This window comes from Massilia sp. CFBP 13721, from assembly GCF_014842025.1.
Taxonomy (GTDB): domain Bacteria; phylum Pseudomonadota; class Gammaproteobacteria; order Burkholderiales; family Burkholderiaceae_D; genus Telluria.
Genome location: NZ_JACYUY010000011.1, coordinates 1 through 112,888 on the forward strand (window position 1 = coordinate 1; position 112,888 = coordinate 112,888).

The following is a 112,888-nucleotide window of genomic DNA, read 5'->3' on the forward strand; positions in this document are numbered from 1 at the left end:
AGGCATGACCGAAAAACCGGACATTTCTAATTTGCTGCGACCGGACATTTCTAATTTGCCTTTACAGGGTCGGCTCCACCCCGGCATCCGCACCAACGCGCCCCATGCGCCGCCCACGCGTTCAACGCACGCATGCATCGCGACGACGCGAGGTGTCACGCGCCGGTTGAACGCGTGGGCGGCGCTGGCGTCATCGAGGTCCACGCATTCGGGTGGAGCCGACCACCCTACGACCGTGTGCAGCAGTTCAACGCCCGCCGGTAAATTCGCTGCGCAGCAGCCCATACACATATGCATCAACGAACACCCCATGCAGGCATTCGTCCTGGCGCAGCACGCCCTCGCGCGTAAAACCCAGCCGTTCGGCCACGCGCATGCTGCGTTCGTTGCCGGTGGCGCAGCGCAGTTCGATGCGGTTCAGGCCGAGCGGGCCGAAGCACCAGGCCAGCACGACCTGCAGCGCATCCGTGACGATGCCTCGGCCGGCGAACCCGCTGCCGAGGAAATAGCCGATTCCGGCCTTGCGGCCCCCATGGTCGATATCCTTCAGGCGCACGGCGCCACACAGGGTGTCGCCGCTGAAGAGATGCCATTCAAAGGCCGTCCCGGCGACGGCGCACGCGCTAGCGCGCTCGAGATGCGCATGCGCGGCATCGAGCGATGCCAGGGTGGCCACCATCGGCAGCCAGGCCTGCAGGTGCTCGCGCTCCTGCCGCACCAGCGCCGCCAGCATGTCAGCGTGGCCGGGCGCTACGGGAACGATGGCGATGCCGCCGCCGTACAGCGTGACCGGTTGCAGCGGCATCACAGCAACGCCCCCAACTCAACCTGAATCTTGATCATCGCCGGCAAACAGCGCTCCACCATCTGTTCGATCGGCAACCGCCCTGCATGCACGCTGACGTTCATCGCCGCCACCACCTCGCCCCGGAAATTGCGTAAAGGGACGGCGATCGTGCGCAGGCCCAGTTCCAGTTCCTGGTCGACCAGCGCATAGCCCTGGGCACGGGCGCGGGCGATTTCCAGCGCCAGGCGTTCGCGGTGCACGATCGTGTGTTGGGTGATCGGCTCCGGCTGCGCGCGTCCAAGGAAGGCGTCGACCTGCGCCTGCGGCAGACTGGCCAGCAGCATGCGGCCGTTCGCGGTGCAGTATGCCGGCACGCGCGTGCCCGGCTGCAGCGTGGCCGACACCAGCTGCCCGGCGCTGACCGCCGCCACGCACACCAGCTGGTCGTGGTCGAGCACGCCGACCGAGGCCGCTTCGCCCAGCGAATACGCCAGCCGGTACAGCAAAGGCTGGACGATGCGCGGCAGGCGCGCCGAGTGCAGGTAGGACTGGCCGAGGCGCAGCACGGCTGGCGTCAGCGAAAACAATTTGTTCTCGTGGCGCATGTAGCCGAGGTGGGTCAGCGTGATCAGGTAGCGGCGCGCCGCCGCGCGCGTCAGCCCGGTCGCTTCGGCCACCTCGGCAATCGTCAGGCGCGAGCGTTCCTGGTCGAAGGCTTCGATCACCTTCAAACCTTTTTCCAGGCCGGCGACGAGATCACGTTCAAGAGGAATGTCAGGCATGGGGAGCAAAAAGTCATCGATTTGTGCGAGTATCGCACGGAGTGTGCGCAAGGTGGATGGCGCACCACCTCCGCCGCTTGTGGCAAGCGCTAGACCGGCCTACCATTTCCTGCATCGACAAGATTATTGGAGGAGACAAACCGTGAAATTCGACGTCATCGAACCGGGCATTTACCCCGAGCTCATTTATCCGGCCTACAAATCGACCGTGCCGCGCGGTCCGAAGCAGCCGAACCTGCGCATCGAGGCGCCGGTGCCGGTCACGCAGAACATCGTCACCACGCCGCGCCTGCTGCTGCCGAACGACACCGACCTCACCAGGCACGGCCAGGGTGAGCCGCTCGGCGAAAAGATCGTCGTCACCGGCCGCGTGGTCGACGAGGACGGCAAGCCAGTGCGCAATTCGCTGGTCGAAGTCTGGCAAGCCAACTCGGCCGGACGCTACTGGCACAACAAGGACCAGCACCCGGCCCCGCTCGACCCGAATTTTTATGGCGTCGGCAAGATGCTGACCGACGACGACGGTCGCTACCGTTTTGTCACGATCAAGCCCGGCCCCTACCCCTGGGGCAACCACGAAAAGGCCTGGCGCCCGGCGCACATCCACTTTTCGCTGTTCGGCAACGTGTACGCCCAGCGTCTGGTGACGCAGATGTATTTTCCGAGCGATCCGCTGTTCGACTTCGATCCGATCTTCCAGAGCGTGCCCGATGAAGCCGCGCGCCAGCGCCTGATCTCGCGCTTCAGCATGGACGAAACCGTCGGCGGCGAGATGCTCGGCTACGAATTCGATATCGTCCTGCGCGGACGCGACGCCACGCCGATGGGCCTGTAAGGAGAATCATTATGTCCAACATCACCACCTCGCAAACCATCGGGCCCTTCTCGCACGAAGCCTGGCAATGGGCGGTTTCCGCCTGCACGCCAACCAACGTCAAGTCGAGCGCGCCGACCATCAACATCAGCGGCGTCATCTACGACGGCAACGGCGCACCGATCAACGATGCCCAGATCGAAGCCTGGACGCCCGCCGGCGCCGCGCACGAAGCCGAACATTCCATCCCGGGCTTCCGCCGCATACCGAGCGGCGAAGCGGGCGAATTCTCGATGTGCATCTCGATGCCGGAAGCCGCCACGCGCGGCGAGCCGGTCATGTACGTCACCGTGTTCGCACGCGGCTTGGTAAAGCACCAGTTCACCGCCGTGTTCCTGGAAGACGACACGGGTCTCGCGCAATCGGCGATACTGAACCAGGTGCCGGAAGCGCGCCGCGCCACCCTGCTCGCGCGCAAGACCGGAGAGAATGCCTACCGCTGGGACATCTGGATGCAGACCGAGAAGGAAACCGTCTTCTTCGACTACGTCTGAGCGGCAAGCCTGACCCATGAGCGTATCGATTTTCGACAGTTTCCTTACCACCCCCGACGCGATCGCCGCCTTTGACGACGCGGCGATCGTCGGGGCCATGTTCCGCTTCGAGGCGGCCTTGGCGCGCGCCCAGGCCGAGCAAGGCCTGATCCCGGCCGCTGCCGCCAGCGCCATCGCCGGCGTGTGCAAGGCCGAGCTGTACGACATCCCGGCCTTGATCGCTGCCGGCCGCCGCGCCGGCAGTCTTGCCATCCCCTTGGTGAAAGAACTCACCAAGACCGTCGCGCTGTACGACGAAGCCGCGGCGCGCCACGTGCACTGGGGCAGCACTAGCCAGGACGTGATCGACACCGCCATGGTGCTGGTCACGCGCGACGCACTGCAGCTGCTCGACGATGGGCTGCAGACCTTGAGCGCGCACTTGCTGACGCTGGCCGACGACCACCTCGCCACGCCGGTGCTGGCGCGCACGCTGATGCAGCCGGCGCAGGTGACCAGTTTCGGCTTCAAGGCCGCCGGCTGGCTCGCGCCGCTGGTGCGTGCGCGCGCATCGCTGCGCGCGGCCGCCGAACGTGCCCTGCAGCTGCAGTTGGGCGGCGCGGTCGGCACTTTGTCGGTCATGAAGGAACACGGTGGCGCGGTGGCGGAACGCGTCGCGGCGCAGTTGGGTTTGAAAGTCGCCGACGCCGCCTGGCATACCCAGCGCGACGAATGGGTGCGCCTCGGCCTGGAAGTGGCGGTGCTGACGGGCAGCCTGGGCAAGCTGGCGACCGACCTGGCGCTGATGGCGCAAGGCGAAATCGCCGAGCTGGCCGAACCTTCGGGCAATGGCCGCGGCGGCTCGTCGGCAATGCCGCACAAGCGCAATCCCGTGTCGTCGATGATCGCCCTGGCGGCGGCGCGGCGCACGCCCCAGCATGCGGCGGCGCTGCTGGCCTGCATGGACCAGCAGCACGAACGGGGCCTGGGCAACTGGCAGGCGGAACTGGCCGAATGGCCGCCGCTCTTCCTCTCGGCCCACGGCGCCCTGAATGCGCTGGACGACGCCTTTGCCGGCCTCACGGTCGACCGCGAACGCATGCTGGGCAATATCGCGGCCTTGAAGGGGCTGGTGTTTGCCGAGAGCGCGTCGAGCTACCTGGCCGGCGCGGTCGGCCGTCCCGCCGCGCACGCGCTGCTGGAAGGCCTCACGGTACGGGTTACTTCCGAACACCGGCCGTTGGACGCGCTGCTGCAGGACGCCGTCAAGGCCGACGCGCAGCTCGCGGCGCATGTCGATCTCGACCATCTCGCCACCCTGTTCGATCCGGTCGCCACCCTCGCACCGGCACGGCGCCTCGCCGAAGGCCAGCTGCAAGCCCTGCGTGCGCGCATGGCCGCGCTGGACGCCACTCCTCCTTTTCGAAAGTAACGACGCATGAGCTTCGATCCGATTGACCACGACTTCGAACGCGGCCTGCACAACCGGCGCACCGTGCTGGGCGACGAATGGGTAGACCGTTCGCTGAACAAGGCGTCCGGCTTCAATGCCGACTTCCAGAACCTGATCACCCGCTTTGCCTGGAACGAGATCTGGGGCCGCCCGGGCCTGGACCACAAGACGCGCCGCGCGATCGTCCTGTCGATCACGGTCGCGCTGGGCCGCTGGGAAGAGTTCGAGCTGCACGTGCGCGCCGCCCTGCTCGGCCCGGACGACAGCCGCCTCACGCCCGACGAGATCAAGGAAATCCTGATGCAGTCGGCCATCTACGCCGGCGTACCGGCCGCGAACACGGCATTTACGCATACGCTGGCGATCCTGCGCGAAGTCGGCGAACAGATCGGCTACGTGCTGGAACCGGCCGCGCCTGGCAGCGCCGCGCATTCCGGCATCGGCCGAGAAAAACGCACCAGCACCAGCCCCGCCCTGCACTACAGCGTGCGCGAGCCGCGCAGCGGCAAGGCGCCGCGCCACACGGTCGTACTCAGCCACGCGCTGGGCTGCGACCTGACGATGTGGGACAGCCTGGCGAACCAGCTGGCGGCGGATTGCCGCGTCATCGCCTACGACCACCGCGGCCACGGCAGTTCCGACGCACCGGATGCGCTGTACACGATGGCCGATCTCGCCGACGACGCCGCACGTCTTCTGCGCGAGCTCGACATCGGGCCGGTGGTCTGGGTCGGCTTGTCGATGGGCGGCATGGTCGGCCAGGAGCTGGCCCTGCGCCATCCTTCCCTGGTACGCGCCCTGGTGCTGGCGAATACGACGGGCGGCTATCCGGAAGCAGCGCAGGCGGTATGGGAGCAGCGCATCGCCACCGTGCGCGCGGACGGCATCGAAGCGATCGCGGATGCGGTCATGGGACGCTACTTCCACGACGCCTTCCGCGCACACAAGGCGGCCACCGTGGCGCGCTACCGGCGCCGGCTGGTGACGACCGATGCGGTCGGGTATGTTGGGTGCTGCAATGCGGTGGGCAAGGTGGATACTGCCGGCCGCCTGGGCCAGATTGGCGTGCCGACGCTGGTGATTGCCGGCGAATTGGATCAGGGAACGCCGGTGGCGATGGCCGAGGCGCTGGCGCACGGGATCCCGGGGGCGCGGCTCGAGGTCATCGAAGGAGCATCGCACTTGAGTGCGGCGGAGCAGCCGGCTGTGTTTTCCCGCCTGGTGACGGACTTTGTGGCCGAGCTATAGGCCGGCAAGCGCGCGATCGTAGGGTGGGCTCCGCCCACGCGGTACGTCGTTTGCATGCCGCACCTTTCCTGGAACGGTGCGGCACGCAAAGGTTCGACCGCGTGGACAGAGTCCACCCTACGTATCGTGGTCTATCGTGCTTCGCGATTGAACGCGTGGACGCCACCCCGTCCATCCTACAAATCCAGCACCAGCACCTTCGACTTCGACCGCGAACAGCAGGGCGTGAACTGGTCGTTCGCCGCCTGCTCCTCTTCGGTGAGGTACATGTCGCGGTGGTCCGGCACGCCTTCCACCACGCGCGTCAGGCAGGTGCCGCAGACGCCTTCTTCGCACGAGTAAGGGATCTCGACGCCGGCTTCGGCCAGCACCTTGATCACCGTGGTGCCGGTGGGGACCGTGAATACCTTGCCGCTGGAGGCGAGCTTGACGTCGAAGGGTTGGTCGCCGGTGGTGTCCACCGCCGCCGCGCTGAAGTATTCGACGTGCAGCTGCGCCTGCGGCCAGCCCTGCGCCTTGGCCGTGTCCAGCACGTAGGTGATGAAGCCTTGGGGGCCGCACACGTAGAGGTGGGTGTCCGCTTCCGGCTTGGCCAGCAGCGCCGCCATGTCGAGCTTTTGCGCCGCATCGCCGCTGTCGTAGTGGAAGTGGACCAGGTCGCGCAGGTGCGATTCGCCCAGGCGCTCCTTGAACGCCGCCTTTTCCGGCGAGCGCGCGCAGTAATGCATCTCGAACTGCGCGCCCTTCGCCGCCAGGGTTTCGGCCATCGCCAGGATCGGCGTCACGCCGATGCCGCCGGCCAGCAGCAGCGTGCGTTTGGCATCGACCAGCGGGAAATGGTTCTTCGGCGCCGAAATGCTCAAGACCGAGCCGACGTCGATGTGGTCGTGCATCGCCTCCGAGCCGCCGCGCGAGCCGGCGTCGCGCAGCACGCCGATCTGATAGCGGTGGGTTTCGGTCGGCGCGTTGCAGAGCGAGTACTGGCGCACCAGGTTGCCCGGCAGGTGGACGTCGACGTGGGCGCCGGCCTCGAAGCCCGGCAGCGCCCCGCCGCTAGTGGGCACCAGCTCGTAGCTGCAGATGCCGTCGGCTTCGTTGTGCCTGCTTGCTACGCGAACCTCAATGGTACTCATGGCGCGAACTCCTTCATCTGCTCTTTCGACAGCCATTGATCGATGATGCGGCGCGACTGCACGCCGCCGGCGTCGATGTTCAGCATCAGCAGCTTGCGCTCGGGGTGGCGCAGGATGTTCTGCTGCTGCAGTTCCAGCATCTCGCGGTCTTCGCCGAAGATCTTGCCCTGGCCTTCGCGGATGGTCGCGGTCAGCTCGGCGTCCTGCGGCTTGAAGTTGCGCGCCATGCCCCAGAAATACCAGTGCGAAGTCTCGGTCTCGGGCGTGATGAAGTCGACCACGATCGACGACGCCTTGTGCTCGTTCGGCGCGTTGTAGCCGCCCTTGCCCGCATGGGCGACGCCGACTTCGATCATCACGTGGCTGGGTGCGTTGAAGCGGCAGATCTGCCAGCGGTCGACCGGCACGTCGTCGGCCAGGCCGTTGCCGCGCAGGGCCGCCTGCCAGAACGGCGGCGGCATGATGTTTTCCATGAAGCGGCTGGTGACCACCTCTTCGCCCTCGACCTTGGTCGTCACCGGCGCCTCGTCGATTTCCTTCTGGCCGATCGAGGATGCGTGGACATAGGTCTCGTGGGTCAGGTCCATCAGGTTGTCGACCATCAGGCGGTAGTCGCAGTTGATGTGGTACAGGCCGCCGCCGTAGGCCCACTCGGGGTTCTCGGCCCATGCCAGGTGGTGGATGGTGGCCGGGTCGGCCGCTTCCTTGTCGCCGGTCCAGACCCAGATGAAGCCGTAGCGCTCTTCGACCGGATAGCTGCGGATGCCGGGGAAGCCGCGCACGCGCTGGCCGGGCATGCTGATCGCCTTGCCTTCGCAGCCCATTTCCAGGCCGTGGTAGCCGCAGACCAGGTTGCCGTCGCGGACAAAGCCGAGCGACAGGGGCGCGCCGCGGTGCGGGCAGAAATCCTCGACGGCGGCGACCTTGCCGCCCTGGCCGCGATAGAACACGATCTTCTCGCCGCAGATCTGGCGGCCCAAAGGCTTGCCGTCGATTTCGTCGGGGGTGCAGGCTACGTACCAAGCGTTTTTCGGGAACATCTCGTCTCCTTTTTTAGCTGCTCAATATTCAGTACACTGAATGTGAGAAAAGTATCACGCGTTTGCGCGACGAAGTAAACTAGGTTTTCAAACTTTTTTCATGGTGCGCTGCACCACTTATCGACTGGAAATATGCCTGCAGAAAAAACACCTGACGCACGGGGCGAGATGCTCGATTTGTACGATCACCCGGGCCATTTGCTGCGGCGCGCCCAGCAGATTTCGGTGTCGATTTTTTACGACGAAATGGGGGGCGAACTCACGCCGGTGCAGTATGCGATCCTGAGCCGGCTGGCCGAGCATCCCGGCATCGACCAGGTGTCATTGGCCGGACTGGCGGCGATCGATACCTCGACCGGCGCTACCGTTTGCGCCCGGCTCGAGGAAAAAGGCTTGCTCGAGCGGCGCGTGATTCCGCACAACCGGCGCCAGCGCGCCTTGACCATCACGACCGCCGGCCAGGGCGTGCTCGATGCGCTGGTGCCGGGGGCGCAGCGCTTGCGGCAGCGCTTGCTCGATCCCTTGAGCGTGGAGGAGCAACGGGTGTTCATGACGTTGCTGGCGAAGCTGGTGAACGAGAATAACGAGCAGAGCCGGGCGCCGCTGGCGGTGCCGGAGAAGTAAGCCGTTTTCGTATTTCGTAGGGTGACTCCGTCCACGCGTTCACCGGTCGATCATCGTTGCATTCTCCGTGAATCGATCCGCATGCGCATGTGGGGCTGTTGCCTGCGCTGCTATCGGCATCTTTAATCCGCGTGGACGGAGTCCACCCTACGGGAAACGGTACGGGCCGCTACGCGGAACGAGAAGCCCGTTCATGCGCAGCCGGCCGATGCAATCGATCACTCCACGCCTGGATCCTTGAACTTCTCCACCTTGTCGAACTCGACGTTGTACACCCCACCCTGCCCCTGCTCGGCCTTGCGGATATACACCGTCTGGACGATGTCGCGCGTGGCCGGGTCGATCGTGACCGGGCCGCGTACGCTGGTCCAGGACTGGCCTTTCATCGCTTCCAGCAGCTTCGGTCCGCTGCTGTCGCCGTTGGTCTTCTTCAGCGCGGCGTACAGCAGGTGCATGCCGTCGTAGGCGCCGACGGCGTGGAAGTTGGGGCGCATGTTCTTGTTCGCCTTGGTGAACGCGGCCACGAAGGCCTTGTTTTCCGGCGACGGGTGCGCGGCCGAATAGTGGTGGCTGCTGACCACGCCCACGGCGGCCGGGCCGATGCTCGGCATCAGGTCGTCATCGAGCACGTCGCCGGTGGCGATCAGGCGGATGCCGGCTTGTGCGAGGCCGCGGTCGGTGAACTGCTTCAGCACGGCGGCGCCTTCGCCCGAGGGCACGAAAACAAACAATGCATCCGGTTTTGCGTCTTTCACGCGCGCCAGGAAAGGCGAATAGTCGGGGTTGCGCAGCGGCGCGCGCAGCGAGGCGACGATCTTGCCGCCGGCTTTCGTGAAGTCTTTCACGAACACCTTTTCGGCGTCGATGCCGGGGCCGTAGTCGGAAACGAAGGTGACCACCGACTTGATCTTGTTCTTGGCCGCCCACTGCGCCATCGGCGCGGTGACTTGCGCCAGCGTGAAGCCGGTGCGCACGATGTAGGGCGAGCGCTGCGGAATCACCGAGGTGGCTGCGTTCATGACGATCATCGGTACCTTGGCCTGGGTCGCGACTGGGGCGGCGGCAAAGGCGAGCGGGGTCAGGCCGAAGCCGGCCAGCACCTGCACCTTGTCGCGCGCGACCAGCTCCTGGGCGATGCGCTTGGTGACGTCGGGCGAGACGCCGCCGTCGTCCTTGAGGATGATCTGTACCGGACGGCCGGCGACGGTGGCGCCGTTCTGCTGCAGGAACAGCTTGACCGCGGCGTCGACCTGGCGGCCGGTGGAGGCGAAGGGGCCGGACATGGGGACGATCAGGCCGACCTTGATCGGGTCGGCGGCGTGGGCCAGGTTGGAGGCGAGGCCGGCGGACAGAATTGCGGCGCCGAGGACGATATGGCGGCGGGTGGTGTTCAGGTAGTTCAAGGTGTGTCTCCTCTTTTTTATGGGTGCGTCCAAAGACGCATTTGTAGGGCGGGCATGCCCGCGTGATACGTGGCGGCGAGATCGTCGAACACGACATCGGAGCCGTCACGTATCACCGCGTGGACTCAGGAGTCCACCCTACGTACTTGCGCGAACACGTAGGGCGGGCATGTCCGCGTGATACGCACGGCGAGATCGTCGAGCACGACATCGGAGCCGGTACGTATCACGGCGGGCATGCCCGCCCTACGCGACGGCGACTAACCGGTCGAGCTTCTCGCCATCGGCCAGCAAACTGGCTGAATCGGAGTCATGGACGATGCGGCCACGGTCCAGCACGATCGCGCGCGAGGTCAGCGACAGCGCCAGGCGCGCGTGCTGTTCGACCACGATCACCGACATGCCCTCTTCCGCCACCAGCTTCCTGATCACACGCACCAGTTCCTGCACGATGATCGGCGCCAGGCCTTCCATCGGTTCGTCGAGCAGCAGGATGCGCGGGTTGGTCATCAGGGCGCGGGCGATGGCAAGCATTTGCTGTTCGCCGCCGGAGAGCTGGTTGCCCATGTTGGCGCGCCGTTCGTGCAGGCGCGGGAAGATCTCGTAGATCTTCGCCAGGTTCCACGGCCCGGGACGCTCGACCACGGTCAGGTGCTCCTCGACCGTCAGCGAAGGGAACATGTGGCGTTCCTGCGGCACCCAGCCCAGGCCCGAGCGCGAGCGTTTATAGGTCGGCACGCGCGCGATGTCGGCGCCACCCCAGCGGATCGAACCCTTGTGCAGGCGCGTCAGGCCCATCAGCGTGACCAACAGACTGGTCTTGCCGACGCCGTTCCGGCCCAGGAGCGCCAGGCTGTCGCCTTCGTTCATCGTAAACGACACGTCTTCCAGCACGATCGATTCGCCGTAGCCGGCGGTGACGCCGTTCAATGCCAGCAATTCAGCCATGTTCGGCCTCCCCCAGATAGACTTCCTTCACACGCGGGTCGGCGGCGATTTCGTCCGGCGTCCCTTCGGTCAGCACCTTGCCGCCCACCAGCACCGTGATGCGGTCGGCAAAGCGGAACACCAGGCCCATGTCGTGCTCGATGAAGAGCACGGTGACGTCGCGCGGCAGGCCGGCGATGACTTCGAACAGCTCCTTGGATTCAAGCGAGGGAATGCCGGCGGCCGGTTCGTCCAGCAGCAGGATCTTCGGCTTGGTCGCCAGCGCCAGCGCGATCTCGACCAGGCGCTGCTTGCCGTAAGCCATGCTGCGGGTGATGGAATTCGCCTCTTTGGTCAGCTTCAGGGTCGCCAGCAGGGCCATCGCTTCGTCGACCACGTCGGCGTGGTTCTCGACCGTCTTCCACCATACTTTCTGCAGGCCGCGCCGTTCGCAGATCGCCAGCACCACCGATTCGAGCACGGTCATGCCCGCGAACAGGGTGTTGATCTGGAAGGTGCGCGTCATGCCGAGTTTCACGCGCTCGTGCTGCGGCAGCTTCGTGATGTTCTGGTCGCCCAGCCAGACCGCGCCGCTGGTCGGCGGGAAGCCGCCGGTCAGCAGGTTGATGAAGGTGGTCTTGCCGGCGCCGTTCGGACCGATCAGCGCATGGCGCGCGCCGGGCTCGAAGTTCAGCGTGATGTCGGTGTTCGCCTTGAAGCCGCCCCATTGCTTCGAGAGGCCTTCGGTACGGAGCGTGTTCGTCATGCTGCCTCCTTGCGTCGCTTGTTACCCACAATACGGGCGTAAATCTTCTCCGCGCCACCCATGATGCCCCCGCGTGCGAACAGCACGATCAGCACCAAGAACAGACCGATGTAGAACTGCCAGTAGGCCGGATCCAGGCCCGAGATCTTGTCCTGCGCGATCATGAACACGGCCGCGCCGATCAGCGCGCCGTACAGGCGCCCGGTACCGCCCAGCACCAGCATGATCAGCAGTTCCGCCGAGCGCGGAAAGCCAAGCACGTCGAGGCCGACGAACTGGGTCGTCTGCGCCAGCAGCGCACCGGCCACGCCGGCGACCGCGGCGGCGACGGTGAAGATCGTTTTCAGGCGGCGGTCGACGTGGGCGCCGATGGCCGGCATGCGCCGCCCGCCTTCGCGGATGCCGCGCAGCGACATGCCGAAGGGCGAATTGACCAGCCGGCGCAGCACCACGAACAGGATGAACAGCACGCCGAAGCTGTACCAGAAGGCGGTCTTGCCGAACAGGTCGAACTCGAACTGGCCGAACAAATTCCCCATCACCATCCCCGACAGGCCGTCGACGCCGCCGGTGATGAAGGCGGCTTTATTCGCCGCCTCGAACAGCATCAGGCCGATGCCGAGCGTGACCATCAGGCGCGCCAGGTCCTGGCCGCGCACCACCAGGAAGCTGACGATGAAGCCGGCGATGCCGGCGACGAGCGCGGCCGCCAGCAGGCCGGAAATCGGTTCGCCCCAGCCATGCACCGACAGCAGGCCGGCGGTGTAGGCGCCGAGCCCGAAGAAGGCGGCATGGCCGAGCGAGACGATGCCGGCATAGCCCAGGATCAGGTCGAGCGAGAGCGCGAACAGGCCGATGATCATGATCTGGCTGATCAGGACCAGGTAGTCGGGGAACAGGAAATAGGACGCCACCGGCAGCAGCCAAAACACGATTTCGAGCGGCTTCCAGCGGTCGTTCGGCAGGCGCAGCGCGGAGCGGTCGACAGCGGTTGCGGCAGCGGCCCCGGTGTTGCCGTCGGATTTCAGGATCGAAGTGGAACGGACGTTCATGCTTTCCTCCGCACGAGACCAAACGGGAACAGGATCAACAGCACCACCATCAGCGTATAGATGACAAAGGCGCCCACTTCCGGCACGTAGTACTTGCCGGCGACGTCGAACACGCCCAGGATCAGCGCGGCGATCAGCGGCCCCTTGATGGAACCGGCGCCGCCTACGGCCACGACCAGCAGGAAGTAGACCATGTATTTCACGGGGAAGCTCGGGTCCAGGCCCAGCACGTCGATGCCCAGGCCCCCGCCCAGCCCGGCCAGGCCGGAGCCGAGGGCGAAGGTCAGCGAAAAGACGCGGCTGACGTTGATGCCCAGGCCGGCGGCGGCGGTCTGGTTGTCGACCGAGGCGCGGATCTGGGCGCCGAAGCGGGTACGCTCGATCAGCAGGTAGAGGCCGAGCGTGACCAGCACCACGATGCCGATCAGGAACAGGCGGTAGGAACCGAGGTCCAGCCCCAGCACGTGCACCTGGCCGCGCAGCCAGTCCGGCAGGTTGACCGGCTGCTGGGTCGGGCCGAACAGGAAAGTCGCGCCGGCCACCGCCATGAAGGTCAGGCCGATCGAGAACAGCACCTGGTCGAGGTGGGTCGCCTGGTACAGCTGGCGGTACAGGGTGCGTTCCAGCACCAGGCCGACCACGGCCGCGGCGATGAAGGCGAGCGGCAGCGTGGCGAGGAAAGGCATGCCGAGCTTTTGCAGCAGGGTCACGCAGACGTAGCCGCCGACCATGGCGAATGCGCCGTGCGCCAGGTTAATGAAGTTCATCATGCCCATCGTGACCGAGAGGCCGACGCTGATCAGGAATAAGAGGCTGCCGTAGGCAATCCCGTCGAAGAGCACGCCAATGAAATTTCCGATCATGGCCGCCCCCCTTGTCGTTGGTGCTGGTTCATGCTTTGTCTCCTGCCTTGATGTTTGATGCTGCTGCAGCCTTGACCCGCGCCTCAGATTCGCGGGTCAGGGTTGGGATTCGGGCTTATACCCGTTCGATCACCATCGCGATCCCCTGCCCCACGCCGATGCACATCGTGCACAGCGCGTAGCGGCCGCCGGTACGGTGCAGCTGGTACATGGCGGTGGTGACGAGGCGCGCGCCGCTCATGCCCAGCGGGTGTCCCAGCGCGATGCCGCCGCCGTAGGGGTTCACCCTTGGATCGTCGTCGGCAATGCCGAGTTCGCGCAATACGGCCAAACCTTGCGATGCGAATGCCTCGTTCAACTCGATGATGTCCATCTGGTCGATGCTCATGCCGAGCTGGGCCAGCAGCTTCTTGCTGGCCGGCGCCGGGCCGATGCCCATCACGCGCGGCGGCACGCCGGCGGTGGCCATGCCGACGATGCGGGCGCGCGGCGTCAAGCCGTGCTTCTCGGCTGCTTCCTTGCTGGCGATGAGCACGGCGCAGGCGCCATCGTTCACGCCCGAGGCGTTGCCGGCGGTGACCGAACCTTCCGGATGGACCACGCCCTTCAGTTTCGCCAGCGCTTCGAGGCTGGTTGCGCGCGGATGCTCGTCCTGCTCGAAGGAGATGTGGTCCCCTTTCTTTTGCGGAATCAGCACCGGAACGATTTCGTCCTTGAACAGGCCTTCAGCCTGGGCGCGCGCGGTCTTTTGCTGGCTGGCCAGGGCGAACTTGTCCTGGTCTTCGCGCGACACCTTGTAGTCGACGGCGACGTTCTCGGCCGTCTCCGGCATCGAATCGGTGCCGTACATGTGCTTCATCTGCTTGTTCGGGAAGCGCCAGCCGATGGTGGTGTCATAGATCGTGGCCTGGCGCGAAAAGGCGCTGTCGGCCTTGCCCATCACGAACGGCGCACGCGTCATCGATTCGACGCCGCCGGCGATCATCAATTGCGTTTCGCCGGCCTTGATGGCGCGCGCGGCGATGCCGATCGCGTCCATGCCCGAGCCGCACAGGCGGTTCACGGTGGTGCCCGGTACGTCGGCCGGCAGGCCGGCCAGCAGCGAGGACATGTGGGCGACGTTGCGGTTGTCTTCGCCGGCCTGGTTGGCGCAGCCGAAGATCACGTCGTCGACTTGCGTCCAGTCGACCGTCGGGTTGCGGCGCATGAGTTCGCGCAGTGGCACGGCGCCGAGGTCGTCGGCACGGACGTCCTTCAGGGCGCCGCCGTAGCGACCGATCGGGGTGCGAATCGCGTCGCAGATGAATGCGTCAGTCATGTCTGTTCCTTTCAATTCAAGCTTCAATGAGGCGTGCCGCGGTGGCAGCCTGCAGTTCTTCGAAGGTGAGGCCCGGCGCCATCTCGACGACGCGCAAGCCATCCGGCGTCACGTCGAGCACGGCCAGGTCGGTATAGATGCGGTTCACGCAGGCCACGCCGGTCAGCGGGTAGGTGCATGCGGGGACGATCTTGCTCTCCCCGGTCTTGGTCTGGTGGTCCATCATTACGTAGACCTTCTTGGCGCCGAGCGCCAGGTCCATGGCGCCGCCGACCGCCGGGATCGCGTCCGGCGCGCCGGTATGCCAGTTGGCCAGGTCGCCCTGTTCCGACACCTGGAAGGCGCCGAGCACGCAGATGTCGAGGTGGCCGCCGCGCATCATGGCGAACGAATCGGCGTGGTGGAAGTAGGCGCCGCCGGTGAGGATGGTCACGGGCTGCTTGCCGGCGTTGATCAGGTCCTCGTCTTCCTCGCCTTCGGCCGGGGCCGGGCCCATGCCGAGCAAGCCGTTTTCGCTGTGCAGGAAGACTTCGCGGTCGGCGGGCAGGAAGTTGGCGACTTTGGTCGGCAAGCCGATGCCGAGGTTGACGTAGGCGCCCTCGAAGATGTCCTGGGCAACGCGGGCCGCGATCTGGTCTCTCGTAAACTTGCTCATGCTGCCTCCTTCACCACGCGCTGGACAAAAATGCCCGGCGTGACGATGTTTTCCGGATCGATCTCGCCGAGTTCGACGATCTCGTTCACCTGGGCGATGGCGACCTTGGCGGCCATCGCCATGATCGGACCGAAGTTGCGCGCCGTCTTGCGGTACACGAGGTTGCCCCAGCGGTCCCCCTTTAACGCCTTGATCAGCGCAAAGTCGGCGTGGATGGGCGACTCGAGCACGTAGTGGCGGCCGTCGATCAGGCGCGTCTCCTTACCCTCGGCCAGCAGGGTGCCATAGCCGGTGGGCGTGAAAAAGCCGCCGATGCCGGCGCCGGCGGCACGGATGCGCTCGGCCAGGTTGCCTTGCGGGGTCAGTTCGAGTTCGATCTCGCCGGCGCGGTAGAGCGCGTCGAAATGGTGCGAGTCGGCCTGGCGCGGGAACGAGCAGATGATCTTGCGCACGCGCTTGGCGGCCAGCAGCGCAGCCAGGCCGGTGTCGCCGTTGCCGGCGTTGTTGTTGACGATGGTGAGGTCGCGCGCGCCTTGCGCGATCAATGCATCGATCAGTTCGGCTGGCATGCCGGCGTTGCCGAAGCCGCCGATCATGACGGTCGCGCCATCGTGCACGTCGGCGACGGCACGCTCCAGCGATTCATAGGTTTTATCGATCATGTTTCCACCTTGGTGATGTCACCCTGATGCGCACCCTGCATGCGGATTCATGTTCGCGCACCTGGAATGTCGCACTTGAAATGATGTTGCGGTTGTTCGATAATCGAACTAATGATTGATTACCGCCCAACCAAGTGTAGTAGCACGCTGGGCGAAAGGTCAAGAAAAAAGACCAATCGAAGCGTCCTTCCCTTGCATTAAAATCGCGCCATGACAAATTTGACGAAGCAAGCACCCGATTCGGGCAATATCAGTACCGAGGAGCAACTTGAAGAGCGCGAGCTGACAATTGCCGAGCAGATCGACGCCCTCACCGATCCCAGCTTCATGACTTCGCTGGCGCGCGGCCTGGCCGTGGTGCAAGCCTTCAGCGATTCGCGCAAGCCGCAGACCATTGCCCAGATCAGCCAGAAGACCGGCATCCCGCGCGCCGCCGTGCGCCGCTGCCTGTTCACGCTGCAACAGCTCGGCTACGTGGAAGCGGAACTGAACAATTTCTCGCTGCGTCCAAAGGTGTTGACCCTTGGCTACTCTTACCTGTCGTCGACGCCGCTCACCGTCTCCAGCCAGCCCTACCTGAACGCCATCAGCCAGCAGCTGGGCGAATCGTGCTCGCTGGCGGTGCTCGACGACGGCGAAGTGCTGTACGTGGCGCGCTCGGCCGCTTCGCGGGTGATGTCGGTCGCCTTGAACACCGGCAGCCGCCTGCCCGCCTACTGCACCTCGCTGGGGCGCGTGATGCTGGCCCACCTGGCGCCCGCCGCGCTCGACGCCTACTTCGCCAAGGCGCGGCTGCGGCCGATGACCGACAAGACCGTGACCAGCCAGAAGCGCCTGCGCGAGATCCTGCTGGGCGTGCGCCAGGACGGCTATGCGATCAACGACGAAGAACTCGAACTGGGCCTGCGCTCGATCGCGGTGCCGGTACGCGGCGCCTCGGGCCAGGTGCTGGCCGCGCTCAACGTCGGCGCCCAGGCCGGCCGCGTGAGCGCCGAGCGCATGCGCGACGAGTTCCTGCCGGTGCTGCAGCGGGGGGCGCAGGATCTGGCGGTACTGCTGCCGTAGGGTCGGTCCTTACAGCACTAACCGTGATGTACCGTACGGTGGGCATGCCCACCCTACGTGTCACCGCGGCCAACAATGTTTTCTGACCGGCGGGCCTCTCGATTCAGTAGGGTGGGCTCTCGAGCCCACGCGGTCGTACCGTTGCGTGCCGCACTCGCAAAAACAGCGTCGGTGCGCATCGGCCGGACCGCGTGGGCACAGGTGCCCACCCTACAAATCCTCGGTCAGAAGTGGTGGCGCAACCCGACCATGACGCCGTTCTGGGCCAGGCCCGGACCCACGCTGCCGCCCGCATCCAGCGCCACCGCCGACGCGCCGTCGTTGTCCATGCGGCCCACCGCGCCATACACGAAGGTGCGCTTCGACATCGCATACGTCAGGCGGGCGACGAGCATGTCGACGTCGTTGTTCGAGTTCTTGGTGTCGCGCCGAGCGATCTGCACGTCGCCGACGAAGGCGCCGAACGGATGGCTGACGCCGAAGTAGTACAGGTTCGATTCCGAGTCGCCGGTGGCCGCGTTGGCATTGGTGTCGCGCGCGATGACGCCGGCGCCGAGCTTGGTCGGGCCCAGCATCAGGTAGCCGTTGGCGGTCTTGCGTACATCGGTGTCGGCGCTGCTGGTCAGGCCGCCGGCGGCGCCGGTGTTGCCGTGCAGTTTGTCGTAGGACGCGTTCAGGCCCCACATCTTGGTTTCGTAGCCGATCAGGCCGGTGACCTGGCGGCAGGCTTTCGAGTCGCCGCCGACTTCGCCGGCGCAGTTGGTGGCGGCAGGGCCGCCCGCCGCCGAGGCGTCACGGCCGAAGCTGTAGGTCGCGCCCAGCACGAAGCCGTTGAAATTGCCCAGGTAGCCAATCGCATTGTCGCTGCGCGCGTTCGGCAGGTAGGGGTCGATGCTGCCGATGGCGAACAAATGCGGTCCCAGCACGTCGGTCTTGAGGCCCGAGATGTAGGTCATGTTCTGCTGGCGGCCGAGCGTGATCGTGCCCCAGGCGCCCTTGATGCCGACATTCGCCTGGCGGCCGAACAGGCGCCCGCCCTGCTGCTGGGTGCCGGTATCGACGGCGAAGCCGTTTTCCAGTACGAAGAAGGCCTGCAGGCCGTTGCCCAGGTCTTCGGTGCCGCGGAAACCGATGCGCGACGGGAAGGAGCTGGTGAGCGACGGGATCTTGGTGACCGAGTCGCCGGCGGCGTTGACGTTGGTCATGTGCGCGATGCCGCTGTCGACGATGCCGTAGATCTGGACCGAGGTCTGGGCAGTAGCGGAAGCCGCGGCCAGGCCGCACATCAGCGCGACGGCGCTGCAGATGGTGTTCTTCATGTTGTCTCCGGATTATGGCAATGCGTTTTATGGTATGCCGTTCGATTACCGAACAAGAGGTTGTTAATCGAACGTCGATTCGATACTATGATTGCCAAGAAGACTTGTCAACACTCTGCGAACAAGCGATATCATGTAGTTGTGATAACGATACGCCGGCACCAGGCAAGCGCCGGATCCGCGAAAAAAAGACCACCACAGGAGACACCCATGAAGTTCACGACGATTGCCGCCGCCTTTGCCACTACCGCCACGCTCGCCTTTGCGCCCGCCGCGCATGCCCAGGACACCATTAAGGTCGGCGTGATCGCCCCCTTCTCCGGACCGTTTGCCGACTACGGCAAGCAGATGCAGGGCGGCATCAAGGCCTGGATGGCGCAGCACGGCGACACGGTGGCCGGCAAGAAGATCCAGATCATCTACAAGGACACCACCGGCCCGGCGCCGGAAGTGGCCAAGCGCCTGGCACAGGAACTGGTGGTGCGCGACAAGGTCGACTTCCTGGCCGGCTTTGGCCTCACGCCCGAAGCGCTGGCCGTGGCGCCGATCGCCCAGCAGGCGAAAAAGCCGATGATCATCATGAACGCCGCCACCTCGGTGATCACCACCAAGTCCGACTACATCGCGCGCTTTTCGATGACGCTGCCGCAGATCTCGGCGCCGATGGCCGACTGGGCGCTGAAGAACAACATCAAAACCGTCGCCACCGTGGTGGCCGACTACGGCCCCGGCATCGATGCCGAAAAGGCGTTCTCCGACCGCCTCGGCAAGAATGGCGGCAAGATTGCGGAAGCGATTCGCGTGCCGCTGCGCAATCCGGAATTCGCTCCCTTCATCCAGCGCATCAAGGATGCCAAGCCCGACGCCGTGTTCGTCTTCGTGCCGGCCGGCGAGCAGTCGATCGCCTTCATGAAGGGCTACCGCGAGCGCGGCCTGGCCGCCGCCGGCATCAAGGTGATCGCCACCGGCGACCTGACCGACGACCACGTGCTGCCGGCGATGGGCGACGCCACCCAGGGCGTGATCACCACCTTCCACTATTCGGCCGCGCATAAATCGCCCGAGAACGATGCCTTCCTGAAGAATTTCGCCGCCACCAACCCGCAAGGCGGCCGCCCGAACTTCATGGCGGTGGGCGCCTACGACGGCATGAACGCGATCTACCAGGTGGCGCAAAAACTGAACGGCAAGATCGATGGCGACAAAGCGATGGCGGTCCTGAAGGGCATGAAGATCAACAGCCCGCGCGGCCCGATCAGCATCGACCCGGCCACGCGCGACATCGTGCAAACCGTTTACGTGCGCAAGGTGGAGATGGTGAACGGGCAGCCGTACAACATCGAGTTCGACCAGTTTGCGAACCAGAAGGATCCGGGCAAGTAAGCAGGGCAAACAAGTCCCTTGAACCGGTCTGGCCGAGCGGCCCACCCGGTTCAAGGGATGTAAAGATACGTAAATATGGCGCAATGCGCGCCTCCTTCCTCGCCCCACCTCGCTTGACTTTCCCCGTTCGCTGTCGATACTGAGTCCGTCAACGTTTTCCAGCGTCCGAGTCCTTCAGCCGTTCAGACAGTCATTCAATTCGCTGCCGCCCGTCCACCGGCCGGCACGCATCTGAAACATATTTCCAGGTATGGATTGCCAGTAGCAGCACCGCGCGCGCGTTGAGCATTTCAGGAGGTAGTTAGATGAGAAAGCATGTGAGATCGGCGCTTGCGCCGCTGGGCCTCTGTTTGGTCGTCAATTCCACGCTTGCGGATACCGTCACGGCGCGCCAGCCGAGCCGCGCGGCCCATCCCGACAACGTTTTTACCCGCATGTACCCCGACCTGCCCTCGTTTGCGCCGCAAACCGCCACGGCGCGCTCGGCGATGCAGCGCATGGGCGCCAAAGGCGAGCTGTTCGACGCCGAGGACAACCTGACCGACCCGGTCCAGTCGATCCTCAACCCGGCGGTCTTCAGCCCGCACAACCCCGACAACCCGAACCTGACCGCCGGCATGACCTTCCTCGGCCAGTTCCTCGACCATGACGTCACCTTCGACAGGCGCTCCGTCCTGAATGCGAACGCCGCACCGGAACGGACGGTGAACTTCCGCACCGCCGCCTTCGACCTCGATTCGGTCTACGGCAACGGACCGTCCGGCTCGCCCGAACTGTACGACACGGGTTCCGGGCGCATCAAGTTCCGCCTGCAACGCATCCCGGGCGCCGAGGCGGTGTCGCGCCATGGCGCGCCGCGCAGCGACGTGCCGCGCGACGCCCAGGGCAATGCCATCGTCGCCGAAAGCCGCAACGACGAGAACGTGGTCATCTCGCAGATGCAGGTCGCCCTGCTCTCCTTCCACAACCGGATCACCGATCACCTGGCGGCGCAGCCGGCCTACCGCGGCGCCAGCGCCGAGCGCCTGTTCGCCGATGCGCGCCGGCTGGTGACCTGGCACTACCAGTGGATCATCCTGCATGAATTCCTGCCGCTGACCATCGGCCAGGAACGGCTCGACGCCATCCTGCGCGGCGGCCTGCTGTACTACCGGCCGCACGATGCCGGCAACCGCTTCCGCACCGGCGACGGGCGCGAGATGCCGCGCATTCCCATCGAATTCGCCGCTTCCGTGTACCGTTTCGGCCATTCGCAGGTGCGTCCCAGCTACCGCGCCAATTTCGGTCCCACGGGAGGCGCGCCCTTCTTCGCCTTCATCTTCGACGACGCCGAAAATCCGGCCGCGCCCGATCCCAACGACCTGCGCGGCGGCAAGCGCGCGGCGCGGCGTTTCGTCGACTGGCAGACCTTTTTCGACTTCGGCGACGGCAACGTGCGCCCGAACAAGCGCATCGACATGAAGCTGTCCTCGGTGCTGATGCACCTGCCCGGTTCGCGCGCGCCCTCGCCCGGCCTGCCGAACGATGGCCTGCAATCGCTGCCGGCGCGCACGATGACGCGGCACATCAATTTCGGCCTGCCATCCGGCCAGGCGATCGCGCGCAAGATGAACATGCCGGTGCTGGCCGCGAGCCAGCTGAGCGAACTGGCGCCGTATGCGCTCGATGCCCGGACCACGATGGCGACGTCGACGCCGCTGTTCTTCTACGTGCTGAAGGAAGCCGAGGTCATGGAGCACGGCCTGCGCCTGGGGCCGGTCGGTTCGCGCATCGTCGGCGAGGTGTTCGTCGGCCTGCTCAAGGAAGACCCGACCGCTTACCTGAGCGCCGCGCCGGGGTGGACGCCGACGCTGCCGTCGCGCCAGGCGGGCAACTTCCGCATGGCGGACCTGCTGCAGTTCGCAGGCGTGGTGCCGCCGCTGTGAGGCGCTACTGCGCCTGACCAGGCGTGCCGCCTGTCAGCTGACGGGCGGCATGTCTTTCATCGATAGACAAACTTCATGCAACGCCGGCGTACCAGGTGCATCTAAAGTCAGAAATGCCCTTCATTGAACACCCTGACCTGAGGAGCACGTCATGAAGACACTATCGCAGTGGCTGCTGGCCGGCCTGTTCGCACTCGGTGGCGCAGCTAGCGCCCAGGAGGCGCCCGACGATGCCCAGATCGCCGGCATCGTGGTGGCCGCCAACACGGTCGATATCGATGCCGGCAAGCTGGCGCAGAAGTCGTCGAAAAACAAGGAGGTGCAAGCCTTTGCCAAGCAAATGGTGACCGACCACACCGGCGTCAACAAGCAGGCCACGGCGCTGGTGAAGAAACTCAAGGTGACGCCGGCCGACAGCGAGCTGGCCAAGAGCCTGAAACAGGGCGGCGCCGACAACATCGCCAAGCTCAAGGGCATGAAGGGCGCGGCGTTCGACAAGGCTTATATCGACAATGAAGTCAGTTACCACCAGGCGGTGATCGATGCGCTCGACAAGACCCTGATCCCGAACGCGAAGAATGGCGAGCTGAAGGAGACGCTGGTCAAGACAAGGCCGGCGTTCGTGGCGCATCTCGAGCATGCGAAGAAACTGCAGGCGTCGTTGCAATAAGGCGCTGGTTGGCGTGTCCCTCGGCGCCATGCTGGTGGCGGCGCATGGGGCGCCGCGCGTGCACACGGTGCAGATCGATCGCGTGCGCTTCGTGCCGCAGACGATCGAAGTGAGGCCGGGTGATACGGTGGTGTGGCGTAACCGGGATCCGTTTCCGCATACGGCGACCGGGGCGCAAGGCGGGCCGGATTCGCCGGTGATTGCGGCGGGTGCGAGTTGGTCGTACAAGGCAACCAGGCGCGGACGTTATCCGTATGTGTGCACATTGCATCGGACAATGACGGGGGTGCTCGTTGTGCGGTGAGATTGTTGGTGTTGCGGTATGCGTGGGCACGTAACGCGTGGACGGAGTCCACCCTACGGTGCACCGCTGCCAACGATAACCGCCATGGTTCGTGGCGGCCGTCCAACGCGGTACGCAATGGCCAACGGCGTTCGTCGGAGTTCGTGGCCGCTGCGTAACGTAGGGTGGACTCCGTCCACGCATACCGAGCGTCCGCATCCCGGCGCCCTCAATCCTGGCCGGGCAACCCGGCAAACCACGCCGCATACGGCGTGTTATGCACCATCTTGCGGTTGTAATCCGGCGCCCCGTCGCTCCACCACACCGGCCCGCGTTCGCCCAGGTCGCGCTTGGCGGCGTCGACGGCGGCGCGGGCGTCGCGTTCGGCCTCGCGATCGGCCGCCTTGCGCGCGACACCGACCTGGCGCCGTGCGGCCATGAGGCGGTTGACCATCTCTTGCCGCTGGTCGGGCGCCAGCGCGGGATTGCTCTTGCGCCAGAGGCGGCCGGCGACGACGAAATAGCGCCCGTCCGGGGTACCCGGGTATTTATCGGGTTCCGGCATGCTGTCCTGGCGTGCGGGGCAAGATGATCAGGGCCTGCAAGCGCCCGGCCGCCGCACCGATGCCGACCACCGGGAACGCAGAGGTGACAGGGAACGACGAGGATGCCGGATCGGCGGTATTGCGTGGATCCATGACGTGGCTAGCCAGTACGCGCATTCGAAGACATACGGCCAGTGTAGTCTAGTCAATGTGGCAAACGAGACAATTCATTTCGGGTACACGCAAAAAATCGGGAAGAAATTCCTCGGTGCAAGGAAATGCTGGGAAACGTCACGCGGAACGCATCCTGCCTGCATGTGGTCTTTGCCGCGTGAACGCCGACGCTCGACCGCGTGGACGGAGTCCGGTGAACCCGTCCTTGAGGCCACTGGCCTCAAGGACCCCATACGATTCGCGACCATCATCGGCAACCAAACATGGCGGCAATGTAGGGTGGACTCCCGAGTCCACGCGTTCATCGGTGGCCTTGACGCAGCAACGTTCAAGGCCCGGCAGGTTGCGCTCACGCGTGAAGCAGTGCCACATGCATGCTCTGTAACGCGTGGAGTCAGGACTCCACCCTACATGACGCGACAGTCATCGGCAGTCAAAAACGGCAGTACCTGCTCCAGCAACGCCTCGGGCGCTTCCTCGGCGATATAGTGCCCGCACGGCAGCGCCTCGCCGCTGACGTCGTCCGCCACAGCGCGCCACTCCTTCAGGGGATCGAAGCAGCGGTGCACCACGCCTTGCGCGCCCCACAGCACGCGCAGCGGCAGTGCCAGGCGCCGGCCCGCTTCCAGGTCGGCGCGGTCGTGCTCGAGGTCGATGCCGGCGGCGGCGCGGTAATCCTCGCACAGGCCGTGCGCAGCGCCCGGCTGGGCCAGGCAGCGCTGGTATTCGGCCAGCGCGCGCGGGTCGAACACGGTGATGCCGCCGCTACGGCGGCCCATCACGTCGACCACGTAGGCGCCCGGATCGGCTTCGATCAGGCGCTCGGGCAGCGGCGCCGGCTGGATCAGGAAGAACCAGTGCCAGTAGGCGCGCGCAAATTCTTCGGTGGTCTGCCCGTACATCGCCAGCGTCGGCGCGATGTCGAGCAGCGCCATGCGCCGCACCGCCTGCGGATGGTCGAGCGCCAGCCGGTGCGCCACGCGCGCGCCGCGGTCGTGGGCCAGCACGCTGAACTGGTCGAAGCCGAGCGCGCGCATCGCCGTCACCATGTCGAGCGCCATGGTGCGCTTGCTGTAATTGGCGTGGTCCGGGTCGCCGGCCGGCTTGGACGAGTCGCCATAGCCGCGCAGGTCGCAGGCGACCACCGTGAACTGCTGCGCCAGCGCCGGCGCGACGCGGTGCCAGATGGCGTGGGTCTGCGGGTGGCCGTGCAGGAGCAGCAGCGGCGCGCCGCTGCCGCCGACGATGGCGTGGATGTCGACGCCGGGCGCGACGGTGATGTGCTGGCTGCGAAAGCCGGGGAACAGGGTGGTCGTCATGATGTCGTTAGGTTGGCCTGTCGGGGCCAGCCATTATCGCCGACATCGATGCCCGCACCGTTCAGGGTTTCACCACTGCCTGCGCGCCGCCGGCTTCGTACGGGTCGGCCAGGTAGCGCCGGATCACGACCGCCGCGCCGGCCAGCAGGACGGCCAGCAGCAGGAACACGGCATCCACCGAATAGCGCATCACCAGCGCGCCGCCGACCAGCGGCCCGATGGCGGCGCCGGTGAAGCGCGAGAAGTTGTACAGGCCCATGGCGGTGCCCTTCTGCTGCTGGAACAGGTTGACCATGATGGTCGACTGCACCGGGGTGCTGCAGCCGAGCAGCAAGCCGTAGCAGGCCAGCAGCAGCACCAGCAGCGGGATGTTCATCAGCTGCCAATGCAGCGCCGCCCAGAACAGCGCGACGGTGCCGGCCATGCCGAACGAGGCGGCGTTCAGGATGCGCGTGCGCGGCCAACGCTGCTGCCAGCGTGCGCCCAGGCGGACGCCGAGCAGCAGGCCGAGGGTGAGCGGCACGAAGAAGAAGCCGAACACCTGTTCGCGCAGCGCCAGCAGCCCATGCAGCAGCACCGGCAGGAAGACCAGGAACACGTAATAGCCATAGAACTGGCTGAACCCGACCAGCAGGATCGAACAGGCCGAGCGGTCGGCCAGCACCTTGCCGAACAGGCGCAGGCCGAACGGCGGCGGCACGGTATCGGGCGGCAGGGTTTCCGGCAGCCGGCGCCAGTTATACAGCAGCACGGCCAGGCCGGCCGTCGCCAGCAGGGCGAAGATCCACTGCCACGCCAAAAAGTACGCGATCGCGCCGCCGATCACGGGCCCCAGCACGGGCCCGAGGAAGCTGATGGTTTGGTAGGTACTCATCGCGCGGGCGCGCTCATGGGGCGCGAAGATGTCGCCGATGACCGTCGGCGCGATCAGCACGGCGGCGCTGATGCCGGCGCCCTGCAGCACCCTGCCCGCCAGGAACAGGCCATAGCTGTCCGCGGCAAGGCACAGCAGGCAGCCGGCGACGAAGATGGCCAGCCCCGGCAGCAGCGTGGCGCGCCGCCCCCAGCGGTCGGCAATCGGGCCGATGACGAAATTGCTGAGCGCGAGGATGGCCGTGAACAGCGAGATGGTCAGGTTGATCAGCAGCGTGTTCACGTGGAAGAAGCGCTCGAGCTGCACCAGCGCCGGCGTGTACACGGTTTGCGTGAACGGCCCGAGGAAGGCGCCGGCCGCCACCCCGGCCAGCACGGTGCTGCGATTGACAGCCATGTTACTTGAGGCGGAACGCCGTTTCGGCATTGGCCTGGAAGAAGCGCCGCTTGTCTTCCCGGCCGATGTCCATCCCCTCCAGCCGCGCGATCTCGTCGACCGTGTGCTGGTAAGGATAATCCGCCGCATACATGACGCGCTCGGCGCCCATCATCTCCTGCGTGAACCTGATCGCGGGCTCATGGGCCATGCCGCTGCTGGTGATGTAGAAGTTTTCGCGCAGGTAGTCGCTCGGCTTTCTCCGGAGCGGCTGCATCGACGCGTAACGCTGCGAGCGCACGGTGGCCGCATGCATGTAGTCGAGGCGGTAAGCCCAGAACGGCAGCGCTTCGCCCATGTGGCCGAGCACCATCTGCAGCCTGGGGAAGCGGTCGAACACGCCGGCGGTGATGATGCGCAGCGCGTGCAGCCCGGTCTCGACGCCGAAGCCGTAGATGGCGCCATCCAGGCCGCACTCGAGGAAAGGCGCGATCATGCTCGCTGGGGGCGTATTCGGGTGCAGGTAGATCGGGGTGTCGTTGGCCTCGGCCGCCTCGAAGATCTCCCAGAACTTCGGGTCGGACAGGTATTCGCCCTGCGTGTGCGAATTGATGATCACCCCGGTCAGGCCGAGGCGGGTGATGCCGCGCTCGACTTCCCGCGCCGCCGCGGCCGGGTCTTGCGGGGCGACCGCCACCATGCCCGAGAAGCGCGTCGGATGGCGGCGCACGGCTTCCGCCAGTTCGTCGTTGGCGCTGCGGGCGAAGGAGACGGCGGTGGCCGTGTCCATCACCTGCACGCCGGGCGCGGTCAGGGCGATGATGGCGCGGTCGATGCCTGATTCATCCATGTGGCGCAGGCGCCGTTCGCCCAGGTCTTGCAAGCCTTCCATGATGAAGCGGGCGCGCTCGCTCTGGCTGCGCATGTAGAAGCCGAGCAGGCTGACGAAGCCCGGATCGGGGTTCGGGCCGTCGAGGATCCGGCGGTAGATGCGCAGCATCTCCGAGGGCGCAAAGGCTTCCTCGGCGGCGATGTGGATATAGTCCCTGGCCGCAGGCGCGGCCGGTGTCGGTGTCGTCATGGCGTCGTTCCTCGTGTGGGGCAGCTTCAGCCGATCTTGAATAGGCGTTCGGCGTTCGTCTGGAAAAAGGCTTTCTTGATTTCCGGCGCCATGTTCATGTTGTCGAGGGCGATGACCTCGTCGAGCACGTGCTGGTACGGGTAGTCCATCGCATACATCACGCGGTCCACGCCCATGAATTCCTGGGCAAAGCGGATCGCCTGCTCCCACGCCACGCCGCTGTTGGTGATGTAAAAATTCTCGCGCAGGTAGTCGCTCGGCCGCCGCTGCAGCGCCTGCATCGATGCGTAGCGCTGCGAGCGCACGGTCGCGGCGTGCATGTAGTCGAGGCGGTAGGCCCAGTACGGCAGCGCTTCGCCCATGTGGCCGAGGATCATCTGCAGCCTGGGGAAGCGGTCGAACACGCCGGCGGTGATGGTGCGCAGCGCGGCCAGGCCGGTGTCGACGCCGAAGCCGTAGATGGCGCCGTCGAGGCCCGCTTCCATGAAGGGCTCGATCATCTTCGGCGGCGGGCTGCTCGGGTGCAGGTAGACCGGCATGTCGAAGGCTTCGGCGGCGGCGAAGATGTCCCAGAACTTCGGGTCCGACAGGTATTCGCCCTGGGTGTGGGAGTTGACGATGACGCCTTTCATTCCCAGCTGGGTGGCGCCGCGTTCGATTTCCTTGGCTGCTTCAGTCGGATTCTGCGGCGCGATGGCGGTGAGGCCGACGAAGCGCGCCGGATGACGGCGCACCGCTTCGGCCAGGTAGTCGTTGGCGCTGCGCGCATACGACACGGCGGTATCGGCGTCGAACACCTGCACGCCCGGCGAGGTGAGCGACAGCACCTGCACGTCGATGCCGGCTTCGTCCATGTGGGCGATGCGCGCCGCGTCGAGGTCCTGGATGTACTTGCGGATGTGCTGCGGACGCGCCGCCTCGCTGCTGAGATAGAACGCCCACAGGCTGGTGAAGCCGGCGTCGGCCTTGCCGTCGGCGAGCACCTTGCGGTACATGTCGAACAGGTCGGGCGGCGCGAACGCCTCCTCGGTGGCGATGCGCTTGTAGTCGACCTTGGCGGGACGCTGGCCGGTGTGCGGGGGGACGAGGTCTTTCTGGAGCATGATGGTCGTTCCTGTCGGTTGTGTTGTCGTTGCGGGTGGCCGTGCGCCTACTCCGCCTTGATCTGTGCATTGCGGACCACGACGGCCCACTTCTGGTATTCCGCGTTGGCCGCCTTCAGCAGGTCGTCGGGGCTGCCCGGCTGCAGCGTCAGGCCCTGCTTGGCCAGCGCATCCTTGACTTCCGGGCTGGCGAGCGCCTCACGCAGGCCGGCGTTGTAGGCCGCGACCAGCGCCGGCGGCATGCCCTTCGGCCCCCACAGGGCGAGCCACGAATCCTCGTCGAAGCCGGCGACGCCGCCTTCCTGCAGCGTGACGACATCCTTGTACTGGGGGTCGCGTTCGGCGCGGGTGGAACCGATGACCTTCAGCTTGCCGTCGGCGCGCAGCGGCATGGCCAGGTGCAGCGGCATCATCATCATCTTGACGTGGCCGCCGAGGACGTCGCTGATCGCGCCGGCCGAGCCTTTATAGGGCACGTGCATCACCTTCACGCCGGTGCTGTGCATGAACTTTTCCATCGTCAGGTGATGCAGCGTGCCCTGCCCCGGCGAGGCGTAGTTCACGGTGGCGCCGTTGGCCTTGATCCACGCGACCAGCTCCTTCGGGTTCGAGGCCGGCACCGATGGATGGACCACCAGCGCGAAGTTGTTGGTGCCGATCATGCCCAGCGGCTGGAAGCTCTTGATGACGTCGAACGGCACCTTCTTGTAGAACAGCGGCAGCGTCAGCGAGGTATTCGTGCCCACCATCACGGTCTGGCCGTTGGGCGGCGCCTTGGCCACCATGTCCATGCCGATGATGCCGGACGCGCCCGGCCGGTTGTCGGTAATCGTCGCCTGGCCCAGGCGTTTCGCCAGGATCGGCGCGATCACGCGCGAGACGCTGTCGGGCGTCGTGCCCGGCGTGAACGGCACCACGATCTTCACCGGACCGGTGACGACCGGCTGGGCCCAGGCGGGCACAACGAGCGTTCCCAGGGCGGCGCCGGTGGCCCCCAGGAGCATCGCGCGGCGGATCGTTTGCTGCAGAATCGTTGTCTTCATATGCCTGCCTCTTGAAATGGAATTCAGAACGAATGGCGTAAGCCGACCATCAGGCCGGTCTGGCCCAGGCCCGGGCCGACCGTGCCGCCGGCCGACAGCGAGATGGCGGCCAGGCCGTCGTTGTCGATGCGGCCGAGCGACACGTAGGTGGCGGTGCGGCGCGAGAAGGCGTAGGTGGCGCGCAGCACGGCCATGGTCGAATCGTTGTCCGAGCGGCGCGTGTCGAGCCGGGCGACCTGGGCGTCGAGGATCAGGGCCAGCGTGAACGGGTAGCTCAGGCCCACCTGCATCAGGCGGGTATTGGTGTCGGCCGCGGCGTCGATCTTGCGGTCGAGGAAGCTGGCGGCCAGCTTGAGCTTGTCGACCATGAAGTAGCCGTTGATGCCGGCGCGGCGGTCGTCGTAATCGCTGCGCGTCAGGCCGAAGCCGGCGTTCGGGCCGCCGTTCAGCACGTCCCATGACACGGCCATGCCGTACTTCGGCGTGTCGTAGGCCAGCATCGCCGTGACTTGGCGGCAGGCCTTGCGGTCGCTGGCGAGTTCGCCGCCGCAGTTGGTCGATGCGGGACCGGCGACGACGGTGGTCGCATCGCGCCCGGGAGTGAAGGTGGCGCCGACGGTCAGGTTCGAGAACTTGCCGATGTAGCCGATCGTATTGTCGCTGCGCGCATTCGGCAGGTAGGTGTCGAGGTTTGGATAGCTGTGGATGCTGGGGCCGAGCACGTTCGAGCGCAGGTTGGCGATGTACGTCATGTTGATCATGCGGCCCACCATCAGCGTGCCGTAACGGCCCTGCAGTCCGACCCAGGCGGAACGGCCGAACAGGCGCCCGCCATTCTGCAGCGCGCCGGTGTCGACCGAATAACCCATCTCGAGGTTGAACAGCGCCTTGAGCCCATTGCCCAAGTCTTCGCCGCCACGAAAGCCGATGTTCGAGGGGAAGGTGCCGGCCAGCGTCGGCACGCGCACCAGCGAATCGCCGGCGGCATTCACGTTGGTGAGGTATTCGACGCCGGAGTCGACCATGCCGTAGATCTGGACGTTGCCGGAGCTCGGCGGCGTCGGCGGCCAGCGGTCGGGGGGCACCTGGGCAATGGCGGAGCAGCTGATACAGGCGAGCGTGATCGCCGCGGTGCAACGTACTATCTTTGTCATCCTTGTCTCCAGAGAACCGCTGTTTTGACTGCCGATGCTTCAACGTGTTGTTCTGTCCGTGCCGGGGAGGTCTTTGCCTCCTCCGTGCCGGAGTCGATGCACTATGATTAATGAAAGGGGGCGCGGCAGTCCAATACCGCTTTTGGAAAACCCGATACCTGTTCGGTATGCCCTATGCCATAATCATAAGTATGGATCTGAAGCAACTACGCTACTTTCTCGCGCTCGCCAACGAAGGCAGCTTCGGCCGCGCGGCCGAGCAGCTGCACATGGCGCAGCCGCCGCTGACGCGGCAGATCCAGAGCCTGGAAGAAGAACTCGGCGCGGCCCTGTTCGTGCGCACGCCGCGCGGGGTCGAACTGACCGATGCCGGGATGGTCTTGTTCCAGGAAGTGCCGAACATCCTCGCGCTCGTGAAGACCGCCAAGGAAAAGACGCAATATGCCGGCCAAGGCTACCTCGGCCAGCTCGACGTCGGCGTGTTCGGCTCGGGCATCCTGCGCGTGATCCCGCACCTGCTGGCGCAGTTCCACAGCGCCCGTCCCGAGGTCAAGCTGGCGCTGCACAACCTGACCAAGAGCCAGCAGATCCAGGCGCTGCGCGAGCGCCGCATCACGGTCGGCTTCAGCCGCCTCGTGCCCAGCGAGCCCGACATCGCGGTCGAGGTGGTCGGGCGCGAGCTGCTCCAGGTCGGACTGTACGAAGACCATCCGCTGTGCGTGAAGTCGTCGATCACCCTGCGCGACCTGGAAGACCAGCCGATCATCCTGTATCCGAACTCGCCGATCGGCAGCTTTGCGCAGGAAGTGGTCAGCGCCTTTCGCAACGAGGGCGTGCGGCTGGTCGTGGGCCAGGAAGTCGAGGACATCCTCACCTGCATCGCGCTGGTGTCGGCGCGCTTCGGCCTGTGCATCACCTCGGCCTCGGCCACCAGCCTGTGCCTGCCGGGCGTGGTCTACCGGCCGCTCGACTCGGTCTGGCTGCGCGAAATCGAACTCAGCGTCCTGTACCGGCGCAACGACACGTCGCCGGTGCTGCAGGCCTTCCTGGACGTGATGCGCAACTCGGCATAGTCTTCAATTCAGTGCTTCTGTTACTGAAATCGATGCTCGATTCATGAGCGGAATTCATAAGCCCAAGTAATTCACGCGCGGATCGCCTTGCGTGGATGCGGTTATCATGGCTGCCCGTCGCGCCACGCTCTCCTTCAACGTGGTGCAACTCATTGCAGCTCTCATCGCAGCTCTCATCGCAGCTTATCTTTCAAGGAATCCCCATGACCGTCAAAGCCTACGGCGCCTACGCCGCCGACAAACCCCTCGAATCGATCGACATCGTCCGCCGCGCGCCGGGCGCCCACGACGTGCAGATCGACATCGCCTTCTGCGGCGTCTGCCACTCCGACCTGCACCAGGTGCGCGCCGAATGGGCCGGCACCCTGTTCCCGTGCGTGCCGGGCCACGAAATCGTCGGCCGCGTCTCGGCCGTCGGCGCGCACGTGTCGACACACCAGGTCGGCGACCTGGTCGGCGTCGGCTGCATGGTCGACAGCTGCCAGCATTGCGGCGATTGCGAAGACGGCCTGGAAAACTATTGCGACGGCATGGTCGGCACCTACAACGGCCCGACCGCCGACGCACCCGGCCACACGCTGGGCGGCTATTCGGAACAGATCGTCGTCCACGAGCGTTTCGTGCTGCGCGTGACCCATCCGGAACAACAGCTGGCCGCGGTCGCGCCGCTGCTGTGCGCCGGCATCACCACCTATTCTCCACTGCGCCACTGGAACGCCGGTCCCGGCAAGCGCGTCGGCATCGTCGGTATCGGCGGCCTCGGTCACATGGGCATCAAGCTGGCGCGCGCGATGGGCGCCCACGTGGTGGCGTTCACCACCTCGGAATCGAAGCGCCAGGATGCCGAAGCGCTCGGCGCGCATGAAGTCGTGGTTTCGCGCGATGCGGACGCGATGGCAGCGCAGGCCAGGAGCCTCGACCTGATCGTCAACACCGTCGCCGCGCCGCACGACCTCGACGCCTTCCTTACGCTGCTCAAGCGCGACGGCACCATGGTGCTGGTCGGCGCGCCATCGTCGCCACACCCGTCGCCGCAAGTGTTCAACCTGATCATGAAGCGCCGCGCGCTGGCCGGTTCGATGATCGGCGGGATTCCCGAGACCCAGGAAATGCTCGACTTCTGCGCCGAACACGGCATCGTCGCCGACATCGAAATGATCCGTGCCGACGAGATCAACGCCGCCTATGAACGCATGCTGGAGGGCGACGTGAAGTACCGCTTCGTGATCGACAGCGCGACGCTGGCAGCTTGATGGGGGGTCCGGTTTCAACTAGCACAGGCGCCGGCATGCCGGCCGCCTGGGGCGGCGTCTTTGCGCTCTCGCTCGGCGCCTTTGCCCTGGTCGCCTCGGAATTCATGCCGGTCAGCCTGCTGACGTCCATCGCGGCCGACCTGCGCGTGACCGAAGGCCAGGCCGGGCAATCGATCGCGGTCTCCGGCGCCTTTGCGCTGGCGACCAGTCTATCGATTTCGTCGCTGGCCGGTAAGCTCGACCGCAAGGTCCTGCTGCTGGCGTTGACGCTGTTGATGATCGTCTCCGGCAGCATCGCCGCATTCGCGCCGAACTACTGGAGCTTCATGGCGGGCCGCGCCTTTATCGGCGTGGCGATCGGCGGCTTCTGGTCGCTGTCGGCCGCCACCGCGATGCGCCTAGTGCCCTCGACCCAGGTGCCGAAAGCGCTGGCGATCCTCAACGGCGGCAGCGCACTGGCCACCGTCGCCGCCGCGCCGCTGGGCAGTTTTCTCGGCGCGATCGTCGGCTGGCGTGCCGCATTTTTTGCCCTGATCCCGGTCGCGGCGATTGCCCTGGCCTGGAAATGGGCCAGCCTGCCGCCGATGCCGGCCGAGCGGTCGCAGGGCGGCGCGAACCTGTTCACGCTGCTGCGGCGGCCGGCGGTGGCCCTCGGCATGGTCGCGGTCAGCCTGTTCTTCATGGGGCAGTTCGCGCTGTTCACGTACCTGCGCCCTTTCCTCGAGACGGCGACGCACGCCGGCGCGACCCTGACCTCGCTGATGCTGCTGGTGATCGGCGTGGCCGGCTTCATCGGCACCACCCTGATCGGCGCGCTGCTGAAGGACGGCATGTACCGCACGCTGGTTGCGATCCCGCTGGTGATGGCGGTCATCGCGCTGGCCTTGCCGGTGTTCGGCGCGTCTCCCTTCGCGACCGGCCTGCTGCTCGCGCTCTGGGGCCTGGTCGGCACCGCAGCGCCGGTCGGCTGGTGGACCTGGCTGGCCCGCACGCTGCCGCACGACGCCGAAGCCGGCGGCGGGCTGATGGTGGCGGTGGTGCAGCTGGCCATCGCACTGGGCGCGACCGTCGGCGGGCTGCTGTTCGATGGCTTCGGCTATCGGGCGACCTTCGGTGCGAGCGCGCTGGTGCTGGTGGTGGCGGCCGGGATGGCGTTGCTGGCGGGGCGGGCGGCACGTCCCGCGCGATGACGTATCTGCGTTGCAGGCACATGCTGCCCGATGCTGCCTGCAACGCGCCAGGGATCGCTACAACCTCGTGGTAAACGCTGAAAAGCGTGCTTGAAACAACGGATGGCGTGGCATCCCGTTGCCACAATTGCCTCCGTCAGCAGCCCGTGCCACAATCGGGCGATGCGGCCTCGGCAGACGGTCGCAGCAAGGTTTTTGCACCAGAAACATCACCAACCGGGCGATGACATGGACGCGAGCCAGCACAGCTTCAACATGGAAAGTTACAAGCAGATTCGAAGCGAAGTGTCTGTTCTCCTGACGCGTATCGAAAACCTGTTCCGCTACTCCTTGCTGGTTTCGGCGTCCATATTTGCGTGGTTGCTGACCAAGTCATTTGGATTGAACGGCCTGTCTCGGCCATGCATCAACCTGCCACGCGAAGCCTTGTCCATCGCCTGGTCGATACCGCCTGCGTTCGTCCTGCTCTGCGGGGGCATCGCCCTTGCGACCCACATCCGTATCGTGCAGATGTCAGGCTTCCTCGAAAAATGCGAGTTGGCACTTGGCGTCCCAGAACTGAGTTGGGAGCTCTATTTTCGGTCGAAGTGGCCTCTTTTTACGATCGTGACGGCCATAGCATGGATCGTCATGCTGCTGGCAGTATGCTATGCCACATATGTTGGATCGTGCCTGAGCCGGTCGGACTACTGCCCCTTGCCTGGCAAGGCCGGGCAAAGCCAGGGTATCAGCCCTGCCGCCGGCAATGCGCCAGGCGCAGAAAATCGCACACCAGCCCTGCAACCATCTCCGGCTGCTCGCGGTGCGGCAGGTGATGCAGCTGCGGTAGTATCTCCACTCTGACATCGGCATTCGACCATTCCGCGATCAGCGCCGGATGCCGGGTCGAGCCGTATTCGTCGTCGCCGCCGTGGATGGCCAGGGTTGGCGCGCTGACCCTGGCCAGCACCGCTTCCAGCGACCAGGCCGCGAACTGCGCCGACAGCCAGGTGCCCGTCCACGCATCGAGCACCCATTCCGCTTTATTTCCATGGTATTTCTCGAGCCGGCCAAATTGTTCGGCGCCGGCGAACTGCGCCTTGGCGGCGCGGATGCCGTCCAGGGTCCGCTCTTCCACGAAGGCCTGCGCCGACTCGGTGATGAGCGCTTCGCAATCCTCCTCGAAACGCGCGGCGCAATGGATGGCCATGGCGCCGCCGACACTGTGGCCGAAGACGACGAAGCGCCGGATGCCGAGCTGTGCGCGCACGGCGGCGAAACAGGTGTCGGCTTCGGCGGCGACGAACGCCGGCGTCAGCACATCCGTGCGCGCATCGGATCGTCCGAAGCCGAGACGATCGTAGGCGATGACGCAGCGCCCACTGGCGGCGGCCAGCCGGGCGGGAAAGTCGCGCCAGAGTTCGACGCTGCCGAGCGAATCGTGCAGCAGGATGATCGGCGCGTGATCGCTCCTTGCCGTGCTATCGCTCCAGCTGCGCACGAAGATCTGGCCTTGTGCATGCGTGACCCAATGGTCCGTGGCGACGATGTTCGAAGGTGAGCTGGCTGCCATGAAATGCACGAGGGAGGATGACGTCCCATCAGCATAGCAGAGGTCTCACCCCATCCCGGCGCGGCCCAGCTGCATGCGCGCCAGCGACGGGTACAGCGGCGGGCTGATGATCCGCGCCAGCATGCTCGCCACCAGCGCGCAGGCCATCAGGCTGAGCACCATGGCGTGGCCATCGACCATTTCCATGACGATGATGAAGGCGGTCAGCGGCGCCTGCGTGGCCGCCGCTAGGAAGCCGACCATGCCAAGGGCGATCAGCGCTGGCGCCTGGGTGTGGAAGAAGGCCAGCGCGACGTCGTTGCCGAGCGCCGCGCCGATCGCCAGCGAGGGCGCGAAAATCCCGGCCGGTACGCCGGACCAGGAACTCAGCCAGGTCGCCAGGAACTTGAAGAGCGCGTACATCACCGGCATTGTCGCCACGCCGTCGACCATGGCTTTGGTCGGCGCATAGCCCGATCCGAAGGTGGCGCCGGCCGTGACGACGCCGATGACGGCCACCACTGCGCCGCATACGGCGCTGAACAGCACCGGCCGGCGCGCGCGCAGGCGGCTCATCCAGTCGGGTCCCGTCCCGGCCGTGGAGGCGATCAGCAGGCGCGAAAAGAGTCCACCGGCGATGCCGGTCAGCAGCGCCACCGCGAGTCCGGGCAGCAGCAGCCCCATCCCGAGCGAGCCGATGTGGATCACGCCGAAATAGGTGGCGTTGCCGTGCGCCGACACCGCCACCAGGCCGCCCAGCACGATCGCGGTGATGATCAGGCCACTGTTGCGCTGCTCGGGCGCGCGCGCCAGCTCTTCGATGGCGAACATGATGCCCGCCAGCGGCGTATTGAAGGCGGCCGCAATGCCGGCCGCGCCGCCGGCCACCAGCAAGCCGTGCACATTGATGCTGACCGACGCCCGCGCGGGCAGCAGGCGCCGTGCCTGCAGCATGACGCCGGCCGCAATTTGCACGGATGGCCCCTCGCGCCCCAGCGACAGGCCGGCCAGCAGGCCGCCGGCGGTCAGCACGACTTTCGCGAGACTCAGCCTGAGCGAGACAAACAGTCCCAGCTTTTCCGGCGGCAGCGCCGGATCGAGCGCGGCCATCACTTGCGGGATACCCGACCCGGCCGCGCCGGCGGCATAGCGGCGCGTGAGCCAGACGATGGCGGCCGTGCATAGCGGCGTCCAGATCAGCGGGCTCCACCAGGCCAGCGCATGCAGCCATTCGAAGGCGTCGAAGGCCAGTTCGGACAGCCAGGTGAAGACGACCACCGTCAACCCGGCCAGCACCGCCAGCGTGACGACGACCACGCGGCCCGACCAGAGCTGCCAGTCGGAGAGTTCGACGCGCATGCGGTCGCGCCAGTTATGAGTGTGCTTCATGCGATTGTTCTATGGCCGGGGCCGTGTGGTGTCGCCGGGATGCGGCCTGGGTATGCGTGCGGATCGTAGATTGTCGCTGGGAATCTGCATTTGTACAAACATTTCCAATCGTGCGTTTGGGGAAGCGCCTTTCCGAAAAATCGACACCGCGCGGTGATAGGATGGTCCGACCTGCGACGTCACCAACTTATTATGGCCCTCAATCCCCGCCACACCTATGTCAGCCTCGCCGACGACGGCACGGCAGAGGAAATCCCCGGCGACGCCTTCTGGCAGCTGCCGGCGTCCGAGATCGAACAGCACGGCCAGGGCTGGCTGATCGCCGAGTTCGCATTCACAGAGGATTGGCCGACCTGGGAAATGCACCCGCACGGCGACGAATTCGTCTACCTGCTGTCGGGCGCCGTCGAGCTGCTGCTCGAACAGGACGGCAATCTCGTCACGGTCGCCTTGAACGGCGCCGGCGCCGTCGTGGTGCCGCGCGGCGTCTGGCATACCGCCCGGGTGCTGGCGCCGAGCCGCATGCTGCACGTGACGCGCGGCGCGGGCACCGAGACCAGGCCGGCCTCGGCGCCCGGCGCATGACCGGCCCGGTGTATTTCGAGACCGCGCAGCAGTTTCGCGCCTGGCTCGCCGCGAACGCGCACACCGCGACCGAACTGCTGGTTGGCTTTCGCAAGGTCGGCAGCGGCATGGCGTCGATGCGCTGGTCCGAGTCGGTCGACCAGGCGCTGTGCTACGGCTGGATCGATGGCGTGCGCAAGCGGGTCGACGACGACAGCTATACGATCCGCTTCACGCCGCGGCAGCCGCGCTCGATCTGGAGCGCGGTCAACATCGAGAAGATGGCGGTCCTGCGCGCGCAGGGCTTGATGACGCCGGCCGGCGAAGCGGCATTCGCGTTGCGCGCGGAGGCGCGTTCGGTGGTGTACGCATACGAGCAGGCGGCGCCGGCGGAACTGGCGCCCGAGGCGGAAGCCCTGTTCCGCCGGAACGCAGCCGCCTGGGCCTATTTCGCGTCCTGCCCGCCGGGTTACCAGCGCCAGGTGCTGCACGGGATCGCCAGCGCAAGAAAGCAGGAAACGCGCGATGCGCGGCTGGCGCGGCTGATCGCGGCGTGCGCGCTCGGGAAGCGCCTCGAATGAGCAATGCCCAGTCGCAATAGCTGACCGCATCGTTGTATGATAGGCAACCATCAACTTGCGGGGGGGGGACGATTGTGATGTGGGCAAAACATGCTGTTGCGATGCTGTGCTGCTGCTCCCTCTCCGCCTGGGCAGCGGCCCCCTGGTGCAGCCCACGCGGCAAACCCGCATTCACCTTCCAATGGGTCGCCAGGGACAAGGCCGATCCCGCCCTCGGCAGCGTGCGCATCAAGGACGCCGCCGGCAAGACCGTGCAGGTGCTCGCCGACGTGGAAAACTATTACGCCGACAGCAAATCGTTCGACACCGGCACGGATTTCAATAACGACGGTTGTGCCGACCTCGTGGTGACCACCAGCGTCGCTGGGATCGGCAACGAAAGCCTCGCGGTATTCCTCTATAACCCCCGAACGAAACGGTTTGAAGCGAACGAGGCCCTGTCGAATATCGGCGGACTGGAGCTCGATCCGAAAGACAGGAATTGCGTGACCGGTGGCTGGAAAGGCGGGGCTGAAGACATGTATTCGTCACGGCATTGCTGGAAGCAGGGCCAGCTGGTCATGATCAGCGAATACAAGGTGTCGCCGCTGTATGGCCCTGAGGGGGAATTCACGTGCTATGAACACGTCGAGACGGAATACCGGGGTGGGGAAAAACGCGAAAAGAAAAGCTGTACCAAGGAGTTTTGATGGCCAGGGCGAGTGCCCATCTGTGCCTTATAGGCTCATTGATAGGCTCAGGGCGTACTGGCAGGTTTCCTGTCGCTTATACTTTAGTCTGATAGACGGCAGGAATGACCTCCACAGGGGCCGGCGTTATTTTGATGCGTATCGTTCAGTTAAAAGCCTGTCCGAAAGTCCCACAATCTCGTCGCTCATTGCCAGCCGTTTAACCCATTCGTCCGGAATCTGCGCGAATCCATAAAACGCTCCCGCAAGCTGGCCGCAGATAGCCGCCGTCGTGTCGGCATCGTCGCCGAGATTAGCGGCTTTCAGTACTGCTTCCTTGAAGGATGCCGTGTGCCAGAAGTACCAGAGCGCAGCCTCCAGCGACTGAACGCAATAGCCGCTGCCCTTGATCTCCTCCACGGGTTTGGCAAGAAAGTCGCCGTTTGCCAGCGGCGCCACGTTTCGACTCAAGGGTTCGGGATAGGCGATCGACAAAATTTCGTCTTTTGCGCCGCCACATAGCGCCGCGCGCAATTGCAGACCAAACAGCCGCGAGCATTCGATCGCTTCCCGCGTGCCGTGCGTCGTACGTGTACTTTCGCCGGCAAAGTGAAACACCGCCGCTTTATCCTGGGCGTAATACATCGGGATCGGCGCAAGGCGCATCAACGCGCCGTTGCCGGCGGAGTCCGGGTCAAGAGAACCGGCGAACGGATTCTCATCCTCCAGATACCTGCGCAGGGCGAGCGCTGTCGTGTAACCGATGTCGAAGCATTCCCCGGTACTGCTCATGTAGCCGTAGTTGTACCAATTGCAGTAGCGGTTCATCTGGTCGACCGGATCGAATCCCTGCTGGTACAGCAGACTGTGGGCAAGGCACAGCGCCATCGACGTGTCGTCGGTCCATTCGCCTGGCTTGAGATCGAACTTGCCGCCGCCGACCATATCCGTCAGCTGAGGAAAGGTCCCGCGCGGCATGAACTCGACGGCTGTGCCGACCGCATCGCCGCAAGCGAGTCCGATGAGCGCGCCGCGGTAGCGCTCTTGAATGATCATCAATGACCTCTCCTCACGACACTTTATGTCATTGTATAAGCGTTTTGTGGCGGAGGTCGCTGGAACAGGGACCAGCCGTCATGGCCGGCATTCCATGCGACGCATCACTCGCTATCGCTGGCGCAATCAGGCGAAGTGCTGCCGCCTGAAAGATAGCGCGGCAGCGCTTGTGCCGTTCGTCGAACCACATGCAGTCCACACCGTCCGCGGCAACCGGACTGAAATTTCCGATGCGTCGGACCGTCATCACCGGACCGCCCCCTTTTAACTGCACTTTCTTGCCTTTTTCGAACAAAAAACACCCCCTGTAAACACGACTTGAAAAATCCTGGCCGCTGTCAACGTGCACGATCGTGCGTCGGCCTGACCAGGCGTGGGACGGCGCGCCGCGCTACGGACTGGCGGCGCGTTGGTACAGAGGATGGGATTCAGGAATACGCTGAACTCATGTTCAGCGTGCCGTTGGCGCCGCGCGGGAAGAAGCCACCCATGGTGACCGATTCCTTGCTGAGATAAACGATATTGAGCACGTCGCCGGGTGTACGGCTGAAAGCGATGCCATCTTTATCCAGCGGAACGATATTCGACAGCGTGCCGTCCGTCGCGTTCACGATCCCTTGATCGACATCCGAACTGCCATCGAGGCTGTCGCGCGCATCGGAAATGGCCGTGGCGGCGGTACGCAATGCGGGCGTACTCAAGCCTTTGCTGTACAGCACCGTGCGCACGAGTCCCGCGTGATAAGCCTCCGCCGCCAGGATGCCGGCGGCGGCTTCCAGAAAGGTCTTGTTCTGGATAAGGGGCGATGCGCCTTTATAGGCGGTTACGCCGACGTCTTCGAAAATGAAAGCACCCAGCAGGAAGTTCTCGTCGCTGGCATACGGATCGAATGCCACGCCGGGCCCGACCAGGCCGGCCGCGCGTGCCGCCGTGGAAAAGGCGCCATTCGGATCGGTGCCGCCGATGTCGAGCGCCGGTTGGGCCACGGCCGCCGTTCCGAGCGCCGCCCGCAGGAAGCCGACGTGCGCGATTTCATCCTGCGCGATTTCCTTCGCATATTGCGCAACCAGGGGGTCGCGGAACATGACCTGGCGGCCGCCGGTGACGGCGCCTTGCGCCCCGCTGCCGGTCAACAGATTCGCCGCCAGGCCTGTACCAAATACCGCAAACGAGTAGAACTGCGCTTCCAGGTACTCCAGGTTGAGTGCGAAATTGAGAATATCGATATCGGTCGGCTGCGCCATCTGGGCGACGGCATCCTTGACCGAGCCGCCGCAGGCGCTCAAAAAGGTGCCGCCCACCAGACCAACGCTGAGTCCGCCGACGTTCTTGAAAAACGAACGTCGCTGTTCCAGCTTTTCCTTGCGCGTTTCCAGTAATGCCATGGTCAGATTTGTATCAGTCATGCTCGTTCTCCGGTTGGATGAAGAGAAAAAATCGCGATACACAAACGTCAGGCATCCACGAAAAGCGATATGGAATGACGATGCGCATGGTGCTTGTACTCACGCACGGGACGTTTGGATTCAATTTTTTTAACTATTTTCATGCGACCCATGCCTGTTCCCGGGTGACGATCCCATCCACACGATTCACACGCGTCACACCTCGATCGCAGGCCGGACAATGTAATATTGTTAATATTCAGGATCTTTCCTGGCCATCTCCGAAGGCAGGCAGTGCGAGACACCCACGATATCGAACCCGAACAGCTGGGCCGCTGGCTGTACAACACGGCCCATGGGGATGCGGCAGCCTTCCGTGCCCTGTACGACGCCACGTCGCCGAAACTGCTGGGTTTTGCCCTGCGCATCCTGGGCAAGCGCGAGTTGGCGGAAGAAGCACTGCAGGAAGGGTTCGTGGCGATCTGGCATGGCGCCGCGAGTTACCAGGCGCACCTGGCGGCGCCCATGACGTGGATGACGACCATCGTGCGCAACAAAGCGCTCGACCTGCTGCGCCGCGGCACGCATGACGCCGCGCTCGACGGTCCGGTGTTCAGCCCGGAGATCATGCAGGCCTTGCAGGACCCGGGACCGACGCCGATCGACGCGTTGCTCATCAGCCGGGATGCAAAGGCGCTCGCCTACTGCATGGCCATGCTGGAAGGCATGCACCAGCAAGTGATCGGGCTGGCATTTTTTCATGACCTGTCGCACGGTGAGGTCGCGCGGCATCTGGCAATGCCGGTCGGTACCGTCAAAACCTGGATCCGCCGCAGTCTCGAGCGCCTGAAGACCTGCCTCGTGAAAGACCAGCAAGCATGAGCATCCGTAACGACCCTGTACTTCGCGACAAACTGGCAGCCGAATATGTACTCGGCACGCTCAAGGGCGGCGCCCGCCGGCGCTTCGAGGCGCTGCTGCGGGACGACATGGCCTTGCGCCGTGTAACCGCCGAATGGCAGGAACGCCTGATGCCCCTGGCCGAGTTTTCCGGCCAACAGCAAGCGCGCGCGCACGTATGGCACGCGATCGAGCGACGGCTGAATCTTCGTCGCGAGCACGCCGGCTGGAAATTCTGGCGGAACGACTCGCTCGCCTTCTGGCGAACGTTCAGCATGGCCTCGCTGGCGTCGGCCCTGCTGCTGGCGGGCGTGCTCTATTCAACCCTGGTGGATGTGCAGCGCGTCGACTACGTGGCCACGCTGGCGGACGAACAGGCCAAAACCGCATTGCTGCTGACCGCCGACAGGGAGGAACGGGAACTCACCGTACGCCTGGTCGATCCCGCCCCGGTCGCTGCCGACAGGTCGCTGCAACTGTGGGTCGTTCCCAGGCAAGGCGCCCCACGTTCCCTGGCAGTCCTGGCCGGGGGAGGCGTGACCACGCTCCGGTTGCCGGACAGCGTGATCGGCGCCGATGTCGCGATGCTGGCGGTGTCGCTCGAGCCACGGGGCGGCTCGCCGAGCGCTGGCGGGCCGACCGGACCGATCCTCTACAAGGGCAGCTGGGTGCCCATGATGTAGGCGACGCGACGTCCATCCTTACCAGGACAAACCGGGTGCGGACCGGGGCAGGCCGGCTGGCCCCGGTCCGTGTCCGGTTTGCCACGGCTAGATCCCCTGCACACTCAACGCCCTTACCGCCCCCCGCAACTGCCCCAGCAAGGCCCCCCTCCCCGCCTCATCCAGCTCCGCAAACATCATCCGCTCCACCTCCGCCACCCGCGCATCGCACTCCCCCAGCACCGCCTCCCCCGCCGCCGTCAGGCTGATCTGGATGATCCGCCCATGCGCCGGATCGGGCGTGCGCGCGATCCACCCCTTCGCTTCCATCTGCTTGACCATCTCGTTGGCCGACTGCGGCGAAATCATGGTGCGCGTGGCGAGCTGGGCGTTCGAGAGGGCGCCGTGCGCGCGGAAGACGGACAGGGCCGTGTACTGCGGCACTGACAGGCCGGCGGGCGCGCAGGCGTCGCGCAGGCGCTGGTTCAGCACGTGGTCGAGGCGGCCGACCAAGTAGGCCAGGCCGGTCGGCCTGGTGGCGTCGGAGGCGATGGCAGATGCGGCCGCGTCAGCTACCGAAAGTTTTTTTGAAGTGGTCATAAAAAAGTGCTTGTCAACGGAATCAGGTGGGCATAGTATAAGCCACATATCAGGCAGCCTGATACAAAATACTTACTACTCAGGAGACATAGTATGTCCAAATACGAAGCGCGCTGGAAGACCGTCAAGGTGGATGTCGAGAACGGTATCGGCTGGATCACCCTGAACCGTCCGGAAAAGCGCAATGCGATGAGCCCGACGCTGAACCGCGAGATGATCGACGTGCTCGAAACGCTCGAGCTCGACGACGACGCGCAGGTGGTGGTGCTGACCGGCGCCGGCGACGCCTGGACCGCGGGCATGGACCTGAAGGAGTACTTCCGCGAAACCGACGGCAAGCCGGAAATCATGCAGGAGCGCATGCGCCGCGACTGTTCGCAGTGGCAGTGGAAACTGCTGCGCATGTACAGCAAGGCGACCATTGCGATGGTCAACGGCTGGTGCTTTGGCGGCGCGTTCTCGCCGCTGGTGGCCTGCGACCTGGCGATCGCCGCCGACGACGCCGTGTTCGGCCTGTCGGAAGTGAACTGGGGTATCCCGCCGGGTAACCTGGTGAGCAAGGCCGTGGCCGACACCATGGGTCACCGCCAGGCGCTGCACTACATCATGACCGGCGACACCTTCACCGGCAAGGAAGCCGCCGCCATGGGCCTGATCAACAAGAGCGTGCCGAAGGAGCAGCTGCGCGACGCGGTGATCGAACTGGCGAACAAGCTGCTGGAAAAGAACCCGGTCGTGCTGCGCTACGCGAAGATCGGCTTCAAGCGCTGCCGCGAACTGACCTGGGAACAGGGCGAGGACTACCTGTACGCCAAGACCGACCAGTCGAACCAGCGCGACCCGGAAAAGGGCCGCAAGGAAGGCCTCAAGCAGTTCCTGGACGACAAGACCATCAAGCCGGGGCTGCAGACCTACAAGCGTCCGGCCAAGGAAGCCGAAGAATAAACAAGGCAGCCGCGCACACGACCACACAACCCGACAATAATAACGGCGGCGGCACTCGGCTTGCGGGTAGCCGCCCCTTCCAATCGACATAGAGGAGACCTCTGATGTTCCAAGCAGACCTGCTGTTGAACGGCCAGGCCACGGCCGCATCGAACGGCGCCACCTTCGAGCGCCGCAATCCCGCCACCGGCGACGTCGCCACCCGCGCCGCCGCCGCCACCCTGGACGACGTCGACGCCGCGGTGCAAGCCGCGCAGGCGGCCTTTCCCGCGTGGTCGACGCTGGCGCCGGGCGCGCGGCGTTCGCTGCTGCTGAAAGCCGCCGACAAGATGGAAGCGCTGCGCAGCGAGTTCGTGGAAGCGGCCGTCGCCGAATGCGGCGGCGCGCCGATGTGGTACCAGTTCAACGTGACGCTGGCGGCGAACATGCTGCGCGAAGCGGCTTCGATGACGACGCAGATCGCCGGCGAAGTCATCCCCTCCGACGTCCCCGGCTCGCTGGCGATGGGCGTGCGCCAGGCCTGCGGCGTGGTGGTCGGCATCGCGCCGTGGAATGCGCCGATCATCCTCGGCACGCGCGCGGTCGCGATGCCGCTCGCCTGCGGTAACACGGTGATCCTGAAAGCGGCCGAATTGTGCCCGGCCCTGCACCGCCTGATCGGCCAGGTGTTCGTCGATGCCGGCTTCCCGGAAGGCGTGGTCAACGTGATTATCAATGCGCCGGACGATGCGGCGCAGGTGGTCGAGCGCCTGATCGCCGCGCCCGCCGTGCGCCGCGTGAATTTCACCGGCTCGACCAAGGTCGGGCGCATCATCGCCCAGACCGCGGCCAAGCATTTGAAGCCGGTGCTGCTGGAATTGGGCGGCAAGAACCCGGTCGTGGTGCTGGACGACGCCGACCTCGATGCGGCCGTGGAAGCGGCGGCCTTTTCCGCCTTCTTCAACCAGGGCCAGATTTGCATGTCGGCCGACCGCATCCTGGTCGACCGCAAGATCGCGCCTGCCTTCGTGGAAAAGCTGGCCGCCAAGACCGCGACCCTGAAAGCCGCGCGTACGGACGCGCCGCTGGCCGGCATGGTCGATCCGAGCGCCGCCGCGCGCGTGGAGAAGATGCTGGAAGACGCACGCCAGCGCGGCGCGAAAGTCACGCAGTCGGGCGTCAGCGTGGATGGCAACATCATGCAGCCGGCGATCGTCGACGACGTCACGCCGGAGATGCTGGTGTACCAGGAAGAGTCGTTCGGGCCGATCGTCTCGGTGCTGCGTTTCGACTCCGACGAGGAAGCGATCCGCATGGCCAACGACAGCGAATACGGTCTGTCTTCGGCGGTGTTCTCGCGCGACATCGGGCGCGCGATGGCGGTGGCGCAGCGTATCGAATCGGGCATCTGCCACATCAACGGCCCAACTGTGCACGACGAGGCGCAGATGCCCTTCGGCGGCGTGAAAGGCAGTGGATACGGGCGCTTCGGCGGCAAAGCGGCGATCGCCGAGTTCACCGACCTGCGCTGGATCACGGTGCAAACCACGCCACGCCACTTCCCGATCTGAATGGGAGCCGCCATGAATGAGATTTCGATGGCGGCGAAGGGTGCAAATGCGGCAAAGCGGCGCCAGGTCGCCCTCGGCAATCCCGAGGTCGCGGCCTGGCAGGAAGACGGCGTCTGGCACGTCGACGCCATCACGCCGCTCGCGCCCTTCCCTGCACGCTTCACCGACCGCCTGGTGTCGGGCGCCAAGGAGCATCCGGAGCGCACGCTGGTCGCGCGCCGTGGTCCTGACGGCGAATGGATCCGCCTGTCGTACGCCGACGTGCTGCAGAGTGCGCGCCGCATCGGCCAGGCGCTGCTGGACCGCGGCTTGTCGGAAGAGCATCCGCTGGTGATCCTGTCCGGGAACGACCTGGAACACTTCCAGCTGGCGCTGGGCGCGATGTATGCCGGCATTCCGTATTCGCCGCTGTCGCCGGCCTATTCGCTGGTGGCGACCGACCCGGCCAAGCTGCGCGACCTGATCGAACAGTTGACGCCCGGCGCCGTCTTCGCCTGCGACGGCACCGTGTTCGGGCGCGCCATCGAGGCGGTACTGCCGGCGGACGCGGAACTGATCGTCGCGCGCGGCGAAGTGGCGGGCCGTGCGGCTACAGCCTTCGACGCGCTGCTGGCAACCGAACCGACGAGCATCGACGCGCGCAACGCGCAAGTCGGGCCGTCGACGATCGCCAAGTTCCTGTTCACCTCGGGCTCGACCAAGAAGCCGAAGGCGGTCATCACCACGCACCAGATGCTGTGCTCGAACCAGCAGATGCTGCTGCAGACCTTCCCCTTCTTTGGCGAAGAACCGCCGGTGCTGCTCGACTGGCTGCCCTGGAACCACACCTTCGGCGGCAGCCACAACGTCGGCATCGTGCTGTACAACGGCGGCACCATGTACCTCGACGACGGCCGCCCGACGCCGAAGGACTTCGCCACGACCTTGCGCAACCTGCGCGAGATCGCGCCGACCGTTTACTTCAATATTCCCGTCGCCTGGGAGATGCTGGCCGAAGCGCTGGAAACGGACGACCAGCTGGCGCACACCTTCTTCTCGCGCGTCAAACTGTTCTTTTGCGCGGGGGCCGGGTTGTCGCAGGCGGCCTGGGAACACCTCGATGCGGTGGCCTTGCGCCGCTGCGGCGAATCGATCCGCATCATGACCGGCCTGGGCATGACCGAAACCTCGCCCTCGTGCACCTTCGGCACCGGGCCGATCAGCCGCGCCGGCTATGTCGGCGTACCGGCGCCGGGCTGCAAGGTGAAACTGGTGCCACTCAACGGCAAGCTGGAAGCGCGCTTCCACGGGCCGCACGTGACGCCCGGCTACTGGCGTGCGCCGCACCTGACCGCCGAAGCGTTTGACGCCGACGGCTACTACTGCACCGGCGACGCGCTGCGTTTCGTCGACGACGCCCATCCGGAACATGGCTTCATGTTCGACGGCCGCATTGCCGAGGATTTCAAGCTCAGCTCGGGCACCTTTGTCAGCGTCGGCCCGCTGCGCGCGCGTGTCATCAGTCAGGGCGCGCCATTCGTGCAGGATGCGGTGGTGACGGGCCTTGACCGGCATGCGATCGGCCTGATGGTCTTCCCGCGCATGGACAACTGCCTGGCGCTGGCCAAGCTCCCGGCCGGGACCCCGGCGGCCGAGGTGCTGGCGAGCGCACCGGTGCGCGACTTCTTCAGGCAGCTGCTGGCGACGCTGAACACGAACGCCAGCGGTTCCTCGACGCGGGTCGAACGCCTGCTGCTGCTGGCCGAGCCGCCCTCGATCGATGCGCGCGAGCAGACCGACAAGGGCTCGATCAACCAGGCGGCGGTCTTGAGCCGGCGCGCGGCGCTGGTCGATGCGATGTACGACGGCACGGAAGCACAAACGATCGTTGCAGCATAAAAAACGTAGCACATATAACGACAAGGAGACAGCATGAAACTGAAGACCCTCGCCTGCATGACCATGGCAATCCTGCCTTTCGCCAGCGGCGCCGCCACCGCCCAGGACACGATCAAGATCGGCGTCATCGCCGCCCTGACCGGCCCCTTCGTCAACATCGGCAAGCCCTTCGAGGACGGCATCAAGACCTGGATGAAACTCAATGGCGACCAGGTCGCCGGCAAGAAGATCCAGGTCATCTACCGCGACGATGGCGGCAGCAACGTCGAGCTGTCCAAGCGCGCGGCGACGGAGCTGATCGGGCGCGAGAAGGTGGATTTCCTGATCGGCTTCTCGCTGACGCCGAGCGCGCTGGCAGTCGCCCCGGTGGCCACGCAAGGCAAGGTGCCGATGATCGTCATGAACGCGGTCACCACCGGCATCACGGCGAAGTCGCCCTACATGCTGCGCACCTCGATGACGATGCAGCAGATGACCGAACCCTTCGGCACCTGGACCGCGCAGAACAAGATCGGCAAGGTGTATTCGCTGGTCTCCGACTACAGCACCGGCCACGACGCCGAAAAACTGTTCGCCAAGGGCTTTACCGAAGGCGGCGGCAAGATCGTCGGCTCTTCGCGCACGCCGTTGGCCAACCCGGATTACTCGCCCTTCGTGCAGCGCGCCAAGGACGAGAAGCCGGACGCACTGTTCTTCTTCGCGCCGGGCGTGGAAGACGGCATTGGCCTCTTGAAAGCCTACAGCGACAAGGGCCTCGACAAAGCCGGCATCAAGTTCCTCGGGGTAGGCGACATGACGAGCGATTCGCCGACGCTGGAAGCGCTGGGCGAACGCGCGATGGGTGCGGTCACGGTGCTGAACTACTCGACGGCGCTGGACAACGACGCCAACCGCACCTTCCTGAAAGGCTATGCGGATGCCAATCCGAACAGCAAGCCGCCTACTTTCGTGACCGTCGCGGCCTACGACACAATGGGCATGATCTACGAGACCATCAAACGCCTGAACGGCAAGGTCACCGGCGAAGCGGCCGTCAAGACCCTCACCGGCATGAAATGGAACAGCCCGCGTGGTCCGATCAGCATCGATCCGAAGACGCGCGACATCGTGCAGAACATGTACATCCGCGAGGTCAAGCGCGTCAACGGCAAGCTGGTCAACCAGCCGATCAGTACGCTCAAGGATGTGAGGCCGGACTAAATCGTCCAGTATTGCGTAATCCCGCGGCCCGCAATGGGCCGCGCTTTCCAGCCGCATCCATCGTCACCCATCTGTTACCTGCAGAGGAGTAGTCACGCATGCATACCCTGAAATTCACCACCCTGGCCGCCATCGCCGCCCTCGCCCTGGCCGGCTGCAGCGACAACGACAATGACCACGGTCCCGTGGTCGCGCCCCTGCCGCCGGTCCAGCCGGCGCCGCCGATTCCGCAACTGGCGCCAGCAGTCGGCGCCACGCTCGGCGCTTGCGAGGCGCTGGCCAGCCGCATCACTTATCCGGAAGCGGTGATCACCAGCGCGACCTCGATCGCGGCGGGCACATTGACCATCGCCGGCAAGCCGGTCGGCCAGCACTGCCTGGTCACCGGCCAGCTCGCGCGCCGTACCAGCCCGGTCGACGGCCAGGCGTATGCGATCGGCTTCGAGATGCGCCTGCCGCAGAACTGGAACGGGCGCTTCTTCTACCAGGCCAATGGCGGCGTCGATGGCAGCGTGGTCACCGCCACCGGGCCGGTGGGTGGCGGCGGTCCGCTCGACAATGCGCTGAACCAGGGCTTCGCCGTCATCAGTTCCGACGCCGGCCACCAGGCGCCGACGCCCTTCTTCGGCATCGACCCGCAGGCGCGCCTCGACTACGGCTACCAGGCGGTCGGCAAGCTCACGCCGATGGCGAAGAACATCATCCAGACGGCCTACGGCAAGGGCCCGGACCGCTCGTACATCGGCGGCTGCTCGAACGGCGGGCGCCATGCGATGGTGGCGGCGGCGCGCTATGCCGACCAGTACGACGGTGTCCTGGTCGGGAATCCGGGCTACCGGCTGCCGCTGGCGGCGCTGGCCAACATCGCGGGCGGCAAGACCTATGCGTCGCTGGCCTCGACGCCGGGCGACCTGACCACCGGCTTCACCCAGGCCGAACGCGCGCTGGTGTCGAATGCGGTGCTGGGCAAGTGCGATGCGCTCGACGGCGCGGCCGACGGCCTGGTGCAGGACACGGGCGCCTGCCAGAAAGCCTTCGACCTGAACCGCGACGTGCCGACCTGCAGCGGCGCTCGCAACGGCAGCTGCCTGAGCGCGGACCAGAAGACCAAAATCGCCGGCCTGTTCAGCGGGGCCAAGACCGAGAGCGGCGCCACGATCTACACCAGCTTCCCGTGGGATGCGGGTTTGGCAACCGCCGGCTGGGCCAGCTGGAAGTTCGGTGCGCCGATCGACCGCGATTCGGGCGCCGTCGCCTTCATCTGGTCGGTGCCGCCGTTCGACCGGGCCACCTTCAACGGCCGCGATTTCGTCCTGAACGCGAATCTGGACGCGCTGCTGGCGCGCATCAACGCCACCAGTTCCACCTATCCGGAAAACGCGATGTCCTTCATGACGCCGCCGAACGCCAGCAACCTGGGCACGCTGAAGAACCGCGGCGCCAAGATGATGGTGTACCACGGCACCAGCGATCCGATCTTCTCGAGCAACGACACCACGGTCTGGTACGAGCAGCTGCGCGCCGCCAATGGTTCGGATGCCTCGAACTTCGCGCGCTACTTCCCGGTGCCGGGCATGAACCACTGTTCCGGCGGCCCCTCCACCGACCAGTTCGACATGCTGACACCGCTGGTGAACTGGGTCGAAAAGGGCCAGGCGCCGGACAGCGTGACGGCCAGCGCGCGTGGCGCGGGCAATGCCGGCGGCGTGAATGGCGACTTGCCGGCGGGCTGGTCGGCGTCGCGTACGCGGCCGCTGTGCGCGTATCCGAAGGTGGCGCGCTATAACGGGAGCGGCAGCGTGGAAGATGCGGCGAATTTCAGCTGTCAATAACGGCATCACACCGAGGTGTTGGCTGTAGCGTAACGTAGGGTGGGCTCTCGAGCCCACGCGTCTGCAGCGCGTGCTCGCCGCGATGCTTCACGCGATGCATCCGTCCGCACCGTTGGTACGATTTGCATCTGCGCTCATGCTTGAGACGCGTGGACTCGGGAGCCCGGTGAACCCGTCGTTGAGGCCATTGGCTTCAACGACCCCATACGGTGCGCTACGGCCCCGGACTTCTCTCCATGCCTGCGTTTTTCCCCCAACTACCAAACTGAATGTTCCTACTAAACGGTTTTGGGTCATTTGCTTCACTAATGTACTATTCAGGAGTAAAATTAATCCCATGGCGCCAATTGTGGCGCGTCACCGCTTAATTTCAGGAGCATTCCATGTTCACCAAAGCCCTCATCCCCGCCCTCCTCGTCGCCCTGCTCGCCGGCTGCGCTTCGACGAATGTCGCGCCGACCGATCCGGTACGCGCTCGCGTCGTCGCCGAACTCGAGCAGGCACGCAAGGACGGCACCTACCCACCGTCGGAAGCCAATTATGTGTATCCGAACTGGGTGAAAACCGCGAATCCCGCCGGCGTCATCATGACCGATGGCCACGTGGCTGACCGGGCCACCAAGTCCAGCGTACCTGCCGCGGCAACCAGCACCACGGCCACGACGCCTGCGGTCGCCATCATGACCGATGGCCATGTGGACGCCGAAGCGGCGCCGGCGACCGTCAAGGGCGGCGCTGCACAGTAAGGCGTGTGTCGCCTGGCAACCGCGTCCGGCGACCGCGATACGCTACCGTCCGGCTGCCGACACGGTTACAATCTGGCATTTCATGCGGGAGCGTCCATGAGCGAATTCGAACCGACGGAAAAACGATTGCGCAACATCCAGGCACGGGTGCCTGATTTTCCGTTCGAGTCGATCCTGCTGGTCCGCCTCGGGCACCACCTGCAGAAGCAGCTGCGCGACCGCACCAATGCGGCGCTCAAACCGTATGAACTTGCCGACACCGGCTATATCGTACTGGCGATCCTGTACGGCAGCCCCGATGAAACCTCGACGGCATCGGAGCTCTCCGAAGCCTGCAGCGAAAAGCCGGCGAATTTGACCCGGGTCTGCGACGACCTCGCGGCGCGCGGCCTGATCGAACGCGGCACCCGTGCCGGTGACCGCCGTACCGTCCTGATTTCCCTCAGCGCCAAGGGGCGCGAATTGATTGCGCAGGCGCTGCCGGATGTGTCGGGAAGGCTTAGTGAGGCGTATGCGGGGTTCGACAAGGCGGAGTTGAGTCAGTTTGCGGGTTTTTTGGCGCGGGTGCTGGCCAATTTGGATAAGGGCTAGTAGGGTGGGCTTTGCCCACGCGGTACAGCGCTCGAACGTTCGCAACGCATGCCGGGTATGCGAAGACACGAAAAACGGCCGTGGGCGGAGCCCACCCTACGGACCGCGCCTGGCATCCAGCTCCATACTATTCACTTTCAATCGCGCCAGAGCCAGCGTAGCGTTTCGGGCAGCAGCGCGCCGCCGTGTTTCAGCGAGTGGCCGCCCTCGCCGGTCACCAGCCGGTGGTCATAGCCGCGGTAGGATAGCGCCGCCGCCATCGCGCGGTTCGCCAGCAGCCAGTCGCCGAACAGGATGTCGAGATCGTGGGTTCCGCTTTGCAGGAACACGCGCAGCGGTTTCGCGTCCTCGCGCCGGATGCGGCCCGGCCACGCGTCGCCGCCGCGGATGGCGACGAAGCTGCCGCAATGGGTCAGCACCTTGCCAAAGGCGTCCGACCGCTCCCAGGCGGCGTTGAAGGCGCAGTGTCCGCCCGAGCTGATGCCGGCGATCGCGCGCCGCGCCGGGTCGTTTGACACCCGGTAGCCGGCCAGCGCCTCGGGCAGCAGTTCGTCGAGCAGGAAGCGTACGTAATCCGGACCGGTGGCGTCGTATTCGACACTGCGGTTGCCCGGTCCACCGTACACCGGCAAGCCGGGGCCGATCTCGCCCGGTTCGATAAACACGGCGATAGTGACCGGCATGCTGTCGTCGTCGATCAGGGCGTCGAGCACGCGCGCCGTATTCGCCTCCGGGCCGAGATAGTGCGCGCCATCCTGGAACACCATCAGGCAAGCCTCCATGCCGTCGCGGTACTGCTGCGGCACATACACCGCGTAGTTGCGCTCCATGCCCGGGTAGACAATCGACGAGACATGGCGCGCATGCGTCAGGCGGCCCACGGGGACGCTGGGCGCGATCACCGGCGCTACATAGGGCTCGTCGACGCTGATGCTGGCCGCGAAGCGGGCGATGTCCCGCTGAGGCATGCCGGGCATTCGCTCGCGCAGCATGTTATGCAAGGGGTTGTCGTTTTCATCCATGTATCGCCTCGTGTGGTGGAAAATGTATCACCTGTCATACAGGTTAAGATAAGATTGGCAGAGATTTCTGGAAATCACAAGCTATCCCTTACTACCTATCCGACAGGCGCCATGCACACACCCGTCAACGTCATTCTCCACCTTGGACTGGGCGCCTTTCACCGCGCCCACCAGGCCGCCGTCCTGCAAGACCTGCACGAGCGCGGCGATCGGCGCTGGGCGATCGTCGCCGCCAACATCCGGCCCGACCCGCTGGACGTCAGCGCGGCGCTGGTCGCGCAGGACTGCGTCTACACGCTGGAGACCGTCGATCCCGCCGGCCGCTATGCCTATCGCAGCATCGACGCCATCGCGCAGGTGCTGCCGTATGTGCCCGGCCTGGCCGCCGTAATCGCGGCCGGGGCTGACGCCGCGACCCGCATCGTCTCGTTTACGGTCACCGAAGCCGGCTACTGCCTGGGGGCGGATGGCCGGCTGGACCCAGCGTTGCCGGAAGTGCGCCAGAACGTCGAAGCGGCGCGGCGCGGGGAACCGGGCACAATCATCTATGGCGTGCTGAGCGCGATCCTGCGTGCGCGCCGCGCCGCGGACGCTGGTCCCATCACGCTCCTTTGCTGCGACAACCTGCGCCACAACGGCGACCTCGTCCGCGCCGGCCTGTCCGACTTCCTCGGCCTGGCCGGCGACCACGACCTGCTGGCGTGGGTGCAGGATCACGCCAGCTTTCCGAACTCGATGGTCGACCGCATCACGCCGCGCGCCGCGCCCGAACTGCGCGCACGCGTGCTGGCCGCGACCGGGCGCGACGACGCGGCTGCCGTGATGAGCGAATCCTTCCTGCAGTGGGTGATCGAAGACGATTTCCGCAACGGCCGCCCGGCCTGGGAAGACGTCGGCGTGGAACTCGTGACCGACGTCGCGCCGCACGAGGAAGCCAAGATCCGCATCCTGAACGCCAGCCACAGCGCCATCGCCTGGGCCGGCACGCTGGCCGGCTACCGCTACATCCACGAAGGGATGCGCGACGAACGCATCCGCGCGCTGGTGCACGATTACGTGACCGGCGCCGTGTTCGACTGCCTGCGTCCGAGCCCGGTCGACCTGGAAGCCTACCGCGACAGCGTGATCGCGCGTTTTTCGGGCGACGCGATCCGCGACACCAACGACCGGGTGCTGGCCGACAGCCTGGCCAAGCTGCCCGGCTTCATCGTGCCAACCATCCGCGAACGCATCGCGCGCGGGCTGGCGCTGGACGCCGTGGCGCCGCTGCCGGCGCTATGTCTCGCTTTCCTGTGCCGCTGGCAGGCCGGCGTGGTGCAGGCCGATTACCGCGATGCGGCGCTGGATGCGGGCTTCCTGCAGCGTGTGTGCGGGCAGCGCGACGTGGTGGCGGCGTTTTGCGCCGAGGCGGCGATCTGGGGCGAGCTGGCGGGGTCGCCGGTGCTGGTGGCGGCGCTGAGGGTGGCGCATGAGCGGGTAATGGCGCTGCTGCATGCGCCGAACCAGGGAAGCTAACGATGCTGCTTGCGCCGCGTGGCGACAGGTCGCGGCCAACGACATGGGGACGTGCGTACCGCGTGGGCGGAGGGCCGCCCACCCTACAAAGTCGCCCTAGAGGGATAACGATTCGCGTCGGGCATACCCGTAGGGTGGGCGGGTCTCCCGCCCACGCGTTCAACGCACGGCTGCAAACCACGGTACGACCATGCATCCGCTGGTTGAACGCGTGGGCGGCACCAAAGCCACTGGAACACTAACAACCGGGTATAGCCGCCCACCCTACATCCTGCTGCACACGGCGCCGATTACGCCAGCAGCACCCGCTGCGCGAACGCGTTGACCAACGCGGCGTACTCGCGGCTGCGGCGCAGGCTGACGCCGTGTTCGGCGCCGGCGAAGCGGTGCACCGTGGCCTGGCGCGCGGCGGCGACGTAGTGCGCTTCACCGCGCACGTGGTTCTTGTCGGCGTCGCCGTTGATGAACATGGTCGGCTGCGCGATCTGCGCCAGCTTGCTGCGAAAGTCGACGCCGCGCAGCGCCGCCACCGCCTGCGGAAAAACCTTCAGGCTCATGCCCGCCGCCAGCGTATTGTCCGCATCCTCGTCCGACATGCCGAATTCGCGCAGGGTGGCCGGCATCTTGCGCGCCAGGAGTTTGTCTTCCCCATATAACGCGATCAGCACGCGAAACAGCATGGCGTTGGCGATGTACGGCAGGGTCGGCGCACCGATGAATTCATGGCTGGCGCCGCCCAGCACCAAACCCTTGAGCCGGTCCTGCGGCAGTGACGCGGCGGCCGCCTGCGACGTGTAGCTGCCGAGCGAGTCGCCGGCCAGGATGAAGGGCGCATCGCCGAGCGAGCGCGCAGCGGCAAGCACGGTGTCGACACCGCCCTGCAGCGTGTACGGCTCGCTGCGGCGGGCGCCATGGCCCGGCAGGTCGGGCGCCAGCACCTGCAGGCGCAGGTCGATCAGGCGCCGGACGGGGTCCCACGAGCGCCCGTTGAGCGTGGCGCCGTGGACAAGGATGACGGCTGGCTGGGTCATGGAAGTCTCCGATTGGTTTTTATAAACATATCATACAGGTCTAGTGCCAACACAAGAATTTGTGGCAGCAACGCCGACATGTCGCGTAAAACCTATACAACATGTTTGACAGGTTAAAAACCCGGGCGTATTCTCGATTGCACTGAGGATCAGTTGCCAACAAGGATAAAAAATGACTTCGAGACACCCCCTTACTTCCCTCGGCACGGTCGATGCCGTCGTCGCTCCCCTGCAGGCACGCTTCGGCGACCGCGTCAGCGTCGCCCGCGCAGTGCGCGAACAGCATGCGCGCGGCGAGGGCCTGGCCACCAGCCTGGCGCCGGACCTGGTCGTCTGGCCGCTCGACAAACAGGAAGTCTGCGCCATCCTCGCCCTGTGCAACGAGCACCGGGTGCCGGTGATCGCGTTCGGCGCCGGCAGCTCGCTCGAGGGGCACGTCAGCGCGCCGCACGGCGGCGTGTGCATCGACATGTCGCGCATGGACGCAGTGTTGGCCATCAATCCGGAAGACAGCGATTGCGTGGTCCAGCCGGGCATCACGCGCGAAGCGCTGAACAGCCACCTGAAAGGCACCGGCCTGTTCTTCCCGGTCGATCCGGGCGCGAACGCCACCATCGGCGGCATGGTGTCCACGCGCGCCTCGGGCACCACCACGCTGCGCTACGGCTCGATGGCGCACAACGTGCAGTGCCTGGAAGTGGCGCTGGCCGATGGCCGTCTGGTCAAACTCGGCAGCCGCGCGCGCAAATCCTCGGCCGGCTACGACCTGGTGCACCTGCTGACCGGCTCCGAAGGCACGCTCGGCGTCATCACCGAAATCACGCTGCGCCTGCATCCGCTGCCGACCGAAGTGGCGGCCGCTAGCTGCGCCTTCCCGACCCTGGGGGCGGCGGTCGATGCGGTGACCGAACTGTCGATGTCGGGCGTGCCCTTTGCGCGCATCGAATTTTTGGACGAGACCCAGGTCCGCGCCTGCAACCTGCATTCGCAACTGGGCCTGGCCGAACTCCCGACCCTGTTCCTCGAATTCCACGGCACGCCGCTGGCGGTGCAGGAACAGGCCGAACTGGCGCAGGAAGTGGCGGCCAGCCATGGCGGCACCGGGTTCGCCTGGGCCACCCGTCCCGAAGACCGTTCGCGCCTGTGGCATGCGCGCCACCTGGCCTATTTCGCCGCCCTCGCCCTGCGTCCGGGCTGCGTGAGCGTGGTGGCCGATATCTGCGTGCCGATGTCGGCCCTGGCCGAGAGCGTGGCGCAGGCGCGCGCGCTGATCGACCAGGAAGGCCTGGTGGCGCCGATCCTCGGCCACGTCGGCGACGGCAACTTCCACGTGCTGTTCATGCCGATGCCGGACAAACCGGAAGAACACGCCGCGGTCGACCGCGTGTATGCGGCGATGATCGAGCGCGCGCTGCTTGTGGGCGGCACCTGCACCGGCGAACACGGCATCGGCATGGGCAAGAAGAACAAGCTGCTGCTCGAATACGGCGGCGAGGTCGTCGACCTGATGCGCACCATCAAACACGCCTGGGACCCGAACGGGATTCTGAACCCGGGCAAGATTTTTTAGATTCAGCAGTACCGAAGCATATAAACACTATAAATCCATAAAAATATTGGAGACACATATGCACCACGCACCTGCCTTTTCCCGCACCGCCACCGCAGCCGCGGTATCGCTCTTCTGCGCCCTGACTTCGCTGTCGGCCCAGGCCCAGACCCAAGCATCGAACACCGACGAGCGCATCGAAAAGGTGATCGTCACCGCGCAAAAGCGCGAGCAGGCGGCGCTCGACGTGCCGGCCTCGGTTACCTCGGTCAATACCGACCAGCTCACCCGTGACGGCAAGGTGCGCCTGGAAGACTACGTGGCGCAGGTGCCGGGCATGTCGCTGTCCTCGTTCCGCCAGGGCTTCACGCAGGTGGCGCTGCGTGGCATCACGACCGGCGTCAACCAGTCGGCGTCGACCACCGCCTTTTATATCGACGAAGCGCCGATCGGCTCCGTGAACGCCTACGCCGCCGGCAGCGCGGTCACGCCCGACATCGACCCGGCCGACCTGCAGCGCGTCGAAATCCTGAAGGGACCACAAGGCACCCTGTACGGCGCCGGCGCCATGGGCGGGCTGGTGCGCTACGTCACCTCCGCGCCCGACTACCGCAAGCTGCGCGGCAGCGTCACCCTGGGCGGCAACAGCGTGCGCGACGGCGGCAACGGCAAGACCGCGCGCGCTTCGCTCAACATGCCCTTCGGCGAACAGAACATGGCGCTGCGCGTGTCCGCCTTCAGCCGTACCGATGCCGGCTACATCGACCGCACCGATGGCCGCGAGGACGTCAACGAAGCCAAGGTCGAAGGCGGCCGCGTCGCCTTTAACTGGATGATCAATCCGGACTGGAAGCTATCGGCCTTCGCGCTGACGCAGAAGGTGAAATCGCAAGGGAACGGCCTGGTCGACGTCAACCCGGTCTCGCTGGCGCCCCTGTACGGCGAGCTGAAACAGCGGCGCTTCGCGGAGGAGCTGTCGTCGGCGCAGCTCGACGTGGCCAACCTCACCATCAACGGCCACCTGGGCGGCTTCGACCTCGTATCCTCGACCACGGTGCAAGACGTCGACGCCTCGCAAGGCCTGGACGGCACCTTCGGCTACGGCGTGGCGCTGGGCGCCGCCTTCGGCATCCCGGACCTCGGCGTCTCCTATGCCCAGGGCACCACCACCCACCGCGTCTCGCAGGAACTGCGCCTGCGCGCGAACGCCTTCGACGAAAAGCTCGACTACGAAGCCGGCGTGTACTACACCAAGGAAGACAACACCAACCGCATCCCCGGCTTCCGTCCGTTCTCGACCACCACGAATGCCACCTACCCGCTGCCCTCGATCGTCAACGCCGCGATCGACACCAGCTACAAGGAGTACTCGGTATTCGCCAACGCGACCTATGCCCTGACGCCGCAGTTCGACCTGATGGCCGGCATCCGCCATGGCAAGGACGACCAGGTGTATGCCCAGGATTACAGCGGCCTGCTGGTGGGCCCGGTGCCGGTGCGGATCGACGCCGGTTCGACCGAGCGCAAGACCACTTACCTCGCCAGCGCGCGCTACAAGCCATCGGCAGACGATGCGCTGTACGCGCGCGTGGCGACCGGCTTCCGTCCGGGCGGCCCGAACGCGGTGCCGCCGACCAATGCGACGCTGGCGCCCTTCACCTTCGCACCCGACACGCTCACCAGCTACGAGCTGGGCTACAAGTCGATGATGGATGGCGGCCGCGTCTCGCTGGAAGCGGCGCTGTTCGCCACCAAGTGGAAGGACATCCAGATCCAGACCAGCGCCGCCGGCTTCAACTTCATCGTCAACGGCGGCGCCGCCACCAGCCGCGGTGCGGAACTGTCGCTGTCCTACTTCCCGATGGCCGGCCTAGCGCTGCGCGGCGCGCTCGGCTACACCGACGCCAAGCTGACCGAAGACGCACCGGCCGCCGGCGGCCTCGATGGCGACAAGCTGCCCTTCGTGCCGAAGGTGACGGCTTCGCTCGGCGCCAACTACCGCTGGGCGGTCGGCGCCGGCTGGGCCGCGTACGCCGGCGGCACCGTCAGCCACACCGGTGAGCGCCGCTCGGACTTCAGCGAGCGCGCCGCGCGCGACGTGCCGGCCTACACCACGCTCAACCTCTCGGGCGGCATCGAGAACGCCAACTGGCGCCTCGCGGTCTATGCGAAGAACGTCAACAACAGCGACGGCATCACCTTCCTCAAGTCGCAAAGCCTGACGCCGGCAGGCAGCCCGTTCGGCGCCGGCGTGATCGCCCCGCGCACGATCGGCGCCGACCTGACCTACCGCTTCTGAGGCGCGGCCATGGACTCCCTCCTCCATTATTTCACTGGGCCCGACCTGCGCCTGGCGGATGGCGCGCTGTTGCGCGCGCCCGTCACCGCCTACCGCAGCATGGGCCGGCTGAACGCCGCCGGCACCAATGCGGTGCTGGTCCTGCACGGCTACACCACCGGTCCCTCCATGCTCGACGCCGGCGCCAACGTCGCCGAAGGCTCGTGGGCCGACCTGGTCGGCCCCGGCAAGCCGATCGACACCGACCGTTATTTTGTCGTGTGCCCGAACATGATCGGTTCTTGCTACGGCTCGACCGGGCCGGCCAGCATCGACCCTGACAGCGGCGCGCCATACGGCATCGCGTTTCCCTCCTTGACGCTGACCGATATCGTGGCCGCGCAAAAGGCGCTGCTCGATGCGCTCGGCGTCACGCGGCTCGCTGCCGTGACTGGACCTTCGTTCGGCGCCTATCAATCCTTCCAGTGGGCGCTGCAGTTTCCGGACTTCGTCGAACGCGTGGTGGCCGCCGTCGGCGCGCCCTGGCATCCGGGGGCGCCCGGCGCGGCGGAGGCGATCCTGGCCGATCTCGCGGCCGACCCGGGCTGGGCGGCCTGGTGCGCGGGCGAGATGCACGCCATGTTCGCCAAGCTCACCGCCATGCGCACGGCGACCTTGACGCGCTATGGCGTCGATGCGGAACTGGCGGACCGCATACCCGATCCGGCCGCGCGCGCCAGCGAGGTGGCGCTGCTGGCACGCGAGTGGGCAGCGGGCTTCGACCCGATGTCGCTGGTGGTGCTGATGCGCGCTGCCGAAGCCTTCGATCTGCGCGCGCAGATCGACGCCATGCGCGCACCGGTGCTGTACGTGCTCTCGCGCAGCGATGAAGTGTTTTCGCCGGCGCTGGCGCGCAAGGTCGCGCAGTTGCCAGGCACCGAACGCTGGTCTTACGTGGAACTCGACAGCGACAAGGGGCACTTCGCTTCCGGCGCCGATGCGGCGCTGTGGGCCGAGACGCTACGGCGCTTCATGGATACGGCGCCGGATGCATGGACGCCGACAGGCTTTGATATGGAGATGGCAGCATGAGCACAATGACGAAACCAATCGACACCGGCCTGCAGGCCCGCACCATCGCCATCGCCGACAACAAGCCGGTCAGCGCCGCCTACCGCACCTACGTACTGGTCGCGCTGGCCGTGGTCGGCTTCATGTGCTCGGTCGACAAGGTGGTCATCTCGATGTTCATGGAGCCGATCAAGAAGGAATTCCTGCTGAGCGATACCCAGCTCGGGCTGATGACGGGCCTGGCGTTTTCGCTGCTGGGCGGCTTGGTCTCGATCCCGCTGGCGCGCATGGCCGACCGCGGCAACCGCAAGTGGATCATCTTCCTCAGCTTCGCGGTGTGGACGCTGATGACGGGCGTGTCCGGCATGGCGACCAGCTTCATGTTCCTGCTGGCGGCGCGCATCGGCGTCGGCGTGGGCGAAGCGGGCTGCGTGCCGGCGACCCACTCGATGCTGGGCGATTACTATCCGCGCGAGCTGCGTGGCCGCGCCTACGCGGCGCACTTCTCTGGTGTGTATCTCGGCATGCTGGGCGGGATGCTGGGCGGCGGCATCCTGGTGCAAACGGTCGGCTGGCGCCTCGGCTTCATCTGGCTGGGCGTGGCCGGCATGGTGATGGCCCTGATCTTCCACTTCACGGTGCGCGAACCGCTGCGCGTGGACCAGCCGCCGCCGTCCGTCGATGGCGCCAGGGCCAGCATCTGGACCCAGCTGGGCGACCTGCGCTGCTTCTTCATGCTGGTCTTCGCCTTTGCTTTCGTCGGCCTGGCGGGCGCGGTGGCGGCCTGGCTGCCGAGCTATTTCGAGCGCGCCTTTAAAATGACGCCGATGGCGATCGGGCTGGGCCTGGGCCTCGGCATCGGTCTCGCCAGCGGCATCGGCGCCCTGGTCGGCGGCCAGTTGACGGTGCGCTATGCGAAGGGTTCGCGTACCTGGGGCGCGCGCTATTCGGCCTTCGTCAGCTGGGGCGTGCTGATCCCCTTCATCGGCAGCTTCTACGTGCAGGAGCCGATGATCGCGATGGGGCTGTTGTTCGTCACCTTCCTGATCGCAGGGACGCTGGCCGGCCCGGTGTTCGGCACCGTGCAGGACCTGGTGGCGCCGCAGGCACGCGCCACGGCGGTGGCCATCATCGGCGTGGTCGGCGTGGTGATCGGCCAGGGCATGGGACCGCTGCTGGTGGGCCTGCTGAGCGACCTGCTCAACACCGGCAGCGACGTCGGCGGACTGCGCCTGTCGATGACCTGCGTGGCCATGATCAACCTGTTCACGGGGCTGTTCTTCTGGACCCTGTCGCGCCGTATCGGCAAGGTCTACGGCGATGCGCCGCAGCCGGCGCCGGCGGCGCAGCCTTGACAGCACTGGACAGAAAACTTAGGCTGCATCGATGAATCAGATTGCCTCACTTCCCTCGCTCGAACGCCCTACCCTGTCGGCCCAGGTGGCGCGCCACCTGCTCGCGCTGGTCAACCGCGAGCAGCTGCGTCCGGGTGACACCGTGCCCAGCGAAGTCCAGATCGGCCTCGACCTGAAAGTCAGCCGCGGCAGCGTGCGCGAAGCCTACCGCACGCTGGCGGCGCTCGGCATCCTGGAGATCGAAGGCGGGCGCAAGCCGCGCCTGAAAGCGATCGACCCGCACGTGCTGGCGCAAGTCTTCGACTACGCGCTGACCACGGCCCAGGTGAGCGTGGCGCACGTGATCGAAACGCGACGCGCAATCGAACTCCAGACGGCGCAGCTGGCCGCACGCTATGCCTCGCCGGAACAACGCCAGACGCTGCGCGAACTCGTGGTGCAGATGCGTTCGGCCGGCTCGGACCATGCGCGGCGCGTGGCTTGCGACACGGCGATCCACACGGTGATTGCCGAAGCCAGCGGGAATCCCTTGAATTCGATCCTGCTCGCTGCGTTGAGGACGCCGGTGGAGGCGTCGTCGCGCATTCACTTCGACGACCGCCGCAGCGAAATTGAGCTGACACGCGTGATCGACGCGCACGAGGCGGTGGTGGACCGCATCTGCGCCGGAGATGCAATGGGGGCGGTGTCGGCGATGTCGTATCACTTCGATATGTCGATCGTGCACGTGGCGCGGCGGGAGGCAGCGCCGGACGGGGCGCTGGTGGTTGGGGCGAACTGATCCGCCATACCGTATCGAGGGCCGCGCAACGCGGCCTTTATCATTTCATGGCTGGTACGCTGCAGTAACGTAAAGCCGTCATGCAGGCACTTGCCGTGCTCAGTGCGCGGCAACGCCCTGGCCTGCGTCCGCCATCGCTGCGCACGCTTCGGCGCAGCGCCGGCAAGCTGCGGCACATTGTTGGCAATGGTCCGCCTGATGCTGGCCGCACTCGGCGGCGCAGGCAGCACATACCTCGGCGCACTGACGGCACAAGACCATCGCGAAATCACTACCGCGCGCCATGAAACCGGCCGTCAGGCGGCACAGTTGAGAACAGTCCATGTCCAGCGCAATGCAGCCGGCCATCATCTTGACGTCTTCTTCACGCAAGCAGGCGCTGGCGCAATGGTCGCAGGCGGCGGCGCAAGCGTTGCAGGCGTCGATACAGTCCTGGAAATTAGTGTCATCCATAATTTCTCCTCAGCCGAATAGGCTCGTCGACAGGTTCATTCGTGCCAATAAGCTTAACGCCGGTGTCCGCTAGCTTGGCGCACGCCTGGGGAGTAAGCCGAACCGTGCGTCCTCATCAGGTATTCCTGAGTACGATGACAACTTTCAGGAGGAAATACCATGCCAAGAGGAGCAAGCCCACGCCGCGAGCGCGAAGCCAAGAAGCTCGAGCGGAAATTCAAGAAGGAAAAGCGTTACAAGGGCCGCGAGGACGAAGTCGCGGCGCGGATCGTCAACAAGCAGCGTGCCAAGGCGGGCGAGACGAAAACGCGTCACAAGCCGGCACGGCGGACGACGTCCCGGCGCAAGCACCGCACCGGGCGCAGCACGCGCAAGAGCAAATAATTTTCGTCGAACGTTTGGCGCCGCCTGCGATGCTTTGCAGGCGGCCGCCAACTACCGGTGCAAGCTAGATAAATGGCCAGCTGACGATGCGCTTCACATGCAGGACCGAGCGCGTGCCGACATAGGCGATCACGAAGCCGAACGCGAGCACGCTGCGCAGGTCGCCCATGGCGGCGAAAAACACGCCAGCGACGGTGGCAATGGCGACGAGCACCATCAGTGCCAGCTCGATACTCAGGAAAAAGGGGATGGCATTGCGCCAGACGCGGCGCAGGAGTGCGGACGCATCTTTGAGGGTATGGATGTCGTGACCCATGGTCATCTTCACAATCTTGAACGGAGTCCAGAAATGCCAAAATCGCCAACGAGGGCGATTTTTGGCTTTGTTCTGGAGGCGAGGACGGGAGTCGAACCCGTCTAGACGGCTTTGCAGGCCGCTGCATAACCGCTTTGCTACCTCGCCAGTAGGTATAGTACGACTGCTGGGCTGGACGGTTATGATCCAAATCAACAGGAGAAGGGAAATGTCTTCTCTGAATTCTGGAGCGGGAGAAGAGTCTCGAACTCTCGACCTCAACCTTGGCAAGGTTGCGCTCTACCAACTGAGCTACTCCCGCTTAGGAGCTACTGCTTACATTTACCAGCACTTCATGGAGCGGGAGAAGAGTCTCGAACTCTCGACCTCAACCTTGGCAAGGTTGCGCTCTACCAACTGAGCTACTCCCGCATGGAGTGTTATTGCTTACTACTGACTACTACTACCCCAGGTAACTGGAGCGGGAGAAGAGTCTCGAACTCTCGACCTCAACCTTGGCAAGGTTGCGCTCTACCAACTGAGCTACTCCCGCATTCTGGAAACATTGATTATCGCAGAAATTGTGACAACTTCCAAGACAACCTGTTACTACTTCTTCTACTACTTTGCTGCTGACCTTCTGCAAACTTGGAGCGGGAGAAGAGTCTCGAACTCTCGACCTCAACCTTGGCAAGGTTGCGCTCTACCAACTGAGCTACTCCCGCGTTGTCTTTGTTTGCTGCGATGTCGTTGCAACAGGCAAGCATTATAGATGATCTGATCCGTACGTCAAGGATGACAGAGAATTAATCTTACAAATTCCCGCCTTTTTCCTTAATCACCGGCCATGCGCGGCGCAGATAGTAGAACATCGACCATACCGTCAGTACGCCCGCTACCCACAGCAGCACGTCGCCCCAGTAGTGGACATCGATGCCGAACAGGGTGTCGTGGTACAGCAGCGCGGGAATCGCGACCATCTGGGCAGCCGTCTTGACCTTGCCCAGCGAGCTGACCGCAACCGATTTACGGGCGCCGATTTCGGCCATCCATTCGCGCAGGGCCGAAATCGTAATTTCGCGCCCGATGATGATGAAGGCAATGACGGCATCCACGCGCTGTAGCTGGATCAGGATCAGCAGCGCCCCGGCGACCATCAATTTGTCGGCGACCGGATCGAGGAAGGCGCCAAAGGCCGAGGTCTGGTTCCAGCGCCGCGCCAGGAAGCCGTCGAACCAGTCGGTGATTGCAGCAATGATGAAGACGAGGGTCGCCGCTAGGTTCTGGTCGGCATGCGGCAGCCACTGTGGAGGGAGGTAATAGACGCCGACAACGAGGGGGATGAGTGCTACACGTAACCAGGTCAGGAGAATCGGGATGTTGAAAGGCATAGGGGCGTGATCTGGCTTACCGTTGAAAAAAGCGTGCGCCGCTAGTCTACATGGGTATTGCTTTTTAAACCAGTTGAGCTCAAGGGCGAGGCGGCGGACCCACGGGGGCGAAAACGCTCTCCATGATTCGCCGCGCGCGCCCTGCCCGCTTCAATGCAACTGCCGGTAAATCTCTTCCGCCAGCGCGGTCGAAATGCCTTCGACCTGGCACAGGTCTTCTATGCTGGCGTCGACCACGCCGCGCAGGCCGCCAAAGCGCGCGAGCAGGCGCTGGCGGCGTTTGGCGCCGATGCCTTCGATCTCCTCCAGGCGCGACGCCTGCCGTGCCTTGGCGCGCTTGGCGCGCATGCCGGTGATGGCGAAGCGGTGCGCCTCGTCGCGGATCAGGGCGACGAGCATCAGCGCGGCCGACTCCTTGCCGAGCTCCTGGGGCGCGCGGCCGTCGGCGAAGATCAGCGTTTCCAGGCCCACGCGCCGGCCTTCGCCCTTGGCCACGCCGACGATCAGGCCGATGTCCAGGCCGAGCTCTGACAGCACCTGGCGCGCCATTTCGACCTGCCCCTTGCCGCCGTCGACCAGCACCACGTCCGGCATGACGCCGTCGCCGCCCGCGACTTTTTCGTAGCGGCGCATCAGCACCTGGCGCATCGCCGCGTAATCGTCGCCTGGCGTGATGTCGTTGATGTTGTAGCGCCGGTACTCCGAGTTCTGCATCGCGTGGTGGTGGAAGACCACGCAGGATGCCTGCGTCGCCTCGCCCGCCGTGTGGCTGATGTCGAAGCATTCGATGCGCAAGGTTTCCAGGTCCGCCGCGTCCAGCGACAGGGCCTCGGCCAGTGCGCGCGTACGCGACTGCTGCGACCCTTGTTCAGACAACAGGCGCGCCAGCGAGATCTCCGCGCCCTTTTGAGCGAGCTCAAGCCACTGGCGTCGCTGGCCCTGCGGCTGGAAGATCAGGTTGATGCGGTGCCCGCATTGCTCGGCCAGCGCCACCATCAGTTCCGGCTGGTCGAACTCGATGTTCAGGATCAGGGTGCCCGGGATGAACTTATCCGTGTAATGCTGCACCAGGAAGGCGGCCAGCACCTCGCATTCGATCGACAGCTCGGCGATCGCTTCGCCCACCTGGGTCGGGAAATAGGCGCGGTCGCCCAGGTGGCGTCCGCCACGCACCATGGCCAGGTTGACGCAGGCACGCCCGCCCTGCACCACCACGGCGATGACGTCGACGTCGGCGTCGCCGGTCGTTTCCATGCTCTGCTGGTGCAGCACGCGCGAGAGCGACTGGATCTGGTTGCGCACGCCCGCGGCCTGCTCGAACATCAGTTTTTCGGCAAAGCCCTGCATCTTCTGCTGCAGGTCATCCATGACTTCGTTCTGGCGTCCGCGCAGGAACTTCGCGGCGTTCTCGACGTCTATCCTGTACTCATCCTTGTCGATCAGGTCGACGCACGGACCGCTGCAGCGCCCGATCTGGTGCAGCAGGCAAGGGCGCGTGCGGTTGGCAAACACGCTGTCTTCACAAGTGCGCAGCATGAACACCTTCTGCAGGATCTGCATCGATTCCTTCACCGCCCAGGCGCTCGGGAAAGGACCGAAATACTGATTCTTCTTGTCGAGTGCGCCGCGGTAATAGGCCATGCGCGGAAAATCACCGCCCGTGATCTTCAGGTACGGATAGGATTTATCGTCGCGGAACAGGATGTTGTAGCGCGGCTTCAAGGCCTTGATCAGGTTGTTTTCCAGGATCAGGGCTTCGGCTTCGCTGTGCGTGACGGTCGTTTCCAGGTGCGCGATCTGGCCGACCATCATCGCGATGCGCGGGCTCGACAGGTTTTTCTGGAAATAGCTCGATACGCGATTCTTGAGGTTGCGCGCCTTGCCGACGTAGAGCACGTTCTGGTTGGCGTCGAAATAGCGATACACGCCCGGCAAGCCGGGCAGCTTGGCGACCGTTGCCAGCACCTGTTCGCGCGCAGTGGGGCCGGGCTGGACGGGATCGGCGGCGTCTTCGCGCAAGACCGCCCTGCGCTCTTCCTTCACGGCTTGCCAGGCGTCGGGGCGGGCACGCGGCGCGGTCGCCTTGGCCACCTTGCCCTTGGCGGGCTTGTCGTCGACCGGATGCGGCGCAGGCATTGCAGCCCCACCCGCTGCCACGTAGGCGACCGGCTCTTCCGCCACTGCGTGGCCGGGCTTGTTCTCTGGCGCCGGATTCTCCGGCAACTCGGGGGATGGCACTTCCTTGGTCACTGGCGTATCGCTTGGGTAAGAGTTGCTTAAGGTGTGGCTGGGTCCTGCGTGACGATGACGAAGGCGACACCGTAATCGGCTTCGTCGCTGATCGTCACCTGCGCACTCAGCCGGTGTTCGCGCATGAAGTCGGCGAGTGCGCCGCTGCAGACGATGGTCGGCTTGCCGCTTGGCGCGTTGAGCATCTGGGCGGAGCGCCAGGTCATCGGCATGCGCATGCCCAGGCCGATCGCTTTCGAGAACGCCTCTTTGGCGGAAAAGCGCGTGGCGAGAAAGCGCAGGCCGCGCACTTCGCTGCGGGCGCGCCGCGCATGGTATTTTTCGAGCTCCTCGGGTCCCAGGATTTTCTCGGCGAAACGCGGACCGCTGCGCGCGAGCGCCGCCTCGACACGCGAAATCTGGACGATGTCGGTGCCGATACCGTAGATCATTTTGCCCCCAGCGACACGCCGAGGCGCGCGGCGACCATGATCGCCTTCATTTCGCGCACGGCGTTTTCCCAGCCGGCAAACAGTGCATGGGCGACGATCGCGTGGCCGATGTTCAGCTCGGCGATGTCGCGGATCGCTGCCACCGGCTGCACGTTGGTGTAATGCAAGCCGTGGCCGGCGTTCACGACCAGGCCATGGCGCACGCCGGCGGCGGCGCCTGCCTTGATGCGCTCCAGTTCGTGCGCCGCTTCGTCGCCTTCGGCTTCGGCATAGCGGCCGGTATGCAATTCGATCACGGTCGCGCCCGTCTGATGGGCAGCGGCGATTTGCGCTTCGTCGGCATCGATGAACAGCGAGACACGGATGCCCTCGCCTTTCAGCTGCTTGACTGCGGTTTCGACTTCCTTGAAGTAACGGATCACGTCCAGGCCACCCTCGGTCGTGACTTCCTCGCGCCGCTCGGGCACTAGGCACACGTCCTGGGGACGCACCTGGCAGGCGAAATCGATCATTTCCTGGGTCACCGCCGCTTCCAGGTTCATGCGCGTGGCCAGTTGTGGGCGCATCGCCAGCACGTCGGCATCCTTGATGTGGCGCCGGTCTTCGCGCAGGTGCAGCGTGATCAGGTCGGCGCCGGCCTGCTCGGCCAAGAGGGCCGCGCGCAGCGGGTCCGGATAGACAGTGCCGCGCGCGTTGCGCACGGTGGCGATGTGGTCGATGTTCACGCCGAGGTCGATGACCTGGCCAACGGGTTGCAGGAAGCTCATGGGGTTTATTCTTTATAACTGCATCAGGTCGATCAAAATCTGCCGGGTGTTGAGCGGCACGCCGCCCAAGTGGTGCGCCAGCAGGAAGCGCATCAATTGCTTGCTCTGTGCCTGCGTGGCCGGATCCGCGTAATCCTCGCGTTCCATGTCGAGCAGGGTCTTGCCGCTGACGACGGGCCAGACGTCGGACACGCGGGCTTCGCGTGCGCCCTTTTCCGGATCGACCACATAGTCCAGCGCGGCCTCGACCGCTGCGCGCGTGGTGGTCGAGCGCCCCAGGTTGGCGGCGACCCCTGTTTCCTTAAGTAAGGCCCGTTCGAACTTTCGCAAGGCAATTTGCGCCGGTTCGTCGTGCGCCAACTCGTTGAGCGTCGAAATGTAGTGGTCGAACAGCGCGCGATGGGGGTCGTCGCGCGCGATCAGCTTGACCAGCAATTCGTTCAGATAAAAGCCGCACAGCAAGGCCGTGCGTTCGATGGGCAGCATGCCGCCGACCCATTCGGCGTCGATCAGGGTGCGTAATTCCTGCTTGCCGCTCCAGGACACGGACAAGGGCTGAAAAGTTTGCAACACGCCGCGCAGTTTCGACAGCGGCCGCTTGGCGCCCTTGGCCACGACCGCGATCCGTCCGAAGTCGCGCGTGAACAGGTCGACGATGAGGCTCGTTTCCTTGTAGGGATAGCTATGCAGCACGAACGCCGGCTGGCCGTTGATGCGGGTGTCGCGCACGGGGACACGGCTGCGGCGCGGCGCAGATACGGGCGCGGCAGGGGCCACTGTTGCCGAGGCCACCGCATACGCTGTCATAACCTCGGCTGCCGCCGGCGCATCGGGTGCATTGGGCACCTCGGCAACGGGATGGGCTGACGCCTTGTCGGCTTGGATGGGGTTGGACATGCGGTCGGCTGGTCCTCCGGCGCTTACTCGTAGCCGTAGGCGCGCAGGCCCGCTTCGTTGTCGGCCCAGCCCGACTTGACCTTGACCCAGATCTCCAGATACACGGGGCCGCCGAACAGCTTTTCCATGTCCAGGCGCGACTGGGTCGAAATTTCTTTCAGGCGCGCCCCCTTGTTACCAATGATCATCGATTTGTGGGTGTCGCGCTCGACCAGGATGGCAGCGAAGATGCGGCGCAGGTTACCCTCCTGCAGGAACTGCTCGATGATCACCGTGCTGGTGTAGGGCAGTTCGTCGCCCAGCAGGCGGAACACTTTTTCGCGCACGATCTCGGCGGCCAGGAATTTCTCGCTGCGGTCGGTGATGTCGTCCGGGCCGAACACCGGTGGATTTTCCGGCAGGTGGGTGCGGATCTCGCGCTCGAGCGCATCGACCTGGAAACGCATCTTGGCCGACACCGGCACGATGGCCGTGAAGTCGCGCAGGCCTGCCACTTTCTGGGCGAACGGCATCAGGGTCGCCTTGTCCTTCATGCGGTCCGACTTGTTAATGACCAGGATGACGGGCACGTTCTTCGGCAACAGGTCGAGCACTTGCTGGTCGGCCGGACCGAAAGTGCCGGCCTCGACCAGGAAGAGCACGACGTCGGACGCCGTCAGCGTGTTCGAGACAGTTTTGTTCAGCGTTTTGTTCAGAGCATTCGCATGACGCGTCTGGAATCCCGGCGTATCGACGTAGATAAACTGGGCGTCGTCATGAGTCTGGATACCGGTAATGCGGTGGCGCGTGGTCTGGGCCTTGCGCGAGGTAATCGACACCTTGGCGCCGATCAGCACGTTCATCAGCGTCGACTTGCCCACGTTCGGGCGGCCGACGATGGCGATGTAGCCGCAGCGGAAACCTTGCGCCGAGGTGCCGCCGCTGACGTCCGTGCGGTCGTTGAAGAACGCGTTCAGGTCGACTTCCTGGGCGTCGCCCTCGCTCGCGGACGCGTCCTGGCCAGCCTGGTCGGCGTTGTCGTCGGCCGGGTTGTGCACGGCGTCGTCCTCTTGAGGAAGGTTGTTTTGTTCGGCGGAGTTATGTTCGGTATTCATGCTTCGTTCATGCCTGTTTGGTAGGGGCGGACTGCTGCGCGCCTGGCGCCTCGTCGCCCTGGATGGTGGCAATGCCGGCCAGCTTGAGCTGGGCGGCACGCGGCTTGGCCTTGCGGCCGGCGGCCGGGGTCTTGCGCAGCGCCTGTTCGGCGGTTTCCAGCGCCAGGCGCGCGGCGGCCTGTTCGCCGGCACGACGGCTGCCGCCGCGTCCGAAGACCTGGATGTTAAGTTTCGGAACCAGGCACTCGATCTCGAATTCCTGGCTGTGGGCGGCGCCATGGGTGGCGATCACGTTGTAGGTCGGCAGCGAGATCTTGCGGCTTTGCAGGAATTCCTGCAGCAGCGTCTTGGCATCCTTGCCCAGGGTGCGCGGGTCGACCGTGTCGAGCAGCGGGATGTAGAAGGCGCGGATGACGTCGCGCGCGGCGTCGAAGCCGGCGTCGAGGAAGATTGCGCCCAGCAAGGCTTCGAGCGTGTCGGCCAGGATCGACGGACGGCGGAAGCCGCCCGATTTCAGCTCGCCCTCGCCCAGGCGCAGGAACTGCGAGAGTTCGAGCTTCTGGGCGATTTCGTACAGCGACTGCTGCTTGACGAGATTGGCGCGCAGGCGCGACAAGTCGCCCTCGTCGAGGTGGCTGAAGCGTTCGTACAGGATCGAGGCGACCACGCAGTTCAGGATCGAGTCGCCCAGGAACTCGAGGCGTTCGTTATGCAGGCTGCTATGGCTGCGGTGTGTCAGGGCCTGCTGCAAGAGGCCAGCATCCCGGAACGTGTAACCCAAGCGCGTTTGCAATAACTGAAGATTCATTGTCGATGTATTGTAGTACGGCCGCTGCAAAGTCGGCGCTTCCTGCTCGGTTGGACGGCGCCGGACGGCGCGCGCCATGGTGATGTGTCATTTGCGGTGCTCATTGGGGTGCTCACTGAGGTACCCACTGAGTGCCCGCCAAGATGCGTGCCGACATGCCGGAATCAATCCTACCGGCGCCGGACGGCGGATCAGTCCGCTTTCTCTGCCACGACGCCGCTGGGGTCGGTCGTGCCATCGTAATCGATGACGAGGGTGGCGCGCCCGGTCAGCGGAATGCGCTTTTCGTAGGAGAAGCTGATTTCCGGGCTGGCCCCCTCGCGGCTGATGACGAGGTCGCGGCCGCGGATGGCTTCGACGTCGTTAATTTGCGCAAACTTGTCGAAAGCCTCGCGCATCTCGGCGGGACTGCCGCCGGCCGCTTTGGCGCGCACCATGCCATCACGCGCGGCGCGGTACTCGAGGAAGGAGGGCACGATCTTGATGGCCAGCAGCGCAAAGAAGCCGAGTACCATCAACACCAGGATCAGTCCGGTGAGCGAGATGCCCGCCTGCCTGCCCGGCACAACCTGTTTATGCTCGCCCATCTGCTCTCCCCGAGGTGAACCTGCCTTGTTGACCAACACGCCTTACTTGATGCCGCCGATGCGCTTCGGATCGCCGAAGTTCATCCACACCAGGAAGGCCTTGCCGACGATATTCTTATCGGGAACAAAACCCCAGTAACGGCTGTCCGCGCTGTTGTCGCGGTTGTCGCCCATCATGAAGTAATTGCCTGCAGGGACAGTACAAGTAAATCGGTCGTAGGTGTACTCGCAGGCTTCGCGCAGCGGGAAGTTTTCCACGCTGTCGAGGTTGAACGAACGCGCCGGTTCCGTGTTCAGGATGCGGTGCTCGCTGCCCGGCAGCTTTTCGATCAACTGCTTGTGATACACAGGCCGTTCGTCGTCCAGGTAATCGTCGAGCGCCGTGTACTGTACCGGCACGCCGTTGACGCTGAGGCGCTTGTTTTCGTAAGTGATCTTGTCACCAGGCACGCCGATGACGCGCTTGATGTAATCCTGGCTCATGTCCTTCGGATACTTGAAGACCATGACGTCACCGCGCTGCGGATCGTTGACCTCGATGATCTTCTTGTTCACGATCGGCAGGCGGATGCCGTAGGTGTACTTGTTCACCAAGATCAGGTCGCCCACCAGCAGGGTCGGCACCATCGAGCTCGACGGGATCTTGAACGGTTCCCACAGGAAGGAGCGCAGGAAGAACACCGCTGCGATTACGGGAAAGAAACTGCCCGAATACTCGACCCAGGTCGGCTGGCGCAGGTGCCCTGCTTCCAGCGCGGCGCGGTTGCCCTTGTTGTCGACCTTGATGCCGTCTGCGGTCAGCTTGGCCGCGCGCGCATCGTACTCGGCCAGGGCGGCATCGGCCGCGGCGCGGCGCTGCTTCGACAGGACAAACACGTCCCAAAACCAGATGACGCCCGTAACCACCATGAGCACGAACAGGATGAGCGCAAAATTCGCCAGGATTGGTTGCATTGCTATTTATCTTCCACTTGAAGGATGGCAAGGAAGGCTTCTTGTGGAATCTCCACCGAACCGACCTGCTTCATGCGTTTCTTACCGGCTTTTTGTTTCTCAAGCAGTTTCTTTTTACGGCTAATGTCGCCGCCGTAGCACTTGGCCAGCACGTTCTTGCGCAGCGCCTTGACGTTTTCGCGCGAGATGATGGTCGCGCCGATGGCGGCCTGGATTGCCACGTCGAACATCTGGCGCGGAATCAGTTCGCGCATCTTGGCCGCCACCTGGCGTCCGCGGTAGGGCGCATTCGCACGGTGCACGATGATCGCCAGCGCATCGACCTTCTCGCTGTTGATCAGCATGTCGACTTTGACGACGTCGGCCGAGCGGTTTTCCTTGAACTCGTAATCCATCGAGGCATAGCCGCGCGACGTCGACTTCAGGCGATCGAAGAAGTCGAGCACGATTTCCGCCATCGGGATTTCGTAGTGCAGCTTGACCTGGCGGCCGTGGTAGGCCATGTCCATCTGGATGCCGCGCTTGCCGTTACAGAGCGTCATCACCGAGCCGACATACTCCTGCGGCATGTAGAGGTTGACGTCGACGATCGGCTCGCGCACTTCATTGATCTTCGACGGCTCCGGCATCTTCGAGGGGTTGTCGACGCGGATAATGGAACCGTCGCGCATCTCGACCTCATACACCACGGTCGGCGCGGTCGTAATCAGGTCCATGTCGAATTCGCGTTCCAGGCGTTCCTGCACGATCTCCATGTGCAGCAAGCCCAGGAAGCCGCAGCGGAAGCCGAAGCCCAGCGCCTGCGACACTTCCGGCTCGTACATCAGGGCGGCGTCGTTGAGCTTCAGCTTTTCCAGCGAGTCGCGCAGCGCATCGTACTGGTTCGCTTCCACCGGGAACAGACCGGCGAACACCTGCGGCTGGACTTCCTTGAAGCCCGGCAGTGGCGCGGGCGCCGGACGGTTGGCCAGGGTCACGGTATCGCCCACCTTGGCGGCGGTCAGTTCCTTGATGCCGGCGATGATGAAGCCGACCTGGCCAGCCTTCAGTTCCGGCAGCGAGACCGAGCGCGGCGTGAAGACGCCGATGTTTTCGACCAGGTTGACCGACTCGGTCGCCATCAGGAGGATCTTGTCTTTCGGACGCAGCGTGCCGTTGACCACGCGCACCAGCATCACGACGCCGACGTACGGGTCGTACCAGGAGTCGACGATCAGCGCCTGCAGCGGCGCATCCGGATCGCCTTTTGGCGGCGGCACGCGCTTGATCAGGTCTTCCAGCACGTCTTCCACGCCCAGGCCGGTCTTGGCCGAGCAGGTGGTCGCTTCCGAGGCGTCGATGCCGATGACGTCTTCGATTTCCTTCTTGGCGTTGTCCGGGTCGGCGTGCGGCAAGTCGATCTTGTTCAGGATTGGCACCACTTCCACGCCCAGGTCGAGCGCGGTGTAGCAGTTGGCGACCGTCTGCGCCTCGACGCCTTGCGAGGCGTCGACGACCAGCAGCGCGCCTTCGCAGGCCGACAGCGAGCGCGAGACTTCATAGGAGAAGTCGACGTGGCCCGGGGTGTCGATCAGGTTCAGGTTGTAGACCTGGCCATCGCGCGCCTTGTATTGCAGGGCGGCGGTTTGCGCCTTGATGGTAATGCCGCGCTCGCGCTCCAGGTCCATCGAGTCGAGCACCTGCGCGTCCATTTCGCGGTCCGACAGGCCGCCGCACAGCTGGATGATGCGGTCGGCCAGGGTCGATTTGCCGTGGTCGATGTGGGCGATGATGGAGAAGTTACGTATGTTGTTCATTAACAAAGCTCAAAACCAAAAAGGGGCGAGGCCGCCGACACGGGGCCGGGCGGCGCCGCGAACTGCCCGCGCAATACGAAAAAGGCGCTTCGTGTGGGGCTGATCCTCCCCAGGCGAGCGCCCTATTCAACGTGACAAGCCGGTATGCCAGGAACATAGGCTTTTTCAAACCAGGCATTTTACCGGATTTCAGGGTAGAAAGCCCGGAAATTGGGTGGGCGGACCATCGAGGCGGCGGCAGACGTTGGATAACGGGCGCTATGCCCGACGAATGCAGGGTGGACGGCTATGCCGTCCACGCGTTCAACGATTGGTTGAACAGCCGTCGCGATTGTTCATCAGCCGGCTGAACGCGTGGACGGCGGAGCCGCCTCTCGTGGCCCGGTCCACCCTGCGAGGTACTGGCGCACTGCCGCTTCGTCGAGGAAGTAGTGGCACAGCTCGGGCGCGTCGAGCCGGCCGTAGAGCACCGGCACCAGCTCGTCGAAGCGCTCGACCAGGGCCGGGTCGGCGTCGACGTCGATGACGTCGACTTCGAACGGTTGCCCCGCCGGCGCCAGTGCCTGCAAGGCCGCCAGCATGTCCTCGCACAGGTGGCAGTAACTGCGCGAGTAGAGAGTGAACTGCGAAGCGAACTGCGGGGTTAGCTGGCTCACTTCGCAGGCTTGATGACGAGGTACTGGGTGACGTTCTCGCGCCGCACCAGCACTGCCACGCTCTTCTTCGGATCGAGCCTGGTCGCCAGGGCGTTGAACTGGGTCGCGTCCTTGATCTCGACGTTATTCATCTGCAGGATCACGTCGCCCGCACGCACGCCGGCCGTGGCCGCCCTGCCCTCGGAGGCGTCGACCACGACGCCACCCTCGATCTTGAGGGTGCGGCGCTGTTCGGGGCTGAGGTTCGACACGTTCAGGCCGAGCACGTTCGGCGCGGCGCCCGGCGCCGGCTTGTTCGGCGTCGGCTTGGCGGCGGCGGCCTTGTCCTCTTCCAGCGCGACGATCGTGACCGGCACGTCAAGCTGGGCGCCGCGGCGCCAGACGGTGACGCTGGCGCGGGTGCCGATCTTGGCGGCGCCGACCAGGCGCGGCAGGTCGCGCGTCGTCTCGATCGGCTGGCCATTGAATTTCAGGATGATGTCGCCGACCTTGATGCCGCCCTTCTCGGCCGGGCCGCCCACCTCGACCATCGACACTTCGGCGCCGCGCGCCTTGCCCAGGCCCAGCGATTCTGCGACGTCGCGCGTGACTTCGCTGATCTGCACGCCCAGGCGCCCACGGGTCACGCGGCCGGTTTTCTTGAGCTGGTCGGCCACGCGCATGACTTCGTCGATCGGCACTGCGAACGAAATGCCGTTGTAGGCGCCGGAGAGCGTGGCGATCTGCGAATTGATACCGATGACTTCGCCACGCATGTTGATCAGCGGGCCGCCCGAATTGCCGGGGTTGACGGCGACGTCGCTTTGAATGAGCGGCAGGTATTCGCCGGTGTCGCGCGACTTGGCCGAGATGATGCCGGCGGTGACCGTGTTGTCGAGGTTAAAGGGCGAGCCGATCGCGATCACCCATTCGCCGACACGGATCTTGCTCGAGTCCCCCGTACGCAGGTACGGCAGGTTACTTGCGCTCACTTTCAGCAGGGCGACGTCGGAACGGCGGTCTGCGCCGAGCACCTTGGCCTTGAATTCGCGGCGGTCGGTCAGCGTGACCGTCACTTCATCCGCGCCCTCGACCACGTGGGCATTCGTCAGTACATAGCCATCGTCGGAAATGATGAAGCCGGAACCGACCCCGCGCTGCACTTCCTGCTCTTCCTGCTGCGGTTGCGGCGAGCGGCGGCGCGGAATCGGCTGGCCGAAGAAGCGGCGCAGGAATTCCTGCATCTCTTCTTCGCCCGGCCCGCCCTGCCCCAGGCGCACGCGCTCGGTGGTGCGAATGTTGACCACCGCCGGACCCGCCTTGTCGATCAAATCGGAAAAGTCGGGCAGGCCCGTCACCACCGGCGTCGGGACTGGCGCGGCGGCGTGCGCCAGCGGCGAAAAGGACAGGCCAGCGCCCGTCAACAGCAGGGCCGACAGGAATGCGCTGGCAATTGTTTTGCTTGTCATGAGAGTCAGGAAGTGAGGACGGGATTGACGTTATGGTAAGCCAAAACCCGGCGTCTTGTCGCGCATGCGGATGAGGGACGTTTCAGGGACGGCAGGCGGGCGCCGTGCAGGCAACCGGGGTTGCAATGAACCAGGGAGTGACCGAAAAAACGGCTGGCGGCCGGCGTCCTGAGCGCGGTATTTGCGACGAGCAATGGAAGCTTGATGCGGCGCAGTGTGGCGCGATGCTGTACACGCATGAGCGACAGGCCGTGCAATGTCACGCCTGTGCAAGCAGCCGGCGCCAGGAAACCTTGCTGCGCCGACAACCGGGACTGGCGCGCGCGGGGCGCGGCGCCGATCCCGCCTCAGGTGGAAGACGTTGACGCCGCCAGCGCGGCCGGCTTCATGTGGTCGATCTCGAGCGCCGGACGGCGCGCGTGCAGCGGCTCCTCGGCCAGGCGCGCACTCAGGCGCGCCGCGAAGCCAGGCGAGAGGTCGGCAGACTCTCCCGTGCGCAGCACGTCGCCGATCAGGTGGTACACTTCCCACGCTGCTATTCCATCGGCCGTGCGCAGGGCTGCGCAGGCCAGCTCGTGGTCGTCCTTCGGCAACGCGTCGTCGCTCAGGGCGCAAATACGTTCGCGGTTTTTTTTGTTCGTGTCCATCAGTCGTTCCAGTAGCAATGTGATCCAAATAAATGTCCAGGTATCAGGGAACCTGGATTAACCCGTTGCCCCAGATTCGCTGGGGCGCCGGTTATGCAATCATCGCTACCGACGTTTGTCAGCCGGAAAATCGAGCAAAGGCTTCAATTTTTCGGCGATGACTTCGCGCGCACGAAATATCCTGCTGCGCACGGTGCCAATGGGACACGCCATCACTTCGGAGATTTCCTCGTAGCTCAAACCCTCAATTTCGCGCAGGACAATCGCGGTCCGCAATTCCAGCGGTAGCGCTTCCATTGCTGCATTCACCGTATAAGCGATCTGCTTGCTCGCCAACATCGACTCCGGCGTGTTTATGTCGCGCAAGCTGTCCGCATCGTCAAACCCTTCGGCACGTTCCGAATCTGCCTCGGTCGAGGTCGGTGCGCGCCTGCCCTGTGTAACCAGATAATTCTTCGCCGTATTGATGCCTATGCGATATAGCCAAGTATAAAACGCAGACTCCCCGCGAAAGTGGCGCAAGGCCCGAAAAGCCTTAATAAACGTTTCTTGCACCACATCTTCAGCTTCCGCCGGGTCGTGCACGAGGCGCGACACCAGGCGCATCAGCCGGCGCTGATACTTCGCCACCAACAAGTCGAACGCCTGCCGGTCGCCGGCCTGGACGCGTTCGACCAGCAGTTGATCACCTTCGCGTTCTGTTGTCACTGACCGTGCCCCATGAACAGCGGCCGCTCCCTACGTAAGAGTTGGCCTGCTGCAATAAGTTCAAAGTATTTCAGTTGTCGGTGCCGTACGTTCATGGCACCGAGACAAGGTGCCGATTGCAACGCGCAACGCCCGGTATTCTGCCGGCGCCAGGCTGTCGCGCAGGACCGGCAAAACATGCCTGGTCCCATCCGCATCGGCCAGGTGCAGGAGTAGCAGCGAGGGCCAGATGAGTGTTGCGGGCAACAGCGTAACGGCGGTTCCTGTGGACGCCAGCGCATCGGCTCCCATCTCCTGTTGTACCGTCAGGTGCATGGCGCCGGTTCCAGATACATCAATCCGGTGCGTCTTTGTCGCGCCTGCCCATCCGCGCAGGGAACAGAGTGCTGTGAGCAGGAAAAAGGCTGCACAAAACGGCGCGCCGGCGACGCGTTCGGGCAACAAGATGCCGACGGCAAATGCCGCGCACAGCTGCGCCAGCGCGAACAGCAGCAAGGCTGTGCGCAAGCGGCGTGACGGCGCAATACGTGCGGACACGGCAAGGGACACGGCAAGGAAAGGAAAGTAAAACGGAACGCCTGCCGCGCGCGGGATGCGGCAGGGTCAGGCGCCCGATCCGTTAGACAGGACCGGGCGCAGCAGGTTCACACGTCGTGCTTAAACTTTGGCAAAAACGAGGGTACCGTTGGTGCCACCGAAACCGAACGAGTTTTTCACAGCGTAATCGATCTGCATCTCGCGGGCGGTGTTCGCCACGAAGTCGAGATCGCACTGCGGATCCTGGTTGAACAGGTTGATCGTCGGCGGCGAAACCTGGTTGTGGATCGCCAGCACGGTGAACACCGACTCGAGGCCGCCGGCGCCGCCCAGCAAGTGGCCGGTCATCGACTTGGTCGAATTGACCACCAGCTTGCCGGCATGGTCGCCGAAGGTGCGCTTGATGCCCTGTACTTCGGCGAGGTCGCCCAGCGGCGTCGAGGTACCGTGTGCATTGACGTAATGCACCTGGTCGGCGTTGATGCCGGCATTGCTCATGGCCGAGACCATGCAGCGGCTCGCGCCACTGCCGTCTTCCATCGGCGCCGTGATGTGGTTCGCATCGGCGCTCATGCCGAAGCCCAGCAGCTCGGCGTAGATCTTCGCGCCGCGCGCCTTGGCGTGCTCGTACTCTTCCAGCACCATGACACCGGCGCCCTCGCCCAGCACGAAGCCGTCGCGGTCGCGGTCCCAGGGACGCGAAGCCGTGGCCGGATCTTCGTTGCGCGACGACAGCGCGCGTGCCGAGGCGAAACCGCCCAGGCCCAGCGGCGAGATGGTCGACTCGGCACCGCCGGCGATCATCACGTCGGCGTCGCCGTATTCGATCAGGCGGCCAGCCGCGCCGATGCAATGCAGGCCGGTGGTGCAGGCCGTGACGATGGCGAGGTTCGGACCGCGCAGGCCGTATTTGATCGAGAGGTCGCCCGAGATCATGTTGATGATCGACGCCGGCACGAAGAACGGCGAAATGCGGCGCGGGCCGCGCTTGTCGTACTCGTCCTTCTGCTCTTCGATCCGCGGCAAGCCGCCGATACCCGAACCGACAATCACGCCGATGCGGTCGGCGTTTTCTTCAGTGACTTCGAGACCCGAATCCTGCAGGGCCTGGATGCCGGCCGCCATGCCGAAATGGATAAACGTATCCATGTTGCGGGCTTCCTTGGCGGGGATGTAATCCTCGATATTGAAGCCTTTGACTTCGCCCGCAAAGCGGGTCGAAAACGGCGTGGCATCGAACCTGGTGATGTTGGCAATGCCCGACTTGCCGGCCAGTGCCGCGTCCCACGCTTCGGCAATCGAATTGCCGATAGGTGAAATGCAGCCCAGGCCGGTAATGACGACGCGGCGGTTGCGTGAACGGCTCAAGCGATTCTCCCGAAAAACTAAAACAGCTTAGGCCCGCTTAGGCCTTAACGTGCGCAGTTGCGTAGTCGATCGCCTGCTTGACGGTGGTGATCTTCTCAGCCTGCTCGTCAGGGATTTCCATTTCGAACTCGTCTTCCAGGGCCATCACCAGTTCAACGGTGTCCAGGGAATCTGCGCCGAGGTCGTCAACGAACGAGGACTCGATTTTGATGTCGGCTTCTGCAACACCCAGTTGCTCAGCGACGATTTTTTTAACGCGTTGTTCGATATCCGACATGTTATGGCTCCATTAGGTATGTGTTGCGGAAAGTGCGCGCATTTTATCAGGTTTGCGCGCTGAAAAACTATTTTCGGCGTCTGCCGCTAATTCAGCAGGAACGCCTGCTAAAAGATGAGATTCTGCCGCGATTCATTATGGCGCATTTCAATCGTACGCCCCGCGCGGCTAGAATCGGACATCAATTCATGTACATCCCGCCATTCACGTGCAGCGTGGTGCCGGTGACGTACGCGGCATTCGGACCGGCCAGGAAAGCCACCGCATGGGCGATGTCTTCGGGCTGGCCGAGGCGGCCCAGCGGGATTTGCGTGAGCAGCGCTTCGTGCTGGCCTTCGCCCAGGCCCTTGGTCATGTCGGTATCGATGAAACCGGGCGCGACGCAATTGACGGTGATGTTGCGGCTGCCGATTTCGCGCGCCAGCGCACGCGTCATGCCGGCCACGCCCGCTTTCGCGGCGGCGTAGTTCATCTGGCCCGGATTGCCGGACGAACCGACCACCGAGGTGATATTGATGATGCGGCCCTGCTTCGCTTTCATCATGCCGCGCAGCACGGCACGCGACAGGCGGCCGACGGCGGTGAGGTTGGTCGCGATCACGCTGTCCCATTCCTCGTCCTTCATGCGCATGGCCAGGTTGTCCTGGGTAATGCCGGCATTGTTGACGAGGATGGCGACGGCGCCGAAGGTCTTCTGGATCTCGTCCATCACGGCCGTGCAATTGGCTGCGTCGGTGACGTTCAGCACCAGGCCCTTGCCGCCGAATTCGGCCAGGTAGGCCGTGATCGCTTCGGCGCCGGATGCGCTGGTGGCGGTGCCGACCACGGTGGCGCCCTGGCGCGCCAGCTCGAGTGCGATGGCCTTGCCGATGCCGCGCGAGGCGCCGGTAACGAGAGCGACTTGGTTCTGCAGGTTCATGTAGTTCTTTTCCTTATCTAAACAGCGGGCTCAAGCGCCCTTGACGGTTGCAAGTACGCGCTCGAGCGCGGCCTGGTCCGTCAGCGCTTCGCCGACGAGCACCGGATCGATCCGCTTGGCCATGCTGATCAGGGTCTTGCTTGGCGCGCATTCGATGACTTGGGTGACGCCTTGCGCCGCCATCTTTTGCATCGTCTCGACCCAGCGCACGGGACCCGCGGCCTGGCGCACCAAGGCGTCCTTGATCGCTGCCGGATCGCTCAGGATAGCGACATCGACGTTGTTGATCAAATCGATACGCGGCGCGTTGAACGTCAGCTTTTCCATGTAGTCGCGCAGGCGGTCCGAGGCGGGCTTCAAGAGCGACGAGTGGAACGGCGCCGAGACCGCCAGCTTCATGGCGCGCTTGGCGCCCTTGGCCTTGGCGATCTCGCAGGCGCGGTCGATCGCGGCGGCGTGGCCGGCGATCACGATCTGGGTCGGCTCGTTGAAGTTGACGGCTTCGACGACTTCACCCTGGCTTGCCTCGGCACAAACGGCACGCACGTCGTCCGCCTGCAGGCCCAGCACGACGGCCATGCCGCCCTGCCCGACCGGCACCGCTTCCTGCATCGATTGGGCGCGGAAGCGCACCAGCGGCACGGCGTCCTTGAAGTCGATCACGCCGGCGGCCACCAGGGCCGAGTATTCGCCCAGGCTGTGGCCGGCAACGATGCTTGGTGCCGGGCCGCCGGCGGCGATCCAGGCGCGGTACACGGCCACCGCCGCAGTCAGCATGACCGGCTGGGTATTGGTGGTGAGGTCGAGGTCTTCCTTCGGACCCTCGGCGATCAATTTACCGATGTCCAGGCCAAGCGACTCGGAAGCCTCGGTGACGGTGTCTTCGACCGCGGCGTTGCCGGCGAAGCCGTTCAGCATGCCGACCGCTTGCGCGCCCTGGCCGGTAAACAGGAATGCGAATTTGCTCATCTTCTTTTTCGTCCTTGTGAATTCTTCAGCGCAGCCGGCTGATTTACATGCGCGCCAAAATCGCGCCCCAGGTAAAGCCGCCGCCGACGCCTTCCATGAGGATATTGTCGCCTGCTTTGATGCGACCATCGCGCACGGCTAGATCGAGCGCCAGCGGAATCGAGGCCGCCGAGGTATTGCCGTGCTCGTCGACGGTGACGACCATGCGCTCGAGCGGCAGGCCCAGCTTCTTCGCCGTGCTCTTCATGATGCGGATGTTGGCCTGGTGCGGGATCAGCCAGTCGACGTCCGACGCTTTCATCTGCGCCGCATCGAGCACTTCGGTGGCGACTTCTTCGAGCACGGTGACGGCCAGCTTGAACACGGCCTGGCCATCCATGTGCAGGAAACCGCCGCTGGCGGCGCTGCCGGCCGGGTTCGGCGGAATCGACAGGATGTCGGCATGGGTGCCGTCGGCGTGCAGCTTCGAAGCCAGGATGCCGGGCTCGTTCGATGCCGTCATCACCACGGCGCCGGCGCCGTCGCCGAACAGCACGCAGGTGGTGCGGTCTTCGAAATTCAGGATGCGCGAAAACACTTCGGCGCCGATCACCAGCACCGTCTTGTGCATGCCGGATTTAATGAAGGCATCGGCGGTCGAGACGGCATAGACAAAACCGCTGCAGACAGCTTGCACGTCGAAGGCGGCGCTGTGGTTGGTCATGCCCAGCTTTTGCTGGACGATGCAAGCCGTGCTCGGGAAGCTGCCCTGGAAATCCGGGGTCGAACTGGCGACGATTACCATGTCGACGTCGAGCGGTGTTTTGCCTGCCATCTCGAGCGCGCGCTTGGCCGCTTCGACGGCCAGGTCGGACGACTTCTGGTCGGCCGCGGCGTAGTGGCGAGCGGAAATGCCGCTGCGCGAAACGATCCACTCGTCCGAGGTCTCGATGCCCTTGGCGGCCAGTTCCGCCGCCAGATCGTCGTTAGTGACCCTGCGCGCCGGCAAGTAGCTGCCGGTGCCGATGATTTTGCTGTAGACAGTCATTGCGTTTCCACCCGAGTTCCGTCGTCAATCAAACCTGGCGCTGGGCGTCAGGCGTGTCTGGCATCAATTCGGCGATCATCGCCGACAGTTGCTCTTGTACATTATATTTCGCCGCATCGAAAGCGCGTTTAATTGCCCATTCGAAGGCATAGGCGTTGGCGCCGCCGTGGCTCTTGAATACCAGGCCCTTGAGGCCGAGCAGGCTGGCGCCGTTGTAGCGTTCCGGATTGAGCTTCTTGAGGGCACCGCGCGCGAGCACGGCCCCCATCATCGACAGCACGTTCTGCTTGAACACCGACTTGAACAGGCGCGACAGGCCTTCGATGGCTTTCAGCGTGACGTTGCCGACGAATCCGTCGCAAACGACCACGTCGGTAGTGCCCTTGAAGATGTCGTTGCCTTCGACGTTGCCGTAGAAATTCAGGGAGCCGCGTTCGTGGTCGGCGCGCAGCAGCTGCGCCGTTTCCTTCACGACTTCGTTGCCCTTGATCTCTTCGGTGCCGACGTTCAGCAGGCCGATACTGGGCTTTTTGACGCCTTCCATGGCCGAGAACAGGACCGAGCCCATGATCGCGAACTGGTGCAGGTGATGCGGGGTGCAGTCGACGTTGGCGCCCAGGTCGAGCATGTAGGTCGGGCCGTTCTTCTGGTTCGGCAGGATCGAGCAGATCGCCGGGCGGTCGACGCCGGCCATGGTCTTCAGCACGTAGCGCGAGACGGCCATCAAGGCGCCGGTATTGCCGGCCGAGACGCAGACGTGGGCGCCGCCCTCTTTCACCAGCTCGACCGCGACGCGCATCGAAGAATCCTTCTTGCGGCGCAGCGCGACTTCAATCGGATCGTCCATCGCCACCACTTCGGAGGCGTGTTTGATGGACAGGCGCGGGGTATGCTCGGCGTGGTGTTTTTTCAGCTCGGCGCGCAGCGTCTCGTCGACGCCGACCAGGATCAGTTCGGCGTCCGGCTGTTGCTTGAGAAAGGAGAGGGCTGCCGGGATGGTAACGGAAGGACCGTGGTCTCCGCCCATGCAGTCGATGGATATTTTAATTGTCATCTGGGGTCTTACCGCGGTTCACGCGACGGTGGCGGCAGGATGCATGCGCACGGCAGGCACATGCCGGTTCGGAACGGAAACCGTGTTGGCGCGCACAATGCGGCGGCCAGGGGCAAAGAAAAAGCGGCGCCACGCACTCAACATACGTTGCACCGCTTTCATGGTACAGAAAAACAAGACGGCGATTACTCGTCGTTCTTGGTCTTCAGGACTTTACGACCACGGTAGAAGCCGTTCGGGCTGATGTGGTGACGCAGGTGGGTTTCGCCGGTCACAGGCTCGACTGCCAGGTTAGGTGCAACCAGGAAATCGTGCGAACGGTGCATACCGCGCTTCGATGGGGACTTCTTATTCTGCTGAACTGCCATGATGACTCCTAATACTAAAGTTCGAAAATTCTAACACAATCGATTTGCAAAAACATGCACATCGAGTATCCCATTGGCAATCTCACGATTGCCAAACATGTTTAAAACGCTGCCCTGACATACTCGACTGTGCGCGCGTTTGACTACAACTGCTTACTACTTATTCGGATCTACTTATTCGGATTTCAGGTTCTTCAAGCCGGCGAACGGCGAGACCTTTTCAGACTTCAGGCTGTCGAGCAGCGTCGTGCCCGGGCAAACCTCGTGCTTCGGCGCCTGCGGCAGGGCCAGCAGGGCTTCGTCCTCGAGCAGCTCGCGGATATCGGCAGTGTGGCTGCCGACGATCACGTCGATGCTCTCGTCGTCGAGGACTTCTTCCATTCCGTCGGCTTCCTCGTCGTCGCGTCCCAGCACCAGCTGGGTCGACGAATCGATGCAGTAGTCGAACGGGGCCAGGCAGCGCTGGCATACCAGCTGGACCGGGCCAGCCACCGACAGGGTCATGGTCGGGTAGCCTTGCGGCGTCGTCCCGCCATCGATCGACCAGGCGATCTCACCACTGGTGTTGGCGCAATCGGCGGCGAGGCGGGTCATTTCCGTAACAGGGGTGACCCCTTCGCGGTGGCCGTTGGTCCGGCAAAATTCAAAAGCGTCGATGACAAAAGCGCTCATTGCAGAAAACGTCCCCGGAAAACCTGCGATAATAACAGGGTTATCCGCGTGCAGTCAAAGACTTGGCGCTTTTTTTGGCCCTGGCGCCGCGCATCTGTTGCGGCGATCCACGGCTGCGATGTCCCTACGATCGGCATTGCCTGCCGGGACGGGCCATCCGTCTGTTTTATTCATTATTCTTCGAGCGCGCACATGATACCAAGTTCTACCGCACCGCGCCTGATTTTAGCGTCGAGTTCCCAATACCGGCGCGAACTGCTGGCGCGCCTGCACCTGCCCTTCGAGGCGATCGCACCGCATATCGACGAGACGCCTCTCGATAGCGAAGCACCCGAGGCGACGGCGCTGCGCCTGGCCCGCGCCAAGGCCGAAGCGATCGCACTATCTCACCCCGGCGCGCTCGTGATCGGCTCCGACCAGGTCGCCACGCTCGACGGCGCCCAGATCGGCAAACCGGGCGACCACGCCCGCGCGCTGGCGCAACTGCAAACCATGCGCGGCCGCGAAGTCGTATTCCATACGGCGCTGTGCCTGTGGGATGGGCGCAGCGGCACGGCCGAGGTCGAGAATGTGCAGGTGTTCGTGCGCTTTCGCGATCTGCCCGACGCCGAACTCGACGCCTACCTGCGCATCGAGCAGCCCTACGATTGCGCCGGCAGCGCCAAGAACGAAGGCCTCGGCATCGCCCTCATCGAGCGCATCGACTCCTCCGACCCGACTGCCCTCACCGGCCTGCCCCTGATCGCACTGACCGGCATGCTGCGCCGCGCCGGCGTGTCTTTCTTCGGCGTTTAACCTTTTTTATCGACTCATGCCCGGCACCCTTTACCTGATTCCCAACACCCTCGGTCCCACCGACGCCGCCCCCGGCGCCCTATCCCACGTCCTGCCCGGCCAAGTGCAGGCAATCACGTCCCAGCTCGGCTATTTCGTCGCCGAAAACGCCAAAACCGCACGCGCCTTTTTGAAGCTGATAGCGATCGACCATCCTTTGGTGAAACCGCTGCAGGAAATCCGCATCGCCGAACTGAACGTCAACACCCCCGCCGCCGCGCTGGTCGAACTGCTGGCGCCGCTGCTGGCCGGCGAAGATGCCGGCCTGGTCTCGGAAGCCGGCGTGCCGGCCGTGGCCGACCCGGGCGCCGACCTGGTGCGCCTGGCCCATCAGCACGGCGTGACGGTGCGGCCGCTGGTCGGCCCGTCCTCGCTGCTGCTGGCCGTCATGGCAAGCGGTCTGAACGGTCAGAGCTTCGCCTTCAACGGCTACCTGCCCACCGACGCCGCCGCGCGCACCAAGCGCATCCGTGAACTGGAGGCGCGCTCGCGTGCGGAAAAGCAGACGCAATTGCTAATCGAAACGCCGTATCGCAACGGACAAATGCTGGAAGCGCTGGTGGGGAGTTGCCAGCCGGGTACGCTGGTGTGCGTGGCGACGGATTTGTCGCTGCCGACCGAATCGGTGCGCACCTTGAGCGCTGCCAAGTGGAAAGCCCAGCTGGCAGCCGGGAAGATGCCGGACTTTCACAAGAAGCCGACGGTGTTTTTGTTTTTGGGGCAGTAAGGCTGCGTTGCTGCCTACCCGTAAGGTGGGCGGCTACTCCGGATGGCGGGATTGAAAGGTGGCTCGAACGCCGCCCACGCGTTCAACCAGCCTGTGAAACCTCGTGTAAGGCTTCGTGCCAGTGCGCGGCGATGCGGACGTGCGTTGAACGCGTGGGCGGCGCACGCGTCGCGTAGACGCATCGTCACGGGTGGAGCCGCCCACCCTACGTCCTGCTGCGGGCACCTGGGACAGTGCGCTGACCAGTAGGGTGGGCGGCTATACTCGGCGGCCTGATTGCGCGGCGGCTCGAACGCCGCCCACGCATTCAACCAGCCTGTGAAACCTCGCGTTGGGCTTCGTGCCAGTGCGCGGCGATGCGGACGTGCGTTGAACGCATGGGCGGCGCACGCGTCGCGTAGACGCATCGTCACGGGTGGAGCCGTCCACCCTGCGTCCTGCTGCAAACGTCGGACGGTCGGCTCCGCCTCGCTGCGCGATCAAACGCCGACGTATGCGCCGTCACGCATCAATTCACGCCGCGTCGTGGACCAGCTCGCGCACCCAGTCGAAGGCGGCCAGCTCGATCTCGCGCACCTGCTTCGAGGTCAGGTCGAGCCTGCGCAGCGCCGCGGTGAATTCGCGGCCGGTGTCGGCTTTTTCCAGGCGCTCGACGACCTCGAGCATCGCGCCCAGGTCGCCGGCCCGCCCGAGCAGCGCGCCGCGCACGTCGTCGGCCAGCTCGACATTTTCCAGGATGTCGGCCATCGGCATCGAGAACAGGACGTCGGCCAACGACATGATGCCGACCGTAAAGGCGCGCTCGGCGCCGAGCACGTCGTCCGGGCACACCTGCAGCGACATCAGCTCGAGCAGCTTGCCGCGCGTGGTCGCCAGTTGCAACAGCGGCGAGTTGAGCTCGACCTTGCTGCCCGGCGCGGCGAACATCAGGATCTGCAGCCAGCGCCGCAATTGCTTGCGGCCGAGCTGCGTCAGTGCCTCGGCCACCGATTCGATGCGGTGTTCCGGACCGGCGGCGCGGCTGTTCACCAGGCGCAGCAGGTTCAGGCTGATCAGCGGGTCGCGCTTGACGGCCGTCTCGATGGTGGCGTCGTCGGCGTCGGAATTGATCAGTTCGAGCAGGTGCAGGATGACCATTTCGGACGGCGTGATCTTGCGGCCGCTGAGGATCACCGGCCGCGCAAAATAATATCCCTGGAAATAATCGAAGCCGAGTTCCTGGCACAGGCGAAATTCCTGCTGGGTCTCGACCTTTTCGGCCAGCAGCTTCTTGCCGGAGGTGCGCAGCGATGCCGTCAGGTGGCCCAGCGCCGCCGGCGCCACGCCCTGCAGGTCGATCTTCACCACGTCGACCAGGCCGAGCAGCTGATCGACCTCGGCACTGTGGTCGACGACGTCGTCGAGCGCGAACTTGAAACCGAGCTCCTTCAGCTCGGCCACGCGGGCCAGCAACGGCTCGGTCGGCTTGACGGTCTCGAGGATTTCGAGGATAACCTTATTCGGTGGCAGGAAGCGAACGAAGTCGCTCATCAGGACAACCTCGTCGACATTGACGAAGGCGAGTTTGTTGCCGACGACCTGCTCGAGGCCAAGTTGGGAAGCGTGGGAAATCACGGCCGCGGTGGCGGCTGCGCCGTCGGTCAGGCGCGCGTCGTCGTGCTCGCCGGCTGCGCGAAACAGCAGCTCGTAAGCAACCAGGTGCTGGTCGCGCCCGAGAATCGGCTGGCGCGCCAGGAAAAATTCGTCGGGCGGCATCGTGGTCGATAGCGCCCTTACTTCGGCAAGCATGTAAACTCCTGAAAACTCTTGCAGCAAAACCCTGGCTGTACAGCAGTGCTTGTAGTTGCTTTATAGCAGGCGCGGCAAGGCGCGCGCATGGTTGCGCCCCTCGAACGACTATACACCATCGCGTTAATCTTTACATTTTTACATCGAAACGAACGCACTGCCGCGTTGCGTAAATGATCCGTTCGCGTTCACGAAAACGCTCAGGTTGCATTGATGGAAACCGAAAACGGTTGAATCGCTGCCGCGGCGCGCTTGCCGGCGGCAGCGAACACGTCAGCCGCGCTTGCGTGGCCGCGCCGGAGCGGCCGCCGCATCGGGACGGCCCGCCGTCGGCCGGCCGCTGGACGCTTTAGGACGCTGGTCCGCATAGCGCACACGCGCCGCACCGCCCGGCTCGCGTGCCGGATCAAAGCGCTCGTCGGGACGCGCGCCACTCGTATCACGGCGCGAGGCCGGACGTGCATCGCCGCCCGCGGCCGCGCCTTCCGGGCGCGAGAAGCGCTTGGCGCGCTCGGCGGCGCCGACTTTCGATGCCGCCGCACCATCCGGACGGCGTGCATCGGCCGGCGCCGCTTCCGCGCGCGGCACCGCCGCCTGCCCCGGCAGGCGCAGGCTGCCGGTACCCGACAGCGGGCTGGCGCGGCGCGCATTGCCGATCGGCTGGCGCGCGCCGCCGCCGGCGCCGACACGTGCCGCCGCCGCGCCGGTCACCTGGGTGCCGCGTTCGATGACGAAGGTGGCGCCCGCATCCTTGCCCAGCACTTTCACCAGGTAGGGCATGACTTCGCGCAGCATCGGTTCGAGCGTGTACGGCGGATTCAGGATGAACATGCCGCTGCTGTGCAAACCGAAACCGTCCGGGCCCGGCGTCGACACGGTCAGCGTGACGTTCAGCCATTCCTTGGCCGGCAAGCGTTTCAGACGGTCGGCAAACTGGCGCGATTCCATCCGCTGCAGCACTGGATACCAGACGGCAAAGATGCCGCTCGGGAAGCGTCCGAGCGCTTCTTCCAGAGCATCTTTTACCTTGCGGTAGTCGTCCTTCATTTCATACGGCGGGTCGATCAGCACCAGCGCGCGGCGCGATGGCGGCGGCAAGAGCGCCTTCATGCTGAGGAAACCGTCGCCACGCTCGATCATGACGCGCTTGCCGCGCGAGCGCTCGCCCTGCTCGGCCTTGTGCGCTTCCGCCTTGCGGAAATTGTCCGCCAAAATCTTGCTGTCGGACGGATGCAGCTCGAACAGGCGCAGGCGGTCGTCCGGGCGCGTCATCTGGTCGGCGACCCAGGGTGAGCCCGGGTAGTAGCGCATCTTGCCGCTCGGGTTCATGCCCTTGACCAGATTCACATAGTCCGCCAGCGCCGGCGGCAGGTCGGTGCGGGTCCACAGCGGGCCGATGCCCGTGTCGAACTCGGCGTTTTTCGAGGCGAAGCTGCTGTCGAGCGCATACACGCCGGCGCCCGAGTGGGTGTCGATATAGGTGTAGGCGGTGTCCTTCTGGTTCATGTACTCGTGCAATTGCACTTGGACGAAATGCTTGAGGACGTCGGCATGGTTACCCGCGTGGAAGGCGTGGCGATAGCTCAACATAAGGGGGGATTTCCAATCTAATCGAATAAGTCAGTGCGGCAATGCGGCGGCCGCGCGCCGGGCGCAATTGTCGACATTATCCACCACAACCGCAGCAACCCGAGAATATTCGCTTCAAATGAAAAAAGCCGCGGACTTGCGCGCCGCGGCTTTTCATCGAACCCGCCCGAAACCGGGCAACTGGATCAGGTTTATGCGACCTTTTTCTCGTCGAAGAATTGTTCATCCTCGGTCGAGCCGTGCAGCGCCGTGGTCGAGCTCTGGCCCTGCTGGATGGCCTGGGTCACGGCGTCGAAGTAGCCGGTACCGACTTCACGCTGGTGTTTCACTGCCGTAAAGCCCTTCTCGGCGGCGGCGAATTCGGCTTCCTGCAGCTCGACAAAGGCCGACATCTGGCGCCGTGCATAGCCGTGGGCAAGATTGAACATGCCATAGTTCAGCGCGTGGAAACCGGCCAGGGTGATGAACTGGAACTTGTAGCCCATTGCGCCCAACTCCTTCTGGAACTTGGCGATGGTCGCGTCGTCCAGGTTCTTTTTCCAGTTGAACGAAGGCGAGCAGTTATAGGCCAGCATCTTGCCCGGGAACTTGGCGTGCACGGCTTCGGCGAACTTGCGCGCAAATTCGAGGTCAGGCTTACCGGTCTCGCACCAGACCAGGTCGGCGAACGGCGCATACGCCAGCGCACGGGAAATTGCCTGGTCCAGGCCGTTGCGCACTTTATAAAAACCCTCCACGGTGCGCTCGCCGGTGCAGAACGGCTGGTCGTTGGGATCGACGTCCGAGGTCAGCAGGTCAGCCGCTTCGGCATCGGTCCGGGCGATGACCAGGGTCGGGGTGCCCATCACGTCGGCCGCCAGGCGCGCCGCGGTCAGTTTTTCCACCGCTTCGCGCGATGGCACCAGCACCTTGCCGCCCATGTGGCCGCATTTCTTGACCGAGGCCAGCTGGTCTTCGAAGTGCACGCCGGCCGCGCCCGCCTCAATCATCGCTTTCATCAGCTCGAAGGCGTTCAGCACGCCGCCGAAACCGGCTTCGGCATCGGCCACGATCGGCGCGAAATAATCGATGTCGCCCTTGCCTTCGGACCACTGGATCTGGTCGGCGCGCTGGAAGGTGTTGTTGATGCGGCGCACGACCAGCGGCACCGAATTGGCCGGATACAGCGATTGGTCCGGATACATTTCGCCGGCCACGTTGGCGTCGCCCGCCACTTGCCAGCCCGACAGGTAGATGGCTTTCAGGCCAGCCTTGACCTGTTGCATCGCCTGGTTGCCGGTCATGGCGCCGAGGGCGTTGACGAAGGGTTCGTTGTTGACCAGGTCCCACAGCTTCTCGGCGCCGCGCTTGGCGAGCGTGTGCTCGATCGGGAGCGAACCGCGCAGGCGGACCACGTCTTCGGCGGTGTAATTGCGCACGACACCTTTCCAGCGTGGGTTGGTGTCCCAGTCGTTTTGCAATGCTGCGATCTGCTGTTCACGAGTTGCCATGGTGATTCTCCTGATGAAGTTATAGCTCGGTTACGCCAAGTTGCGAAGTGAATCTGTTGGATAAATCATAGCGCAGCTTGCGCAGCGCACAATCACTCTTATATAAGACATCTGATTAATTTTTTATTATTTATAATCAGGCACTTAAGAAGAAAATTCCATGATATGAAAAGGAATTTCTCAGCATGGAAGCAGCTTTCAGGCACGTTCTGCTGCGCCGTTTCACGAAATGGTAGCGTCATTTCACATGGTGAAATTATCGCGCGACAGGGCAATGCCGATTGTTGCAGCAGGCCGCATCCGAGCCTTGCGAAATATTGCCGCTTAGCAGGAATAAAAAAAACGCGGCCATCAGCCGCGCTTTTCGTGTTGTCATTTTCCCGACATTTGCCGACGTCGCGGCCCCCTGTCTTATTTTTTATGCTTACGCTTTATGCGGCAACGGTGCCCGTCCCCTGCCCCCGGCGCCCACTGCGGTGGCGATCGCCAGCGTCTGGAACAAGGCGACGCCGATGAACAGCCCGGCCGGGTGGCCGCCATCCATCAGCATGCCAAACAGCACCGGGCCGACCGCCATGCCGCTGTCCAGGCCGGAATAGACGACGCCGAACACGCGTCCCGTGGCGTTCGGCGGCGCGGCGGCGCGGATCAGCAGGTCGCGCGACGGACCGGCCACCCCGGTCGACAGGCCGATCGCGCCCATCACCAGCACCACCAGCGGTCCCGGCACGACCGACGCCGACAAGAGCAAGGCCAGCGCCGCGGCGAACAGGAAGCAGATCGCGATCGTGCGGTCGTGGTTGTGCGCGCGCGCCGCCAGGAAGCCGCCGGCCACCATGCCCGCCGCCGAGGACAGCATGAAAGTGGTGTAGGCCGTGGCCGCCGTGGCCAGCGAAATGCCGTACAGGGAAGTCAGGCTGGCCGACGAGAATGCCTGGATGCCGCCCAGCGCCACCGAGGTCAGGAAAAAGAAGCCGAAGCACATCCAGACCGCCGGCAGGCGCAGGAAGCCGAACGCACTGGCGCCGGCGTCTCCGCCCTTGGGCACCGTGGCTGCGTTCGGCAGCACGGCGCGATTCAGGAACAGCACCAGCAGCATCAAGGCGGGAATCGCGCTGGCGGCCAGCAGCGCCACGCGCCAGCTCGAGAGGGTGGCGACGCCGGCCAGGAAGATCGGCGCCGTCGCCCAGCCAATATTGCCCGAGATGCCATGCACCGAGAACGCGTAGGCCAGGCGCTCCTTGCTCACGCCATGGTTCAGCAACGTGTAACCGGCCGGATGGAACACGGCGTTGCCGCAACCGGCGATAAACGAGCCCAGCAACAGCATCGCGTAGCTCGGCGCCGACGCCAGCACCAGCGCGCCCACGCCCAACAGGGCATGGCCGGTGAACAGCACGCGGCGCGCGCCGACGCGGTCGACCACGAAGCCCGACAAGGCCTGGCCGATGCCGGAAATGACGAAGAACACCGTCATCAGCAGGCCGAGCTCGGAGTAGGACAAGCTGAAGGCTTCTTTCAGCCAGGGAAACAGACCGGCCAGGATCAGGTGGAAGAAGTGCGACACCCCGTGCGAGGTGCCGACCAGGCCGATCACGCGCGCGTCCTGGCGCAGGCTTGTTGCGTTCATGGTTCTTGTTATGGAAAACGAAAGGAACCAGTGTAGTCAAAACGGCGCGGGTTTGCTGGTGCAGCACATTTTGGAGCAGCCTGTAGAGGCGGCGTACCGTAGGGCGGGCATGCCCGCGTGTTCGTACCGTTGCATGCCGCATGGCGGCGGGAGACGGTGCGGTGTGCACAGGCCGGAGGCGGGCATGCCCGCCCTACGCAAAAAAAGGGGCGCATCGCTGCGCCCCTGCTGTGTCGACAAAGCTGGCTTACTTGGCCAGTTCCACCTGCGCCTGCTCGCCAAACACCAGCTGCCCGTGTCGCACGCGCACCGGGATTGTGTCCTTTGGCCCGAAGCGGCCCGACAGGATCGCCTTCGACAGCGGATTTTCGATCTGCTGCTGGATCGCGCGCTTCAAGGGACGCGCGCCGTACACCGGGTCGAAGCCGGCTTCCGCGATCTTCTGCAGGGCCTCTTCGTCGAGGTCGAGCGTCATCTCCATCTTCGCCAGGCGCTCTTCCAGGCTGCGCAGCTGGATGCGGGCGATGGCGCCGATGTTCTTCTCGTCGAGCGCGTGGAATACGACGATGTCGTCGATGCGGTTGATGAACTCGGGACGGAAGTGTCCGCGCACCTCGGCCATCACGGCCAGTTTCACCACCGCCGGCTCGTCGGTATCCATCGACTGGATCTTGTGCGAACCCAGGTTCGAGGTCATCACGATCACCGTGTTCTTGAAGTCGACGGTGCGGCCCTGGCCGTCGGTCATGCGGCCGTCGTCCAGCACTTGCAGCAGCACGTTGAACACGTCCGGGTGCGCCTTCTCGATCTCGTCGAGCAGGATCACGCTGTAGGGCTTGCGGCGCACGGCTTCGGTCAGGTAACCGCCCTCTTCATAGCCGACATAGCCCGGCGGCGCGCCGATCAGCCGCGCGACCGAGTGCTTCTCCATGAATTCGCTCATGTCGATGCGGATCATCGATTCCTCGGTATCGAACAGGAAGCTGGCCAAGGCCTTGCACAGCTCGGTCTTGCCGACGCCCGTCGGCCCCAGGAACATGAAGGAACCGTACGGACGGTTCGGGTCGGACAGGCCGGCGCGCGAACGGCGGATCGCATCCGACACCGCTTCGATCGCCTCGTCCTGGCCCACCACGCGTTCGTGCAGCTTTTCTTCGATATGGAGCAGCTTGTCGCGCTCGCCCTGCATCATGCGCGAGACGGGAATGCCTGTCGCGCGCGACACCACTTCGGCGATCTCCTCGGCGCCCACCTGCGTGCGCAGCAGCTTCGGTTTCGCGGCCTCGCCGTCGTCCTGGCCGGCCGCCTCTTCCGCATGCTTGAGCTGCGCTTCGAGTTCCGGCAGGCGCCCGTACTGCAGCTCGGAGACCTGCTGCCAGTTCGACTGACGCTTGGCCTCTTCCATCTGGTGGCGCAGGCGCTCGATCTCTTCCTTGATGTGGGTGGTGCCCTGCACCGCCGCCTTTTCCGACTTCAGGATCTCTTCGAAGTCGTTGTACTCGCGCTCGAGGCGGGCGATCTCTTCGCCGATCAGCTCCAGCCGGCGCAGCGAGGCTTCGTCGGTTTCCTTGCGCACGGCTTCGCGCTCGATCTTCAGCTGGATCAGGCGGCGTTCGAGTTTGTCCATGACTTCCGGCTTGGAGTCGATCTCGATCTTGATCTTCGAAGCCGCCTCGTCGATCAGGTCGATGGCTTTATCGGGCAGGAAGCGGTCGCTGATGTAGCGGTGCGACAGCTCGGCCGCGGCGATGATGGCGGGGTCGGTGATCTCGACCTTGTGGTGCAGCTCGTACTTTTCCTGCAGCCCGCGCAAGATGGCAATCGTCGCCTCGACGCTCGGCTCGTCGACGATGATCTTCTGGAAGCGGCGCTCGAGGGCGGCATCCTTTTCCACGTACTTGCGGTACTCGTCGAGCGTGGTCGCGCCAACGCAGTGCAGCTCGCCGCGCGCGAGAGCCGGTTTCAGCATGTTGCCGGCATCCATCGCGCCTTCGGCCTTGCCGGCACCGACCATGGTGTGGATCTCGTCGATGAAGACGATGGTCTGGCCCTCGTCCTGCGCCAGTTCCTTCAGCACGGATTTCAGGCGCTCCTCGAATTCGCCGCGGTACTTGGCGCCGGCCAGCAGGGCCGCCATGTCGAGCGAGAGCACGCGCTTGCCCTTCAGGGAATCGGGCACTTCGCCGTTGACGATGCGCTGCGCCAGGCCTTCGACGATCGCCGTCTTGCCCACGCCCGGTTCACCGATCAGCACCGGGTTGTTCTTGGTACGGCGCTGCAGCACCTGGATCGCGCGGCGGATCTCGTCGTCGCGGCCGATCACCGGGTCGAGCTTGCCGAGGCGGGCGCGTTCGGTCAGGTCGAGCGTGTATTTCTTGAGCGCCTCGCGCTGGCCTTCGGCGTCCTGCGAGTTGACGTTCTCGCCGCCGCGCACGGCGGCGATCGCCGACTCCAGCGATTTGCGCGCCAGGCCGTGTTCGCGGGCCAGGCGGCCGGCATCGGATTTGTCGTCGGTCAGCGCCAGCAGCACCATCTCGCTCGACAGGAACTGGTCGCCGCGCTTTTGCGATTCGCGGTCCGCCAGGTTCAGCAGCGAAACCAGCTCGCGCCCCACCTGCGTTTCGCCGCCGGTGCCGGACACCTTCGGCAGGCGCTCGAGGCCGCTCTTCAACCCATTCGTCAGCGCGCCGACATTCACCCCGGCGCGCTGCAGCAGCGAGCGCGCACCGCCGTCGTCCTGGTCGAGCAGGGCGACGAGCAGGTGGACCGGTTCGATGTACTGGTTGTCGTTGCCGACCGCCAGGCTCTGGGCATCGGCCAGCGCTTCCTGGAGTTTGGTCGTCAATTTGTCTTGCCGCATGTTCTTGCTCCCTCGTGTTTATCCGTTGAGGACAACATAGGGATTTGCCGATGCTTTTCAAGATGCGCAATGCCTGAGCGGCAAGACATTTTGATGGTAGACACGTTTAAGGGTGGATAACCATCGATCGGACACTGTCTCGCAGCCCGCCTATCTTTCTACTACAAAACTATTTATTTACGGAAATCACCGCTCCGCTATAATTATCAAATCGTCCATATAAATCTCCGCCATGCGACTCTCGCTCCCGCGTTGCCTGATTCTGTTCCTTGCCATCCTGTGCGTCCCCGCTGCCATTGCTGCAGGCCCTTCACCGGCGCCGGCGAAAGCGAAAGCGGCGATCTCCGCAACCGGTGCCGGCGCTTTCTCGCGCAAAACCGAATTGCCGAAATGGGCAGCGCCGCTGGAAGCCTTGCCCGCCACCGCGTCCGAGGAGCCGGTGGTGGTGCGCCTGGCCGAAACGCAGTACTGGATCGGCCCGCGCCCTGCCTACCTGGTCAACCGCGCGCTGCAGGTCAACTCGTCGGCCCGGCTTTCGGAGCTGGGTCAGTTTTCCGTTCCCTTCGTGCCTGCCTATCAAACGCCGGTGTTGCACAAGATCGCGATTGTCCGGGGCGGCCAGGTGATGGACCGCACCCAGTCAGCCAATGTGCGCGTGCTCGACAGCGAATCCGAGGCGCAAAACGGTTATTACCTGGGAACGGCGACGGCCACGGTACTGCTCGACGACGTCAAGCCGGGCGATACCTTGTGGACCGTGTACTCGGTCGAGGGCACCAATCCGGTGTTTGGCGGCGCCTGGAGCGAGCATCTCTGGTGGACGCGCGACGTGCCGGTCGAACTGCGCAAGATGGTGCTGCGCCATCCGTCGGACAAACCCGTGCAGTGGCGCGTGTCCGGCATGCCGCGCCCGGCCCTGGCCGCGCCCGTCACCGAGACCCGGAATGGCGTCACCACCATGGTATTGCGCGAGACCGCCCTGGCTGCCGACCAGCTGGAAACGTCGCTGCCACCGAACGTGATACCGCTGTCCCTGATCGACCTGAGCGAGTACCGCGACTGGGCGCAAGTGGTGCAATGGGCGTTGCCCTTGTTCCCGGACATGGCGAAACAGGCGCAGGTACAGGCGCTGGCACGCAGGTTCGACGGCAAAACGCCGGAACAGCGTGCCTCGCAAGCCCTGCACTGGGTACAGGACGAGATCCGCTATTTCAGCGTGTCGATGGGAGAGAATTCGCATCGCCCGGCGCCGCCGGAGACGGTGCTGAAACGCCGCTTCGGCGACTGCAAGGACAAGACCCTGCTGCTGGTGTCGCTCCTGCGGGCGATGGGCATCGAGGCCCAGCCGGTATTGTTGCATGCCACGTCGCCGGCACTGCCGGCCAGGATGTTGCCGGCGCCGACCAGTTTCAACCATGCGATCGTGCGCGTCGTATTGGATGGCAAGCCATATTTCGTCGATCCGACCCTGCAAAACGAGGCGGGGCCGATTTCGACCTTGCCCGTACCGGTTCCCGAGGCTGCCGTACTGGTCATCAGCGCCGGCACCACCGGGTTGGTCAATTTGCCGAAGGAATCGCTTGTCGCGCCGCAGGTCGAACGCAAGGAGAACCTCGTCATCGCCACCCTGCATGGCGACGGCCAGCTGCAGGCCACTACCACCTACCGCGGCCGCTATGCCGCGGGCATGCGCCGCGCTTACCGCGCCATGGGGACGGTCGACATCAAGACGGCCATGCTCGAACAATACGAGCGCATTTATCCAGGCGTGCAACTCGATGCCGCCCCCTTGCTGCGCGACGCCGAGGACGGCACCGCCTTTGTCGTCGATGCGCGCTTTACCTTGCCCAAGGTGCTCAAGGAAGAGAACGGCCGCGTCAAGCTGGCGCAGCGCTCCCACATCCTCGAAGGATCCCTGGGCATCCCGGACAAGCGGGTGCGCAGGCATCCGCTCTGGCTGGCGGCGGGGCACTACCGCGCGAGCTACAGCCTGGACGTATCGCTGCCCGCCGAAGCGCGGCTGGTCAAGGACGACAGCGCGCTCTCGGTGGAGAACAAATTCTTCAAGGCCCATAGCCAGCTGACCTGGCGCGGCGCCCACCTGAGTTACTTCGTCGACTACACGATCACCACCCCGGAAGTGGCGCCGGCCGACTTGCCGGAGCTGGCGAAACAGGCGCAGCAGCTCGACGCGCTGGCCGAAACGACCTTGCAGTTCAAGCCGCTCAGCGCCCCGCCCCGAACGGCAAAGGAAGCATCGTTACGCCTGCTCGACATCATGGAAAAGATGTCCGCCGACGACGAACTGCAGGCCGAAGCGATCCGCACCGGCAAGGTACCTGAAGTGAAGTTCGACGAAAGCACGTACGCCAAACTGAACTACCGCAGCCTGTGCGAATCGCTGGTCGACGGCCTTTCCGTACGCGACTGGAACCCCCTGATCGGCGCGCCGATCGCCGCCTATTACAAGGTGGTCAAGGCACGCGCCGATCCGCTGACCAAGGATGTCTGCGACGCGCGGGTGCATTTCATCGAACACGACCTGCGCGGCGCCAGCACCGCGCTGGCCAGACTGACGTTGCCGGATGACGATCCGATGACGCTGATGCAGGCCTGGGCCGACTTCCATGCGCGCTCGCCCGCGCGCGCGGTGGAGCACCTGGCGCGCTTCCTGAAGGCGCGGCACCGGGCCGGGACCCTGGGCGCCGACGAAGCCGTGCTGGCGCTGGCGCTGGCGCGGCGCCTGGGCCAGTCCGAACCCGGCGAGATCCGCCTTGCCGATGGCGCCCTGCGCGCCGACGCGTGGCCGCAACCCCTGTTTGCGGCGCTGCGCGGCACGCTGGGCGAGGACGCCCTGTTCGCGCGAATCGCCGCATTGCCACTGGCGGCGCGCGAATACGCCACCATGGAAGCGCATTTCGTCCTCAGCCAGGCATATCTGGCAGCGAATACACCGCGCAAGGCAGACACGCACCTGAACTGGCTCGCGCGCTATGGCCTGCTCGGCAGCGCCTTCGAAGTGCTGGCCGATGCCGACCAATATGGCGATGCCAGAAACGATGCCGACATGATTGCAGCATGGGCCTCGCTGGCCAGGAACAGCTCGAACGGCGCCCTGGCGCATGAGAAGGCGGCGGCTGCGAAAGAAATCGCCGAGGCGGAATTCATGCTCGGCAAGCGCTACATTCGAGGTGACAACGTGCGCCTAGAAACCGACAAGGGCATTGCGCTGCTCGAGTCGGCGGCAGCCAAGGGCCACAGCGGCGCCATGAACGACCTGGGGGTGTTGTATATCGATGGCATGATGGTGCCGCGCGACGATATCCGCGGCATCGGCTGGTATCGCCGGGCGGCAGCCAGCGGCAACGCCGCCGCCGCCACCAACCTCGGCTACGTGTATTGGAACGGCACCAACGGCCAGCCACGGGATTTCGACCAATCTTTCCGTTTCACGAAGGATGGCGCCGAATTGGGAAACAGCCAGGCGCAGTTCTTCCTCAGCCAATTCTACTTCGACGGCAAGGCGACGGCAAAGAACGACACGCTGGCGAAGTTCTGGGCCGCGCAATCCTATTTTCGCGGCAGTATCGAAGGCCAGGCACAGTTCGGCCTGATGCTGCTGCGGCAGGAGACCGACCCTGCGCTGCGCGAGGCCGGGCTACGGCTGCTGGCACGCGCCAGCTTTACGCAGAACGAGTTCGCCATCGTCGAATATGCCAGGGTGCTGCTTGCCGGCGTGGGCGTCGAACCCCAGCCCGAAACCGCATTCTCCCTGGTTAAGTATGCCGACGACTCCAGGCATCGGCGTGCAGCGGCACTGCGTGGCTACATGGTTGCGGAAGGTTTGGGTGTGAAAGCCGATCTTGCCAAGGGCCTGGCCCTGCTTGAAAAAATGGAAAAGCTGGACGTTCCCGACGCCAGCTACTACCTGGGCCATGTGTACGCGAACCCGGCAGCCGGCTTGAACGACAAGGCAAAGGCCGCCGCCTACTTCCGCCGCGGCGCCGCGGCGGGCCAGCGCCAAGCGGCCGAAGCACTTGCCGTGATGCTGCATACCGGCGACGGCATTGCTGTCGACCTGCCGGAAGCAGCGCGCTACTACGACATGGCGGTGCAGTCCGGCTTCCCGCGTGCGATGAACAACCTTGCGGTCATGTATGAAGAGGGGAACGGCGTGCCGAAGAACGCGGTCAAAGCGATGGAGCTGTACCGCGATGCGGCGCGCCTGGGACATGCGACTGCCATGCTCAGCCTGGCGGAACTGTACGAGAAAGAGACCCGCGGTGCGAGGCAGGCCAGTTTCCCCCTAATGTATTACATGTTGGCGGCCAAATACGGCCAGGCCGAGGCGCAGGCCGGCGTGCAGCGCCTGAGCGCCGGCAACGATCCGGCCGCGGTCGAAAAAGCGCGCGCCTACACACTGGCATGGAAGCCGGGCAAGGCGCTACCGGAAGAGTCCTGACGATCCGTCGCGTGTTCTTCTTGCTCAGGCCTGATCGGCGCCCGGGAACGGCTGGACAGCGCCGCCCGAGCCCAGGTCGCGCACGTTCTTCTGCACCGCCACCACGGCAAACAGGCTCAGCACGAAGGACATCGCATAGAAGCCTTTTTCGCTCGGCTGCAGCGTGGCGTTCCACAGGCCGATCGTCAGCAGCGCAATCACGGCGAACAGCGAGAACCAGCATAGCGAGAAATACAGGCCGGTGACCGGAATGCCTTCGCTGCGGTCGCGCACCGACTTCTGCAGCGAGATGGCGGCGAACAGGCCGTAGAGCAGCAGGCTCAGGTAATAGCCCTTTTCGTTGAGCTGCATCTGGGCATTCCACAAGCCCCACAGGAAAGCCGCGGCGCCGATACACAGCGCGGCCCAGGAAGCGCCGACGAAGGCGGCGGTCGGTCGTTGAACGGTGGTCATGGCGGGCTCCGGGTAGTTGTCCGGCGGCAAGTCTATCACCAGAAGTGACGGGGTGGTTGCGAAACTGCAGGAGTAGCGGTTGGCGGTACTTCGGGTTTTGCACGGTGGGCCGGCCACGGAATGGCTCCGTCCACGCGGATGCGACTTCCAGAGACGAAATGGCGTTGCGGTTGCACGTGCGCTGTACCGCGTGGACGGAGTCCACCCTACAACGGCAAAACCGCAACTGCGCGGGTTTGGTAGGGTGGGCTTCGCCCACGCGGATGCGGCTTCAAGGGATCGAAATAGCGTTGCGGCTGCGCGAGGCCCGTACTGCCGTGGGCAGAGCCCACCCTACGAACCACGCAATGCTCGCCATGTCGCAAAACCCGCCATGCACAGCAGGATCGAACCGATCAGGTGCAGCAATGTATGCGCCAGCGCCCAGCCGTAGTCGCCGCGCTGCAGCAGCGCGACCGACTCGCCGGAAAAGCTGGAAAAGGTCGTCAGGCCGCCAAGGAAACCGGTGACGATGAACAGGCGCCATTCGGGCGCAATGTGCGGATTAACGGTGAAAAAGCCGAGGGCGATGCCGATCAGGTAACCGCCGACGAGATTCGCCGCCAGCGTGCCGGCCTGCACGTGCGCATGCAGGCTGCCCAGCCAGGTGCCCAGCCCCCAGCGCAGCCAGGCGCCGATTGCCGCCCCTGCCCCGACCGCGAGCCAGCTCACGCCCATTTGGCCTTGGCGCTGTCGTCGCTGATGCGGGCGTCGACCCAACGCGCACCCTCGGGCGTTTGCTCTTTCTTCCAGAACGGGGCGTCGGTCTTCAGGTAGTCGATGATGAATTCGCAGGCGGCAAACGCTTCGCCGCGGTGCGCCGCGCTGACCGCCACCAGGACGATCTGTTCCAGCGGCGCCAGCGGGCCGACGCGGTGGATCACCAGCGCGTTGTAGAGCGGCCAGCGCGCGCTGGCCTGGGCCACGATGTCTTCCAGCGCGCGTTCGGTCATGCCCGGGTAGTGTTCCAGCTCCATCTCCGAGACCGAGGCGCCATCGTTCATGTCGCGCACGGTGCCGACGAAGCTGACCACGGCGCCGACGCGGGCATCGCCCGCGCGCAGCTGCGCCAGTTCATGGCCGAGGTCGAAGTCCGCGGCCTGTACCCGAACCGCCGTCATTTACCCTCCCGCGCCGCACGCATCAGCAATTGCTCGATCCGGTGCGCGGTGCGTTCGTCGACCAGGGCCGGCAGCGCGCACAGGGCGTGCAGCGCGGTATGCCGTCCGGCCGGCTTGTTGCCCGCCTTGAGGGTCGATTGCAGCGCCTCGACTTGCAGCTTGAGGCGATCGCGCGCGAACTCGGCGCCGCTGTCGATGCCGGCCGCCACTTCCTGGCGCAGCAGTTCGGCCAGCAGGGTCGGGCGGTTCGCTTCGAGCAGGCGCGCGTAGCCCTTGCGGTCGGTGTCGAGGGCGGTCAGCGCTGCTTCGAAGCGGGCGTCGAGGGTCGGATCGTATTCGGCGCCGGCCGGCAGCAGCGCTGCCCAGCGCGCGCGCCAGTCGGCGGCCGAGACAGCCTGTTCCGGCTGGGCCAGGGAATCCTCGAGTTCCTGGCAGGCGCGCACCTTGTCGCGCAGCGCGCCTGCTTGCGCCAGCCCGGCGGCGCGGCGCGACAGGTCGGCGTGGTGCTGCACCCTGGCCACCGCCTCGTGATAGCGTTTCTCGACGCGTGCCTCATGGGCGCGCGGCACCGGGCCGATCGCCTGCCACTCGTGGGCGGCGTCGCGCAGCAGTTTGGGGGCGCTGGCGGCGGTGGCCTCGGGCGCGGCCGCTTCCAGGCGCGCGCTGATCGCTTCCTTGGCCGCCTCGTGGGCGCGGCGCTCGATGTCGGCCGCGTGCGCGGTTTCCTTGCGCCGCGCGAACAGGTCGTCGCAGGCGCCGCGGAAACGCTGCCACAGCGCCTGCTCGGCCTTGCGTTCGAGCGGCAGCGCACGCGCATGTTCCTGCCAGCGCGCCTGGATGTCGCGCAGGTGGTCGACCGCGTGGCGGTCGTGCGGATCGATGGCCAGCACTTCGTCGATCAATTCCTCGCGCCCTTCCACCTCGGCCTTGCGCTGCTCTTCCAATGGTCCCTGCAGCGTGGTCAGGGCGGCGCCGAACAGGGTGTCGAGACGCTTCTTGTCCTTGCGGTCGATGGCGCCCAGGTGGCTCCAGGCCAGGCGCAGGCGCTGCACCGTGCCGGCCACGTGCTTCCAGTCGGCTTCGCCCGATTCCAGGCGCGCGATCTCGGCAGTGGCTTCCTGCACGATCGCCTCGCCCTTTGCCGCGTTGGCGTGGCGCTCGTCGGCCAGGTGGCGGAAGTGTGCCGCCGCCGGCGCATAGGCCACCGTGCAGGCGTGGTCGAAGCGTTCCCACAGGCTTTTCGGCGCCGCGCCGGACAGGCTGTCGAGCGCCTTCCAGCGCTCGCGCATGCTGCCGACCTTCTTTGCCAGTTCCGCCATCGCCAGGTTCTGGGTCGGCAGCGCTTCCACGGTCTTGATCAATTCTTCGCGCGAGACGTTGCCGCCCCAGCGGGCCCAGTCCGACAGGCGTTTCAGTTCCGCGCGCAGGTGGGCCAGGCGGTCGGCCTGGGGGGCGGTCAGGCGCATGCCCTTGCTCTTGGTTTCCTTGAGCACCTTGGCGAGTTCGGCCGCGTGCGCGAGCGAACCCTGTTGCAGGGCCGCTTCCAGGGCGTCCATGTTGTCGATGAAGGCCTGGTCGGCGCCTTTGGCTGGCTTGGCGGCCCGGGCTTCGACGCCTGGCGTGTCGGTCCCGGCCGCGCGGCGCTCGCCTTCAGGCTGGCCGGCGCCACGCGCGGCCTGGGGGGCAGCCGGCGCCTTGCGCACCGGCTGCGGCAGGCTCGCCAGCAGCGCCTCGAAGCGCGCATGCAATGCGGTACCAGTCGCGCCTTCCGGCAGCGGCGGCAGCTTTTGCCAGGCGCGGCGCAAGGTGTCGGCATTCAGTTCGGCGACCGGCTGCGCCTGCCACTCCGTCAACGCCGCTTCGCGCGCGGCCAGCGCCGCCTGCGATTGTGCAATCGTGGCCAGTGCGCTGGAAACACGCGCATGTTCGGAAGCAAATTCCGCCACCAGCGAGCGCGGCAGCGATGTCCGTTCCGGCGCCGCCAGGGCGGCGCCCTGCTCGGCCTGCATCGCATCCAGGCGCGCCGCCATTTCGGCCGCGTTCAAGCCTTCGGTCTCGAGCCGGCGCAAGGCGCTCAAACGGTCGATCATGGCGCGCTGCAATTGCACCTGTGCTTCGAGGCGTTCGCCCAACCCTGCCCGCACCGGCGCATATTCTTCCTGCAATTCGGGGGCGGCGATAATGGCCCATTTGCGGTCGAGGTCGGCGACCTGGTTCGGCGTCAGCTGCTCTTCAACGAGCAGCGCGCGCGCCTGGGCCAGCGTGGCCTGGCCACGCGCCAGTTCGGCGTCGTGGTGGCGGATGGCGTCCAGGCGCGCCTGCATCAGCTTGGCAACGCGGCGGTCGGTATTGCGGATCGCGCCGTGCACGCGTTCGAGCGCGGCGCGGCTGTGGACCAGCTCGGCGGCAGCGAGGCGCAACTCGGAAAATTCGCACTGGAGGATGAAGTCGACGGCGCGCGCTTCATCGCCGCCCAGGTTCTTCAACTGCTCGGCCTGCCCTTCGCGCACGGCGGACGGCGCACGGGCCGGCGCGGCGCCAGCCTGGGCGGCGGCGCCACGCTTGTTCGATGGGCCCGCATCAGCGGACGGCGCCGCGGCCGCGGCCGATTCCGCCGGGAGCGGCGTTTTCGTGCCGCGTCCATTGTCCGTCTTGCCGCCCTGGCGCTTGAATAGGAATTCGAACATAAGAGAATCGCACTTGCAAAACCCCCATCATAGCAAAGAACCATGGCCGATTTTTCTGGCGTGCCCGGCACAGGCGCGTCATTATTCAATGGTAAATACGCTAGTGCACATAATACGCCGCGATACCTTGCCGATGAGCGTGTTCAGCCCGACTGGCGCGGCCCGCCGGCGGCGGCACGCGGCCACGGTGCTCTTCGCGGTAGGCATCGTGCGCCAGCATCTGGTTGGCCACCGCGAACCAGGCATCGCCGGCAATGGCCGAACGCGCGATCGGAAACAGCTCGCGTTCCTCGCGGTCGAAACGCAACTCGAGCGCGGCGCAGAAGCGCCCGACAGCCATGCAGAAGGCATCGACGCCCTCGTCGTCGTCGATGCTGCCGGCGGCCAGGCGGCAGGCGGTGCCGAGCGCCTCGGCGGCGCTGCGGCTGAGCAGGTCGAGTTCGCACAGCAGCGGCTCGGCGCCGGCCCCGGCGCGGCACAGCGCCGGCAGCAGGAAACGGTCGAGCTTGCGGCCCTGGCAGCCTTCGTACAGGCGGCGCAAGGTGTCGCACACATAAGCGGCCTGGCCCTCGGTCAGCGCCTTTTTCTGGGCATAGCTTTTCTGGACGAGTTGCTGCACAGAATGCAGGCTGACCCGCATACTGGTTTGTTCCACGGAAAGCGCAACGAGGGTGTAGGTCGCTGTCAGCATGCTGTCTCCTCTTGGCGTCGTCAACACGAGCACATGCTCCGCAGGGGAACACGGCAGGCTGGACGCGATGGTTTTTGGACAGGCCGGGCGGATGTTTTTCTTCTCTTCGGCCTGAAGGAAGGTGTAGTTTACGGACCGCTAACCTTGCGACTTTGATCTCGATCAAACTCGGGGGATACGGCCGCGCTGCCCGCGTCAACCGGCTCCGGTGCCATGCGTTGTGGTTCAGATAACTGCCGAGATACCTACTGCAGAGCAACTCACCAGCGCGCGCGGTAGTCCTCGGCCAATCCGGCCAGCCCTGCCACCGGATGGCGTGCGGCGCCCACTTCCGGCCTGACCCAGCCGTCGAAGCGGCCCACGTGCTGGCGCATGCGGCTGCTTGCCACCAGCAATTGCTTGTCGTCGCAGCGCGTGCCCTCGGGCGTAAAACGCAGGTCGAGCAGGCCGTCGTTTGTGCGCATGGTCCAGCAGCCGCCGGGTTCGACGTCCACCTGCAACGCGCCCAGCGGCAGCAGTTCGCCCTCGAACCAGAGCGCATTCTCGGCGTCGCCGAAATACCCGTTTTGCAGGTTCAGGCCCAGCCGGGCGCTATGCGCGGAAATCCAGCGCCAGGCCGTGCGCCGGCCGAGCAGGCCGTTCGAAAAATCGTAACTGGCGACGCCGCCGTCGAGCCGGTAGCGCCGTCCGCCGGCCTCGACCTGTCCGGCGAGCGCCAGGCCGGGCGACTTCTGCGTGCTGTGCACGCTGCCGCCGTCGAGCACCGGCCCGATCGCCAACAGGCGCGGCCCCGCTCCAGCGTAATCGGCGTCGATGCGAAAGCGGCCGGCGCGCAGCAGCAAATGATGGCCATCGGCGCCGTCGGACGCGATGGCGATGCGCCGGCCCGGCAGCGCGAAGCGTGCGCCGTCGGCCACGGTCGCGCCGACGACCGCCGTGAGGCCGGCCACGCCCAGCGGCGAGATCGCTGCCACCACGCGGCGCTCGCGGCGGTCGAATGCATACGCGAAGCAGGTGTTGCTCCAGCCGACGTCGACGATCGCCACCCCGCAAAACAGCTCGTCGGTGACCAGGGCGACGAAATGCCAGCGCTTGTGGTGCAGGCGCCGCCACAAGCCGCTGCGTGCTTGCGGCGCGGCGAGGCGCGCCCAGCCCGGCGCGCCGGCCAGCCCCTGGTAGCGCCCAAAACGCGCCAACCCGTCGGGGCCGACGGCGTCTGGCGGCGCCGGGGGCAAGTTCATGCGGCGTCGGCGACGGCGGTTGTGACCACATGCGCGCCGAGCAGCGCGGCCAGCCGAACCTGGACATCGGCCGGCTCGGTGCGCACGAGACGGATCCGCGGACACCCATGCCAGCGCGCACAGCGCTGCACGGCGCCGGCCACATCGCGCAGCAGCGCATCGCTGGTGCGCACGCCGGCTTCGAACAACACCGCCTTGAGTTCGAACTCGCCCGCGCGCCGGTGCGCCTTGGCGTCGACCCGGCCGACCAGCGCGCCGCGGCGCAGCAGGGGCAGCGTGAAATAGCCATAACGGCGTTTCGGCGCCGGCGTATAGCACTCGAGGCGGTAATCGAAACCGAACAATTCCAGCGCGCGGCGCCGGTCCCACACCACCGGATCGAAGGGCGACAGGATGGTGGTCAGCGTCGGCGTCAGCGCGCCGGCGGCAGCCTGCCGCGCCAGGTCCAGATGATCAGGGTGGATGTAGACCGGATCGTCCCAGCCGGCCACGCGCGCGCGCAGCAGCAAGCCCTCCTCGGCCAGTTGCGCCGGGTCGACGTGCGGACGCCGGGTGCGGTGGTAGTCGGGGATCCAGCCGGCGCGCGCCAGGCCCAGCGCTCGCACGGCGCGCAGGGCGAAGGTACGCTGGACGTCCGACAACGCCGGCATGTGCGCATCGTCCCACTCCGGCAGTACGCGCTCGGCCAGGTCGTACACCCGCTGGAAGTTGTGGCGGCGCGCGATCATCAGCGCGCCGGAAGTGAACAAAACTTCGAGCGAGCGCTTTTCCGGCTTCCAATCCCACCAGCCTTGCGCCTTGGCGCCAGCTTTGCCGTCGCTGCGCTCGAAATCGGACGCGCGCACCGGGCCGTTGCTGCGGATGTGCGCCAGCAGCGCCGCCACCTCGCCGGCGCGCTCGCGCATCCAGGTCGCCGAATACTTCCATCCCATCGCGCTTGGGTCGAGCATGCGGTGGCGGTACAGGCCGTAATCCTCGCGCGGGATAAAACAGGCTTCGTGGGCCCAGTATTCGAACAGCTTGCCTTTGCCCAGCGCGTCGTCGAGCCACGCGGGCGGATAGTCGCCGAGCCGGCTCCACAAGACCAGGTAGGGACTGCGCGCGACGACGCTGATTGTGTCGATTTGCAACACCCCCATGCGGCGGATCGCGGCCAGCACGTCGTCCGCGACGGCCTTGCGGCGGCGCGGCTGCAACAGGCCCTGGGCCGCCAGGTGCAGGGCACGCGCGGCGGCGATGGAGAGAATCAATTCGCTCATGTAAATATTTTATGAGGTTTCGACATGCAACATCTTCAGAGTCAGGATTTTTTTTGAACGGTCCGCCCAGCTGCGCTATAGTGCAGCCGATCCCACCTTCCCTTTTCCATATCCGCATGCGGCTGCTGCATACTTCCGACTGGCACCTCGGCCAGACCCTGCACAATTACGACCGGACCTACGAACACCAGTGCTTCCTCGACTGGCTGCTCGACACGATCGTCGATGAAGGCGCCGACGCGCTCCTGATCGCGGGCGACATTTTCGACAACGCCAATCCCTCGTCCGCCGCCCAGCGCCAGCTGTACCACTTTCTGCAGCGGGCCAGGGCGCGCGCGCCGCAGCTGCAGATCGTCGTCATCGCCGGCAACCACGATTCGCCTGGCCGGCTGGAAGCGCCGGGTCCGCTGCTTGAAGCGCACGGCACGACCGTGATCGGCAATGTAGTGCGCAACCGCGAAGGCGCGATCGACCTCGAACGCCTGCTCGTGCCGCTGCGCGACAAGGCGGGCGAGATCCGGGCCTGGTGCCTGGGCGTGCCTTTCCTGCGTCCCGGCGACGTGCCCAAGGCCGAGGTCGAGGGCGACGCCTACCTGAACGGGATCGCGCTGCTCTACCAGCAGGCCTTCGCGCTGGCGCAGGCGCGCCGCGAAGCGCACCAGGCGATCCTGGCCATGGGCCACTGCCACATGGTCGACGGCCAATCCTCGGTCGACTCCGAGCGGCGCATCGTCATCGGCGGCACGGAGGCGTTGCCGGCCTCGATGTTCGCGCCCGAGATCGCGTATGCCGCGCTCGGCCACCTGCACCTGGCCCAGCGCGTCGGCAAGAAAGACCATTTGCGCTATTCCGGCAGCCCGCTGCCGCTGTCGTTCGCCGAAGTCGGCTACCAGCACCAGGTGCTGCGCATTGACTTAGATGGCCCGGTGGCGAAGGAAGTCACGTCCTTGTTGGTGCCGCGCGCGGTCGAGCTGCTGCGCGTGCCGCCGAAACCGGCGCCGCTGCCGGAAGTGCTGGCCGCGCTGGAGGCGCTGGAACTCGATCCGGACCTGCCGCTGCAATGCCGGCCCTATCTCGAGGTGCGGGTCCTGCTCGATGGCCCCGAACCAAGCCTGCGCGCGCAGGTGGAGGCGGCGATCGCCGGCAAACCGGTGCGCCTGGCGAAGATCGAACCGACCCGCAAGACCGTCACGCGCGAGGATGGCGCCGACGCGCTGACGCTCGACCAGCTGGCCCAGCTGCAGCCGGACGACATCTTCCGCCGCCTGTGGCAGCAGCGCTTCGGCGAGGATGCACCGAACGAGCAATTGACGGCCTTTGCCGAACTGATGCTGCCCGGCGACGCGGAGCGCGCATGAAGATCCTGCGTATTTCGGGACGCAACCTGGCGTCCCTGGCCGGGGACTTTTGCGTCGATTTCGAGAGCGAACCGTTGGCTTCGTCCGGCCTGTTCGCCATCTGCGGCCCGACCGGCGCCGGCAAGAGCACCCTGCTCGACGCACTCTGCCTCGCTTTATATGGCAACACGCCGCGCCTGCAGGGAAGGAGCAGCCGCGGCGCCCTGCCCGACGCCGGCGGCGAATCTGTCTCGACGACGGATGCACGCAACCTGCTGCGCCGCGGGTCGGCCGAAGGCCATGCCGAAGTCGATTTCGTCGGCAACGACGGCGTGCACTACCGCGCGCGCTGGAGCGTGCGCCGTTCGCGCAACAAGGTCAGCGGCCTGCTGCAGGCATCGAACATGACCCTGCACCGCCTGCCCGAACTGGTTGCGCTGGGCGGCACCAAGACCGAGGCCCAGCTCGAGATCGCGGCGCGCATCGGCCTCTCGTTCGAACAGTTCACGCGCTCGGTGCTGCTGGCCCAGAACGAATTCTCGGCCTTTTTAAAAACCGACGAGAACGAGCGCGGCGAACTGCTGGAGACGCTCACCGGCAGCGCCGTCTACAGCGAGATCTCGAAGCGCGCCTACGAGCGCTACAAGCAGGAGCAGGACGTCGTGCGCCGCCTGACCGCGCGCCTGGCCGACCATGCCCCGCTGACGCAGGAAGCGCGCGCCGAACTCGACGCCGAGCGCGCCGCCGCCGAGGTGGCGCTGCAGGCGGTGGACGTGCGCCGCGCCTTGCTGGAAGCGCAGCTGCGCTGGCACCAGGAACGCGAACGCCTGCGCCTGAACGAAGCGCAGGCCGAAAGCCTGTTGCTCGAAGCCCGTACCCAGGCGGAAAACGCGCAGGAGCGGCGCCTGCGCCTGGCCACGCTGGACGCGGTGCAGGCGGCGCGTCCGCTGATGGCCGAACTGGCGCGCCTCGACGCCGAACGCGCGCAGCTGGAAGCGACGCTGGCGAACGGCCAGGGCGAGCTGGCGCGCGCCTTTGATGCCGCACGCTTGGCGCTGCAGGAAGTCCAGGTCGCGACAACTGCGCTGGAGGCGGCCGAAGCCGCCCAGCTGGACGCCGCCGCCCAACTCGACGCGGCCAAGGCGCTGGATGCGACCATCGGCACGCTGGCCGCAGCCCACGCGCAACTGGCCAGCCGGCGCGACGCCAGCGCCGCCGAAGCCGTGCGCACGCGCGGCATACTGGCCGACGCCGACACCCGCCTCGCACAAACACGCGACGCCGTCACGCGCAGCGCCGACTGGCTCGCCGCGCACCGCCAGCATGAAGCGCTGGCCACGGGATGGCAGCAGTGGGACAAACTGTTGAATGGCGCCGCGCAGGCTGCCGGCGCCGAGGGCGCCAACCTGGCCGCGCTGGCGAAAACCGAACGCGCCCGCGTGAATGCCACCGCCACGCTGGAAGCGGCGCAGGGCAGCGCCGAACGCGCCACGGCGCGCATTGCCGAACTCGAGGCCGCACGCGCGGCCGCCGCCACCGCGCTGGCCGGCTTCGACCTCGATGCCCTCCACGACGAACGCCAGGGTCTCGAAGCCCGGCGCGAAGCCCTGGGCGCCGCCGCCCGCATCGCCAAGGGTTTGCAGGCCGCGCGCGAACACCTGGCGCGGATCGATGGCGAGATCGAACGCACACGCGCCGCACGTGCCGCCGCCGAGGTGGCGCTGGCCGCTGCCGTAGAAGCCGCGCCCTCGCTGGCTGACGCCGCGGCCCAGGCCGAACAGGCCCGCGCCGCCGCCGAACTGGCGGTCGCGGGGAATGTGGAGGACTTGCGCGGCGCGCTGGTCGATGGCGAACCCTGCCCGGTGTGCGGCAGCGCAGCCCACCCGTATGCGCACCAGGATGCGCGCCTGCATGCGGTGTTCGACACCCTGCGCCGCCAGGTAGGCGAGCGCCGCGCGGCGGTGCAGGACAATCTGTCGGAACAGGCCACGCGCCGCGCCCAGTTGGCGGCCGCCGCCGAGCGGCTGACAGCGCTGGGCGAGGAACGGGCAACGCTGCTGGACGACGTCGGCGAACTCGATGCCAGCTGGCGCGCCAATCCGGTGGCATCCGACGCGCCGCCCGAGGGCGAGCGCAAACCTTGGTTCGAGGCGCAAACGAACGCCGTGCGCGAGGGGCTGCTCGCCGTCGAGACCCGCCAAGGGGCTGCACGGCGCGCCGCGCAAGCGCGCGAGGCGGCGCAAACCGCCTTCGAGGCCGGCAATGCCGAGCACCTGCGCGCACGCGAATTGGCCCAGAACGCGCGCACTTCGCTGGCGACGCTGGAACTCGAACACAAGAGCTTCAGCGCCCAGCTCGAACGCGACCGCGCGGCGCTCGGCGCCCTGCTGGCCGAACTCGACCCGGTGCTGGTCGAATCGGTCGGCGACGGCTGGCAGGACGCGTGGCGCCGCAATCCGGCGCAGTGGCAGGCGGCACGGGCGGCACAAGCGAAAGCGTGGGCCGCGCAATCGACACAGTTGGCCGAGCAGCGCGCTGCGCTGGCCACGCTGGAAGCGGCGCAGCGCGAAGCAGCCGTGCGCGCCGAGCACGCGGCCAGCGCGGCGGCAGCAGCCGAGGAAGCCTTTGCGCGCAGCGACGCCGAGCTGACGGAACGGCGCCAGTCGCGCGCTGCCCTGTTCGACGGCCGCGCCGTGGGCGAGGTCGAGCAAGCCCTGCGCCGCACCGTGGCAAGCGCACGCGAACTGCTCTCCGCGCGCCAAGCGGCGGCCGGCGAGGCGGCGCAGCGCGAAACCCGGGTGCGCAGTACCTTGATCCAGGCCCAGGAACGCATCGGCGCCTTGCAGGACGACGCGCGCGACGCCGGCGAACGCCTGGCCAACTGGATCGAGAATTATGCTGCCGACCACGGCGAGCTCGAACCGATCGAAAACCAGGCGCAGCTGGCCAGCCTGCTCGCGGTCGGCGCCAACTGGCTGGCCGGCGAACGGGCGGCGCTGGCCGAACTCGACGCGGCACTGGCGCGGGCCGCGGCCGTGCTGGCTGAACGCAAGACCCAGCGCGACCTGCACGAGCAAAGTGCCGCGCCCGATGGCGCCATGCAGGACGGCGCGATGGTCGCCGATGCGTTGGCGGCGGTGCTGGAAGAGCGCAGCGCCGTGCATGAGCGCGCGACCGGCCTGCGCCTGCAGGCGGCGCAGGACGATGTGCGCCGGGAAAAGGCGCAATCGATGCTGGCCGAGATCGAGCGCCAGCAGGCGGTCGAGGCACGCTGGGGCCGCCTCTCGGAGCTGATCGGCTCGGCCGACGGCAAGAAATTCCGCAACTACGCCCAGCAGTTCACGCTCGACGTC

At 65.3% G+C, this 112,888-nt stretch carries 103 protein-coding genes and 5 tRNA genes (1 of these 108 cut by a window edge); 37 read left to right on the top strand and 71 right to left on the bottom strand.

What is annotated here, in order from left to right:
* The 3 genes from IFT60_RS26355 to IFT60_RS12215 form a co-directional block, all read right to left on the bottom strand.
* Window positions 1–204: hypothetical protein (locus IFT60_RS26355; protein ID WP_206759233.1), on the bottom strand; the 204-nt coding region annotated here is incomplete at its 3' end.
* 43 nt (window positions 205–247) lie between these two features.
* Window positions 248–805, bottom strand: a complete 558-nt coding sequence (locus IFT60_RS12210) for a GNAT family N-acetyltransferase (protein ID WP_192052258.1) — start codon at window positions 803–805, stop codon at window positions 248–250.
* Window positions 805–1,569, bottom strand: coding sequence for an IclR family transcriptional regulator domain-containing protein (locus tag IFT60_RS12215; RefSeq protein ID WP_192052259.1), 765 nt, complete (start codon window positions 1,567–1,569; stop codon window positions 805–807). Before IFT60_RS12215 ends, IFT60_RS12210 begins: the two co-directional genes overlap by 1 nt.
* Window positions 1,570–1,711: 142 nt before the next feature.
* Here IFT60_RS12215 and pcaH point away from each other — a divergent pair, with 142 nt between their 5' ends.
* From pcaH to pcaCD, 4 genes are read left to right on the top strand one after another with little or no spacing between them, the layout of a single operon-like run.
* Window positions 1,712–2,404, top strand: a complete 693-nt coding sequence (gene pcaH / locus IFT60_RS12220) for a protocatechuate 3,4-dioxygenase subunit beta (protein WP_374000914.1) — start codon at window positions 1,712–1,714, stop codon at window positions 2,402–2,404.
* Window positions 2,405–2,415: 11 nt separating this feature from the next.
* The gene (locus IFT60_RS12225) at window positions 2,416–2,937 is read left to right on the top strand and encodes a peptidase associated/transthyretin-like domain-containing protein (protein WP_192052261.1); all 522 of its coding nucleotides are present in this window, start codon (window positions 2,416–2,418) and stop codon (window positions 2,935–2,937) included.
* A 16-nt stretch (window positions 2,938–2,953) separates the two neighbouring features.
* Window positions 2,954–4,348: a 3-carboxy-cis,cis-muconate cycloisomerase gene (gene pcaB, locus IFT60_RS12230; protein ID WP_192052262.1), complete on the top strand. Its 1,395-nt coding sequence runs from the start codon at window positions 2,954–2,956 to the stop codon at window positions 4,346–4,348.
* Between the two features lie 6 nt (window positions 4,349–4,354).
* The gene (pcaCD, locus tag IFT60_RS12235) at window positions 4,355–5,617 is read left to right on the top strand and encodes a bifunctional 4-carboxymuconolactone decarboxylase/3-oxoadipate enol-lactonase PcaCD (protein ID WP_192052263.1); all 1,263 of its coding nucleotides are present in this window, start codon (window positions 4,355–4,357) and stop codon (window positions 5,615–5,617) included.
* Window positions 5,618–5,793: 176 nt separating this feature from the next.
* Here the strand turns inward: pcaCD and IFT60_RS12240 are convergent, their stop codons facing one another.
* Entirely contained in the window at window positions 5,794–6,750 is a 957-nt protein-coding gene (locus IFT60_RS12240; RefSeq protein ID WP_192052264.1) for a PDR/VanB family oxidoreductase, read from the bottom strand.
* Complete coding sequence (locus IFT60_RS12245; protein WP_192052265.1) at window positions 6,747–7,790, bottom strand: aromatic ring-hydroxylating dioxygenase subunit alpha; 1,044 nt, start codon at window positions 7,788–7,790, stop codon at window positions 6,747–6,749. The genes IFT60_RS12240 and IFT60_RS12245 overlap by 4 nt, the downstream gene beginning before the upstream one ends.
* Before the next feature lie 132 nt (window positions 7,791–7,922).
* Between IFT60_RS12245 and IFT60_RS12250 the strand changes: the two genes are divergently transcribed.
* A complete protein-coding gene (locus IFT60_RS12250; RefSeq protein WP_229510835.1) occupies window positions 7,923–8,414 on the top strand; it encodes a MarR family winged helix-turn-helix transcriptional regulator in 492 nt (163 codons plus the stop codon).
* Window positions 8,415–8,632: 218 nt separating this feature from the next.
* On the opposite strand, the gene IFT60_RS12255 is transcribed toward IFT60_RS12250, so the two are convergent.
* The 8 genes from IFT60_RS12255 to IFT60_RS12290 all read right to left on the bottom strand — a co-directional run bounded on the left by IFT60_RS12255 (window position 8,633) and on the right by IFT60_RS12290 (window position 16,060).
* The gene (locus IFT60_RS12255; protein WP_229510844.1) at window positions 8,633–9,808 is read right to left on the bottom strand and encodes an ABC transporter substrate-binding protein; all 1,176 of its coding nucleotides are present in this window, start codon (window positions 9,806–9,808) and stop codon (window positions 8,633–8,635) included.
* A 255-nt stretch (window positions 9,809–10,063) separates the two neighbouring features.
* Entirely contained in the window at window positions 10,064–10,765 is a 702-nt protein-coding gene (locus IFT60_RS12260) for an ABC transporter ATP-binding protein (protein WP_192052266.1), read from the bottom strand.
* Window positions 10,758–11,510 (bottom strand): ABC transporter ATP-binding protein, encoded by a 753-nt coding sequence (locus tag IFT60_RS12265; protein ID WP_192052267.1) that lies wholly within the window; start codon window positions 11,508–11,510, stop codon window positions 10,758–10,760. The genes IFT60_RS12260 and IFT60_RS12265 overlap by 8 nt, the downstream gene beginning before the upstream one ends.
* Window positions 11,507–12,562: a branched-chain amino acid ABC transporter permease gene (locus IFT60_RS12270; protein ID WP_192052268.1), complete on the bottom strand. Its 1,056-nt coding sequence runs from the start codon at window positions 12,560–12,562 to the stop codon at window positions 11,507–11,509. The genes IFT60_RS12265 and IFT60_RS12270 overlap by 4 nt, the downstream gene beginning before the upstream one ends.
* A complete protein-coding gene (locus IFT60_RS12275) occupies window positions 12,559–13,425 on the bottom strand; it encodes a branched-chain amino acid ABC transporter permease (protein WP_192052269.1) in 867 nt (288 codons plus the stop codon). The genes IFT60_RS12270 and IFT60_RS12275 overlap by 4 nt, the downstream gene beginning before the upstream one ends.
* Before the next feature lie 115 nt (window positions 13,426–13,540).
* On the bottom strand, window positions 13,541–14,743 hold the full coding sequence (pcaF, locus tag IFT60_RS12280) for a 3-oxoadipyl-CoA thiolase (protein ID WP_192052270.1): 1,203 nt from the start codon (window positions 14,741–14,743) through the stop codon (window positions 13,541–13,543).
* A 16-nt stretch (window positions 14,744–14,759) separates the two neighbouring features.
* The gene (locus IFT60_RS12285; protein WP_192052271.1) at window positions 14,760–15,398 is read right to left on the bottom strand and encodes a CoA transferase subunit B; all 639 of its coding nucleotides are present in this window, start codon (window positions 15,396–15,398) and stop codon (window positions 14,760–14,762) included.
* Complete coding sequence (locus tag IFT60_RS12290; protein WP_192052272.1) at window positions 15,395–16,060, bottom strand: 3-oxoacid CoA-transferase subunit A; 666 nt, start codon at window positions 16,058–16,060, stop codon at window positions 15,395–15,397. The genes IFT60_RS12285 and IFT60_RS12290 overlap by 4 nt, the downstream gene beginning before the upstream one ends.
* A gap of 210 nt (window positions 16,061–16,270) precedes the next feature.
* Between IFT60_RS12290 and IFT60_RS12295 the strand changes: the two genes are divergently transcribed.
* Window positions 16,271–17,125 (top strand): IclR family transcriptional regulator domain-containing protein, encoded by an 855-nt coding sequence (locus tag IFT60_RS12295; protein ID WP_192052273.1) that lies wholly within the window; start codon window positions 16,271–16,273, stop codon window positions 17,123–17,125.
* A 224-nt stretch (window positions 17,126–17,349) separates the two neighbouring features.
* On the opposite strand, the gene IFT60_RS12300 is transcribed toward IFT60_RS12295, so the two are convergent.
* Window positions 17,350–18,444 carry a porin gene (locus IFT60_RS12300; RefSeq protein WP_192052274.1) on the bottom strand — a complete coding sequence of 365 codons (1,095 nt, stop codon included), beginning with the start codon at window positions 18,442–18,444 and terminating at the stop codon, window positions 17,350–17,352.
* 210 nt (window positions 18,445–18,654) lie between these two features.
* On the opposite strand from IFT60_RS12300, the gene IFT60_RS12305 reads away from it, so the two are divergent.
* The 4 genes from IFT60_RS12305 to IFT60_RS12320 all read left to right on the top strand — a co-directional run bounded on the left by IFT60_RS12305 (window position 18,655) and on the right by IFT60_RS12320 (window position 22,726).
* Window positions 18,655–19,827: an ABC transporter substrate-binding protein gene (locus IFT60_RS12305; protein WP_192052275.1), complete on the top strand. Its 1,173-nt coding sequence runs from the start codon at window positions 18,655–18,657 to the stop codon at window positions 19,825–19,827.
* A gap of 317 nt (window positions 19,828–20,144) precedes the next feature.
* Window positions 20,145–21,752, top strand: a complete 1,608-nt coding sequence (locus IFT60_RS12310; RefSeq protein ID WP_192052276.1) for a peroxidase family protein — start codon at window positions 20,145–20,147, stop codon at window positions 21,750–21,752.
* A 151-nt stretch (window positions 21,753–21,903) separates the two neighbouring features.
* A complete protein-coding gene (locus IFT60_RS12315; RefSeq protein WP_192052277.1) occupies window positions 21,904–22,422 on the top strand; it encodes a DUF4142 domain-containing protein in 519 nt (172 codons plus the stop codon).
* A gap of 13 nt (window positions 22,423–22,435) precedes the next feature.
* Window positions 22,436–22,726 carry a cupredoxin domain-containing protein gene (locus IFT60_RS12320; RefSeq protein WP_374000903.1) on the top strand — a complete coding sequence of 97 codons (291 nt, stop codon included), beginning with the start codon at window positions 22,436–22,438 and terminating at the stop codon, window positions 22,724–22,726.
* Between the two features lie 208 nt (window positions 22,727–22,934).
* Here the strand turns inward: IFT60_RS12320 and IFT60_RS12325 are convergent, their stop codons facing one another.
* From IFT60_RS12325 to IFT60_RS12355, 7 genes are all read right to left on the bottom strand, one after another.
* Window positions 22,935–23,270, bottom strand: a complete 336-nt coding sequence (locus IFT60_RS12325; RefSeq protein WP_192052279.1) for a hypothetical protein — start codon at window positions 23,268–23,270, stop codon at window positions 22,935–22,937.
* Window positions 23,271–23,831: 561 nt separating this feature from the next.
* Window positions 23,832–24,743 (bottom strand): alpha/beta fold hydrolase, encoded by a 912-nt coding sequence (locus IFT60_RS12330; protein ID WP_192052280.1) that lies wholly within the window; start codon window positions 24,741–24,743, stop codon window positions 23,832–23,834.
* A gap of 61 nt (window positions 24,744–24,804) precedes the next feature.
* Window positions 24,805–26,013 (bottom strand): MFS transporter, encoded by a 1,209-nt coding sequence (locus IFT60_RS12335; protein WP_192052281.1) that lies wholly within the window; start codon window positions 26,011–26,013, stop codon window positions 24,805–24,807.
* Window position 26,014: 1 nt separating this feature from the next.
* Window positions 26,015–27,073: an amidohydrolase family protein gene (locus tag IFT60_RS12340; protein WP_192052282.1), complete on the bottom strand. Its 1,059-nt coding sequence runs from the start codon at window positions 27,071–27,073 to the stop codon at window positions 26,015–26,017.
* A 26-nt stretch (window positions 27,074–27,099) separates the two neighbouring features.
* Window positions 27,100–28,176, bottom strand: a complete 1,077-nt coding sequence (locus IFT60_RS12345) for an amidohydrolase family protein (RefSeq protein WP_192052283.1) — start codon at window positions 28,174–28,176, stop codon at window positions 27,100–27,102.
* 47 nt (window positions 28,177–28,223) lie between these two features.
* Window positions 28,224–29,219 (bottom strand): Bug family tripartite tricarboxylate transporter substrate binding protein, encoded by a 996-nt coding sequence (locus IFT60_RS12350; protein ID WP_192052284.1) that lies wholly within the window; start codon window positions 29,217–29,219, stop codon window positions 28,224–28,226.
* 23 nt (window positions 29,220–29,242) lie between these two features.
* Window positions 29,243–30,373 carry a porin gene (locus tag IFT60_RS12355; protein WP_192052285.1) on the bottom strand — a complete coding sequence of 377 codons (1,131 nt, stop codon included), beginning with the start codon at window positions 30,371–30,373 and terminating at the stop codon, window positions 29,243–29,245.
* A 191-nt stretch (window positions 30,374–30,564) separates the two neighbouring features.
* On the opposite strand from IFT60_RS12355, the gene IFT60_RS12360 reads away from it, so the two are divergent.
* From IFT60_RS12360 to IFT60_RS12370, 3 genes are all read left to right on the top strand, one after another.
* A complete protein-coding gene (locus IFT60_RS12360) occupies window positions 30,565–31,446 on the top strand; it encodes a LysR family transcriptional regulator (RefSeq protein ID WP_192052286.1) in 882 nt (293 codons plus the stop codon).
* A gap of 203 nt (window positions 31,447–31,649) precedes the next feature.
* Complete coding sequence (locus tag IFT60_RS12365) at window positions 31,650–32,699, top strand: NAD(P)-dependent alcohol dehydrogenase (protein WP_192052287.1); 1,050 nt, start codon at window positions 31,650–31,652, stop codon at window positions 32,697–32,699.
* 35 nt (window positions 32,700–32,734) lie between these two features.
* The gene (locus IFT60_RS12370; RefSeq protein ID WP_229510836.1) at window positions 32,735–33,889 is read left to right on the top strand and encodes an MFS transporter; all 1,155 of its coding nucleotides are present in this window, start codon (window positions 32,735–32,737) and stop codon (window positions 33,887–33,889) included.
* Window positions 33,890–34,616: 727 nt separating this feature from the next.
* Here IFT60_RS12370 and IFT60_RS12375 read toward each other — a convergent pair.
* Both IFT60_RS12375 and IFT60_RS12380 read right to left on the bottom strand, forming a co-directional pair.
* On the bottom strand, window positions 34,617–35,441 hold the full coding sequence (locus IFT60_RS12375) for an alpha/beta fold hydrolase (RefSeq protein ID WP_192052289.1): 825 nt from the start codon (window positions 35,439–35,441) through the stop codon (window positions 34,617–34,619).
* Between the two features lie 45 nt (window positions 35,442–35,486).
* Window positions 35,487–36,809 (bottom strand): chloride channel protein, encoded by a 1,323-nt coding sequence (locus IFT60_RS12380; protein ID WP_192052290.1) that lies wholly within the window; start codon window positions 36,807–36,809, stop codon window positions 35,487–35,489.
* Window positions 36,810–37,001: 192 nt separating this feature from the next.
* On the opposite strand from IFT60_RS12380, the gene IFT60_RS12385 reads away from it, so the two are divergent.
* The 3 genes from IFT60_RS12385 (at window position 37,002) to IFT60_RS12395 (ending at window position 38,643) form a co-directional block, all read left to right on the top strand.
* Window positions 37,002–37,394, top strand: coding sequence for a cupin domain-containing protein (locus tag IFT60_RS12385; RefSeq protein WP_192052291.1), 393 nt, complete (start codon window positions 37,002–37,004; stop codon window positions 37,392–37,394).
* Complete coding sequence (locus tag IFT60_RS12390) at window positions 37,391–37,954, top strand: YdeI/OmpD-associated family protein (RefSeq protein WP_192052292.1); 564 nt, start codon at window positions 37,391–37,393, stop codon at window positions 37,952–37,954. The genes IFT60_RS12385 and IFT60_RS12390 overlap by 4 nt, the downstream gene beginning before the upstream one ends.
* A gap of 77 nt (window positions 37,955–38,031) precedes the next feature.
* Window positions 38,032–38,643 (top strand): XAC2610-related protein, encoded by a 612-nt coding sequence (locus IFT60_RS12395; protein ID WP_192052293.1) that lies wholly within the window; start codon window positions 38,032–38,034, stop codon window positions 38,641–38,643.
* A 126-nt stretch (window positions 38,644–38,769) separates the two neighbouring features.
* Here IFT60_RS12395 and IFT60_RS12400 read toward each other — a convergent pair whose 3' ends face one another.
* The 3 genes from IFT60_RS12400 to IFT60_RS12410 form a co-directional block, all read right to left on the bottom strand.
* The gene (locus IFT60_RS12400) at window positions 38,770–39,678 is read right to left on the bottom strand and encodes an ADP-ribosylglycohydrolase family protein (protein ID WP_192052294.1); all 909 of its coding nucleotides are present in this window, start codon (window positions 39,676–39,678) and stop codon (window positions 38,770–38,772) included.
* A gap of 28 nt (window positions 39,679–39,706) precedes the next feature.
* On the bottom strand, window positions 39,707–39,925 hold the full coding sequence (locus IFT60_RS27070; protein WP_374000919.1) for a hypothetical protein: 219 nt from the start codon (window positions 39,923–39,925) through the stop codon (window positions 39,707–39,709).
* A 181-nt stretch (window positions 39,926–40,106) separates the two neighbouring features.
* The gene (locus IFT60_RS12410; RefSeq protein WP_192052420.1) at window positions 40,107–41,084 is read right to left on the bottom strand and encodes a ferritin-like domain-containing protein; all 978 of its coding nucleotides are present in this window, start codon (window positions 41,082–41,084) and stop codon (window positions 40,107–40,109) included.
* A 273-nt stretch (window positions 41,085–41,357) separates the two neighbouring features.
* On the opposite strand from IFT60_RS12410, the gene IFT60_RS12415 reads away from it, so the two are divergent.
* Window positions 41,358–41,945, top strand: coding sequence for a sigma-70 family RNA polymerase sigma factor (locus IFT60_RS12415; RefSeq protein WP_192052296.1), 588 nt, complete (start codon window positions 41,358–41,360; stop codon window positions 41,943–41,945).
* Complete coding sequence (locus tag IFT60_RS12420) at window positions 41,942–42,646, top strand: anti-sigma factor (RefSeq protein ID WP_192052297.1); 705 nt, start codon at window positions 41,942–41,944, stop codon at window positions 42,644–42,646. The genes IFT60_RS12415 and IFT60_RS12420 overlap by 4 nt, the downstream gene beginning before the upstream one ends.
* An 87-nt stretch (window positions 42,647–42,733) precedes the next feature.
* On the opposite strand, the gene IFT60_RS12425 is transcribed toward IFT60_RS12420, so the two are convergent.
* Entirely contained in the window at window positions 42,734–43,225 is a 492-nt protein-coding gene (locus tag IFT60_RS12425) for a MarR family winged helix-turn-helix transcriptional regulator (RefSeq protein WP_192052298.1), read from the bottom strand.
* A 93-nt stretch (window positions 43,226–43,318) separates the two neighbouring features.
* Here IFT60_RS12425 and IFT60_RS12430 point away from each other — a divergent pair, with 93 nt between their 5' ends.
* The 7 genes from IFT60_RS12430 to IFT60_RS12460 all read left to right on the top strand — a co-directional run bounded on the left by IFT60_RS12430 (window position 43,319) and on the right by IFT60_RS12460 (window position 51,967).
* On the top strand, window positions 43,319–44,170 hold the full coding sequence (locus IFT60_RS12430; RefSeq protein ID WP_192052299.1) for a p-hydroxycinnamoyl CoA hydratase/lyase: 852 nt from the start codon (window positions 43,319–43,321) through the stop codon (window positions 44,168–44,170).
* A 104-nt stretch (window positions 44,171–44,274) separates the two neighbouring features.
* Window positions 44,275–45,720, top strand: coding sequence for an aldehyde dehydrogenase (locus tag IFT60_RS12435; protein WP_192052300.1), 1,446 nt, complete (start codon window positions 44,275–44,277; stop codon window positions 45,718–45,720).
* A gap of 12 nt (window positions 45,721–45,732) precedes the next feature.
* Entirely contained in the window at window positions 45,733–47,598 is a 1,866-nt protein-coding gene (locus IFT60_RS12440; RefSeq protein WP_192052301.1) for a feruloyl-CoA synthase, read from the top strand.
* A 33-nt stretch (window positions 47,599–47,631) separates the two neighbouring features.
* Window positions 47,632–48,798: an ABC transporter substrate-binding protein gene (locus tag IFT60_RS12445; protein ID WP_192052302.1), complete on the top strand. Its 1,167-nt coding sequence runs from the start codon at window positions 47,632–47,634 to the stop codon at window positions 48,796–48,798.
* A 98-nt stretch (window positions 48,799–48,896) separates the two neighbouring features.
* Window positions 48,897–50,630, top strand: coding sequence for a tannase/feruloyl esterase family alpha/beta hydrolase (locus IFT60_RS12450; protein ID WP_192052303.1), 1,734 nt, complete (start codon window positions 48,897–48,899; stop codon window positions 50,628–50,630).
* 383 nt (window positions 50,631–51,013) lie between these two features.
* Window positions 51,014–51,376 (top strand): DUF4148 domain-containing protein, encoded by a 363-nt coding sequence (locus IFT60_RS12455; protein WP_192052304.1) that lies wholly within the window; start codon window positions 51,014–51,016, stop codon window positions 51,374–51,376.
* 96 nt (window positions 51,377–51,472) lie between these two features.
* The gene (locus IFT60_RS12460; protein ID WP_192052305.1) at window positions 51,473–51,967 is read left to right on the top strand and encodes a MarR family transcriptional regulator; all 495 of its coding nucleotides are present in this window, start codon (window positions 51,473–51,475) and stop codon (window positions 51,965–51,967) included.
* A 137-nt stretch (window positions 51,968–52,104) separates the two neighbouring features.
* On the opposite strand, the gene IFT60_RS12465 is transcribed toward IFT60_RS12460, so the two are convergent.
* Window positions 52,105–52,989 (bottom strand): alpha/beta hydrolase, encoded by an 885-nt coding sequence (locus IFT60_RS12465; RefSeq protein WP_192052306.1) that lies wholly within the window; start codon window positions 52,987–52,989, stop codon window positions 52,105–52,107.
* A gap of 111 nt (window positions 52,990–53,100) precedes the next feature.
* On the opposite strand from IFT60_RS12465, the gene dalD reads away from it, so the two are divergent.
* Window positions 53,101–54,504, top strand: a complete 1,404-nt coding sequence (gene dalD / locus IFT60_RS12470; protein ID WP_192052307.1) for a D-arabinitol 4-dehydrogenase — start codon at window positions 53,101–53,103, stop codon at window positions 54,502–54,504.
* Between the two features lie 290 nt (window positions 54,505–54,794).
* Here dalD and IFT60_RS12475 read toward each other — a convergent pair whose 3' ends face one another.
* Window positions 54,795–55,535: an alpha/beta fold hydrolase gene (locus IFT60_RS12475; RefSeq protein ID WP_192052308.1), complete on the bottom strand. Its 741-nt coding sequence runs from the start codon at window positions 55,533–55,535 to the stop codon at window positions 54,795–54,797.
* A gap of 172 nt (window positions 55,536–55,707) precedes the next feature.
* On the opposite strand from IFT60_RS12475, the gene IFT60_RS12480 reads away from it, so the two are divergent.
* From IFT60_RS12480 to IFT60_RS12500, 5 genes are read left to right on the top strand one after another with little or no spacing between them, the layout of a single operon-like run.
* A complete protein-coding gene (locus IFT60_RS12480; protein WP_192052309.1) occupies window positions 55,708–57,105 on the top strand; it encodes an FAD-binding oxidoreductase in 1,398 nt (465 codons plus the stop codon).
* Window positions 57,106–57,163: 58 nt separating this feature from the next.
* Entirely contained in the window at window positions 57,164–59,383 is a 2,220-nt protein-coding gene (locus IFT60_RS12485; protein WP_192052310.1) for a TonB-dependent receptor, read from the top strand.
* 9 nt (window positions 59,384–59,392) lie between these two features.
* Entirely contained in the window at window positions 59,393–60,454 is a 1,062-nt protein-coding gene (locus tag IFT60_RS12490; protein ID WP_192052311.1) for an alpha/beta fold hydrolase, read from the top strand.
* Between the two features lie 5 nt (window positions 60,455–60,459).
* On the top strand, window positions 60,460–61,788 hold the full coding sequence (locus tag IFT60_RS12495) for an MFS transporter (protein WP_192087980.1): 1,329 nt from the start codon (window positions 60,460–60,462) through the stop codon (window positions 61,786–61,788).
* A gap of 31 nt (window positions 61,789–61,819) precedes the next feature.
* The gene (locus IFT60_RS12500) at window positions 61,820–62,569 is read left to right on the top strand and encodes a FadR/GntR family transcriptional regulator (protein WP_192052313.1); all 750 of its coding nucleotides are present in this window, start codon (window positions 61,820–61,822) and stop codon (window positions 62,567–62,569) included.
* A 99-nt stretch (window positions 62,570–62,668) separates the two neighbouring features.
* Here IFT60_RS12500 and IFT60_RS27190 read toward each other — a convergent pair whose 3' ends face one another.
* The gene (locus IFT60_RS27190; RefSeq protein ID WP_229510838.1) at window positions 62,669–63,022 is read right to left on the bottom strand and encodes a four-helix bundle copper-binding protein; all 354 of its coding nucleotides are present in this window, start codon (window positions 63,020–63,022) and stop codon (window positions 62,669–62,671) included.
* Window positions 63,023–63,181: 159 nt separating this feature from the next.
* On the opposite strand from IFT60_RS27190, the gene IFT60_RS12510 reads away from it, so the two are divergent.
* Window positions 63,182–63,406 carry a hypothetical protein gene (locus tag IFT60_RS12510; RefSeq protein WP_192052315.1) on the top strand — a complete coding sequence of 75 codons (225 nt, stop codon included), beginning with the start codon at window positions 63,182–63,184 and terminating at the stop codon, window positions 63,404–63,406.
* Window positions 63,407–63,470: 64 nt separating this feature from the next.
* On the opposite strand, the gene IFT60_RS12515 is transcribed toward IFT60_RS12510, so the two are convergent.
* From IFT60_RS12515 to IFT60_RS12655, 29 genes are all read right to left on the bottom strand, one after another.
* Window positions 63,471–63,722: a hypothetical protein gene (locus IFT60_RS12515; protein ID WP_192052316.1), complete on the bottom strand. Its 252-nt coding sequence runs from the start codon at window positions 63,720–63,722 to the stop codon at window positions 63,471–63,473.
* A gap of 73 nt (window positions 63,723–63,795) precedes the next feature.
* A tRNA-Cys gene (locus IFT60_RS12520) sits at window positions 63,796–63,869 on the bottom strand.
* 78 nt (window positions 63,870–63,947) lie between these two features.
* Window positions 63,948–64,023 (bottom strand) — tRNA-Gly (locus IFT60_RS12525).
* 34 nt (window positions 64,024–64,057) lie between these two features.
* Window positions 64,058–64,133, bottom strand: a tRNA-Gly gene (locus IFT60_RS12530).
* A gap of 45 nt (window positions 64,134–64,178) precedes the next feature.
* Window positions 64,179–64,254, bottom strand: a tRNA-Gly gene (locus tag IFT60_RS12535).
* Window positions 64,255–64,350: 96 nt separating this feature from the next.
* Window positions 64,351–64,426, bottom strand: a tRNA-Gly gene (locus tag IFT60_RS12540).
* 87 nt (window positions 64,427–64,513) lie between these two features.
* The gene (gene pgsA, locus IFT60_RS12545) at window positions 64,514–65,092 is read right to left on the bottom strand and encodes a CDP-diacylglycerol--glycerol-3-phosphate 3-phosphatidyltransferase (RefSeq protein ID WP_192052317.1); all 579 of its coding nucleotides are present in this window, start codon (window positions 65,090–65,092) and stop codon (window positions 64,514–64,516) included.
* A 150-nt stretch (window positions 65,093–65,242) separates the two neighbouring features.
* Window positions 65,243–67,342 carry an excinuclease ABC subunit UvrC gene (uvrC, locus tag IFT60_RS12550; RefSeq protein ID WP_374000893.1) on the bottom strand — a complete coding sequence of 700 codons (2,100 nt, stop codon included), beginning with the start codon at window positions 67,340–67,342 and terminating at the stop codon, window positions 65,243–65,245.
* 26 nt (window positions 67,343–67,368) lie between these two features.
* Complete coding sequence (acpS, locus tag IFT60_RS12555; RefSeq protein ID WP_192052318.1) at window positions 67,369–67,773, bottom strand: holo-ACP synthase; 405 nt, start codon at window positions 67,771–67,773, stop codon at window positions 67,369–67,371.
* The gene (locus tag IFT60_RS12560; protein ID WP_192052319.1) at window positions 67,770–68,540 is read right to left on the bottom strand and encodes a pyridoxine 5'-phosphate synthase; all 771 of its coding nucleotides are present in this window, start codon (window positions 68,538–68,540) and stop codon (window positions 67,770–67,772) included. The genes acpS and IFT60_RS12560 overlap by 4 nt, the downstream gene beginning before the upstream one ends.
* Window positions 68,541–68,552: 12 nt before the next feature.
* Complete coding sequence (gene recO / locus IFT60_RS12565; protein WP_192052320.1) at window positions 68,553–69,437, bottom strand: DNA repair protein RecO; 885 nt, start codon at window positions 69,435–69,437, stop codon at window positions 68,553–68,555.
* Window positions 69,438–69,460: 23 nt separating this feature from the next.
* Window positions 69,461–70,531 carry a GTPase Era gene (era, locus tag IFT60_RS12570; RefSeq protein WP_229510839.1) on the bottom strand — a complete coding sequence of 357 codons (1,071 nt, stop codon included), beginning with the start codon at window positions 70,529–70,531 and terminating at the stop codon, window positions 69,461–69,463.
* Window positions 70,532–70,538: 7 nt separating this feature from the next.
* Complete coding sequence (gene rnc / locus IFT60_RS12575; protein WP_192052321.1) at window positions 70,539–71,339, bottom strand: ribonuclease III; 801 nt, start codon at window positions 71,337–71,339, stop codon at window positions 70,539–70,541.
* Between the two features lie 191 nt (window positions 71,340–71,530).
* A complete protein-coding gene (locus IFT60_RS12580; RefSeq protein ID WP_192052322.1) occupies window positions 71,531–71,926 on the bottom strand; it encodes a DUF4845 domain-containing protein in 396 nt (131 codons plus the stop codon).
* A gap of 42 nt (window positions 71,927–71,968) precedes the next feature.
* Entirely contained in the window at window positions 71,969–72,886 is a 918-nt protein-coding gene (lepB, locus tag IFT60_RS12585; protein ID WP_192052423.1) for a signal peptidase I, read from the bottom strand.
* Window positions 72,883–74,676 (bottom strand): translation elongation factor 4, encoded by a 1,794-nt coding sequence (gene lepA, locus IFT60_RS12590; RefSeq protein WP_192052323.1) that lies wholly within the window; start codon window positions 74,674–74,676, stop codon window positions 72,883–72,885. Before lepA ends, lepB begins: the two co-directional genes overlap by 4 nt.
* Before the next feature lie 338 nt (window positions 74,677–75,014).
* Window positions 75,015–75,332 (bottom strand): glutaredoxin family protein, encoded by a 318-nt coding sequence (locus IFT60_RS12595; RefSeq protein ID WP_374000888.1) that lies wholly within the window; start codon window positions 75,330–75,332, stop codon window positions 75,015–75,017.
* On the bottom strand, window positions 75,329–76,780 hold the full coding sequence (locus tag IFT60_RS12600; RefSeq protein ID WP_192052324.1) for a DegQ family serine endoprotease: 1,452 nt from the start codon (window positions 76,778–76,780) through the stop codon (window positions 75,329–75,331). Before IFT60_RS12600 ends, IFT60_RS12595 begins: the two co-directional genes overlap by 4 nt.
* A 347-nt stretch (window positions 76,781–77,127) precedes the next feature.
* Window positions 77,128–77,427 (bottom strand): sigma-E factor negative regulatory protein, encoded by a 300-nt coding sequence (locus IFT60_RS12605; RefSeq protein ID WP_192052325.1) that lies wholly within the window; start codon window positions 77,425–77,427, stop codon window positions 77,128–77,130.
* A gap of 105 nt (window positions 77,428–77,532) precedes the next feature.
* Window positions 77,533–78,135, bottom strand: coding sequence for an RNA polymerase sigma factor RpoE (gene rpoE, locus IFT60_RS12610; protein ID WP_192052326.1), 603 nt, complete (start codon window positions 78,133–78,135; stop codon window positions 77,533–77,535).
* Between the two features lie 60 nt (window positions 78,136–78,195).
* Window positions 78,196–78,684 (bottom strand): protein YgfX, encoded by a 489-nt coding sequence (locus IFT60_RS12615; RefSeq protein WP_374011017.1) that lies wholly within the window; start codon window positions 78,682–78,684, stop codon window positions 78,196–78,198.
* 108 nt (window positions 78,685–78,792) lie between these two features.
* Window positions 78,793–80,040 (bottom strand): beta-ketoacyl-ACP synthase II, encoded by a 1,248-nt coding sequence (fabF, locus tag IFT60_RS12620; RefSeq protein WP_192052328.1) that lies wholly within the window; start codon window positions 80,038–80,040, stop codon window positions 78,793–78,795.
* A 37-nt stretch (window positions 80,041–80,077) separates the two neighbouring features.
* Window positions 80,078–80,317 carry an acyl carrier protein gene (acpP, locus tag IFT60_RS12625; protein ID WP_020653257.1) on the bottom strand — a complete coding sequence of 80 codons (240 nt, stop codon included), beginning with the start codon at window positions 80,315–80,317 and terminating at the stop codon, window positions 80,078–80,080.
* Between the two features lie 181 nt (window positions 80,318–80,498).
* The gene (gene fabG, locus IFT60_RS12630) at window positions 80,499–81,236 is read right to left on the bottom strand and encodes a 3-oxoacyl-ACP reductase FabG (RefSeq protein ID WP_192052329.1); all 738 of its coding nucleotides are present in this window, start codon (window positions 81,234–81,236) and stop codon (window positions 80,499–80,501) included.
* Window positions 81,237–81,266: 30 nt separating this feature from the next.
* Window positions 81,267–82,205 (bottom strand): ACP S-malonyltransferase, encoded by a 939-nt coding sequence (gene fabD / locus IFT60_RS12635; protein ID WP_192052330.1) that lies wholly within the window; start codon window positions 82,203–82,205, stop codon window positions 81,267–81,269.
* Between the two features lie 43 nt (window positions 82,206–82,248).
* Window positions 82,249–83,232, bottom strand: coding sequence for a beta-ketoacyl-ACP synthase III (locus tag IFT60_RS12640; protein ID WP_192052331.1), 984 nt, complete (start codon window positions 83,230–83,232; stop codon window positions 82,249–82,251).
* A gap of 28 nt (window positions 83,233–83,260) precedes the next feature.
* The gene (gene plsX, locus IFT60_RS12645) at window positions 83,261–84,286 is read right to left on the bottom strand and encodes a phosphate acyltransferase PlsX (RefSeq protein ID WP_192052332.1); all 1,026 of its coding nucleotides are present in this window, start codon (window positions 84,284–84,286) and stop codon (window positions 83,261–83,263) included.
* A 185-nt stretch (window positions 84,287–84,471) separates the two neighbouring features.
* Window positions 84,472–84,654, bottom strand: coding sequence for a 50S ribosomal protein L32 (gene rpmF / locus IFT60_RS12650; protein ID WP_055936259.1), 183 nt, complete (start codon window positions 84,652–84,654; stop codon window positions 84,472–84,474).
* 174 nt (window positions 84,655–84,828) lie between these two features.
* Complete coding sequence (locus IFT60_RS12655) at window positions 84,829–85,326, bottom strand: YceD family protein (protein WP_192052333.1); 498 nt, start codon at window positions 85,324–85,326, stop codon at window positions 84,829–84,831.
* A 192-nt stretch (window positions 85,327–85,518) separates the two neighbouring features.
* Between IFT60_RS12655 and IFT60_RS12660 the strand changes: the two genes are divergently transcribed.
* On the top strand, window positions 85,519–86,121 hold the full coding sequence (locus IFT60_RS12660; protein WP_192052334.1) for a Maf-like protein: 603 nt from the start codon (window positions 85,519–85,521) through the stop codon (window positions 86,119–86,121).
* 16 nt (window positions 86,122–86,137) lie between these two features.
* Window positions 86,138–86,887 carry an SAM-dependent methyltransferase gene (locus IFT60_RS12665; RefSeq protein WP_192052335.1) on the top strand — a complete coding sequence of 250 codons (750 nt, stop codon included), beginning with the start codon at window positions 86,138–86,140 and terminating at the stop codon, window positions 86,885–86,887.
* Window positions 86,888–87,400: 513 nt separating this feature from the next.
* Here IFT60_RS12665 and IFT60_RS12670 read toward each other — a convergent pair.
* From IFT60_RS12670 to clpB, 5 genes are all read right to left on the bottom strand, one after another.
* On the bottom strand, window positions 87,401–88,675 hold the full coding sequence (locus tag IFT60_RS12670) for an EAL and HDOD domain-containing protein (RefSeq protein ID WP_192052336.1): 1,275 nt from the start codon (window positions 88,673–88,675) through the stop codon (window positions 87,401–87,403).
* A gap of 273 nt (window positions 88,676–88,948) precedes the next feature.
* Entirely contained in the window at window positions 88,949–90,265 is a 1,317-nt protein-coding gene (locus IFT60_RS12675) for a 23S rRNA (adenine(2030)-N(6))-methyltransferase RlmJ (protein ID WP_192052337.1), read from the bottom strand.
* Window positions 90,266–90,456: 191 nt separating this feature from the next.
* On the bottom strand, window positions 90,457–91,755 hold the full coding sequence (gene aceA / locus IFT60_RS12680) for an isocitrate lyase (protein WP_192052338.1): 1,299 nt from the start codon (window positions 91,753–91,755) through the stop codon (window positions 90,457–90,459).
* 424 nt (window positions 91,756–92,179) lie between these two features.
* The gene (locus tag IFT60_RS12685) at window positions 92,180–93,385 is read right to left on the bottom strand and encodes an MFS transporter (protein WP_192052339.1); all 1,206 of its coding nucleotides are present in this window, start codon (window positions 93,383–93,385) and stop codon (window positions 92,180–92,182) included.
* A 247-nt stretch (window positions 93,386–93,632) separates the two neighbouring features.
* Window positions 93,633–96,245, bottom strand: a complete 2,613-nt coding sequence (clpB, locus tag IFT60_RS12690; protein ID WP_192052340.1) for an ATP-dependent chaperone ClpB — start codon at window positions 96,243–96,245, stop codon at window positions 93,633–93,635.
* A gap of 232 nt (window positions 96,246–96,477) precedes the next feature.
* On the opposite strand from clpB, the gene IFT60_RS12695 reads away from it, so the two are divergent.
* The gene (locus IFT60_RS12695) at window positions 96,478–100,707 is read left to right on the top strand and encodes a DUF3857 domain-containing protein (protein ID WP_192052341.1); all 4,230 of its coding nucleotides are present in this window, start codon (window positions 96,478–96,480) and stop codon (window positions 100,705–100,707) included.
* Window positions 100,708–100,731: 24 nt separating this feature from the next.
* On the opposite strand, the gene yiaA is transcribed toward IFT60_RS12695, so the two are convergent.
* The 7 genes from yiaA to IFT60_RS12730 form a co-directional block, all read right to left on the bottom strand.
* Window positions 100,732–101,160, bottom strand: a complete 429-nt coding sequence (yiaA, locus tag IFT60_RS12700; RefSeq protein WP_192052342.1) for an inner membrane protein YiaA — start codon at window positions 101,158–101,160, stop codon at window positions 100,732–100,734.
* 333 nt (window positions 101,161–101,493) lie between these two features.
* Window positions 101,494–101,877 carry a fluoride efflux transporter CrcB gene (gene crcB, locus IFT60_RS12705; RefSeq protein WP_192052343.1) on the bottom strand — a complete coding sequence of 128 codons (384 nt, stop codon included), beginning with the start codon at window positions 101,875–101,877 and terminating at the stop codon, window positions 101,494–101,496.
* Entirely contained in the window at window positions 101,868–102,320 is a 453-nt protein-coding gene (gene moaE / locus IFT60_RS12710; protein ID WP_192052344.1) for a molybdopterin synthase catalytic subunit MoaE, read from the bottom strand. The genes crcB and moaE overlap by 10 nt, the downstream gene beginning before the upstream one ends.
* Complete coding sequence (locus IFT60_RS12715; RefSeq protein WP_192052345.1) at window positions 102,317–105,007, bottom strand: DUF349 domain-containing protein; 2,691 nt, start codon at window positions 105,005–105,007, stop codon at window positions 102,317–102,319. The genes moaE and IFT60_RS12715 overlap by 4 nt, the downstream gene beginning before the upstream one ends.
* A gap of 100 nt (window positions 105,008–105,107) precedes the next feature.
* The gene (locus tag IFT60_RS12720) at window positions 105,108–105,698 is read right to left on the bottom strand and encodes a hypothetical protein (RefSeq protein ID WP_192052346.1); all 591 of its coding nucleotides are present in this window, start codon (window positions 105,696–105,698) and stop codon (window positions 105,108–105,110) included.
* Window positions 105,699–105,958: 260 nt separating this feature from the next.
* Window positions 105,959–106,939, bottom strand: coding sequence for a DUF2804 domain-containing protein (locus IFT60_RS12725; RefSeq protein ID WP_192052347.1), 981 nt, complete (start codon window positions 106,937–106,939; stop codon window positions 105,959–105,961).
* A complete protein-coding gene (locus IFT60_RS12730; RefSeq protein WP_192052348.1) occupies window positions 106,936–108,198 on the bottom strand; it encodes a winged helix-turn-helix domain-containing protein in 1,263 nt (420 codons plus the stop codon). The genes IFT60_RS12725 and IFT60_RS12730 overlap by 4 nt, the downstream gene beginning before the upstream one ends.
* 116 nt (window positions 108,199–108,314) lie before the next feature.
* Here IFT60_RS12730 and IFT60_RS12735 point away from each other — a divergent pair, with 116 nt between their 5' ends.
* Window positions 108,315–109,556 (top strand): exonuclease SbcCD subunit D C-terminal domain-containing protein, encoded by a 1,242-nt coding sequence (locus IFT60_RS12735; protein ID WP_192052349.1) that lies wholly within the window; start codon window positions 108,315–108,317, stop codon window positions 109,554–109,556.
* A protein-coding gene (locus tag IFT60_RS12740) for an AAA family ATPase (RefSeq protein WP_192052350.1) crosses the window boundary here: on the top strand, window positions 109,553–112,888 show its 5' portion. 426 nt of this gene lie beyond the right edge of the window; 3,336 of the gene's 3,762 nt are visible here — the first part of the coding sequence; its start codon is at window positions 109,553–109,555; its stop codon lies beyond the right edge, outside the window. The genes IFT60_RS12735 and IFT60_RS12740 overlap by 4 nt, the downstream gene beginning before the upstream one ends.

Excerpts from the sequence above, each read along its gene's own strand:
- IFT60_RS12210 (WP_192052258.1), bottom strand. The coding sequence starts at position 805 with ATGCCGCTGCAACCGGTCACGCTGTACGGCGGCGGCATCGCCATCGTT.
- IFT60_RS12215 (WP_192052259.1), bottom strand. The coding sequence starts at position 1,569 with ATGCCTGACATTCCTCTTGAACGTGATCTCGTCGCCGGCCTGGAAAAA.
- IFT60_RS12225 (WP_192052261.1), top strand. The coding sequence starts at position 2,416 with ATGTCCAACATCACCACCTCGCAAACCATCGGGCCCTTCTCGCACGAA.
- pcaB (WP_192052262.1), top strand. The coding sequence starts at position 2,954 with ATGAGCGTATCGATTTTCGACAGTTTCCTTACCACCCCCGACGCGATC.
- pcaCD (WP_192052263.1), top strand. The coding sequence starts at position 4,355 with ATGAGCTTCGATCCGATTGACCACGACTTCGAACGCGGCCTGCACAAC.
- IFT60_RS12240 (WP_192052264.1), bottom strand. The coding sequence starts at position 6,750 with ATGAGTACCATTGAGGTTCGCGTAGCAAGCAGGCACAACGAAGCCGAC.
- IFT60_RS12245 (WP_192052265.1), bottom strand. The coding sequence starts at position 7,790 with ATGTTCCCGAAAAACGCTTGGTACGTAGCCTGCACCCCCGACGAAATC.
- IFT60_RS12250 (WP_229510835.1), top strand. The coding sequence starts at position 7,923 with ATGCCTGCAGAAAAAACACCTGACGCACGGGGCGAGATGCTCGATTTG.
- IFT60_RS12260 (WP_192052266.1), bottom strand. The coding sequence starts at position 10,765 with ATGGCTGAATTGCTGGCATTGAACGGCGTCACCGCCGGCTACGGCGAA.
- IFT60_RS12265 (WP_192052267.1), bottom strand. The coding sequence starts at position 11,510 with ATGACGAACACGCTCCGTACCGAAGGCCTCTCGAAGCAATGGGGCGGC.
- IFT60_RS12270 (WP_192052268.1), bottom strand. The coding sequence starts at position 12,562 with ATGAACGTCCGTTCCACTTCGATCCTGAAATCCGACGGCAACACCGGG.
- IFT60_RS12275 (WP_192052269.1), bottom strand. The coding sequence starts at position 13,425 with ATGATCGGAAATTTCATTGGCGTGCTCTTCGACGGGATTGCCTACGGC.
- pcaF (WP_192052270.1), bottom strand. The coding sequence starts at position 14,743 with ATGACTGACGCATTCATCTGCGACGCGATTCGCACCCCGATCGGTCGC.
- IFT60_RS12285 (WP_192052271.1), bottom strand. The coding sequence starts at position 15,398 with ATGAGCAAGTTTACGAGAGACCAGATCGCGGCCCGCGTTGCCCAGGAC.
- IFT60_RS12290 (WP_192052272.1), bottom strand. The coding sequence starts at position 16,060 with ATGATCGATAAAACCTATGAATCGCTGGAGCGTGCCGTCGCCGACGTG.
- IFT60_RS12295 (WP_192052273.1), top strand. The coding sequence starts at position 16,271 with ATGACAAATTTGACGAAGCAAGCACCCGATTCGGGCAATATCAGTACC.
- IFT60_RS12300 (WP_192052274.1), bottom strand. The coding sequence starts at position 18,444 with ATGAAGAACACCATCTGCAGCGCCGTCGCGCTGATGTGCGGCCTGGCC.
- IFT60_RS12305 (WP_192052275.1), top strand. The coding sequence starts at position 18,655 with ATGAAGTTCACGACGATTGCCGCCGCCTTTGCCACTACCGCCACGCTC.
- IFT60_RS12315 (WP_192052277.1), top strand. The coding sequence starts at position 21,904 with ATGAAGACACTATCGCAGTGGCTGCTGGCCGGCCTGTTCGCACTCGGT.
- IFT60_RS12325 (WP_192052279.1), bottom strand. The coding sequence starts at position 23,270 with ATGCCGGAACCCGATAAATACCCGGGTACCCCGGACGGGCGCTATTTC.
- IFT60_RS12330 (WP_192052280.1), bottom strand. The coding sequence starts at position 24,743 with ATGACGACCACCCTGTTCCCCGGCTTTCGCAGCCAGCACATCACCGTC.
- IFT60_RS12335 (WP_192052281.1), bottom strand. The coding sequence starts at position 26,013 with ATGGCTGTCAATCGCAGCACCGTGCTGGCCGGGGTGGCGGCCGGCGCC.
- IFT60_RS12340 (WP_192052282.1), bottom strand. The coding sequence starts at position 27,073 with ATGACGACACCGACACCGGCCGCGCCTGCGGCCAGGGACTATATCCAC.
- IFT60_RS12345 (WP_192052283.1), bottom strand. The coding sequence starts at position 28,176 with ATGCTCCAGAAAGACCTCGTCCCCCCGCACACCGGCCAGCGTCCCGCC.
- IFT60_RS12350 (WP_192052284.1), bottom strand. The coding sequence starts at position 29,219 with ATGAAGACAACGATTCTGCAGCAAACGATCCGCCGCGCGATGCTCCTG.
- IFT60_RS12355 (WP_192052285.1), bottom strand. The coding sequence starts at position 30,373 with ATGACAAAGATAGTACGTTGCACCGCGGCGATCACGCTCGCCTGTATC.
- IFT60_RS12360 (WP_192052286.1), top strand. The coding sequence starts at position 30,565 with ATGGATCTGAAGCAACTACGCTACTTTCTCGCGCTCGCCAACGAAGGC.
- IFT60_RS12365 (WP_192052287.1), top strand. The coding sequence starts at position 31,650 with ATGACCGTCAAAGCCTACGGCGCCTACGCCGCCGACAAACCCCTCGAA.
- IFT60_RS12370 (WP_229510836.1), top strand. The coding sequence starts at position 32,735 with ATGCCGGCCGCCTGGGGCGGCGTCTTTGCGCTCTCGCTCGGCGCCTTT.
- IFT60_RS12375 (WP_192052289.1), bottom strand. The coding sequence starts at position 35,441 with ATGGCAGCCAGCTCACCTTCGAACATCGTCGCCACGGACCATTGGGTC.
- IFT60_RS12380 (WP_192052290.1), bottom strand. The coding sequence starts at position 36,809 with ATGAAGCACACTCATAACTGGCGCGACCGCATGCGCGTCGAACTCTCC.
- IFT60_RS12385 (WP_192052291.1), top strand. The coding sequence starts at position 37,002 with ATGGCCCTCAATCCCCGCCACACCTATGTCAGCCTCGCCGACGACGGC.
- IFT60_RS12390 (WP_192052292.1), top strand. The coding sequence starts at position 37,391 with ATGACCGGCCCGGTGTATTTCGAGACCGCGCAGCAGTTTCGCGCCTGG.
- IFT60_RS12395 (WP_192052293.1), top strand. The coding sequence starts at position 38,032 with ATGTGGGCAAAACATGCTGTTGCGATGCTGTGCTGCTGCTCCCTCTCC.
- IFT60_RS12400 (WP_192052294.1), bottom strand. The coding sequence starts at position 39,678 with ATGATCATTCAAGAGCGCTACCGCGGCGCGCTCATCGGACTCGCTTGC.
- IFT60_RS27070 (WP_374000919.1), bottom strand. The coding sequence starts at position 39,925 with ATGACGGTCCGACGCATCGGAAATTTCAGTCCGGTTGCCGCGGACGGT.
- IFT60_RS12410 (WP_192052420.1), bottom strand. The coding sequence starts at position 41,084 with ATGACTGATACAAATCTGACCATGGCATTACTGGAAACGCGCAAGGAA.
- IFT60_RS12420 (WP_192052297.1), top strand. The coding sequence starts at position 41,942 with ATGAGCATCCGTAACGACCCTGTACTTCGCGACAAACTGGCAGCCGAA.
- IFT60_RS12425 (WP_192052298.1), bottom strand. The coding sequence starts at position 43,225 with ATGACCACTTCAAAAAAACTTTCGGTAGCTGACGCGGCCGCATCTGCC.
- IFT60_RS12430 (WP_192052299.1), top strand. The coding sequence starts at position 43,319 with ATGTCCAAATACGAAGCGCGCTGGAAGACCGTCAAGGTGGATGTCGAG.
- IFT60_RS12435 (WP_192052300.1), top strand. The coding sequence starts at position 44,275 with ATGTTCCAAGCAGACCTGCTGTTGAACGGCCAGGCCACGGCCGCATCG.
- IFT60_RS12440 (WP_192052301.1), top strand. The coding sequence starts at position 45,733 with ATGAATGAGATTTCGATGGCGGCGAAGGGTGCAAATGCGGCAAAGCGG.
- IFT60_RS12445 (WP_192052302.1), top strand. The coding sequence starts at position 47,632 with ATGAAACTGAAGACCCTCGCCTGCATGACCATGGCAATCCTGCCTTTC.
- IFT60_RS12450 (WP_192052303.1), top strand. The coding sequence starts at position 48,897 with ATGCATACCCTGAAATTCACCACCCTGGCCGCCATCGCCGCCCTCGCC.
- IFT60_RS12455 (WP_192052304.1), top strand. The coding sequence starts at position 51,014 with ATGTTCACCAAAGCCCTCATCCCCGCCCTCCTCGTCGCCCTGCTCGCC.
- IFT60_RS12460 (WP_192052305.1), top strand. The coding sequence starts at position 51,473 with ATGAGCGAATTCGAACCGACGGAAAAACGATTGCGCAACATCCAGGCA.
- IFT60_RS12465 (WP_192052306.1), bottom strand. The coding sequence starts at position 52,989 with ATGGATGAAAACGACAACCCCTTGCATAACATGCTGCGCGAGCGAATG.
- dalD (WP_192052307.1), top strand. The coding sequence starts at position 53,101 with ATGCACACACCCGTCAACGTCATTCTCCACCTTGGACTGGGCGCCTTT.
- IFT60_RS12475 (WP_192052308.1), bottom strand. The coding sequence starts at position 55,535 with ATGACCCAGCCAGCCGTCATCCTTGTCCACGGCGCCACGCTCAACGGG.
- IFT60_RS12480 (WP_192052309.1), top strand. The coding sequence starts at position 55,708 with ATGACTTCGAGACACCCCCTTACTTCCCTCGGCACGGTCGATGCCGTC.
- IFT60_RS12485 (WP_192052310.1), top strand. The coding sequence starts at position 57,164 with ATGCACCACGCACCTGCCTTTTCCCGCACCGCCACCGCAGCCGCGGTA.
- IFT60_RS12490 (WP_192052311.1), top strand. The coding sequence starts at position 59,393 with ATGGACTCCCTCCTCCATTATTTCACTGGGCCCGACCTGCGCCTGGCG.
- IFT60_RS12495 (WP_192087980.1), top strand. The coding sequence starts at position 60,460 with ATGACGAAACCAATCGACACCGGCCTGCAGGCCCGCACCATCGCCATC.
- IFT60_RS12500 (WP_192052313.1), top strand. The coding sequence starts at position 61,820 with ATGAATCAGATTGCCTCACTTCCCTCGCTCGAACGCCCTACCCTGTCG.
- IFT60_RS27190 (WP_229510838.1), bottom strand. The coding sequence starts at position 63,022 with ATGGATGACACTAATTTCCAGGACTGTATCGACGCCTGCAACGCTTGC.
- IFT60_RS12510 (WP_192052315.1), top strand. The coding sequence starts at position 63,182 with ATGCCAAGAGGAGCAAGCCCACGCCGCGAGCGCGAAGCCAAGAAGCTC.
- IFT60_RS12515 (WP_192052316.1), bottom strand. The coding sequence starts at position 63,722 with ATGGGTCACGACATCCATACCCTCAAAGATGCGTCCGCACTCCTGCGC.
- pgsA (WP_192052317.1), bottom strand. The coding sequence starts at position 65,092 with ATGCCTTTCAACATCCCGATTCTCCTGACCTGGTTACGTGTAGCACTC.
- acpS (WP_192052318.1), bottom strand. The coding sequence starts at position 67,773 with ATGATCTACGGTATCGGCACCGACATCGTCCAGATTTCGCGTGTCGAG.
- IFT60_RS12560 (WP_192052319.1), bottom strand. The coding sequence starts at position 68,540 with ATGAGCTTCCTGCAACCCGTTGGCCAGGTCATCGACCTCGGCGTGAAC.
- recO (WP_192052320.1), bottom strand. The coding sequence starts at position 69,437 with ATGTCCAACCCCATCCAAGCCGACAAGGCGTCAGCCCATCCCGTTGCC.
- era (WP_229510839.1), bottom strand. The coding sequence starts at position 70,531 with ATGAATACCGAACATAACTCCGCCGAACAAAACAACCTTCCTCAAGAG.
- rnc (WP_192052321.1), bottom strand. The coding sequence starts at position 71,339 with ATGAATCTTCAGTTATTGCAAACGCGCTTGGGTTACACGTTCCGGGAT.
- IFT60_RS12580 (WP_192052322.1), bottom strand. The coding sequence starts at position 71,926 with ATGGGCGAGCATAAACAGGTTGTGCCGGGCAGGCAGGCGGGCATCTCG.
- lepA (WP_192052323.1), bottom strand. The coding sequence starts at position 74,676 with ATGAACAACATACGTAACTTCTCCATCATCGCCCACATCGACCACGGC.
- IFT60_RS12600 (WP_192052324.1), bottom strand. The coding sequence starts at position 76,780 with ATGACAAGCAAAACAATTGCCAGCGCATTCCTGTCGGCCCTGCTGTTG.
- IFT60_RS12605 (WP_192052325.1), bottom strand. The coding sequence starts at position 77,427 with ATGGACACGAACAAAAAAAACCGCGAACGTATTTGCGCCCTGAGCGAC.
- acpP (WP_020653257.1), bottom strand. The coding sequence starts at position 80,317 with ATGTCGGATATCGAACAACGCGTTAAAAAAATCGTCGCTGAGCAACTG.
- fabG (WP_192052329.1), bottom strand. The coding sequence starts at position 81,236 with ATGAACCTGCAGAACCAAGTCGCTCTCGTTACCGGCGCCTCGCGCGGC.
- fabD (WP_192052330.1), bottom strand. The coding sequence starts at position 82,205 with ATGAGCAAATTCGCATTCCTGTTTACCGGCCAGGGCGCGCAAGCGGTC.
- IFT60_RS12640 (WP_192052331.1), bottom strand. The coding sequence starts at position 83,232 with ATGACTGTCTACAGCAAAATCATCGGCACCGGCAGCTACTTGCCGGCG.
- plsX (WP_192052332.1), bottom strand. The coding sequence starts at position 84,286 with ATGACAATTAAAATATCCATCGACTGCATGGGCGGAGACCACGGTCCT.
- rpmF (WP_055936259.1), bottom strand. The coding sequence starts at position 84,654 with ATGGCAGTTCAGCAGAATAAGAAGTCCCCATCGAAGCGCGGTATGCAC.
- IFT60_RS12655 (WP_192052333.1), bottom strand. The coding sequence starts at position 85,326 with ATGAGCGCTTTTGTCATCGACGCTTTTGAATTTTGCCGGACCAACGGC.
- IFT60_RS12660 (WP_192052334.1), top strand. The coding sequence starts at position 85,519 with ATGATACCAAGTTCTACCGCACCGCGCCTGATTTTAGCGTCGAGTTCC.
- IFT60_RS12665 (WP_192052335.1), top strand. The coding sequence starts at position 86,138 with ATGCCCGGCACCCTTTACCTGATTCCCAACACCCTCGGTCCCACCGAC.
- IFT60_RS12670 (WP_192052336.1), bottom strand. The coding sequence starts at position 88,675 with ATGCTTGCCGAAGTAAGGGCGCTATCGACCACGATGCCGCCCGACGAA.
- IFT60_RS12675 (WP_192052337.1), bottom strand. The coding sequence starts at position 90,265 with ATGTTGAGCTATCGCCACGCCTTCCACGCGGGTAACCATGCCGACGTC.
- aceA (WP_192052338.1), bottom strand. The coding sequence starts at position 91,755 with ATGGCAACTCGTGAACAGCAGATCGCAGCATTGCAAAACGACTGGGAC.
- IFT60_RS12685 (WP_192052339.1), bottom strand. The coding sequence starts at position 93,385 with ATGAACGCAACAAGCCTGCGCCAGGACGCGCGCGTGATCGGCCTGGTC.
- clpB (WP_192052340.1), bottom strand. The coding sequence starts at position 96,245 with ATGCGGCAAGACAAATTGACGACCAAACTCCAGGAAGCGCTGGCCGAT.
- IFT60_RS12695 (WP_192052341.1), top strand. The coding sequence starts at position 96,478 with ATGCGACTCTCGCTCCCGCGTTGCCTGATTCTGTTCCTTGCCATCCTG.
- yiaA (WP_192052342.1), bottom strand. The coding sequence starts at position 101,160 with ATGACCACCGTTCAACGACCGACCGCCGCCTTCGTCGGCGCTTCCTGG.
- crcB (WP_192052343.1), bottom strand. The coding sequence starts at position 101,877 with ATGGGCGTGAGCTGGCTCGCGGTCGGGGCAGGGGCGGCAATCGGCGCC.
- moaE (WP_192052344.1), bottom strand. The coding sequence starts at position 102,320 with ATGACGGCGGTTCGGGTACAGGCCGCGGACTTCGACCTCGGCCATGAA.
- IFT60_RS12715 (WP_192052345.1), bottom strand. The coding sequence starts at position 105,007 with ATGTTCGAATTCCTATTCAAGCGCCAGGGCGGCAAGACGGACAATGGA.
- IFT60_RS12720 (WP_192052346.1), bottom strand. The coding sequence starts at position 105,698 with ATGCTGACAGCGACCTACACCCTCGTTGCGCTTTCCGTGGAACAAACC.
- IFT60_RS12725 (WP_192052347.1), bottom strand. The coding sequence starts at position 106,939 with ATGAACTTGCCCCCGGCGCCGCCAGACGCCGTCGGCCCCGACGGGTTG.
- IFT60_RS12730 (WP_192052348.1), bottom strand. The coding sequence starts at position 108,198 with ATGAGCGAATTGATTCTCTCCATCGCCGCCGCGCGTGCCCTGCACCTG.
- IFT60_RS12735 (WP_192052349.1), top strand. The coding sequence starts at position 108,315 with ATGCGGCTGCTGCATACTTCCGACTGGCACCTCGGCCAGACCCTGCAC.